The sequence below is a fragment of the Streptomyces collinus Tu 365 genome, assembly GCF_000444875.1.
GTDB classification, from domain to species: Bacteria; Actinomycetota; Actinomycetes; order Streptomycetales; family Streptomycetaceae; genus Streptomyces; species Streptomyces collinus_A.
Map to the genome: position 1 here is coordinate 2855433 of NC_021985.1, position 115343 is coordinate 2970775.

Sequence of the window (115343 nt, forward strand, 5' to 3'; positions counted from 1 at the left end):
AGGTCGCCGACCTCCTCGACGGGGACGCCGCGCTGTGCGGCGAGCAGGCGTACGTGGTCGAGGTCGGGTCCGGCGCCGGCCTTGGCGAGGATCTTCCAGGGGACGCGGCGCAGCAGGACGCGGGTGGTCTCGCCGACGCCGGGCTTGACGAGGTTGACGTCGTGGATGCCGTACTCCTCGCTGATGCGTTCGACGGCCTGCCAGCCGGCCCAGGTGGGGGTGCGGTCGGTGGCCATGAGCTCCTTCACGGCGTCGTCGACGGTGTCGGTGACGTCGGGGAAGTGGGCGCACACGGCGTCGAGGAAGGTCACGGAGACGTCGGCGCCGGTGAGTTCGCGGTAGTACTTCGCGCCGTGGAAGTCGTCGGGGCCGACGAGGTCGGCGCGCAGGACGGTGCGGGATATGAGCCCGGAGACGGTGGAGTTGAGGCAGGCGGAGGGGATGAGGAAGTCCTCGCGGGTGCCGTAGGTGCGGACGCAGGAGCCGGGGTCGGCGAGGACGGCGATCTCCGGGTCGAAGCCGGTGATGCCTTCCTTGCGCTCGAAGTCCTCGACCGCCTGGGCGAGTTCGCGGGTGATGGCGCCCTTGCCGGTCCAGCCGTCGATGAAGACGACGTCCCGGGGGTCGTGGTGGGCGGCGAGCCAGCGCAGTGCGTTGGCGTCGATGCCGCGGCCGCGGACGATGGAGACGGCGTAGTGGGGCAGGTCGAGGCCGTGCCGGTGGTGTGCCCAGCGGCGCATGAGGACGCCGACGGGGGTGCCGGCGCGGGCCAGGGACACCAGGACGGGGCGGGGGGAACGCTCGGCGAGGACGGTCTCGGTGACGACGCCGACGGCCTGGGCGATGCGGGCGGCGGACGTGTCCAGGGCGGTGTGGAAGAGCCGCTGGTACTGGTCGCTGGGCTGGTACTCGACGGGCAGTGACTCGGCGTAGTGGGCGCCGCCGCTCTGGATGGCCTCCTCGCGTTCCTCGGTCGGCGCTTCCAGGGTGACGTCCGAGAGGTCCTGCAGCAGCCAGCCGACGTCCTCGGGCGGGTAGGAGGAGAAGGTGGGGCCGCGGAGGGGCTCGGGCAGCATGGGCGCGCTTTCGGGGAGGGTGAGGGGCTGGGGGGTGTAGGCGGGTACGACGGCGAGCAGGACGTGCGGGGTGTGGGCGGCGAGGCGGGCCAGCAGGCCGTCGGGGGCGTGCAGGGCGGGGGTGTCGGCGGCGGAGTCGACGACGGCGACGACGGCGTCGAAGCCGGCGCCGGCGACGTTGTAGGCGTAGCGCTCGCCGGGGCCGTCGGCGGGGTCGTCGTGGGCGGGGAAGGCCAGGCGGGTGCGGATGGCGTAGCCGGGGTCGTCGACGGCGAGGACGGGTGAGCGGGTGGTGGTGGAGTAGCGGATCTCGGCGGGGTGGGTGCGTTCGAGTTCGCGGGCGATGCGCAGCGGGGCGTACATCAGTTCCTCGAAGCCGAGCACGAGGACGCGGCGGGCGGTGGCGGGCAGGGCCTCGGCGACGCGGGCGGCCATGGCGGGCAGCGCGGTCTCCAGGCGGGCGCGGTGGGCGGGGGTGAAGCCGTGCCGGCCGCCGTCGGGGAGGGCGGGGGGCCAGTGCAGGTCGATCCGGGTGGTCCGGGTGTCGTGCGGGGGCCGGTGCGCGGCCGCGGGGGCGGTGTCTTCGGGGCCGGCGGGGGTGTGGCGGGCGACGAGCTCCTGTCCCTTGCTCAGGACGTCCTGGGGCAGTCGTACGGTGCCGGAGGCGGCGGCGACGAGGTCGACGCGGGCGCCGATGTCGTCGGCGAAGCGGTCGAGCCGGGCGCTGTCCTCGGCGGAGCGCATGTCGACGAGGGCGACGACCACGTAGTGGCGGCGCGGGTGGCGTGCGTGCAGGTCGCGGATGGTGTTGAGGACGGTGTTGCCGGTGGAGAACTCGTCGTCGACGAGGACGAGCGGGCCGTCGCCGGTGAGCAGGGCGGTGTCCTCGGGGAGCAGCAGGTGGGAGGTGGCGTGGGAGTGGGACTCCTCGAAGCCGCCGGCGGGGGTGAGGCCGGGTACGGGGCGGCGGGTGGAGTGCAGGTAGGGGGCGAGGCCGAGGCCGTCGGCGACGCAGTGGCCGAGGCCGGTGGCGGTCTCCGCGTAGCCGAGGACGACCGCGGCGGCGGCCTCGGTGTCGCCGAGGAGGGCGCGGACGCGGCGGCCGAGGCGGAGTCCGTGGTCGTAGACGACGGAGGGCGACTGGGGTACGTGCTTGCCGAGCACGTGGGAGACGAGCAGGTGGGCCCGCTTGGGGTTGCGGCGCAGCGCGAGCCCCAGCAGGGCCCGCAGGCCGTCGTCGCCGTCGAGGCCGACGCCGAGTCGCTCGGCGACCCAGGTGCCGGACCAGACTCCGTCGTTCACTGCGTTGTTCATGCGTTCCTTGGGGTGCGGAGGGTCGGCCGGTGCGTCCGGCGGTGTCAGCCGGGTATTCCGGCGGTGAGCAGTTCGACGAAGCCGATGTCCTCGTTGGCCACGCCGAAGACCTCGGCGCGCAGCAGGGTCCGTTCGGCCCAGGCGCGGTGGGGTTTCACTTCGTTCATCTTGTTCGTGTAGGCCGACCGGAGTACACCCCCGCCGCCGCGTTCCGGCCGGAGGATGTCCTGGGCGTCGCTGAACTCCTCGTGGCTGACCACGGACAGCGCGTGCACGGGCAGGACGTGGGAGGGGTGGATGCAGGTCTTGCCGAGGAGGCCGTTGGCCTGGTCGAGGGAGATCTCCCGCAGCAGTCCGTCCATGGCGTGTTCGATGAGCTTCTCGCGCAGTTCGACGGCCTGCACCTCGAGGAAGGGGCTCTGCCGCAACTGTGGCTTGAACATGCGCTCGGGGACGCGGAAGTACTCCCAGACCGGTCCGGTCACGGTGAATCCGGTGCCGTCGGCCCGGCCGAGCATGTTGACGACGTCGGCGATCACGGAGGCGACGACCTGGACGTCGTAGGCGGTCATGTCGGGGGCCCGGCGCAGGCCGTAGGAGGAGCAGAAGTCGGTGACGCCCAGGCGCAGCGCGAGCACCCGGTCGCGGAACTTGTCGACGGCGCGGGCGATGCCCTCCAGGGTGTCGACGCGGGACTCGCGGTAGAGGAGCTCGGGGGACTCCAGGACGGGCATGGCGAAGAGGCGGCGGCCGCTGTGGGCCTCGGCGCGGCCGAGGGCCTCAAGGAAGGGCAGGCCGCGTTCCTCGGTGAACTTGGGCAGGACGAACCCGGAGAGCAGCCGTACGGAGGCGCCGAGGCGCTGGACGAGGTCGGGTATCTGTTCGGGGGTGCGGACCCGGATGAACAGCAGGGGCGGCTCGGTGCCGGGGCGGGCGTCGAGGTCGGCGAACTGGCGGACGAGGTTCTCCTCGCCGGCGACGACGTCGGCGTCGCCGATGGAGTCCTCCAGGCACAGCACCATCGAGACGACGCCGCTCGCGGCCTGCTTGGTGATGTCGTCGGCGAGCCGGGGCCGGGTCGCGGGGCTGTACAGCGTGGCGCCGAGGGCGGCGGAGAGCAGCCTGGCCGGGGAGTCGGCGGTGAACGCGCAGGGTTCCTGGTGGAACAGGCGCTGTCGCTCCGCGGGGGCGATGTGCCCGAAATGACGCATAGGACTCCTCAGGGCGCGAGCCGAGCCTGTGGATTCGGTAAAGGGTGGCCGGTAATAGTACGTAGGGATGGATGTCGGGGGTTCCCTTCGGGCATGAATTTCCGGTAACTCGCCCGTGTCGGCGTCACCACCCCCCGCATTGTCGTGGCCAGGACCGAGAGGGCAGGATGACGGCATGACGCACACGATGCTGAAGGGGTCGAACGTCCCGCTGGAGGCCACCACGGTGCGCGCCGTGCTGCGCTGGGCGCCCGGGCAGGGTGTTCCGGACGTGGACGCCTCGGCGCTGCTGCTGGGCTCCGACGGCCGTGTGCGCTCCGACGAGGACTTCGTCTTCTACAACCAGCCCCGGCATCCGTCCGGCGCGGTGTGGCGGCTGGGCAAGAAGCGGGTCACCGAGGGGCTCACCGACACGATCCAGTCGGAGCTGACGGGGGTGGAGCCGGGGGTCGGCCGGATCCTGCTGGTGGCGTCGGCGGACGGGATGACCTTCGACCGGGTGCCGGCCCTGTGCATCGTGCTCTACGACGCCTCCGTGGCCGACGGCGAGCCGCTGGCGCACTTCGAGATCAAGCCGGAGACCGGTGCGGAGACGGCGCTGATCTGCGGTGAGCTGTACCGGCGCGGGGAGGGCTGGAAGTTCCGTGCGCTGGGTGAGGGCTATTCGAACGGTCTGAAGGGTCTCGCGACGGACTTCGGTATCTCGGTGGACGAGTCGGAGGCGGAGGAGGACCGGGGGCAGGCCCCGCCGGAGACCACCTCGCAGCCGCTGCCGCCGGAGCAGCCGACGTCGGTGCCGCCGCAGCCCGCGTACGGCTATCCGCAGCCGACGTCGGCGCGGCCGGCCCCGCAGCCGTCGTACGGCTATCCGCAGCCGGAGAGCCGGCCCGCCTACGGCTATCCGCAGGCGCCGCAGCCGGCCCTGACGGCTCCGCTGGACCCGGACTTCCGGCTGCCCCCGCAGGGGCCGCAGTTCATCGGCCGCTAGGGCGGACTCGGCCCGGGGGTCACCGCTCCACCTTGGTCTTGTAGCCGCGTCCCCAGGTCAGGCCCCAGCCGTAGAGCCGGTCGAGTTCGCCCTGGAAGCCGTAGACGAACTTGACCTCGCGGCGGACGAGCAGTTCGTCCTTGACGTTCTCGATCATCACGACGGCGCACGAGCGGGCCTGGGGGTGCCGCTCGTCGAGGCCTATCTCGATGCGGGGGCCGTTGCTGGGGTAGAGCGTCACGATCGCGTGGGTGCGGTCGAAGGCGGGGGTCTGGTCGTAGATGTACACGAAGACCAGCAGCCGCTTGATCGCCTCGCGGTGGTCCAGGTTGATGTACATGGTCTCGCCGGACGCCGATCCGAACCGGTCGTCGCCGCTGAGCTTGATGTACGGCGGTGCGTTGACGTCGCCGAGGTAGCCGCCGAGGGGCTGGACGACGCCCTTGGTGCCGTCCATCAGCTCGTACAGGCAGCCGAGGTCGAGGTCGACGTTGACCATGCTCTGGCCGTGGCCGAGCACCTCGGGGGGCCGCAGGGCCTTGAAGGGGTGCCGGAAGAGGCTGGTGCGCTGGTTCTGGTCGAAGTCGGAGGTCCGCATCCGCCAGGCCAGGTTGATGCGCAGGTGGCCGGTGGCCGCGTCCTGTTTGGTGAGGGACACCTGCTGGTGCCGTCGGGTCAGCTCGATCGCGTTGGTCGCCGCGCTGCCCGAGTCGAAGTCGGCGGCCCGTCCGCCCCGCAGCCCGTCGAAGAATCCCATGCCCGCCCCCGGATGGTGGTCTGTGAACGCCGTCGGGGCGGCCGACCGTGTCGGCCGCCCCGAACAGAGCGTTCCTCACCGGACGGGGCGCCACACCCCGTCACGTCCCTGATCATGCCCGTAGGGGGCGTCCAGGGGTCGTGGTCCGTCCGGTCGGCCGCCGGAGGGGACCTGTCAGACGCCGGAGGAGACCTCGGCCTTCTCGCCCGCGCCGTCGCCGGACTCCGCGAGGGCGCGGTTGCGGCGGACGGAGGACCAGAACGACCAGGCGATCAGGACGACGCCGACGAGGCCGGTGATGACCTCGTTGATCTCGTACTGGATGGTGACCATGAGGATCACGGCCAGGGCGCCGATCGCGTAGTGGGCGCCGTGCTCCAGGTAGACGTAGTCGTCCAGGGTGCCCTGGCGGACCAGGTACACGGTGAGCGAGCGGACGTACATCGCGCCGATGCCGAGGCCGAGCGCCATCAGCACGATGTCGTTGGTGATGGCGAAGGCGCCGATCACGCCGTCGAAGGAGAACGACGCGTCCAGGACCTCCAGGTAGAGGAACATGAAGAAGGCGGCCTGGCCGGCCAGCACGACGGCGGGCTTCTTCTTGCCCGTGCGGGCGGCCTCTTCCTCCTCCTCGTGCTCGCGCTCCTCCTCTTCCTCCAGCTTGTCCTCGAAGTAGCCGGAGAGGCCGCCGACGACCATGTAGGTGATCAGGCCGGCGATGCCGGCGATCAGGACGGTCTGTGCCTTGTCGGCGTGGGCGCCGCCGTGCTGGTGGGCGTGGGTGGCGAAGGTGAAGGAGGTGATCAGCAGGACGACCAGGGCGATGCAGACCGACAGCATGTCGACCTTGCCGAGCTTGGCCAGGGGCCGCTCGATCCAGCGCAGCCACTGGATGTCCCGGTCCTCGAAGATGAAGTCGAGGAAGATCATCAGCAGGAACATCCCGCCGAACGCGGCGATCGAGGGGTGCGCGTCGGTGACGAGCTGCTGGTAGCGGTCCTTGTTGTTCAGGGCCAGGTCGACGGCCTCGACCGGGCCCATCTTGGCGCTGATGGCGACGATGACGACGGGGAAGACCAGCCGCATGCCGAAGACGGCGATGAGCACGCCGACCGTGAGGAAGATCTTCTGCCAGAAGGCGTTCATCTTCTTCAGGATCCCGGCGTTGACCACCGCGTTGTCGAACGACAGCGAGATCTCCAGGACGGCGAGGATCGCCACGATCCCGAAGGCGGTCCACCCCCCGTAGAACGCCGCCGCGACCAGGCCGAGCGCGGTAATCGCGAACGACCAGCCGAAGGTTTTCAGAAGCACAGTGGCTACCCCATCGTGTTGTGGGGGCACCTCCCGGACGAAGTCGGGGAGGGGGTTTCCCCCGCGCTGCACTCAGCTTTACGAAACGTTGACTCCGAAGTCTAGAGCGATGCCGCGCAGACCCGAGGCGTACCCCTGTCCCACGGCCCTGAACTTCCATTCGCCCTGGTAGCGGTAGAGCTCGCCGAAGATCATCGCGGTCTCGGTGCTGGCGTCCTCGCTGAGGTCGTAGCGGGCCAGTTCCTGCCCGTCGGCCTGGTTGACCACGCGGATGAACGCGTTGGACACCTGCCCGAAGGTCTGGCCGCGCTCGTCCGCCAGGTGGATCGAGACGGGGAAGATGACCTTCTCGCACTGGGGCGAGACCCTGGTCAGGTCGATCAGAATCGATTCGTCGTCGCCCTCGCCCTCACCGGTGAGGTTGTCACCGGTGTGCTCGACCGAGCCGTCGGGGCTGGTGAGCTGGTTGTAGAACACGAACCACTCGTCCCCCAGCACCCGGTTGCTCCCGTCGCACAGCAGGGCGCTGGCGTCGAGGTCGAAGGGGGCGCCGGTGGTGGAGCGCGCGTCCCAGCCGAGCCCGATCAGGACGTTGGTGAGGTTCGGTGCGGCTTTGGAGAGGGAGACGTTGCCTCCCTTGGCGAGCGTGACGCCCATGATGCTGGTCCTCCCCTGATGGTGCTTTCCCTGGTTGTCCTGCACGTCCGGCGCCGACCGTAAACGGTGCGGCGCCGGACGGACGCGGGGGCTCCGGGCGTCAGACGTTGACGCCGAAGTCCTGGGCGATGCCCCGCAGGCCCGAGGCATAGCCCTGGCCGATGGCGCGGAACTTCCACTCCGCGCCGTGCCGGTACAGCTCGCCGAAGACCATCGCGGTCTCGGTGGAGGCGTCCTCGCTCAGGTCGTAGCGGGCGATCTCCTGCTCGCCCGCCTGGTTCACCACGCGGATGAACGCGTTGCGGACCTGGCCGAAGGACTGCTGGCGGTTCTCGGCGTCGTAGATCGACACCGGGAAGACGATCTTCTCGACGTCGGCCGGGACGCCGGCCAGGTTGATCTTGATCTGCTCGTCGTCGCCCTCGCCCTCACCGGTGATGTTGTCACCGGTGTGCTCGACCGAGCCGTCGGGGCTCTTGAGGTTGTTGAAGAAGACGAAGTGCTGGTCGCTGGCGACCTTGCCGGAGCTGTTCAGCAGCAGCGCGCTGGCGTCGAGGTCGAAGTCGGTGCCGGTCGTGGTGCGCACGTCCCACCCGAGACCTACGATCACGGCGGTGAGGCCCGGGGCCTCCTTCGTCAGCGATACGTTGCCGCCCTTGCTGAGGCTGACTCCCACGGGTCCTCCATGTGGTGTCCAGGGGCGAGAGCCCCGTCGTGCTACGGATATGGGATCAACGTGCCGATCCTAGTGACGGGTTCCCGCCCCCCGCAGACCCTGGACCCGAAGAACCACAGGTGTCGGATCACCGGTCGGTCACCCGTCGGCTCAGAGGGCGTCGAGCGCCTTCACGTACTCGTTCAGGTCGCGCGCGTCCGGCAGGCCGTTGACCACGGTCCACCGCACGACACCCTCCTTGTCGATGACGAAGGTGCCCCGGACGGCGCAGCCCTTGTCCTCGTCGAAGACGCCGTAGGCGCGCGAGACGTTGCCGTGCGGCCAGAAGTCGGAGAGCAGCGGGTACTCCAGGCCCTCCTGCTCGGCGAAGACGCGCAGGGTGTGGATGGAGTCGTTGGAGACGGCGAGGAGCTGCGTGTCGCGGTCCGCGAACTGCGGCAGGTTGTCGCGCAGCTCGCACAGCTCGCCGGTGCACACGCCGGTGAAGGCGAAGGGGTAGAAGAGCAGGACCACGTTCTTCTCGCCGCGGTAGTCGGCGAGCCGCACCGGGCGGCCGTGGTTGTCCTTGAGCTCGAAATCGGGCGCCTTGTCGCCGACCTGGATCGCCATCGTGGTGCTTCCCTTCGGTGGGCTGAGCGGGTGAGAGCGCGGCAGACGCTCGGCACCACCCTACGCAGCGATCACCGCGGGCAGGAGCGGACCCTCGGACGGGCCGGCCGGTGCCGGCCCGTCCGAGGCGCCCGAAGGCGGGGCGGTCCTACCTCTTGCCGGACTTGGCGGCCTTCGGCGTCGCCAGGCGCGAGCCGCTCCAGTCCTTGCCGACGCTGACGCTCTTGGACGCGGTCAGTCCGGCGGTCGTCGCGGCTTCCGAGATGTCGCTCGGCTCCACGTACCCCGAACGGCCGGTCTTCGGCGTGAGGAGCAGGATGGCACCGCCCTCTTCGATGTACGTGGTGGCGTCCACCAGCGCATCCGTGAGGTCACCGTCGTCATCACGGAACCACAGCACGACGGCATCGGCCACGTCGTCGTAGTCCTCGTCCATGAGGTCGGCCTCGATGACTTCCTCAATGGCCTCGCGGAGCTCCTGATCGACGTCGTCGTCGTAGCCGATCTCCTGGACCACCTGCCCGGGCTGGAACCCCAGCCTGGCGGCAGGGTTCGTCCGCTCCTCCGCGTGGTCCGCGGTCGCGCTCACGGGTTGCCTCCTGATCATGTCTTGATGAATATCTCAGCCACGCGCGTGCGCGAAGCATTGGCCGTAGTCCACACGGGCGGGACGGATCGCGCAAGTACCCGGCCGTTCAGACCGCCGAAACGGTGACGATCCTGGCCGTGTCGCCGCAACTCCTGGCACCGTACCCCGATTCGTCGAGAGCCACATCACACCGATGTGCCCGCTTTGCACGGTTCGGAATCATCCGGCCCTCCGAGCTTCGAACAACTATGCCAAGTCCGTCACACCCCGGGCGTATCGTTGCGTTTTGACCGGCCCGGCACCCGGATCGCCCCGGATGGAGATGACGTACGCCTTCCCGAGGTACACGATGGGGACCGGTGCAGGAGCGAGAAGTACCGCGAAATGCCGAGGCAGAACCGGAACAACCGAACAAAAGCGGCCCTCTGACAGGTAAGGAACAGCGTGCCTTCCGGATCCGATCGTAATCCGATCATCATTGGCGGCCTTCCGAGTCAGGTTCCTGACTTCGATCCCGAAGAGACCCAGGAGTGGCTCGACTCGCTCGACGCCGCCGTGGACGAGCGCGGCCGGGAGCGGGCCCGCTATCTCATGCTGCGCCTGATCGAGCGGGCCCGCGAGAAGCGCGTGGCCGTGCCCGAGATGCGCAGCACGGACTACGTCAACACGATCCCCACCAAGAGCGAGCCGTTCTTCCCGGGCAACGAGGAGATCGAGCGCAAGATCCTGAACGCCACGCGCTGGAACGCGGCCGTGATGGTCTCCCGCGCGCAGCGCCCCGGCATCGGGGTCGGCGGCCACATCGCCACCTTCGCCTCCTCCGCCTCGCTGTACGACGTCGGCTTCAACCACTTCTTCCGCGGCAAGGACGACGGCAAAGGCGGCGACCAGGTCTTCTTCCAGGGGCACGCCTCCCCCGGCATCTACGCGCGCGCCTTTCTGCTCGACCGGCTCAGCGCCGAGCAGCTCGACGGCTTCCGCCAGGAGAAGTCGAAGTACCCGAACGGGCTCTCCAGCTACCCGCACCCGCGCTCCATGCCGGACTTCTGGGAGTTCCCGACGGTCTCGATGGGCCTCGGCCCGCTCGGTGCGATCTTCCAGGCGCGGATGAACCGCTACATGGAGGCGCGCGGCATCGCCGACACCTCCGACTCGCACGTGTGGGCGTTCCTCGGGGACGGCGAGATGGACGAGCCGGAGTCGCTCGGCCAGCTCAGCATCGCCGCGCGCGAGGGCCTGGACAACCTGACCTTCGTCGTCAACTGCAACCTCCAGCGCCTGGACGGCCCGGTGCGCGGCAACGGCAAGATCATCCAGGAGCTGGAGTCGGTCTTCCGGGGCGCCGGCTGGAACGTGATCAAGCTGATCTGGGACCGCACCTGGGACCCGCTGCTCGCCCAGGACCGCGACGGCGTCCTGGTGAACCGGATGAACACGACCCCGGACGGGCAGTTCCAGACGTACGCCACCGAGTCCGGCTCCTACATCCGTGAGCACTTCTTCGGCGACGACCTGCGGCTGCGCGCGATGGTCGAGAACATGACCGACGACCAGATCCTGCACCTGGGCCGCGGCGGTCACGACCACCGCAAGATCTACGCGGCGTTCAAGGCGGCCAAGGAGCACAAGGGCCAGCCCACGGTCATCCTGGCCAAGACGGTCAAGGGATGGACGCTGGGCCCGAACTTCGAGGGCCGCAACGCCACGCACCAGATGAAGAAGCTGACGGTCGACGACCTCAAGCGCTTCCGCGACCGGCTGCACCTGCCGATCTCCGACAAGGAGCTGGAGTCCGGCGCCCCGCCGTACTACCACCCGGGCCGGGAGACGGAGGAGATCCAGTACATGCACGACATGCGCAAGGCGTGCGGCGGGTACGTCCCGACGCGTGTCGTGCGCTCCCAGCCGCTCGCGCTGCCGGACGACAAGACGTACGCCACCGTGAAGAAGGGCACCGGTCAGCAGTCCATCGCCACCACGATGGCGTTCGTCCGGCTGCTCAAGGACCTCATGCGGGACAAGGAGATCGGCAGGCGGTTCGTGCTGATCGCGCCGGACGAGTACCGCACGTTCGGCATGGACTCGTTCTTCCCGAGCGCGAAGATCTACAACCCGCTCGGCCAGCAGTACGAGTCGGTGGACCGGGAGCTGCTGCTCGCCTACAAGGAGTCGCCGACCGGCCAGATGCTGCACGACGGCATCTCGGAGGCGGGCTGCACGGCCTCGCTGATCGCGGCGGGCTCCGCCTACGCCACGCACGGCGAGCCGCTGATCCCGGTCTACGTCTTCTACTCGATGTTCGGTTTCCAGCGCACCGGTGACCAGTTCTGGCAGATGGCCGACCAGCTCTCGCGCGGTTTCGTCCTGGGCGCGACCGCGGGCCGTACGACCCTGACCGGTGAGGGGCTGCAGCACGCCGACGGGCACTCGCAGCTGCTGGCCTCCACCAACCCGGCGTGCGTCGCGTACGACCCGGCCTACGCCTACGAGATCGCCCACATCGTCCAGGACGGCCTGCGCCGGATGTACGGCGGCGACAGCGAGCACCCGCACGGCGAGGACGTCTTCTACTACCTCACCGTCTACAACGAGCCCATCCAGCACCCGGCCGAGCCGGCCGACGTGGACGTCGAGGGCATCCTCAAGGGCCTCCACCGGATCTCGGCGGGCACGGCCGGTGCCGTCGCGGTGCAGATCATGGCGTCCGGTGTCGCGGTGCCGTGGGCCCTGGAGGCGCAGCGCATCCTCGCCGAGGACTGGAACGTCCGGGCCGACGTCTGGTCGGCGACGTCGTGGAACGAGCTGCGCCGCGAGGCCGTCGCCGTGGAGGAGCACAACCTGCTGCACCCGGAGGAGGAGCAGCGGGTGCCGTGGGTGACGCAGAAGCTGAGCGGGGCCGAGGGTCCGTTCGTGGCCGTGTCCGACTGGATGCGGTCGGTCCCGGACCAGATCGCCCGGTGGGTGCCCGGGACGTACCAGTCGCTGGGCGCGGACGGCTTCGGCTTCGCCGACACCCGGGGCGCGGCCCGCCGCTTCTTCCACATCGACGCCCCGTCGATCGTGGTGGCGGTGCTGACCGAGCTGGCCCGGGAGGGCAAGGTCGACCGGTCGGCGCTGAAGCAGGCGATCGACCGTTACCGGCTGCTGGACGTCTCGGCGGCGGACCCGGGGGCCGCGGGCGGCGACGCGTAGCCAGGGGCCGGGCGGCCAGGGACGGTCGCGCGAACGGCCGAGGGCGGCGGAGCAGGGGGCTCCGCCGCCCTCGCGGCTTCCCTACGATGCGGGCATGGAGCGACGAGCGGCGCAGCTGCGGTGGGAACGGCACACCCAACGGCCCCTGCTGGCACTGGCCGTGGCCTTCGCCCTCGCGTACGCCGTGCCCATCGTGGACGGTTCGGCGGGTCGCACCGTGACGTCGCTGTGCACGGTGGTGGAGTGGACGGTGTGGGGCGCCTTCGCCGTCGACTACCTGATGCGGCTGGCGCTCACCCCGCGGCGCCGGGACTTCGTCCGGACGCACTGGCCCGACCTGTGCGCGGTGGTGCTGCCGGTGCTGCAGCCGCTGAGGCTGCTGCGGCTGGTGTCCACACTGCTGCTGGTGGGGCGGCGGGCTCGGATGGCTCCGCAGATCCGGCTGACCACCTATGTGGTGGGCTCGGTGATCGGGCTGCTGATGTTCGGCTCGCTGGCCGTGCTCTCGGTGGAGCGGGACTCGCCGAACGGGAACATCCGGACGCTGGGTGACGCGGTGTGGTGGTCGTTCACGACCATGACGACGGTGGGGTACGGGGACCACGCCCCGACGACCGGGCTCGGGCGGATGATCGCGGTCGGGCTGATGCTCTCGGGGATCGCGCTGCTCGGTGTCGTCACCGCGAACATCGCCGCCTGGTTCATCTCCCGGTTCGAGAAGGACGACGTGGAGGAGCGGCGGCAGACCGAGGCGATCGCCGCGCTGGCCGAGGAGGTCCGGCTGCTGCGGGCCGAGGTCGCCCGGCTGGCGGCGGAGCGGCAGGAACAGCCGCGCTGAACGGCGGACACGCGGCGGCCCGCGGTGCGGCGGCCGTGCCGCCGTCGGCCCGCGGGCCGGTCGGTCCGTCCGGTCCGTCCGGTCGGGTTCCGTTCGGTCCGGTCAGAGCAGTCCGTGTCCCCAAGTGGCCGCGCCCGCCAGGGCGATGATGGCCAGGAGGGTGTCGATGGCGCCCAGCACCAGGGCCACCAGGGCCGGGATGCCGTGGTCGGAGGACCATTTGCGGCCCATCGACTGCCAGCCGCAGAACATCGCGACCGGGCCCAGGACGATGCCCAGTGCGAAGAAGCCGGCCACGGCGCAGATCGTGCCGATGATGCCGAGCGTCGCACGGTCCGGCCCGGTCCGTTGCCATGTCCGGCCTCGTGACCGGGGGTACCCGCGCGTTCCGTGCCCGAAGCCTGCCATCATCAACTCCCTGATCGTCGTGGACAGTTCGGCTTCACAGGGCGGGTACCCCGGATGGGCGCGGGCAGACCTGCGCGCGCTGCCCCCCTCCAGCAGCGCGCGCCGCGGCCCGTGTCCTCCCATGTCTTGCGGAGGACTTGACCCACTGTGACCTGCGGCGCGCGCCGGGAGCGAGGGATCTTCGGCGCCGTCACCCTGATAGGCGAATCCACCGACCGGGACCGGGCGGTCCCGGATCAGATGTGACCGACGCCCGCGCCCGCCTCCGCGTTCTCGCCGCGCTTGGTGAGCAGCGCGACGAGGACGGCCACCGCCGCCACGCCCGCCGCGACCAGGGAGGCGAGGCTCATGCCGGAGATGAAGGTGTCGTGGGCGACGGCGGTGATCTTCGCGACGATCGGCTCCGGGGTGCCCTTGGCGACCGGGGCCACGCCGACCTGGACGGCCTCGGAGGCCTGGTCCAGCTGCCGGGGGTCGAGCTTCGGCAGTCCGGCGCCGGTCCAATTGCCCTGCAGGTCGCTGTCGACCTTGGAGGCCATCACGGCACCCAGCACCGCGGTGCCGAGGCTGCCGCCGATCTGCATGGCCGCCTGCTGGAGGCCGCCCGCCACGCCGGACAGCTCCATGGGCGCGTTGCCGACGATGACCTCGGTGGCGCCGACCATGACCGGCGCGAGGCCGAGGCCGAGGAGGGCGAACCAGACGGACATCGCGCCGCTGCCGGTGTCGGCCTTGAGCGTCGACATGCCGTACATGGCGATCGCGGTCGCGGCCATGCCGCCGGCCAGCGGGATGCGCGGGCCGAGCTTGGTGATCGCGGCGCCGGCGAGCGGCGAGCCGACGATCATCATGCCGGTGAGGGGCAGCAGGTGCAGACCGGCGTCGATGGGGCTCATGCCGTGCACGTTCTGGAGGTAGAACGTCACGAAGAACAGGCCGCCCATGAAGGCGATCGCCATCAGGACCATGAGGACGACACCCGCGGACAGCGGGACCGAGCGGAACATGCCCAGCGGGATCAGCGGTTCGGCGACCTTCGTCTCCCAGACGGCGAAGAGCGCGAACAGCAGCGCCGAGGCACCGATGAACAGCCAGGTCTTGCCGTCCCCCCAGCCCCAGGCCGGGGCCTTGATGAGCGCCCACACCAGGCAGAACATCGCGCCGGAGAGCAGGACGATGCCGGGCAGGTCGAAGGAGCGCGGCGCGTTGTGGGCTCGGTGGTCCAGCAGGATCAGCAGGCCGAGGACGAGGGCGACGAGGCCCACCGGCACGTTGACGAAGAACACCGACTGCCAGTTGACGTGCTCGACCAGCACACCGCCGAGGATCGGGCCGCCCGCGGTGGAGGCGCCGATCACCATGCCCCAGATACCGATCGCCATGTTGAGCTTCTCGGCCGGGAAGGTCGCCCGCAGCAGACCGAGCGCGGCCGGCATCAGCAGCGCGCCGAAGAGGCCCTGGAAGACACGGAAGGTGACGACCGCGGCGATGCTGTGCGACAGGCCGATGGCGCCCGAGGCGGCGGCGAAGCCGGTGACGCCGATCAGGAAGGTCTGCCGGTGGCCGAAGCGGTCACCGAGCTTGCCCGCGGTGATCAGGGAGACCGCGAGGGCGAGGAAGTAGGCGTTGGTGATCCACTGCACGTCCGAGAAGCTCGCGTGCAGGTCCTTCGCGATGGCCGGGTTGGCGATCGCCACGATGGTGCCGTCGAGGGCCACCATCATGACCCCGACGGCGACGGTGATGAGGGTGAGCCACGGATGCCCGCGCAGCCCCGTGGCCGGGGTCGGCTCCGACGGGGCGGACGCCGCCTTGTCCCCCGGCCCCGTGGTGTCGACGGTGGTCTGACTAGTCATGTAATGAGGCTAGTGACAGTCGCTGACAATTGACAAACCATTTCACAAGTCGGTAACTGACACCTATGGAAACTCTGCGTGAGCGCAAGAAGCAGCGCACCCGTGACGCGCTGGTGCGCTCCGCGCTCGAACTGTTCACGACCCAGGGCTACGAGCGCACGACCGTCGACGAGATCGCCGGGGCCGTCGAGGTCTCACAGCGCACCTTCTTCCGCTACTTCGCCGGGAAGGAGGAGGTGGCCTTCGCCGTGCAGGAGATGACCGAGGCGCACTTCGTGGCGGCGGTACGGGCGCGACCCGCGCACGAGGCGCCCATGGAGGCGCTGCGGCAGGCGGTGCTCGACGGCTGGGACGCGATCCGGGAGACCGTCGAGTCGGCGGTGCCGGTCGAGCTGTACCTGCGCATGTACCGGACGATCGAGTCGACGCCCGCGCTGCTCGCCGCCCATCTGCGGCGCTCGGCCGCCACCGAGGAGACCATCGCCCGGCTGCTGGCCGAGCGCGAGGGTGTCGACGTAGACACCGACCCGCGGCCACGGCTCGCGGTGGCCGTCTTCGGCGGGGTGATACGGGTCACCGAGCGACAGTGGAGCACGGGCGACGACTTCAGTCTGCTGGCGATGCGTCAACTCACCGCGAGCCACCTGGATCAGGTGGGATCGGCACTCATCGGGAACTGGCGCGTCACATGAGGACGTTCCGAGATCGTTCGACGCTTGCCGAAACGTGATACCTGTCACTCGGTTACCGCGAGACCCTCTCGTTCTCCTAGTGTGTCCTCCCAGTGACTTCCTTCGACACCTCCCCGCAACTCAGCGTCTGGCGCGCACTGCTCGCCCTGGGCGTGGTGTTCGTGATGCTCGCCACGACCGGCTGGACCGCACTGCACAGCCACCGTGAGGCGAGCGCGCTGCAGGCCTCGCTCGACAAGTGGCGGCACGGCCACGTCCACGGCCGCCACCTGCCGGACCCCGCCTCCGCCCCGGCGCGGCTCACCCGCTTCTTCGCAGCGCTGAGCCCGCACGAGCGCGACCGTATCGCCCACCGCTACCCCCTGGCGGTCGGCAACATGAACGGCGCGCCGGTCTCGCTGCGCTACCGCGCCAACCACATCGCGCTGGGGCAGGCCCGCAAGGTCGAGAAGAAGCGGATGCACGACAGCCGGCTGAGCACGGCCGGCCAGCAGGAAGCCGGCCGGCGCATGCACCGCTACGAGGCGCTGATGAGCCGCGGCCGCCACATCCTCGCCTTCGACCCCGCCGGCTCGGGCCGGGTCGCCGAGGTGTTCGGCAGCCTCGACCGGGCCGACCGGATCTCGGTCGTCGTCCCCGGTGTCGCCACCGACCTGCTCACCTTCCAGAAGACGAACCGCCCCTACACCGCCGCCTTCGGCATGTCCAAGGCGCTGTACGCGGCCGAGCGGGCCCAGCGCCCCTCGACGCGCACGGCCGTGATCGCCTGGGCCGACTACACCGCGCCGGACGGCCTCGGGGTGGACGCGGCGACCGGTCTGCGCGCCGAGGAGGGCGCCGTACGGCTGAACGCGCTGCTGCGCGCGCTGCCGGGGCGGGCGCCGGTGTCGATGTTCTGCCACAGCTACGGCTCGGTGGTCTGCGGGGTCGCCGCGCACGGCATGCCCCGCCGGGTGACCGACCTGGCGGTGGCCGCGAGCCCCGGCATGCGCGTCACCCGGGCCTCCCACCTGGGCACCTCGGCCCGGGTGTGGTCGATGCGGGACGCCACCGACTGGGTGCAGGACGTGCCGTACCTGGAGCTCGGCGGTCTCGGGCACGGGGCCGACCCGGTGTCCTCGGCGTTCGGGGCGCGGGTGCTGTCGGCCCGGGAGGCACAGGGCCACGCCGGCTATTTCCAGCCGGGCACGGACAGTCTGCGCAACCTCGCCCTGGTGGGGGTGGGCGCTTTCGACGAGGTGACGTGCGCCCGTGGGAACGACGCCTGCCGGGCCGGTCTGCCCGGCACGAACACGGCCGGACGCGCGTAGAAACAGCAGGAAGTGCGGTCTGCGCGGGTGGCGACGGAGGAGCACGTGCCGCATACGATGAGCCGCATGGGTGACGTACTGGCGGGTTTTCATGCCGTCTGGGAGTTCGAGTCCGACTCCGTGCTCATCCGCTACGAACGGGGGATCCGGACACCGAAGCTGTTCCAGGCGCTCGGCGAGCGGCGGATCCCGCTCTCCGCGCTGGAAGAGGTGACGCTCACCTCGGGGCGGCGCGGCACGGTGGCGCTGCGGCTGCGGCCGCGCCCCGGTGCCGACCCGCTGATGGAGGCGGCCGCCGGACAGCTGCCCGAGGGGTCCGACCCGTACCGGCTGGTGCTGCCGGCGGAGCGGGAGACCCTCGCGGAGTACTACGCCGACGAGCTGAAGGCGCTGCTGACCGAGGCCGCGTCCGGGCCGGCCGACCGCTACCTGGTGGCCGCGCCCGAGGGGCCGATGCACTTCAAGGCGTACGACGGCAAGGCGTCCTTCGACGGGACGACCGTGCGGTTCCGGTGGTCCTGGACCGGGGCGTCCTCGGCGAAGTGGAAGGCCGGGGACCGGAGTTACCCGGTCGACGGGCTCAGCGGGGTGGAGTGGCGGTCGCCGGAGGTCTTCGAGGGGCATCTCAGGCTGCTGCCGCGCGAGGCCGGCGGCCCCGCCGGTCCCGTGCAGCCCGACCAGGACCCGGCCGCCGTGGTCTTCGGTCTCGGCTACGGGCCGGTGCACGAGTCGCTGCCGTTCGCGGCGGCCGTCCTGGCCGCGGTACGGAACCGGGGGCCGGCACCGGCGGCGGTGCCCACCCCCGCGCGACGGGATCCCGCGGACATCGCCGAGCGCATCCGGCACCTGGGAGAGCTGCACGAAGCGGGTCTGCTCACGGACGAGGAGTTCTCCGCCAAGAAGGCGGAGCTGCTGGCCGAGCTCTAGGTGCCGAAGGGGAGCGGGCGAGCCCGTCGGCCCCCCCTCACCTCTCCCGCGCGTAGAAGCTGATCTTGCGGTCCAGCACCGCGAGCGTGTCGTGCAGCTCCGCGATCCGCGCCACCACGTCGCGGCGGGTGGACTCCAGCAGGTCCTGCCGTTCCGGGTAGGTGCCGTCGCCCTCGCGCACCAGCTCCGCGTACCGCACCATGTCCGCCACCGGCATGCCGGTCAGACGCAGCTTGGTCACGAAGTCCAGCCAGTCCAGGTCGCGGTTGCTGTAGCGGCGCTGGCCGGTGTGCGAGCGGTCGACGTGCGGCATCAGGCCGATCCGCTCGTACCAGCGGAGCGTGTGGGCGGTCAGGCCGGTGAAGGCGACGACCTCGCTGATCGTGTAGCGGTCCTGGCCGTCGGCGCGCGGGTGGCGCCGGGGCGGGGCGGAGCAGATGTCGGCGGGGCTGGTGCGCGCGGTGTCCACGGGCGGGGTCTGCATCACCGTCATGCCCCCACGCTATGGCCTTCGAGTGCACTCCAAGCAAGCGGATACCGGTAAGAAATCCCGGGACGCGGCGCGTGGGCGTTGGTTAGCGTGCGGTCATGACTCTCGTACGCCGGGCGGGGCCCGAGGACGCCGCGGAAGTGCTGCGACTGCGCCAGGTCATGATCGACTCCCTGTTCGGCGGGGACGGGGACGGGGGCGGTCCGACCGGCTGGCAGGCCGAGTCCCTGCCGACGCTGCGCGCCAGACTCGGTGACGGGGACGGGGACTTCGCGGCGTTCGTGGTGGAGCACCCGGAACGGCCCGGGGCGCTGGCCGCGCTCGTGGCGGGGACGGTGGAGTACCGCATCGGCAAGGCGGGCAATCCGCACGGCCGGGTGGGGCACGTCTTCAGTGTGGCGACCGACCCCGACGCGCGGCGCCGTGGCTACGCGCGGGCGTGCATGGAGGGCCTGCTGGACTGGTTCCGGGCGCGCGGGGCCGGGCACGTGCTGCTGAACGCCTCCCCCGAGGCGGAGCCGCTGTACTCCTCCCTCGGGTTCACCCGTGACCCCGACCCCTCGATGCGGCTGCTCCTGTGAGCCGGCACTAGGCTCGCCGGCATGTCGTTGCAGAGTCTGGCGCTGATCGAGAACTGGCCCGTCCCCACCGCCGCCGCGGGTGTGGTCCGGGCGGACGGGACCGTGCTCGGGACGCACGGGCCGGCCGGGCACCGCTTCCCGCTGGCCTCGGTGACCAAGCCGCTCGCCGCGTACGCGGCGCTCGTCGCGTACGAGGAGGGTGCCGTCGAGCTGGACGAGCCGGCCGGGCCGCCCGGGTCGACCGTCCGGCACCTGCTCGCCCACACCTCCGGGCTGGCCTTCGACGAGCACCGGGTGATGGCCCCGCCCGGGGAGCGGCGACTGTACTCCAACGCCGGGTTCGAGCAGCTCGGGGACCACATCGCCAAGGCGACGGACATCCCGTTCGCCGAGTACCTGCGGCAGGCGGTGCTGGCGCCGCTGGGGATGACCGCGACCTCGCTGGAGGGCTCGCCCGCGAAGGACGGCGTCTCGACGGTGGAGGACCTGCTGCGGTTCGCGGCGGAGGTGCAGGCGCCGCGGCTGCTGGACCCGCGGACGGTGGCCGAGGCGATGAGCACGCAGTACCCGGGGACCAAGGGGGTGCTGCCGGGCTACGGGCACCAGAACCCCAACGACTGGGGGCTGGGCTTCGAGATCCGGGACGGCAAGTCGCCGCACTGGACGGGCGGTTCGTCCTCGCCCCGGACCTTCGGGCACTTCGGCCAGTCCGGTACGTTCCTGTGGATCGACCCGGACGCGGGGCTGGCCGCGGTCGCCCTGACGGACCGGGCGTTCGGGCCCTGGGCGACCGAGGCGTGGCCGGCGTTCACGGACGCCGTGCTGGCCTCGGCGCGGGGCTGACCCGGGCGGCGGTGCCGGCCGCCACGGCCCGGCCGGTCACCGGCGTCGGGCCGGCCGCCGGGGTCAGGCCGTCATCTCCCACAACAGCAGTTCCGCCGCCGTCACGCCCACCGCGGCCAGGCCCCGCTCCCCGGTGATCCGCGCCGAGTCCCCGGGGCCGAGCCGCTCCTCGCCGAGGACGGCCTCCCCGCGCACCACGTGCGCGTACAGCAGCGCCGCGTCCGGCACCGCGGTCCGCTCGCCCGGGGCCAGCCGCCGCACGTGCAGCATCGCCCCGGCGGCCGGGACGGCGTACGGGGTGGAGTCCGCGATGCCCCGGACCACGTCGTACGACGGCTCCCCGCCCGGTGCCAGCGGCGCGAGCCACATCTGGACGAAGGTCAGCGGGCGGTCGGAGTCGTTGCGCTCCACGTGCCGGACGCCCGCGGCGGCGCTGAGGTGCTGGACGTCGCCGGGCCCGACCCTGCTCGCGCGGCCGGTGGAGTCGCGGTGGGTCAGCTCGCCCTCGACCACCCAGGTCACGATCTCCGTGTGGCTGTGCGGGTGCTCGTCGAAGCCGGCGCCGGGCGCCAGCCGCTCCTCGTTGCAGGCGATCACCGCCCCGAAGCGCAGGTTGCCGGGGTCGTAGTGCGGGCCGAAGGAGAAGGCGTGGCGGGTCTCGATCCCGTCCTTCGGATCCCCTCCGCGATAGCGCTCCGCGGCGCGCCGTACGTCCATCACGGGCACCACCGTAGACGGCGCCGGGGACCGCCGCCGGTCCCCCCGTGCATCCCGCCCGCGACCCCGGCGGCGCACGCTCCCGTCCGGATAAGGCAGTCTTGTCCCCGTGCCCGAACCCGTAACCCGTCACAGCGACCCCGCAGCACGGCCCGCCCATCCGCACTCGGCGACCCTGAAGCGGCTGGAGAAGTCGTCCGGGAGCCTCGCCGCGCAGGCCATCGCGCGCATGGACGAGACGCTCTCGTGGTACCGGGCCATGCCCCCGGAGAACCGTTCCTGGATCGGGCTCGTGGCCCAGGCGGGCATCGCGGCCTTCACCGAGTGGTTCCGGCACCCCGACGCGCCCCAGGCGATCTCCACGGACGTCTTCGGGACGGCGCCCCGCGAGCTCACCCGGGCCATCACGCTGCGGCAGACCGTCGAGATGGTGCGGACCACCATCGAGGTGATGGAGTCCGCCATCGACGAGGTCGCGGCCCCGGGCGACGAGAGGGTGCTGCGCGAGGCGCTGCTCGTCTACGCGCGGGAGATCGCCTTCGCCACCGCCCAGGTGTACGCGCAGGCCGCCGAGGCACGCGGTGCCTGGGACGCGCGCCTGGAGTCGCTGGTCGTCAACGCCGTGCTCAGCGGGGAGGCCGACGAGGGCGCCGTGAGCCGGGCCGCCGCGCTCGGCTGGAACTCCCCGGAGCACGTGTGCGTGGTGCTCGGGACCGCGCCCGACGGGGACAGCGAGCTGACCGTCGAGGCCATCAGGCGGGCCGCCCGGCACGCCAAGCTCCAGGTGCTCACCGGGGTGCTCGGGGACCGGCTCGTCGTCATCGCGGGCGGCAACCCCAACCCGCTCGCCGTGGCCAGGTCGCTGATCGGGCCGTACGCCGCCGGGCCGGTGGTCGCCGGGCCCGTCGTGCCCGACCTGCTGGCCGCCACCCGCTCCGCGCAGGCCGCGGCGGCCGGGCTGAAGGCGTGCTCCGCCTGGCAGGACGCCCCGCGCCCGGTACTGGCGGACGATCTGCTGCCGGAGCGCGCCATCGCGGGCGATCCGAGCGCCCGCGAGCAGTTGGTGGAGGAGATCTACAGACCGCTGGAGGAGGCGGGCTCGGCGCTCCTGGAAACCCTGAGTGTCTACCTGGAGCAGGCGAGCAGCCTGGAGGGCGCGGCCAGGATGCTCTTCGTTCACCCGAACACCGTGCGCTACCGGCTCCGACGTGTGACAGACGTCACCGGCTGGTCGCCTTCGGATGTACGATCCGCGTTCACACTGCGGATCGCGCTGATCCTGGGGCGTCTGGCTGATGGAGACGCCCAACCCTAGGCTTTTGTCGGGGGCCCACAAAAGCCCCCCGTGTTCTTCGTCCCTGTCCCCACGGGCGGCCGTGGCCGTCCCCAAGAGAGAGTGTGAGAGTGCTCGTACTCGTCGCTCCCGGCCAGGGCGCCCAGACGCCCGGCTTCCTGACTCCCTGGCTCGACCTCCCCGGTGCCTCGGACCGCGTCGCCGCGTGGTCGGAGGCCATCGGTCTGGACCTGGTCCACTACGGCACCCGGGCCGACGCGGACGCCATCCGCGACACCGCGGTGGCCCAGCCGCTGCTGGTCGCCGCCGGCATCCTGTCCGCCGCGGCACTCGGTGACATCTCCGAGCTCGCCCCGGGCGCGGTCGCCGGTCACAGCGTCGGTGAGATCACCGCCGCCGCCTTCGCGGGCGTCCTCGACGACGCCGCCGCGCTGCGTCTGGTGCGCACCCGGGGTCTGGCCATGGCCGACGCCGCCGCCATCACCGAGACCGGCATGTCGGCGCTGCTCGGCGGCGACCCGGACGTCTCCGTCGCGCACCTGGAGAAACTGGGCCTGACCCCGGCGAACATCAACGGCGCGGGCCAGATCGTCGCCGCCGGCACGCTGGAGCAGCTCGCCGCGCTGAACGAGGACATGCCCGAGGGCGTCCGCAAGGTCGTCGCGCTCAAGGTCGCCGGCGCCTTCCACACCCGGCACATGGCTCCCGCCGTCGAGACGCTGGCCGGGGCGGCCGCGGCGCTGTCGCCCGCCGACCCGAAGGTCACCTACGTCTCCAACAAGGACGGCCGGACCGTCGAGACCGGCGCCGAGGTGCTGGAGCGCCTGGTCGGCCAGGTGGCCAACCCGGTGCGCTGGGACCTGTGCATGGAGACGTTCAAGGCGCTGGGCGTCACCGCGCTCATCGAGGTGTGCCCGGGCGGCACGCTGACCGGCCTGGCCAAGCGGGCCCTGCCCGGTGTCAGGACGCTCGCCCTGAAGACCCCCGACGATCTCGACGCGGCCCGTGCGCTCATCGCCGAGCACGCCGACGCTGACGCCTAAGGAGCCGTACCGACCATGGCGAAGATCAAGCCCAGCAAGGGCGCCCCGTACGCACGCATCCTCGGCGTCGGCGGCTACCGCCCGACCCGGGTGGTGCCCAACGAGGTGATCCTGGAGAAGATCGACTCGTCCGACGAGTGGATCCGCTCGCGCTCCGGCATCGAGACCCGGCACTGGGCGGGCCCCGAGGAGACGGTCGCCGCGATGTCCCTCGAGGCCGCCGGCAAGGCGATCGCGGACGCCGGCATCACCGCCGAGCAGATCGGGGCCGTGGTCGTCTCCACCGTCTCGCACTTCACGCAGACGCCGGCCGTCGCCACCGAGATCGCCGACAAGCTGGGCACCGACAGGGCCGCCGCCTTCGACATCTCGGCCGGCTGCGCGGGCTTCGGCTACGGCCTCACCCTCGCAAAGGGCATGGTGGTCGAGGGCTCCGCCGAGTACGTGCTGGTCATCGGCGTGGAGCGGCTCAGCGACCTGACCGACCTGGAAGACCGGGCCACGGCCTTCCTGTTCGGCGACGGCGCCGGCGCGGTCGTGGTCGGCCCCTCCAAGGAGCCCGCGATCGGCCCGACCGTCTGGGGCTCCGAGGGCGACAAGTCCGGGACCATCAAGCAGACCGTCACGTGGGACCGGTTCTTCCCCAACGCCCGGCTCAGCGCGGGCGCGCAGACCCCCGCGGACCTGCCCGTCGACACCGAGGGCAACATCAAGTTCCCTGCGATCACGCAGGAGGGCCAGGCGGTGTTCCGCTGGGCCGTGTTCGAGATGGCGAAGGTCGCCCAGCAGGCGCTGGACGCGGCCGGAATCACCGCGGACGAACTGGACGTCTTCATCCCGCACCAGGCCAACGTGCGGATCATCGACTCGATGGTGAAGACGCTGAAACTGCCGGAGCACGTCATGGTCGCCCGTGACATCCGCACCACCGGCAACACGTCGGCCGCCTCGATCCCGCTCGCGATGGAGCGGCTCCTGGCGACCGGCGAGGCGAAGAGCGGCGACACCGCGCTCGTCATCGGATTCGGGGCGGGTCTCGTCTACGCCGCCACGGTCGTTACCCTCCCCTAGGCACTCCGTGCCGGATCTCACGGTCCGGCAGGGGACAACTGCCACAAACCGTCTGGAACATCGAAGAAGGAGCGCCTGACATGGCCGCCACTCAGGAAGAGATCGTCGCCGGTCTCGCCGAGATCGTGAACGAGATCGCCGGGATCCCCACCGAGGACGTCCAGCTGGACAAGTCCTTCACCGACGACCTGGACGTCGACTCGCTGTCCATGGTCGAGGTCGTCGTCGCCGCCGAGGAGCGCTTCGACGTGAAGATCCCGGACGAGGACGTCAAGAACCTCAAGACCGTTGGTGACGCCACCAGCTACATCCTCAAGCACCAGGCCTGAGTCACCCCTCAGACCGCAGGCTGCTAGGCCCCGCCACCCGGCGGTGGCGCCGTAGATTCCCGCATCCGTTGGAGAAAGAATTCCCGTGAGCCCGACCAATCGCACCGTGGTCGTCACCGGTATCGGCGCAACCACACCGCTGGGTGGCGACGTAGCCTCGACCTGGGAGGCCCTCGTCGCCGGCCGGTCCGGCGTCAGCCTCCTGGAGCAGGAGTGGGCGGCACAGCTGCCGGTCCGCATCGCCGCGCAGATCGCCGTCGAGCCGGGGGAGGTCATCCCCCGCCCGCAGGCCCGCAAGCTGGACCGGTCCGCGCAGTTCGCGCTGATCGCCGCTCAGGAGGCATGGAAAGACGCCGGTTTCACCGCCAAGGCCGGTGAAGACGCGTCCGTGAACCCCGACCGTCTCGGTGCGGTCATCGCCTCCGGCATCGGCGGTGTGACGACGCTCCTGGACCAGTACGACGTTCTCAAGGAGAAGGGCGTACGCCGCGTCTCCCCGCACACCGTGCCGATGCTGATGCCCAACTCCCCGGCGGCCAACGTCGGGATCGAGCTGGGTGCCCGCGCCGGTGTGCACACCCCCGTCTCGGCCTGCGCCTCCGGCGCCGAGGCCATCGGGTACGCGATCGAGATGATCCGCACCGGGCGTGCGGACGTGGTCGTGGCCGGTGGCACCGAGGCCGCCATCCACCCGCTGCCGATCGCCGCGTTCGGCAACATGATGGCGATGTCCAAGAACAACGACGACCCGCAGGGCGCCTCCCGCCCCTACGACTCGGGCCGTGACGGCTTCGTGCTCGGCGAGGGCGCCGGTGTGATCGTCCTGGAGTCCGAGGAGCACGCGAAGGCCCGCGGCGCCCGGATCTACGCGGAGGCGGTCGGCCAGGGCATCTCCGCCGACAGCCACCACATCACGCAGCCCGAGCCCTCCGGCAACGGCATCGCGCACGCGCTGCAGAACCTGCTCGACAACACCGACCTGAAGCCGGCCGAGATCGTGCACGTGAACGCGCACGCCACCTCGACGCCGCAGGGCGACGTCGCGGAGATCAAGGCGCTGCGCAAGGTGTTCGGCGACGACGTCGACCACATGGCCATCTCGGCGACCAAGTCGATGACCGGTCACCTGCTCGGTGGTGCCGGCGGCATCGAGACCGTCGCGTCGATCCTGGCGCTGGTCAACCGCACGGCTCCGCCGACCATCAACGTGCGCGAGCTGGACGCCGAGGTCAACGCCGACGTGGTCGTCGGCGAGCCCCGGTCGCTGCCCGAGGGCCGGATCGCCGCGCTGAACGACTCGTTCGGCTTCGGCGGCCACAACGTGGTGCTGGCGTTCCGCACCATCTGAGCCCATGAGGAAGGGCCCCCACCGTCCGGTGGGGGCCCTTTCCCGTCTCTGTCCCGTCTCTGTCCCGGCCCGGTCCCGGACGTCTCAGACGACCTGGTGCAGCCAGCGCACCGGGGCGCCCTCCCCCGCGTAGCGGAACGGCTCCAGCTCGTCGTCCCAGGGCTTGCCCAGGAGTCTGGACAGCTCGGCCTCCAGGTCGGTCTCCTCGCGCCGGCTGCGCTGCAGGGCGGCGCGCAGGCGGTCCTCGGGGATCAGGATGTCACCGTGGATGCCGGTGACGGCGTGGAAGATGCCCAGGTCGGGGGTGCAGCTGTAGCGCTCCCCCTCGGCGGTGGCGCAGGGCTCGGCGGTCACCTCGAAGCGCAGCAGGTGCCAGCCGCGCAGCGCCGAGGCGAGCTTGGAGGCCGTGCCGGCCTGGCCCTGCCAGGAGAACTCCGAGCGCCAGGTGCCGGGAGCGGCGGGCTGCCGGATCCAGTCCAGGCTGACGCGTGTGCCGAGCACTCCGGCCACGGCCCACTCGACGTGCGGACACAGCGCGCGCGGCGCGGAGTGCACGTACAGAACTCCACGTGTCGTCACCGGAACCTCCGGGCAGAGCGGGACATCTTGCGGACTGGCGGGGCGGCAGTGGCACGACGGCCGCGTTGATGGCGAGGCTACCTTGCGGGGGCGCAAGGAGTGTGACGTACCGTCGGTCCCGGTGCCGGGAAACTCCCGCCATTCACCCAGGGGGACGCTTGTACGGGGGTGCGCCGTTCCAGGGGCCGCGGCCGGGAACCCCCGCACGTTGTTATGGGAGTGAGCAGTACACCGTCGACCGAGGGGATCAGCAGGCATGCGGAAGCGTGGGCTCCGTGCGCGGGCCGCACTCGCCGTCGTGGTGACGGCGGTGCTGGCGACGGCCGGGTGTGACGCCTTCGGTGGCGGCGGCGCGGACGGCACGAAGGACCCCGGGGCCGGCGCCTCCCGCTCGGCGTCGAGACCCGCGCCGGTGTGGAACCGCAGCCCCGACTCGGTCGCGGCGGTCGGCGACTCCATCACCCGCGGTTTCGACGCCTGCGCGGTGCTCACCGACTGCCCGGAGGTGTCGTGGGCGACGGGCAGTGACGCCGGGGTCGACAGCCTGGCGGTGCGGCTGCTGGGCGCGGCGGGCGCGGCCGGGCACAGCTGGAACTACGCGGAGACCGGTGCCCGGATGTCCGACCTGCCGGGCCAGATGGCCCGGGCGGCGGCCAGGGGCCCGCAGCTGGTGACGGTGATGGTCGGGGCGAACGACGCGTGCCGTGCGTCGGCCTCCGCCATGACGTCGGTGGCCGACTTCCGCGCGGGGTTCGAGGAGTCGCTGGCCACCCTGCGCGCGACGCTGCCGAAGGCGCAGGTGTACGTGGCGAGCGTGCCGAACCTGAAGCGGCTGTGGTCCCAGGGGCGGACGAACCCGCTGGGCAAACAGGTGTGGAAGCTGGGCATCTGCCCGTCGATGCTGGGCGACGCCGACGACCTCACCCGGGCGGCCGTGGTGCGGCGGGACGCGGTGCAGCAGCGGGTGGAGGAGTACAACGAGGTGCTGAAGGACGTCTGCGGCAAGGACCGCCGCTGCCGCTTCGACCGGGGCGCCGTGTTCGACTACCGCTTCGGCACCGATCAGCTCAGCCACTGGGACTGGTTCCACCCCAGCCGGGACGGGCAGGCCCGACTCGCCGAGATCGCCTACCGCACGGTGACCGCGGTGAAGCCGTGACCTAGGGTTCCCACATGAGTGAACTCTTCGGCACATTTTCCGACGGCACCCCGGTGCACCGCTGGACGCTGGAGCGGTCGGGGGTGCGGGTGCGCGTGCTGTCGTACGGCGGGATCGTCCAGTCGGTCGAGGTCCCGGACCGGGACGGGGGCACGGCGGACGTGGTGCTGGGGTTCGCCGGGCTCGACGGCTACCTGGAGCACCCGGAGCCGTTCCTCGGGGCGCTGGTCGGCCGGTACGCCAACCGCATCGGGGGCGCCGGGTTCACCCTGGGGGGCGGTGTCTTCACTCTGACGGCGAACGACGGGCCCCACACGCTGCACGGCGGTGAGCGCGGGTTCGACAAGCGGGTGTGGGACGTCGAGCCGGTCGAGCACGGGGTGCGGCTGACCCGGGTGAGCCCGGACGGCGAGGAGGGGTTCCCGGGCCGCCTCGAGGTGGCGGCGACGTACACGCTCCAGGAGTCGGGCGCGCTGCGGATCGCCTACGAGGCCGTCACGGACGCCCCGACCGTCGTGAACCTCACCAACCACACGTACTGGAACCTGGCCGGTTCCGGCGACGCGAGCGGTCACGAGCTGCGGCTGGCCGCGTCCCGGTACACCCCGGTGGGGCCGGACCTGATCCCGGCCGGTGTCTCGCAGGACGTGACCGGCTCACGCTTCGACTTCCGCACGGCCCGCAAGGTGGGTTCCGGCTACGACCACAACATGGTGCTGGACAAGGGCGTGACGGGGGCGGCCGAGGAGGTCGCCGAGCTGCACGACCCGAGGTCGGGGCGGGTGCTCACGGTGGCCACCACCGAGCCGGGCCTGCAGCTCTACACCGGCGACCACCTGGGCGAGCCGTTCGCCCCGCACGACGGCATCGCCCTGGAGACCCAGCACTACCCGGACTCCCCCAACCGCCCGGACTTCCCGACCACCGAGCTGCGCCCGGGAGAGGTCTTCCGGTCCGAGACGGTGTACGGCTTCTCGGCGCGGTAGGCCGGGGCCGAGCCCCGGTCCGGGTGTCAGGTCCCGGACCGGGGCTGCTCGTGGGGGACTTGTCCCGGATCAGACGTTAATCGGCGCGGTCAGCCTGCGGTCCGTGATCGAGCGGCCCGCGGCGATCTCGTACGAACCCTTCACAATTACCCAGTCCTTCGCCGTCTCATCCCAGCTCTCGAAGGCGCGGCGGGGCAGTTCGACGCTCACCTCGACGCTCTCGCCGGGTCCGGCCTCGGCGGCCGCGAACCCGGCGAGGCGGCGTGCCGGGCGGCCGGTGCCGGGTTCCTGGGGGGCCAGGTAGAGCTGCACGACCTCGCGGCCCGGCCGGGTGCCGGTGTTGCGGAGGCGGACCCGCGCGGTGGTGCCGTCGACCTCCAGGGACTCGTAGGCCCAGTCGGTGTAGCCGAGGCCGTGCCCGAACGGGTAGGCGGGGGTGCGGCCGGCCTTCTCCCAGGCGGCGTGGCCGATGAACAGGTCCTCGGTGTAGGGCAGCGCGCCGTCCACGGGGACGACCCGGGTGACGGGGGCGTCGGCCAGGGACCCCCAGGTGGTGGGGAGCCGGCCGCCGGGCTCGTGCGCGCCGGTCAGGACGTCGGCGAGGGCGGCTCCGCCCTCCTGGCCGGGGAACCAGGTCAGCAGCACGGCGGCGACCTCCTCCCGCCAGGGCAGTTCGACCGGGGAGCCGGAGTTGACGATCACCACGGTGTTCGGGTTGGCGGCGGCGACGGCGCGGACCAGGTCGTCCTGGCGGCCGGGCAGCGCCAGGTCGGTGCGGTCGAAGCCCTCGGACTCGACGCGGTCGGTGGTGGCGACCATGACGACGGCCGTGTCGGCGCGGCGGGCGGCCGCGACGGCCTCGGCGATCAGCTCGTCGGGGTCGCGCGGCGGTCCGCAGTGGGCGAGGGCGAAGGCGACGGCCCTCAGGGGGAGGCCCTCGGGGTGGTGGACGACGTGGGTGAGGGAGACCTCGACGGTGCGGCCCGCCGTGAGTTCGGCCCGGGCGCGCGGCACGGGTGCGGCGAACAACGCCTCGAAGGGGCTGTCCGCATGGGGGCGCTGGACGTCGTCGTAGTGGGTCGTGCCGTCGACGGTCAGGGTGAACGCGCCCATGCCCCGGACGCCGAAGGTGTGCGGTCCGGACTCGCGGGGGGTGAAGGTGCCGGTCAGCTCGACGGTGTGGAGGGTGGCGTGGGTGACGCCGTCGGGCAGGTCGGTGCCCATCCACTGGATCAGCCCGCCCGGCGCCGAGGCGGTGCCGAGGATGTTCCCGGCGGCGTCGCGGCAGATCGCGCGGAAGGTGAATCCCCGCTCGGCGACGGCGAGTTCGGTGGCCGGGTCGGCGCCGACGGCGTACTCGAGCGCGCCCTCGGGGAGGGCGGCGGTGAGGCCGTCGAGCGGGGAGACGATCCGGGCCGGGAAGACGGTGGCGGAGCCGCCGCCGAGGATGCGGGCGTCGCGGGCGGCGGCGCCGATCAGGGCCACGGTGCCGGGCTTCAGCGGCAGGGCGCCGCGCTCGTTGCGCACGAGGACGAAGGAGCGGCGGGCGATCTCCCGGGCCAGGGCCTCGCCGTCGACGGCTGCGGGCGGTTCGCCGACCACCGGTTCGGCGCCGTCCAGGACTCCGACACGGGCCGCGAGGCGCAGCACCCGGCGCACGGCGGCGTCGACGGCGGCCTCGGTGACCCGGCCGTCCCGGACGGCCCGCGCGAGGGCCTCGCCGTACACCGTGCCGGGGCCGGGCATGGCGACGTCGAGGCCGCCTTCGAGGGCGCCCACGGTGTCGCGGGCGGCGGTCCAGTCGGAGACGTTGAAGCCGTCGAAGCCCCACTCGCCGCGCAGGACCTCCTCGACCAGGTGGCGGTGCTCGGTCATCGTGGTGCCGTTGACGGAGTTGTAGGCGGTCATGACGCCCCAGGGGCGGGCGCGTTCGACGATGGCCTCGAAGGGGGCCAGGTACAACTCGCGCAGGGCGCGTTCGGAGACCAGGTTGTCGACGGTGAAGCGGTCGGTCTCGGCGTCGTTGGCGACGAAGTGCTTGACGGTGGTGCCGACGCCGCCGGACTGGACGCCGGTGACGTAGCCGGCGCCGATCTCACCGGTCAGGTACGGGTCTTCGCTGTAGGCCTCGAAGTGGCGGCCGCCGAGCGGGGAGCGGTGCAGGTTGACGGTGGGCGCGAGCAGCACGTGCACGCCCTTGCGGCGGGCCTCCTGGGCGAGCAGCACGCCCGCGCGGCGGGCGAGTTCCGGGTCCCAGGAGGCGGCGAGCGCGGTGGGCGAGGGCAGGGCGACGGAGGGGTCGTCGGCGGTCCAGCGCACCCCCCGGACGCCGATCGGGCCGTCGGACATGACCAGGGAGCGCAGTCCGATCTCCGGCAGGGCGGGCAGGCTCCACATGTCCTGGCCTGCCAGGAGTCGCGCCTTGGCGTCGAGCCCGAGCCGTCCCAGCGCGGCCTCCACGGCCGCCTCGCGGGCCTCGTCGCCGTTCTCCCGGCGTGCCCGGCGTGCCTCGTCCTTCTCCGCCACGGTGGTACCTCCTCGCTGAAGTCCCTCTGGGTCCCTCACATCCTGCATCCGTCACCTGTGGAGCGGTAGGTTTCGTAACCCCGTCGTTACATCGCGCCGAGGGGGATGCCGTACGGTGACGTCATGAAGGCCAGGGTCAGGAGCGAGGAGCGGCGGGCGGAGATCGTCGGGGCGGCGCTCGCGGTGATCGCCGAGCGCGGTTACCGGGGGGCGAGCCTGAGCGCGGTGGCCGAGCGGGTCGGCCTCACCCAGCAGGGGCTGCTGCACCACTTCCCGACGAAGGAGGCCCTGCTGGTGGCGGTGCTCCAGGACCGGGACCGCTGGGACGCGCTGCCGGACACGCGGTGGCGGGTCGACCTGCTGGTTGCGCTGGTCGAGTACAACGCGATGCGCCCGGCCGTCGTCCAGACCTTCTCGGCGCTGCTCGGCGAGAGCGTGACGGAGGGGCATCCGGCGCGGTCCTACTTCACCGGGCGCTACGCGCAGGTACGCGAGAGCATCGCGGCCGCCCTGCGCGCCGAGTACGGGGACCGGCTGCCGAGCGGCCTCACGCCGGAGCGCACCGCCCCGCTGCTGGTCGCGGTGATGGACGGCCTGCAGTACCAGTGGCTGCTGGACCCGGAGGCGGTCGACATGCCGGGCGCGTTCCGGGACTTCCTGCGGCTGCTGGGCGAGCCGGTGGACTGACACCCGGCGTCCACCGTCGTCACACGTGGCAGTATCAGCGCCAGAACGGCACTTCCACCCCTGTGACGGAAGGACCCGAACTCCCTTGACCGCCTTACGCCTTCGGCTCGGCATGCTCGGGCTGGCCCTGCTGGCCGGCCTGTCCGCCCCCGGTGCCGCGCCCGCCGCCACGGCCGCCGCCACGGCGGCCCCCTCCCCCACCGCCGAGGAGCGGCGGCTCGACCGGGCCGTGCCCCAGGAGATCCTGCGCCGCTCCGGATTCGACGAGCCGGCCGCCCGGTTCGGCCGTGACCTCGCCCGCGCCCGCAGCTACCCGCAGGCCCGCCGCCTGGTCGGCCGGCAGGGTGCCGCGCTGTGGCGGCGCGCGGTGGACCGGGCGCAGGGGCGGGGGCCGGCGGGCGGCGACCTGGCGCGGGACGACGACCGGCCGCTGTACTGGGCCCGGCTCGGCATGACCCGGCAGGTGCGCACGTGGCAGCCGGGGTTCGCGCTCGGCGACGGTCAACGCGCGTCCCTGCTGGACCGGCTGGAACGCACCTCGCGCGGAGAGACCGACGTCCGGCTCCCCGGCAAGCCGCACCTCGGGCGGATCCTGCTCACCGGTTTCGACCCGTTCACGCTCGACCGCGACATCCGGATCTCCAACCCCTCGGGGGCGAGCGCGCTGGCGCTGGACGGCACGGTGATCGAGACGGCCCGCGGGCCGGCCCGGGTGGAGACCGTGGTGTTCCCGGTGCGCTGGGCGGACTTCGCCGAGGGCACGGTGGAGCGCACCCTGCGGCCGTACCTGTCCCGGGCCGACCTGTTCATGACGGTGAGCCAGGGCCGGGTCGGGCGCTTCGACGTCGAGCGCACCAACGGGGCCTGGCGGGGCGGCTTCCCCGACAACGACGACGTCGCGAGCACCGGGACCGTCCCGGTCGCCGACCCGGCCACGCAGCCCCAGTGGACGTCCACGACCCTGCCGTACGCGGCCGTCACGGCGGCGGACACCGGCCGGTTCCCGGTGTACGACCACACGGAGGTGACCGAGATCCCGGCGGGCGGCACGGCCCCCGTCGTACGGCCGGACGGGCCGACCCCCGGCTCGGCGGCCCGTGCGGGCGGCGGCGGGGACTACCTCTCCAACGAGATCGCCTACCGCGCGACCCTGCTCCGGGACCGCCTCGGTCTGCACGACACCCTGCCCGGCGGCCATCTGCACACACCCGTGCTGCAGTTCGGCGCCGGCGACACCGACCCGGCGACGGGCGCGGTCACCGACCCGGAGTTCGTCCGCAACCGGCTGGACATCATCGCCCAGGTGCGGTCGATCCTGACGGTGGCCGCGTCGGCCGCGCTCAGGAACTGACCGGCTCGCCGTCCTCGGCCGTCTCGTCCCGCGCGTTCTCCTCGCCCAGCAGTTCACGGGCGAGGAGGGTGGCGCCCGCGACCGCGCCGGGCATCAGGAACACCGCGACGAACGGGACCAGGAAGGCCAGGCCGAGCGGGGTGCCGAAGCCCCACACCAGGGTCTTGCGGGAGCGCAGCAGGGCGAGCCGGTCGCGGAGTTCGACGCCGCGGCGCTGCAGCGCGACGGAGGTCAGCTCCTCGGTGAGGAAGAAGCCGGTGACGAAGAAGCCGAGCACCGGCACGACCGTCTGGCCGACCACGGGCAGGAAGCCGAGGGCGAAGAGCAGGACGCCCCACACCAGGGCCCGGACCAGGATCCGCAGGCTGTCGCGGGCCGAGATCCACAGCTCGCGCCAGAGCGGGAGGCCCGACCGGGGCACCGTGCCGTCGGGCGAGACGTCCTCGTCCACCTTCTCCGACAGGTTCTCGTAGAAGGGCTGGCCGACGAGCAGGGTCACGGCCGTGAAGGTGAGCACGGCGAGCAGCAGGCCGAGGGCGAACAGGACGGCGGTGAGGAAACCGCGGAACAGTCCCTGCCAGGGGCTCGACCAGTCGTCGGCGAACGGGGTCGCCCAGGCCACCCCGTCCTCGCCCCAGACGCCGAGCGCGACGAGCGCCGCCGCGTACAGCACCAGGGTGATCAGACCGGGCAGCAGCCCGAACCCGTACTGCCTGCCGTGCCGGCCGACCCACCGCTGGCCCGCCAGGAGATGACCGAACCCCGCCCCGAGATCACGCATGGCGAAAACTTTACCGGCGGTGCTCAGGCGTCGAGCATCCGCCGCAGCAGATCGCGCAGGACCAGCCGCTCCTCGTCGGACAGGCCGGCCAGCGGCTCGCGGGCGAAGCGCAGGCCGTCGCGCAGTTCACGGGCGACGCCCCGGCCCTCGTCCGTGGCGGCGGCCACCTTCACCCGGCGGTCGCCCGGGTCGGGGCGGCGCTCGACCAGGCCGCGGGACTCCAGGCGGTCCACGATGCCGGTCACGTTGGACGGCTCGCACCTGAGCTTCTGGGCCAGCTTGCGCATCGGCAGCGGCTCCAGCGTCAGCAGGCCGAGCAGCTTCGCCTGGGCGCCGGTCAGGGAGTGCCCGGCGGCGGCCTCCTCGTAGTCCGCGTGGTACCGGGCCACCACCTCGGCGATGAGCTGGACGACCTCGATGGTCAGTTCGTCCGGACGGGTCGTGTGCGGTGTGGCCATGCCGTCAGGATACCCGCTTACTTGACAACATGAAATATTCACGTGCACGGTTGTTTCAGGTACTGAAGTAAATCGGAAAGGTCCCGTCATGATCAACCGCGAGTGGCACCTGCAGAGCCGTCCCGTCGGCTGGCCGAAGCCCGAGGACTTCGCCCTGGTGGAGGCGCCCGTGCCGACCCCCGGCGAGGGCCAGATCCTGGTACGCAACGCGTACGTCTCGGTGGACCCGTACATGCGCGGCCGGATGTCCGCCGCGAAGTCGTACGCCGCCCCCTACGAGCTGGGCAAGGTCATGCAGGGCGGTGCGGTGGGCGAGGTCGTCGCCTCGAACGCCGAGGGCTTCTCCGTCGGCGACCACGTCCTGCACTTCTTCGGCTGGCGCGAGTACGCGGCCCTGGACGCGCAGCACGCCGTCAAGGTCGACGCCTCGGCCGCTCCCCTGTCGACCTACCTCGGCGTCCTCGGCATGACCGGCCTGACCGCCTACGCCGGGCTGCTGCGCACCGCCTCCTTCAAGGAGGGCGACGTCGTGTTCGTCTCCGGCGCCGCGGGTGCCGTGGGCAGCCAGGTCGGGCAGATCGCCAAGCTGAAGGGCGCCTCCCGGGTCATCGGCTCGGCCGGCTCCGACGAGAAGGTCAAGCTGCTGCTGGAGGAGTACGGCTTCGACGCCGCCTTCAACTACAAGAACGGCCCGGTGGCCGAGCAGCTGCGCGAGGCCGCGCCCGACGGCATCGACGTCTACTTCGACAACGTCGGCGGCGACCACCTGGAGGCGGCCATCGGCTCGCTGAACCAGGGCGGCCGGATCGCGGTCTGCGGCATGATCTCGGTCTACAACAACACCGAGCCGGCCCCCGGCCCGCGCAACCTCGCCCGGCTGATCCAGACCCGCGGCCGCATCGAGGGCTTCCTGGTCGGCGACCACTACGACCTCCAGCCGCAGTTCGTCCAGGAGGTCGGCCCCTGGGTCGCCTCGGGCGCGCTGAAGTACCGCGAGACGGTCGTCGAGGGCATCGAGAACAACCTGGAGGCGTTCCTCGGCGTCCTGCGCGGCGACAACACCGGGAAGATGATCGTCAAGCTCTGACCCCTGGCCCGGGCTTCCGTGATGCGGTAACTTTTTTCCGAATCCGCCGTCGATCGTGGGCGCGAGTCACGGCGGACCGAGGAGGAAGACACCGCATGCCCATTCAGCAGTCCGACGTCCTGTACACGGCGGTCGCCACCGCGGAGAACGGCCGCGACGGCCGGGTCGCCACCGACGACGGCAGGCTCGACGTCGTCGTCAACCCGCCCAAGGAGATGGGCGGCAACGGCGCCGGCACCAACCCCGAGCAGCTGTTCGCGGCCGGCTACAGCGCCTGCTTCCAGGGCGCGCTCGGCGTGGTCGCCCGGCAGGAGGGCGCCGACGTCTCCGGCTCGACCGTCACCGCGAAGGTCGGGATCGGCAAGAACGAGGACGGCTTCGGGATCATCGTGGAGATCTCCGCGCACATCCCGAACGTCGGGGAGGCCGCCGCGCGCGACCTGGTCGAGAAGGCCCACCAGGTGTGCCCCTACTCGAAGGCGACCCGCGGGAACATCACCGTGACCCTCGCCTGCGAGTGATCGTTGCGCACGGCGGCGGCCGCATCCCTGGACGTGGGGTGCGGCCGCCGTGCCGTTCTCAGCGGGCCAGTGCCGCCCGGTGCACCGCTCGCACCAGCCGCTCGTTCTCCGGTGCCGCGCCGCCCGGGAACGCGAAGCGGCGGCGCGTGTAGCCGTAGGCCAGACCGCTGCGCGGGTCCGCGAAGGCCTGGGAGCCGCCGGCGCCGCTGTGGCCGATGGAGCCCGCCCCGAGCCACGGGTACCAAATGTCGGACGTGGCCTGGAAGCCGAGGCCGAACGACTTGTGGGCGCGCGCCACGAGGTCGTACCCGACGGAGTGCGGCCGGCCGAACTCGGCGACGGTGTCCTCCTTCAGCAGCGGTGCCCTGCCGTCGACCTCGCCGACGACGGCCGCGTACATGCCCGCCAGACCGCGCGCCGAGGCGACACCGCCCACCGAGGCCGGGCCCTTGGCGCGCACGAGGCGCTCGTTCGGCAGGGCCGCCAGGTCGGTCGGCTCGGCGGCGTGCCGGTTGAAGGCGATACCGGCGAGCGTGTGCGGGCCGCTCGGCAGGGCGTCGAGCACCGCCTGCTGCGCGGGGGTCGGCAGCATCGGCCGGACGGTGCGGAACCGGGCCTCCCGGGAGGCCGGCAGCCCCAGGAAGAAGTCCAGAGCGTAGGGAGCGCGGACCCGCTCCTCGAAGAGGTCCTGGACGGTCCGGCCCGTCGCGCGCCGGACCACCTCGCCGGTGAGCGCGCCGATCACCAGGGCATGGTCGCCGAAGGCCGTGCCCGGCCGCCAGAACGGCCGCTGGTCGGCGAGGCGCTCGGCCAGCGCCCGGTCGTCGGCCAGCTCCGCCGCGCTGAAGCCGGTGTCGGTGCCGACCAGCCCGGCGCGGTGCGCGAGCAGGTCGCGCAGGGTCAGCGCGCCCTTGCCCTCGGCGCCGAACTCGGGCCAGTAGTAGGTGACCTTGCGGTCCAGCTCCAGCGTGCCGTCCTGCACGAGCAGGGCCGTGACGAGGTGGGCGGCGCCCTTGGTGGAGCAGAGGACCCCGTACAGCGAGTCCCCGTCGGCGCCCTCGCCCGCCCACAGGTCGACGACCCGCCGGCCGTGCACATGGGCGCACACCTGCCCCTCGTAGTCCTCCCGTTCCTCGCCGACGAAGGCGGCGAACTCCTCACGCACCACTTCGAAGCCCTCGGCGACCGTGCCGTGCACGGTGGTCCCCTGAGTCATCCGCTCTCCTCGACTGAGCCGCCGCTCGCTGCTCCTGCGTGCGCAACGCCCGGTGCGGCCTCGGGCGCTCCCGGGATCGTGTACGACGAGACGCACCCGTCCGTCTCAACCGCTCCGCGGGCCGGTCGGGTGCACCGGTGCCCGGGACGGCCGAGGGCGGGGTGGTCCGCCTACGTGCACCACCACAGGAACCGGTTGCACGTCCGGGTCGGCGACGGCTGCGGCGCCGGCGCGGAGTTCGACGGGGCCGAGGTCGGGGTGGACGCCGGCCGGGAGGGCGCCGGACCGGCCGGCGCCGAGGCGGTCGGGCCCGCGCCCGCCGTGGCCGGCTGGGCCGACTCGCCGTCGGCGGACGGCGACTTCGACGCCTTGTCCTTCGGGGACTTCGAGGCGGAGGCGGAGGGCGACGCGTCCGCGGAGGCGGAGGCGCCCCGCCGCCCCGGGGTGCCCGACGGGGCGTCCGGAGGGGCCGCCGCCCGGTCCGGGGACGCGGAGGCGCCGCCGTCCACCGCGGCGTCCCCGCTCACCGCCGGGCCGCCGCCCGAGAAGGGCGCGAAGGGGGCGTCCGTGCCGAGTTCGGCGAGGCTCAGACCCCCGGCCGCCAGCACGAACCCGGCGGCCACCAGCAGGAGGCGGCGGCGCCTGCGCCGGTGTGCGGCCGCCTTGCGGTCGCGCCGGGCGGAACGGCCCCGGGGCTCGCCCCCGTCCTCACCGCCGAAGGGGCCGGTGCCGTCATGGTCCTCATGGAGGTCCTGCCCGTCGTGGCCCTCGTGGAGGTCGCCGTCGTCCGGGCCGTCCCGGAAGCCGTCCTGCCCGTCCCGGAAGCCGTCCTGCCCGTCCCGGTCGTCGTACGGGCCGTCCCCGTGGCCATGCGGCCAGGCGGGTGCCTCCGTGAAGGTCTGCTGCCCGTACGGCGCCGCGGCCGTGCCCGCGTACGTGGGCGTGGCGGGAGCGGCCGCGTGCGCGGGAACGGACCGCGCCGGAGCGCCGCACCCCGGGCAGGCGAGGGCGCCGTTGAGGTGCCGTTGGCACGGGTGGCAGAAGTCCATGACGCCGGAAGACTAGATTCCCCGCCGGTCACGTTCCTAGGGACCTCTGTGAAGGTTTGGTGCGGGACCGAAAAGGCTCTCGACAGGCTTGTCGAAACTGTTACCTGTTCGCCCCATTGACACCCCCGCCGCGCCGTCCTTACTGTCACGCCAGCATTTCGAACGTGTGACGAAATCTCGAACAACGAGGGGCAACTGCCGTGCGCATCACCGGAATCAGCACGCACGTGGTCGGGACGCCGTGGCGCAACCTGACCTACGTCCAGGTGCACACCGACGAGGGGATCACCGGCGTCGGCGAGACCCGGATGCTCGGTCACACCGACGCGCTGCTCGGCTACCTGCGCGAGGCCGAGGCCAACCACGTCCTCGGCTCGGACCCGTTCGCCGTCGAGGACCTCGTGCGCCGGATGAAGTACGGCGACTACGGGCGGGCGGGCGAGATCGTCATGTCGGGCATCGCGGTCGTCGAGATGGCGTGCTGGGACATCAAGGGCAAGGCGCTCGGCGTCCCGGTGTGGCAGTTGCTGGGCGGCAAGGTCACCGACCGGGTGAAGGCGTACGCCAACGGGTGGTACACGACCGAGCGGACACCGGAGGCGTACCACAAGGCCGCGCAGGGCGTCATGGAGCGCGGCTACCGGGCCCTGAAGATCGACCCGTTCGGCACCGGGCACTTCGAACTGGACCACGAGCAGACCCTGTACGCCGTCTCCCTCATCGAGGCGGTGCGCGACGCCATCGGTCCGGACGCCGAGCTGATGCTGGAGATGCACGGCCGCTTCTCCCCCGCCACCGCCGTGCGGCTGGCCCGGGAGATGGCCCCCTTCGCGCCGGCCTGGCTGGAGGAGCCCTGCCCGCCGGAGAACCTCAAGGCGCTGGAGAAGGTCGCCGCCAAGGTGGACATCCCGGTCGCCACCGGTGAGCGGATCCACGACCGCATCGAGTTCCGCGAGCTGTTCGAGAGCCAGGCCGTGGACATCATCCAGCCGGACGTCGGCCACATCGGCGGCATCTGGGAGACGCGCAAGCTCGCGGCCACCGCCGAGACCCACTACATGCTGGTCGCCCCGCACAACGTGGGCGGTCCGGTGCTGACGGCGGCGAGCCTCCAGGTCGGCTTCACCTCCCCGAACTTCAAGATCCTGGAGCACTTCAACGACTTCGCGGACGCGGAGATCAAGAAGGTCGTCAAGGGCGCCCCCGAGGTCGTCGACGGCTACTTCCACCTCAGCGACCGGCCCGGCCTCGGCGTCGAGCTCGACACCGACGCGGCGGCCGAGTTCCCGCAGCAGCAGGCCCGGTTCGACCTGTGGGCCGAGGGCTGGGAGCAGCGCAAGCCGAAGGGCACGCAGTGACCGCCCGGCCCTCCCAGGTCCTGATCGAGGAGCCCGGCGCCCACCGGGTGGAGGACCACACGCCGCGGGAGCCCGCGCCGGGCGAGGCGCTGGTCGCCGTGCACGCGGTCGGCATCTGCGGCAGCGACCGCGAGGTGTACCAGGGCAACCGCCCCGAGGGGTACGTCCGTTACCCGCTCACACCCGGCCACGAGTGGTCCGGGACGGTGCGGGCCGTGGGCGCCGGGGTGCCCGCCTCGCTCGTCGGGCGCAAGGTGGTGGGCGAGGGGTTCCGCAACTGCCAGGTGTGCGACCGCTGTCACGCGGGCGAGACCACGCTGTGCTCGGCCGGGTACGAGGAGACCGGGTTCACCCAGCCGGGCGCCATGGCCGCCACGCTCACCCTGCCCGCCCGGCTGCTGCACCCGCTCCCGGACGACGCCGACCTCACGGCCGCCGCCCTGCTGGAGCCGGCCGCCTGCGTCGCGGCCGCCGCGCTCAAGGCGGCCGCCCGGCCCGGCGAGCGGGTCGCGGTGGTCGGCACGGGCACCCTCGGGATGTTCGCCGTGCAGTTCCTGCGGGCCGTCTCCCCGGCGGAGCTGCTCGTGGTGGGCACGCGCGACGACCGGGAGGCGCTGTCCCGGCGGTTCGGGGCCACCGGCTTCCGGCTCCGCGACCAGGACCTGCCCGACGACTTCGACGTGGTGATCGAGACCGCGGGCTCGGCGTCCGCGGCGCGCACCGCCGCCGCGCTGCTCCGGCGCGGCGGGCGGCTGGTGCTGACCGGCATCCCGGCGCCGGGCGCGGACGGGCTGGACCCGACCGACCTGGTGGTCAGGCAGCTGGAGGTACACACCGTCTTCGGGGCACCGCCGGACGCCTGGGCACACGCCGTACGGGTGTTCGGCGCCGGACTGCTCGACCCGTTGCCGCTGGTCACGCACGAACTGCCGCTGACCGAGTTCCCGCAGGCCATCGAGTTGGTGGGGGCCGGGGATCCGAAGGTGGGCAAGGTGCTGCTCCGCCCCTGACCGTACGCCGGCCGGGACGTGACCTGACGGCGCCCCGACCGGCGTACCACCGGGGCCGGCCTCACTTTTTCCACCGCACCGCCGAGGCCCCGCTCCGCCCTGAGCCGCGAACCTTGTCCGAAATACCGAACACGAAGGACAGCCAGTGACCGACGCTTCCGCCCCGGCGGCCCGCAGGCCCGGCGAGCAGGTGCTCGCCGCACTCGGCCTGGACGCGCCCGCCCTCGACCCCGCCGACGCCTCCGCCCACAGCTTCCCGGGCGGCGGCCGCTGGCGCACCGAGATCCCCTCCTGCGAGGGTCCCGAGGCGCTGGCGGTGGTGCTCAAGGAGTCCTCCCGCCTCGACGTGCCGATCCACCGGATCAGCCAGGGCAGCGGGGTGTGGATGCTCACGGACGCCGAGATCACCGAGATGGTCGAGGTGACCGCCGAGCGCGACATCGAGCTGTGCCTCTTCACCGGCCCGCGCGGCACGTGGGACATCGGCGGCTCGGTGCGCTCCGACTCGCGGGGGGCCGGACTGCGCGCCCGTGGCCACGACGCCGTCGCCGGCTGCGTCGAGGACGCCGTCCGGGCCACCGAACTGGGCGTCAGGTGCCTGCTGGTCGCCGACGAGGGCGTGCTGTGGACCCTGCACCGGGCGCGGGAGACGGGGATCATCCCGGCCGACACCACCCTCAAGGTCTCGGCGCTGATCGGCCCGGTCAACCCGGCCGCGTACGCCGTCTTCGAGCGGCTCGGCGCCGATTCCGTCAACGTGCCCAGCGACCTGACGCTGGACCACCTCACCGAGATCCGCCGGGCGTCCGCCGCCCCCATGGACATGTACATCGAGGCCCCCGACGACCTCGGCGGCTATGTGCGGATGTACGAGGTCGCCGAGCTGATCAGACGCGGCGCACCGCTCTACCTGAAGTTCGGTCTGTCCAAGGCTCCCGGCATCTACCCGTGGGGCACCCACCTGCGGGACGTGACCCTGGACACCGCCCGGGAGCGGGTGCGGCGCGGCCGGCTCGCCCTCGACCTGCTCGCCCGGCACGGCGCGGGCGGCGACATGGCGCCGCTCGGCAGCCGGCTGCCCGGTCCGCTCAGGCGCTTCCCCACGGCCTAGCCCCTCCCACCCCGCAACCGCCCCGACTCCCCACGACTCCCCACGACTCTCGACGACGAGACCACCAAGGACGGATCACCCATGCGCAATCGCAGAGCCGCACTCGCCGCCATAGCCGGAGCCGCCTCGCTCGCCCTCACCCTGACCGCCTGCGGTCAGGACAGCTCGGGCGGCAGCAAGGACAAGGGAGGGGACACCAAGGGCGCCACCATCGGCATCGCGATGCCGACCAAGTCCTCCGAGCGCTGGATCGCGGACGGCAAGAACGTCGTCAAGAACCTGGAGTCCAAGGGCTACAAGACCAAGCTGGTCTACGGCGAGGACGACCCGGACACCCAGGTCTCGCAGATCGAGAACCTCATCACGCAGGGCGTGAAGGGCCTGATCGTCGCGGCGATCGACAACAAGTCCCTGGGCAACGTGCTCCAGGAGGCCGCCGACGCGAACATCCCGGTCATCGCCTACGACCGGCTGATCCTCGGCACCAAGAACGTCGACTACTACGCCTCGTTCGACAACGAGAAGGTCGGCAAGCTCCAGGGCACCTACATCGTGCACCGGCTCGGCCTGGACAGCGGCAAGAAGGGCCCGTTCAACATCGAGCTGTTCGCCGGCTCGAACGACGACAACAACACCAAGTACTTCTTCGGCGGCGCGATGAGCGTGCTGCAGCCGTACATCGACAAGAAGCAGCTGGTGGTCAAGTCCGGCCAGACCGCGCTCAACAAGGTCACCACCCTGCGCTGGGACGGCACCACCGCCCAGCACCGCATGGAGGACATCCTCACCTCCGCCTACAAGAGCGGCCGGGTGGACGCGGTGCTCTCCCCCTACGACGGCATCTCGATCGGCATCCTGTCCGCGCTGAAGTCGGACGGCTACGGCTCCGGCAGCAAGGCGCTGCCGGTCGTCACCGGCCAGGACGCCGAGCTGGCCTCGGTGAAGTCGATCATCGCCGGTGATCAGACGCAGACCGTCTACAAGGACACCCGCCAGCTCGCCAAGGTCGCCGCCACCATGGTCGACGACGCGCTCAAGGGCAAGAAGCCGCAGGTCAACGACACCAAGACCTACGACAACGGCACCAAGGTCGTGCCCGCCTACCTGCTGCAGCCGGTGAGCGTCGACAAGAGCAACTACCAGCAGGTGCTGGTCGACGGCGGCTACTACACCGAGTCCGAACTGAAGTGACCCGCCCCGTCTCCTACTGATTGGAAGGCACGACCATGGCGGGACCCGTCCTGGACATGCGCTCGATCGTCAAGACCTTTCCCGGCGTCAAGGCGCTGTCGGACGTCACCCTGACCGTCCGGCAGGGCGAGGTCCACGCCATCTGCGGGGAGAACGGCGCCGGCAAGTCCACCCTGATGAAGGTGCTCTCCGGCGTCCACCCGTACGGCAGTTACGAGGGGGACATCCTCTTCGAGGGAGAGGTCTGCCAGTTCAAGGACATCCGGGCCAGCGAGCAGCGCGGCATCGTGATCATCCACCAGGAGCTGGCGCTGGTGCCGTACCTCTCCATCGCGGAGAACCTCTTCCTCGGCAACGAGCACGCCAGGCGGGGGCTCATCAACTGGAACGAGACCCTCCGGCACGGCACCGAACTGCTGCGCCGGGTCGGGCTCGACGAGCACCCGGAGACCCGCGTCGCCGACATCGGCGTGGGCAAGCAGCAGCTCGTGGAGATCGCCAAGGCGCTGTCGAAGTCGGTGAAGCTGCTGATCCTGGACGAGCCGACGGCCGCCCTCAACGACGAGGACAGCGGCAAGCTCCTCGACCTCATCCTGGAGCTGAAGAACCAGGGCATCACCTCGATCATCATCTCCCACAAGCTGGGCGAGATCCGCCGGGTCGCCGACTCGGTGACGATCATCCGGGACGGCCGGTCGATCGAGACCCTCGACGTGAAGGCCGCGGGGACGACGGAGGAGCGGATCATCGCCGGCATGGTCGGCCGTGACCTCGACCACCGCTTCCCCGAGCGCACCCGCACGAACCTCAGGAGGGCGCGGCGCCCGCCCTGGAGATCCGGGGCTGGACCGTCTTCCACCCGATCGACCAGCAGCGCAAGGTCGTGGACGACGTGTCCCTGAGCGTGCGCCGCGGGGAGATCGTCGGCATCGCGGGGCTGATGGGCGCGGGCCGCACCGAACTGGCGATGAGCGTCTTCGGGCGCACCTACGGCCGGTACGCGGCCGGGACGGTCCTGAAGGACGGCACGGAGATCCGGACGAAGACCGTCCCGGAGGCGGTGCGGCACGGCATCGCCTACGTGACCGAGGACCGCAAGCACTACGGCCTCAACCTCATCGACACCATCAACCGCAACATCTCGCTGACCGCGCTGGGCAAGGTCGCCCGCCGGGGCGTGGTCGACGAGCACGAGGAGCGGCAGGTCGCCGAGGGCTTCCGCACCTCCATGAACATCAAGGCGCCGACCGTCTTCGAACCGGTGGGCAAGCTGTCGGGCGGCAACCAGCAGAAGGTCGTCCTCAGCAAGTGGATCTTCGCGGGCCCGGACGTGCTGATCCTCGACGAGCCCACGCGGGGCATCGACGTGGGCGCCAAGTACGAGATCTACACGGTCATCGACCAGCTCGCCGCCCAGGGCAAGGCGGTCGTCTTCATCTCCTCCGAGCTGCCCGAACTGCTCGGCATGTGCGACCGCATCTACACGATGGCCGCCGGGCGGCTGACCGGTGAGGTGCCGCGGTCCGAGGCCACGCAGGAAGTGCTGATGCGCCATATGACGAAGGACAAAGAGGTATCCCGATGAGCACGGATGTCACCGCCAAGAGCCCGGCCCCCGCGCCGCCGGGCAGGAGCGGACCGGCCGCCGAGGGGGGCCTGCTCCGGCTGATGCTGGACGGCCTGCGCCGCAACATGCGCCAGTACGGCATGCTGATCGCGCTCGGCCTGATCGTGGTGCTGTTCGCGATCTGGACCGACGGGGACCTGCTGCTGCCGCGCAACGCCTCCAACCTGGTGCTGCAGAACAGCTACATCCTGATCCTCGCGATCGGCATGATGCTGGTGATCATCGCCGGGCACATCGACCTCTCGGTCGGCTCGCTGACCGCGTTCGTCGGCGCCTTCGCCGCCGTGCTGACCGTGCAGCACGGGCTGTCCTGGCCGGTCGCGCTGGTGCTGTGCCTGCTGGTGGGCGCGGTGGCCGGCTCGGTGCAGGGCTATCTGATCGCCTATCTCGGCATACCGTCGTTCATCGTCACCCTGGCCGGGATGCTGCTCTTCCGCGGTCTGACCGAGATCCTGCTCAAGGGGCAGACCCTCGGCCCCTTCCCCGACGGGCTGCAGAAGCTCGGCAACGGCTTCCTGCCCGAGGTCGGCCCGCACACCAACTACCACAACCTCACCCTGCTGCTCGGCCTGGTGCTGATCGCGGCCGTGGTGTGGCAGGAGGTCCGAGGCCGGCGCCGTCAGCAGGAGTTCGCGCTGGACGTCCTGCCCACCCGGCTGTTCCTGCTCAAGCTGACCGCCCTGGTCGCCGCGATCCTCGCGCTCACCCTGCTGCTCGCCAGCTACAAGGGCGCCCCGATCGTGCTGATCATCCTCGGCGCGCTGGTGGTCGGCTACGGCTACGTGATGCGCAACGCGGTGTTCGGCCGCCACATCTACGCCATCGGCGGCAACCTGCCGGCGGCCAAGCTGTCCGGCGTGAAGGACAAGAAGGTCACCTTCTACGTCTTCCTGAACATGGGCGTGCTCGCGGCCCTGGCGGGTCTGGTGGTCGCCGCCCGCCTGAACGCGGCCTCGCCGAAGGCCGGCGTCAACTTCGAACTCGAGGCCATCGCCTCGTCGTTCATCGGCGGCGCGTCCATGAGCGGCGGTGTCGGTACCGTCCTCGGCGCCATCATCGGCGGTCTGGTCCTCGGCGTGCTGAACAACGGCATGAACCTCCTCAGCGTCGGCACCGACTGGCAACAGGTCATCAAGGGCCTCGCCCTGCTGGTGGCGGTCGGGTTCGACGTGTGGAACAAGCGCAAGTCCGGTTCGTAAGTCAGATCGGGCCCCGCCGGACAGCCGGTGGGGCCCCTTCCTTTACGGGAGCCGCAAGTGGAACTGAACAGACGTACGGTCATCGCGGGAGCAGCGGCGGCGGGCCTGGCCGCCACCACCCTCGGCCCGGGCACCGCCCAGGCCGCCGTCCCGGGCGGGAAACCGGTGAAGCACCTCTTCGGCAGGCTCGCCGACGGCACCAAGGTGTACCGCTGGTCGCTGGCGAACGGCGGCACCCGGCTGAAGGTGCTGTCCTACGGCGGCATCGTGCAGAGCCTGGAGGTCCCCGACCGGCACGGCCGGCACGCGAACGTCGTCGCCGGGTTCGCCGGCCTCGACGACTACGTGGCGAGCAGCCCGTACTTCGGCGCCCTGATCGGGCGGTACGGCAACCGCATCGGCAAGGGCCGGTTCACCCTCGACGGCACCGCCTACCAGCTGTCCGTCAACGACGGCGAGAACAGCCTGCACGGCGGCGCCAAGGGCTTCGACAAGCACGTGTGGGACGTCGAGCCGTTCACCCGGGGCTCCGACGTCGGGCTGCGCCTGTACTACACCAGCGTCGACGGGGAGATGGGCTACCCGGGCACCCTGCGGTCGAAGGTGACGTACACCCTCGACCGGCACGGCGCCTGGCGCATCGACTACGAGGCCACCACCAACCGGGCGACCGTCGTCAACCTCACCAGCCACGTCTACTGGAACCTGGCGGGCGAGGGCAGCGGCACGATCGAGGACCACGAGCTCACGATCGCCGCCTCCCGCTACACGCCCACCGACGCGGGCCTGATCCCCACCGGTGAACTGGCCCGGGTCGGCGGCACCCCGTTCGACTTCCGCCGCGCCAAGCCCATCGGCCGGGACATCCGGGCCGGCCACGTCCAGCAGGTGCAGGCCAAGGGCTACGACCACAACTGGGCGCTGGACAAGGGCATCACGGCGGGGCCCAAGCACGTGGCCACCCTGCGCGACCCGCGCTCCGGGCGCACCCTGGCCATCGCCACCGACCAGCCGGGCCTGCAGTTCTACTCGGGCAACTTCCTCGACGGCACCCTGACCGGCACCGGCGGCCGCACCTACCGCCAGGGCGACGCCCTGTGCCTGGAGACGCAGCACTTCCCGGACTCGCCGAACCACGCGAACTTCCCGTCGACGGTGCTGCGGCCGGGGCAGACGTACCGGACGAGCACGGTGCACACGTTCGGCACGTGAAACGGCTCACACCGCTGGTGAGTTGAACGCCACCGCGGTCCCCTCCGTATCCATGGGCGGCCCGTGCTCCCCCGCACGGGCCACCCTTCACGGAGGTTCTCTTGCCTGACAACGTCACCTCGTTGTTCCGCAACACCGCCGCGCACAGTCCTTCGATGGCGGCGCTGGCGCGGGAGAGCGACGGGACGGGTCCGGTCGACTTCTGTATTCCGTGCAACCCCTACTTCCCGACCCCGGCCATGTTCGAGGAGATGGGGAACCGGCTGCGCGAGATCATCACGTACTACCCGAGCAGCGCCGACACCATCACGGCCGAGCTGTGCAGCCTGCTCCAGCTGCCGCCGCAGTGCGTGGCGATGGGCAACGGCTCGACGGAGCTGATCACCTGGATCGACCACCTCCTGGTCCGCGAGTCCCTGGCCGTCCCCGTCCCCACCTTCGGCCGCTGGACCGACCAGCCGATGGAGACCGGCAAGCGGGTCGACATGTTCCCGCTCCAGGAGGCGAACGGCTTCGCGCTCGACCTCGCCCAGTACGCCGAGTTCCTCCGGACCCGGGGCACCCGGGTGGCGGTGATCTGCAACCCGAACAACCCCGACGGCGGCTATCTGCGCAAGCAGTCGGTGGTGCAGTTCATGGACGCCATGGCCGATCTGGACCTGGTGGTCGTCGACGAGTCCTTCCTGGAGTTCGCCGACGCGGAGACGGAGCCGAGCGTCGTCCAGGAGGCGATGCTGCGGCCCAACGTCGTGGTGCTGCGCAGCCTGGGCAAGAACTTCGGCCTGCACGGCATACGCTTCGGGTACCTGGTCGCCAACCCGGCGCTCGCGGGGAAGATCCGCTCGATGCTGCCGAAGTGGAACCTCAACTCCTTCGCCGAGCACGTCGTCTTCATGCTGCGCGAGCACGGCGCGGAGTACGCGCAGAGCCTGCAGCAGGTGCGCCGCGACCGCCTGGACATGGCGAGCCAGCTCTCCGCGCTGCCCGGCCTCACCGTCTACCCCTCCCAGGGCAACTTCCTCTTCGTGCGCCTTCCCGTCGGCGCCGAGGGCACGGTGGTCCGGGACCGGATGCTCACCGAGCACCGGATCCTGGTCCGCGAGTGCGGTAACAAGATCGGTTCTTCCAGCCGCTTCCTGAGACTCGTGGTGCGCCCCCAGGTCGACGTGCGTCGCCTGGTGTCCGGCCTGGAGCAGGTGCTCTACGGGTCCAGGAGGGGAGCCGCCGTACCCGAGCTGGGCAACGGGACCAGCTACAGCTCGGGTACGGCGGCGGTGGACCGGCTGGTGAGCGAGACCAACGGGTCCGGCATGCGGCTGGCCGCTCAGGCCGCCGCGGCCGCCCCCACCCCGGGGCTCGCCACCGCCCCGGCCGCCGGCACCGGCATGCCGCTCCCCGCCGCCGCGGCACCGGCCGGCGGTGGGATGCCGCTGCCGGCGGCAGCCCAGGCGTTCCCGGCGCAGCAGCCGATGGCTCCCGCGCCGGCCCCCGCCCCGGCACCGGCGCCCTTCCCGCCGGCGGCAGCGGCCCCCGCGCCCGCCCCGGCGCCCCCCGCCCCCACGCCGGTCCCGATGCCCCCCGCCCCCGTCCCGATGGCCCCCGTCCCGATGGCCCCCGCCGCGATGGCCCCCGCTCCGCTTCCGGCCGCTCCGCCCGTCCCCGCCCCGGCACCCGTGCCCGCCCCGGTGCCCGCCCCGGTGCCCGGTCCGACCCCGCCGGGTGTCCCGGCCCGCGGCGGTCTCACCGCGGCCCAGGTCCGCGGGATGACCGCGCCGCCCACGCCGGCCCCCGCCACCGGCCTCTCCCCGGCCCCGGCCACCGGCTGGCCCAACGCGCAGAGCTGGCCGAACGCGGCGGGCATGGGCCAGACGGGCTGAGCCGGCCGCCCGGTACGTCACGGGTCCCGCCGCCCCGGACGGCTCCGGGACGGCGGGACCTGGGCCGTGTCCGCGACCTAGCTCTTCGGGCACTCCTTCCACGCCAGGTGGTAGACCGTGCTGATGTCCCCGTCGGTCGAGTCCATCGTCATGAAGCTGACCTTGCCGGGGTTCGCGCTGCCCGCGTTCACCCGCAGCTCCGTGTTGATGTTGAAGTTGCGCAGGACACCGCAGGGGGCCCAGACGAGCTGGGCCCAGTCGGTGCTGTCGGTCGCCTGCCAGTCGTCGTTGTAGGAGCCGGCGAAGGGGTGGGTCTTGGCCGCGGTGTTCGGGGAGCCCTGGAAGTAGTACGAGGCCTTCTGGGTGGCGGTCGCGCCCGGCTGGAGCGAGAGGAAGCCCCGGTAGTCCGCGCTGGCGACCGCGTAGGTGAAGCCCTGCGGCACGTGCACGACCAGGTTGAGCTGGCAGTTCTTGCGGAAGGCGGTCGGGTCGGAGTTGCCGCCGGCCTGGGCGAGGTAGGTGCTGTAGGTGACCGTGAAGGCGGTGTTGTCCGGGGACACGGCGACGGCCGCCGTGCCCGCGGGACAGCCCGAGCCGTTCACCGTGGCGACGTCGATGACGATCTTGTCCGGCGGCGGGTCGTCGAAGACGGGCGAAGAGGTCTGAGCGGGTAGCGCGGTGGTGAGCAGAGCGGCTACGGCGCCGCTCAGGAGGAGTCCACCAGCCATCGTTTCTCCCGGTTGTCGAGTGGGGGGTGAGACCTCCGACCCATCCGTTCAACCTTGAAGAAACTGTGCGGAACCTGTGAAGGAGGGGGAGGCGATGGGCATCGTAGAAACCTCCACGCTGGGCCGGCAGGGTGAACTCCGGCCATTCACACCGGGGTTTTCACGCACCCGCGACGGCACCCCCGCCGGCTCACGGGTTCTCCCACGCCCCCGGCTCCGCCGCCAGCGCCTGCACCGGGTCCGGGAGGGCGTCCGCCGCCAGGTCGGCCAGCGAGACCCCCTCCAGGACGTGGCGGACGTTGGCGCGCAGGGCGATCCACAGGGGCAGCAGGGGGCGGGCGGTGCCGGTGTAGGTGAGGCCCGTGGGCCGCTCGCCGCGTACCGAGACGATCGGGCCGTCCACCCCGCGGATCACGTCGGCCACGGTGATGGCGCCGGCGGGCCGGGCCAGGCGGTAGCCGCCGCCCCCGCCGCGCCGGCTGTCGACGATCCCGGCGCGCCGGAGGTCGCCGAGGATGCCTTCCAGGAACTTGTGCGGGATGTCCTGGACGGCAGCGATTTCCTCTGCCTTCACCGGGCCGTTACCCTCCCGTACAGCCAGCTCCAGCACCGCCCGCACCGCGTAGTCCGCCCGCGCCGAGATCCTCATGGGTCCATTGTGGGGCGTGTTCGCGTGGAGAATGGCCGGACCGCGCCCCCGTAAGATCGCCCGGGAGGATCCACCTTGGCGCTCAGCAGACGTACCTTCAGTGCCCTGGCCGGCTCTGCCGCGCTCGGTTTCGCCCTGGGCGGCAGCGGCGGCCCCGGGGCGCCCTCGGCGTACGCGGCGCGCGGCGTGCCCACGGGTCCGGCGCCCGCCCCGCCCGGCGCCGACGGGGAGCGGCACACGGTCGGCTACGACCACTACTCGCTGCTGGTGGACGGCCGGCGGCTGGTCGTGTGGTCCGGTGAGATGCACCCCTTCCGGCTGCCGAGCCCGGCCCTGTGGCGGGACGTGCTGCAGAAGATGCGGGCGCACGGCTACAACGCCGTGAGCATCTACGTGGCCTGGAACTACCACTCCCCCGCGCCCGGCCGCTACGACTTCACCGGCGTGCGCGACCTCGACCTGTTCCTGCGCATGGCCACCGAGACCGGCCTGTACGTCATCCTGCGGCCCGGCCCGTACATCAACGCCGAGGTGGACGGCGGCGGCTTCCCGGGCTGGCTGACGGCGGCGAAGGGGACGGCCCGCACCGCCGACCCGGACTACCTCGCGCACGTCGACGAGTGGCTGACCCAGGTGAACCGGATCGCCCGCCGCCACCTGTTCACGCAGGGCAGGGGCACGGTCCTGCTCTACCAGATCGAGAACGAGTACGACGCCCACGTCACGGAGGCGGCCGGCCGGGACTACATGTCCCATCTGTACGAGAAGGTCCGTGCGGACGGGATCGACGTCCCCCTCTTCCACAACGACAAGGGCCGCAACGGCCACTGGACGCCGGGGTCCTTCGACACCGGCGGGGAGAAGGGCGGCTGGCTGTACGGGTTCGACGGGTACCCGTCGCCGGCCCAGAACCCGCCGGACTGGGGGCACTACGGTTCCGGCGGGGCGACCGGGGGGGCCACCGCCTCGCCGCGCACGCCGGGCTTCGTGCCCGAGTTCGGGGGCGGCTGGTTCGACCCGTGGGGCGGGGCCTGGTTCGACGGCAAGGGGTACGCCGAGTCCCGGCGCACCCGGGACGCCGCCTACGAGCGCCGCTTCTACCTCACCAACCTGGCCAACGGCATCACCCTGCACAACGTGTACATGACGTTCGGCGGGACCTCGTGGGGATGGCTGCCCGCGCCGGTCGTCTACACCTCGTACGACTACGGGGCGGCGATCGACGAGGGGCGCAACGTCACCGACAAGATCGCCCCGATGCACACGCTCGGCCACCTGCTCCAGCGCGTGCCCGACTTCGCCCGGCTGGACCGGGCGGCGGACGTCGAGGCCGAGGGCCTGAAGGTCTACCACCTGACGAACCCGGACACCGGCAGCCATGTCTACGTGGCCCGCAACGACGGCACCCAGGCGGTGACCACCGACCTGCCCACCGCCGCGGGACGCCTCAGGATCACCGTGCCGCCGCGCGACGCCCGGATGCTGACCACCGGACTGCGCCTGCTCGGCAGGCGGACGCTGAAGTACTGCACCGCGCAGCCCGTGCTGTGCGTGACGGCGGGCCGGACGGACATCGCCCTGTTCACCGGGCGCCGGGACGACATGGCCGAGCTGGTCCTGGAGTGCCCCCAGGAGCCGCTCGTCACCCGGCTCGACCCCGAGGGCGCCTGGGCGTACGACAGCAACGAGCTGCACGTCAACGCGCCCCTCGGCCAGGGCGGCCTGACCCGCGTCATGGTCGACAAGGGCGAGAGCGACACCCCGCTGCTGCTGCTCTTCGCCGACGACGCCACCGCCGTGCGGATCTTCCCGTACGACACCCCGTCGGGCACCGTGCTGGTGTACGGCCCGGCGCTGCTGCGCCACGTCGAGCTGCGCGGCTCCGAGGTCCACCTGACGGGTGACGTCACCGGGCGGACCAGCGTGGAGGTGTGGGGTCCGCGCGGGATCGCGAGCCTGGTCTGGAACGGGCGGAAGGTGCCGACCCGGGTCACCCTGTCCGGGAGCCTGATGACCACCGGGCTGCTGCCCGCCGCGCCGGAGGTGTCGCTGCCCGCGCTGGGCGGCTGGCGGGCGCGCACGGAGAACCCGGAGGCCGGCCCGAACTTCGACGACTCCGCCTGGCGGCGGGCCGACCGGACGTCGTCGTACAGCGTCACCCCGGTCCCGAAGGACCAGCCGGTGCTGTTCGCCGACGACTACGGCTTCCACTACGGGGACGTCTGGTACCGCGGCACGTTCACCGGCTCCTCGGGCGTCGAGGAGGTCTCGCTCTCCTACACGGCCGGCACCCAGGGCCTGCTGATGGCCTGGCTGGACGGGGAGCCGCTGGGCACCCACCGGCTGCCCGTGCCCGACGCGACCACCACGATCCGCAAGGGGAGCTGGGACGCGACGGCCGTCTTCCCGGTGGCCGAGCGGCTGCGCTCGCCCGGCAGGCACGTGCTGTCGGTCCTCGTCCGGCGCATGCAGCACGACCAGGACGGCAAGTCGCAGGACACCCACAAGGTGGCGCGCGGCCTGACCGCCGCCCGCTTCAAGGGCGCCGCGCCGCAGGTGGCCTGGCGGATCCAGGGCGAGGCGGCGCCGGACCCGGTGCGCGGCCCGCTGAACAACGGCGGTCTGTTCGGCGAGCGGGAGGGCTGGCACCTGCCGGGCTTCCCGGACCGCGACTGGGAGGCGGTGACCTTCCCGCGGGCCGAGCGGCGCCAGGGCGTGACCTGGTACCGCACGACCTTCCGGCTGTCCGTGCCGGCCGACATCGACGCCTCGATCGGCCTGACCCTGAAGGACGACCCGTACCGGGCCTACCGGGCGCAGATCTTCCTCAACGGCTGGAACATGGGCCAGTACATCAACAACGTCGGCCCGCAGCACACCTTCGTCCTGCCGAACGGCATCCTGCGCACCCGGGGCGAGAACACGCTCGCCCTGGCGGTCCTGTCGGAGTTCACCTCGCAGTCGGGGCCGGGCGAGGTGGGGCTGACCCTGCTGGGCCGGGCGGCCGGCGGGCTCCCGGTGCCGGCGGTGCCCTCGCCCGGCCGCTGAGGCGCGTCACGGGTGGTCCGCCCGGTGGTCCGCCCTTGAACGACGGTCGCCGGATCGCATGACGCGGACACATCCAGGCGCGTACGCTCGGAGGGCCGCACACCGGTGGTTTGAAGGGGGAACGATGGGCGTCGCGGGTGCGCGAGAGCGGGCGGTACGGCTCACCGCACGGCTGCGCCGCTCCCGACCCGGCCCGGTGACACGCACCCTCGCGGCCGACCTCGCCGCCGCCGTCCGCGCCCGCCCGCGACCGCCGGGCGGCTTACGGGACCTGTGCCGGGCCCTGTGCGAGGAGATGAGCGCCCGGCGCGCCGGACGGCCGGTGGAACTGCGCTTCGAGCGCTTCCCGGACGAGATCGAAGTCACCGGGCTGTGGGTGGAGTTCCACGACTTCGACCTGGTCATCGTGGAGGAGCGGGCCGAATCGGTGCAGCAACTGGTCATCCTCGGCCACGAGTTGTGGCACCTGCACGCCGGGCACCGGCACCACCACCACCCGGCCGGCGCCGCTGCCGCCCGCGCGCTCGCCGGTGAGCCCCGCTGGTCCGGCCTGGCCCTGACGGTGGCCGCCCGCAACGGCTCACGGGAGGCCGACGAGGCCGAGGCCGACGACTTCGGCCACCGGCTCGCCACCGCGTTCCGGCCCTACCTCGACGGCACCGGGCCCGGCCCGCACCTCGACCCCGTCCAGCGCTCGCTCGGCTACCGCGGCCGCCGGGGAGCCGCGCGGTGACCCTGCTGGCGCTCGACCCGCCGGACCTGCTCGGCGAGTTCTACATCTCCTTCTGGATCCCCACCGCCGTGCTCACCGCGGCCCTGCTGATCAAGCTGCCCACCATCGTCCGGCTGTGGCGGGACCCGCTGCTGCGCGCGGTCGGCGGGCTGCTGCTGCTCGCCTGCGGGGTGTTCGTGTTCTGCACCCCGTCCACGATCGCCACCGTCAACCGGCTCACCGGCGTGCCCAACATCTCGGCGCCCTGGTGCTATTCACTGCTCACCGCGTTCTGCGGGTCCTGCCTGCTGCTGATCATCACCTGGCGCAACGGGCGGTCCGACCGCTCGGCCGCCACCCGCCGCGCCATGCGGTGGGTGATCTCCGTGTACGCCGCGGTGGTGGTCGCGCTGTGGGTGCTGTTCCTGCTCGCCGACGCGCCGGTCGAGCGGCTGCGGGACCTGGACACGTACTACGCCACCACCCCCTTCATGCGCGAGGAGATCCTGCTCTACCTCGTCGCGCACGCCGTCGCCTGCCTGATCACCTCGCGGCTGATCTGGAACTGGGTGCGCACCGAGGGCCTCGACGCCTGGCTGCGCTGGGGCCTGAAGCTGCTGGGCGCCGGCTACGCGCTCAACCTGATCTTCGACGCGTCCAAGCTGGTCGCGGTCGTCACGCGGTGGACCGGCCGGGACCTGGACTGGCTGAGCACCGACCTCGCCCCGCCCGTCGCCGCCCTGTCCGCCATCCTGATCGCGGTCGGCTTCATCCTTCCGCACGCCGGCCAGTACCTGCACGACCGCTGGCGGGTCCGGCTCGCCCACCGCGAACTGCGGCCGCTGTACCTGCTGATGCGCACGGCCGGCGGGGAGGGCGTGCCGTTCGTGCTGCGGGCCACGCCCGAGCTGCGGCTCACCCGGCGCGAGACCTTCATCCGGGACGTGCTGCTGCCGCTGGCCCGGCACATCGACACCGGTCTCGGCGGGCGCGCGTACGAGGCCGCGCTCGGCCTCGGGCACCCGCCGGAGCGGGCCCGGGCGCTGGCGGCCGCGGTGAGCGTCCTCGACGCCGTCGAGGCGAGGAGCCGCGGCCCGGAGCCGTCCGGGGCCGCCGCCGGGCCGGACACCACGAACCTGCTCCAGGAGATCGGGGCCGTGTCCCGGGCCCTGCGCAGTCCCGACGAGATCGAGGCGGTCCGCGCGCTCGCGGCCGCCCCAGCAGAGAGCGTTGCCGTCCATGAGTGAACGCAAGCCCGCCGCCGTCGTGCTCGGCGGCTCCCTCGCCGGTCTGCTCGCGGCCCGCGCCCTGGCCTCGACGGGCGCCCGGGTGACCCTGGTCGAGCGGGACGCGCTGCCCGCGGGCCCCGACCCGCGCAAGGGACTGCCCCAGGCCCGGCACGTGCACCAGCTCTGGTCGGGCGGCGCGCGGGCGCTGGAGCAGGTGCTGCCCGGCGCGACCGCGCGGCTGCGGGCGGCCGGGGCGAACCGGATGGCGATGACCACCGAGATGGTGGCGCTGTCCCCGCACGGCTGGTACCGGCGGTGGGCCGAGTCGGCGTTCATGCTGGCGGCCGGCCGGGACCTGCTGGACTCGGTGGTACGGCGGCTCGTGCTGGCCGACGGGGAGATCGAACTGGTCGAGCGGGCCGAGGCGGTGGGCCTGGCGGGCACGGCCGCGGCGGTGACCGGGGCCCGGGTGCGCACCCACGAGGGCGCGGTGCGGACGCTGGGCGCCGACCTGGTCGTGGACGCCACCGGCCGCGGCTCCCGGGCCCCGCACTGGCTGGCGGAGTTCGGCCTGCCCGCACCGGAGCGGCGGGAGGTCGACTCGGGCCTGGTGTACGCCAGCCGGCTGTTCCGGGCGCCGGAGCGGGCCCGGAGCGGGTTCCCGGTCGTCAACATCGCGCCCGATCCGCGGGGCACGGGGACCGGGAGCGGGGGCGTGCTGATTCCGGTGGAGGACGGCAAGTGGATGGTCACTCTGATCGGCGGCCGGAACGACGCGGTACCGCGCACGGAAGCGGACTTCGCCAGGTACGCGACCGAGAGGCTGCGGCACCCGCTCATCGGCCGGCTGCTGGCGGGCGCGGAGCCGCTCACGCAGGTGTCGGTCACCCGGACCACCGCGAACCGCCGCCTCTTCTACGAGAAGGCGCCGGCCTGGCCGGAGAACTTCGTGGTCCTCGGTGACGCGCTGTGCGCGCTGAACCCGCTGTACGGCCACGGGATGGCGGTCTCCGCCCAGTCGGCCCTGGCCCTGCGGGACGTGACCGGCCGGCACGGGCTGGGCTCCCCGGGCCTGTCCCGGCACGTGCAGCGCGCGGTCGGCCGTACGGTCCGGGCGGCCTGGGACCTCGCGATCGGGGCGGACGTGTTCTACCCGGGTGCCACGGAGAGCGGCCCCACCCTGCGGGACCGGGTCCTGTCCGCCTACGTCGGCCGGCTGCTGCGCACCGCCACGGGCAACGGCCGGATCGCGCGGCGGGTCACCGACGTGACCTCGCTGGAGCGGGGGGCGGAGGTGCTGCTGGCGCCGAGCGTGCTGCTGGCGGCGGCGGTGGGGCCGCTGCTGCCCCCGCTCGCGGCTCCGCCGTTGACCGCGCAGGAGATGAAGGCGGCGGGGATTCTCTAGCGGGGGCGGCTTGCCGGGCGGCTCCGGGCCGCGCGCCGGTCAGCCCTTGAAGGGGGGTTGGGGGAGGCCTCTGCCTGCGTGCGGTACCACCAGTACGGAGCCGGACAGGGGGTGGGGGGCGGGCAGGCCGACGTCGGCCGTCGTGATGTACAGGTCGGTCAGGCCGGGGCCGCCGAACACGCACGCCGTGGTGCGCGGGGTGGGCAGCGGGACCACGCGGTCCAGCTCGCCGCCGGGCGTGTAGCGGCGCACCGCACCGCCGTCCCACAGCGCCACCCACACACAGCCCTCCGCGTCGACGGTCAGGCCGTCCGGGAAGCCCGCGCCCTCCTCGATCTCCACCAGCGTGCGGCGGTCGCGGACGGTGTCGCCGTCGACGTCGAAGACGTCCACCCGCCGGGTCGGCGTGTCGGCGTAGTACATCAGGCTCCCGTCGGGGCTCCAGCCGGTGCCGTTGCTGACCGTGACGTCGGGCAGGACCGTGCGCACGTCTCCGTCGCCGGTCAGCCGGGACAGCGTGCCGCCGCCCGTCGCCTCGTCGTAGCGCATGGTGCCGGCCCACAGGGAGCCGTCGGGGGCGACGGCCGCGTCGTTGGCGCGGCGCCCGGCGACCGGCTCGTGGTGCAGCCAGCGGAAGGTGCCGTCGGGGTCGAGCAGACCGACGCCGTCGCGCAGGTTCAGCACCAGGCCGCCGCCCGCCCGGGGCTTGGCGGCGCCGATGTGCTGCTCGGTGGTGCGGACCGTACGGCGGCCCGTCGCGGGGTCGTAGGTGTGGATCCGCATGCCCAGGACGTCCACCCAGAGCAGGCGGCCCGTCGCCGGGTCCCAGGTCGGCCCCTCGCCGAGCGCGGCCTGCGCGCGCACGGCCACCTCGTAGGCCGTCATTCCGCGCACCGGTGGCCCAGCCGCTCCGACAGCTCCGCCGCGCCCTTGGCGGCCAGCTGCTCCAGCTCCGCCCGGCGCTCCTCGCTCCAGCGGATCATGGGGACCGAGATGGACAGGGCGGCGACGACCTTTGCGGCCCGGTCGCGCACCGGGGCCGCCACGCAGGACACGTCCGGGTTGGACTCACGGCTCTCCACCGCGATGCCCCGCCGCCTGATCTCCGCCAGGGCCTCGCGCAGCGCGGCCGGATCGGTGATGCTGTTCGGGGTCATCGCGGTCAGCTCGGCGCCGTCCGGTATCCGCGCGCCCAGCTCCTGCTCGGGCAGCGAGGCCAGCAGCATCTTGCCGACGGAGGTGCAGTGGGCGGGGAGGCGGCGGCCCGCGGCCGAGACCATGCGCACCGCGTGCGTGGAGTCGACCTTGGCGATGTAGATGACGTCGGTGCCTTCGAGGATGGCCACGTGGACCGTCTCGTCGCAGGTCTCCGCCACCGAGCGGGCCACCTGCTGCCCCTCGGCGGCGAGGTCGAGCTGCTCGGCGTAGCGGCTGCCGAGCTGGTACGGCCGCACGCCGAGCCGGTACCGTCCGGGCTGTCCCGGCACGGGCACGATGTACGAGCGTGCGGCGAGCGTGGTGACCAGTTCGTGCACGGTGGTGCGCGGCAGTTGCAGCCTGCGCACGATGTCGGGGGCGGAGAGCGTCCCGTCACCGTCGAGGAACAGCTCCAGTATGTCGAGAGCCCGGGTCACGGCAGGCACGAGACGTCCCACGTCCGGCCCCCTCCCTTGGGTCTGGGTGTCTGTGTTCGAAATTTCAACAGACGATCGGCATGGCGAACACAGGCTAGTCATCGCGGGTTGCGCGGGCAATGGTCCGGAGGCAGCCGGGCACCATGGGTGCCATGGGACTCGATTTCCAGCTGGTGCTGCTGCGCCGCATGGCCGACCACAATCCGGACCTGGTCGAGGACGCCCGGCGCCGGCTGGGCGCGTCGGTCGCAGACATGCGGGAGACGAACAAGCGCTGGCAGGCGATGGTCCGCTCGCCCGGGTCCCGGTCCGCGGGCGCCCGCTACCGCTCGGTGCTCGGCCCGCCCGAGGACGTCGTCGCGCGCCGCCTCGGGGAAGTGGACTGCGAGGCCCGCCGGTGGGCCCTGCCGCTCTGGCCCGAGCTGCGTTTCGAGGTGCTGGTCTCCCCCGACGGCGCGGTGTGGAACGAGTGGCTGGTGCGGGCGCCGGGTGCGCCGGCCCCGACGCTGCGCACCCTGGACGACCTGACCCCGTGGTCCTGCACGGTCGACGAGGCCGCCCGCGCCTTCGCCCCGGCCCGCCCGCTGGAGGGCACCGCCCCCACCCGCTGGGGGCTCGCCCTCACCGCTCCCGGCCGCGACGGCGTACGGCACGAGGTGGTCGCCGAGTTCACCTGGGGGCTGCTCCAGCGGACCGCGATCCGCGCGTAGCGGGGGTCCCCGGGGGGGCTACGCGTCGAAGGCCGTCGCCCTGGCCTGCTTCTCCCAGGCCGTGACGTCCTCGCGGACCTGGTCGAGATGGGTCAGGACGGCGCTCACCCCGTCGTCGCCGAGCGGCAGCCGCAGCGGGGTCCGCTCCGCCTCCAGCGCGGCCAGGATGAGGGCCGCCGCCTTGGCGGGGTCACCGGGCTGCGTACCGTCGCCGCCCGCGACGAACCCGCGGGTCTCGCTCACCCTCGCGTACACCCCGCTGTCCGCGCTGACCCCGGCCCGGGCGGAGTCCATCAGCGAGGTCCGGAACCCTCCCGGCTCCACGATCAGCACCTTGACGCCGAACTCCCGCACCTCGTCGGCGAGCGCCTCGGACATTCCCTCCAGCGCGAACTTCGTGCCGCTGTACGCCCCGAAGCCCGCGAAGGACATCTGCCCGCCCATACTGCTCATCTGCACGATCGCGCCGGAGCGCCGCTCCCGCATGTGCGGCAGCACCGCCCGCACCAGGGCCGCCGGACCGAAGAAGTGCAGCTCGAACAGGTCCCGCAGCTCCTGGTCCGTGGTCTCCTCGACAGCGCCGACGTGGGTGCGGCCCGCGTTGTTCACCAGCACGTCGATCCGCCCGTGCCGGGCCACCACGTCCCGTACGGCCCGCTCGATCGCGGCCATGTCCGTGACGTCCAGCCGCAGCGCCTCCACCTGGTCGGGATGCGCGGCCACCAGCTCGTCCAGCGCCTCGGGCCGCCGGGCCGCGCCGACGACCACATCGCCCGCGGCGACCGCCGCCCGCGTGATCGCCCGCCCGAAGCCGCTGCTCGCACCGGTCACCAGCCATACCTTGTCCACGTCAACTCCCCGCCGTTCCTGCTGCCTTGTGACATGAACGAGCTTACGAGGCGCTGGTGGCCGGCGTCGGCGTCCGCCTGCGCGACGCGCGGACGGCCCCTAGGCTTCCGCAGCCGTCAGGATCGCCTCCGTGACGCGCGGCAGCGAGGCCGGGTGCAGGAACAGGAACAGGTTCGGCTCGACCAGTTCCAGCTCCATCACGCGCGGCCGCCCGTCCTCCCCGTCCACGAGGTCCACGCGCGCGTACAGCAGCCCCGGTGCGCCGGGAACGGCCGCCAGCGCCTTCCCGGCGACGGCGAGTTCCTCGTCCGTGGGCTGCCAGGGCACCAGGTCGGGGTGGGCGACCTTGTCCGCGTCGTAAGGGGTGCCGGGTGCCAGGACGGCGCCCTTGCGGCTCGCGTGCAGCAGGCGGCCGCCGAAGAACTGCAGCGCCCGCTCGCCGCTGACGTCGATGCTCCGCAGGTACGGCTGCACCATCGCGGTGAAGCCCTCCGCGTGCATCCGGGCGAGCTGCCGTACGGCCGTGTCGTGCCCGTCGGGGGTGTAGCGGGCGGCGAACCGGGCGCCCGCGCCGGAGGTCGGCTTGATCACGTACTCGTGGTCGGCGGGCAGCTCGGCGGGCTCGCCGGGAGCGACGTAGCGCGTGGGGACGGTGGGCACACCGGCCGCCGCCAGCTCACCGAGGTAGCGCTTGTCGGAGTTCCAGCGCACGACGGCGGCCGGATTGGCCAGCCGGGTCATGGCGCCGACCCGCTCCACCCACGCCCCGAACTCCCGGGCCCGCCAGCTGTAGTCCCAGGTCGAGCGGATGAGGACGAGGTCGTAGCCGCCCCAGTCCGCCCGGGGGTCGTCCCAGTGCCGCGCCTCGGCGTCGGCCCCGGCCGCCCGCAGCGCCTCGACCAGCACCGGGAGGTCCCTGTCCTTGCCGGGCTCGGTGCCGGGGTCGTAGGTGGCGAGGGCTATGCGGGGCACGTCGGACTCCCTTGCGTACGGCGGTTCGATCACCGGGGAGGCTAACAACCGGCCGGGGAACCGGGACAGCGCGTTTGACCTTCACCTTCGGGGAAGCCCCAGCATCGGTGGTGGACGACGAGAGCGCGAGGTGCTCATGGAGTTGCTGACGATCGGCGCCTTCGCCAAGGCGAGCCGGCTGTCGCCGAAGGCGCTGCGGCTGTACGACGAGCTGGATCTGCTGCGGCCCGCACGGGTCGATCCCTCCAGCGGCTACCGGTACTACGCCGTGCGGCAGCTGGAGCGGGCCCGGCTCGTGGCCTGGCTGCGGCGGCTCGGCATGCCGCTGGCCGGGATCCGCGCGGTGTGCGCCCTGGACCGGGCGGACGCCGCCCGGGAGGTCCGGGCGTACTGGGCGCGGGTGGAGGCGGAGACGGCCGTGCGCCGGGATCTCGCCGCGTTCCTCGTCGACCAGCTGACGGCCGATTCGCGAAGGGATCACACCACCATGCTGGAACTGCGTTATGCCGCCCGCTCCGACCGTGGGCACGTCCGCACCGCCAACCAGGACACGGTGTACGCGGGCCGCAGGCTGCTCGCCGTGGCCGACGGCTTCGGCACGGCGGGGGCGCCCGCGAGCAGCGCGGCCGTGGAGGCGCTGAAGTTCCTGGACGAGGGGGAGGAACTCGCCGCGGGCGGTGTGCTGAACGTGCTGGAGGACGCCGTGCGGGGGGCGAGCGAGGCCGTCCTGGACCTCGCGGCGGACGGCGAGGAGGCCGGGACCACGCTGACCGCGCTGCTGTGGACCGGGTCGAAGCTGGCCCTCGTCCACATCGGGGACTCCCGGGTGTACCTGCTGCGGGACGGCGAGCTGTTCCGGATCACCCACGACCACAGCGTGGTCCAGTCCCTGATCGACGAGGGCAGGCTGACCCCCGAGGAGGCCGTCAGCCATCCGCAGCGGGCGCTGCTGCTGAAGGCGCTGGGCACGGACACCCCGCCGGTGCCGGACCTGCGGCTGCACGAGGCCCGGGCGGGCGACCGCTACCTGCTGTGCTCCGACGGCCTGTCCACGGTCGTCCCGGACGTGCGGATCCGGGCGCTGCTGGCCGCCTCCCCCGCCCCGGACACCACCGCGCACGCCCTGATCGAGGCGGCGAACGCGGCCGGTGGCCCGGACAACGTGAGCTGCGTCGTCGCCGATCTGGTGGAAGCGGCGGCCTGATCCGGTCGGGCCCGGGGCCACGGCACCGACCGGACCGGCCGCGTACACCGCCATGGACGGGTCGCCACCGGAGCAGGTCGAACGGGCCGCGCTTCTCGATCAGCCGCCGGTCGCCGCCCAGCACGGTGCGTGCTCGACGGCGGCGGGCAGGGCGGAATGCCCGGCCGTGCCCGTCGACGGCGGGCGGCCGTGCGCCGCGCGGGGGCGCGGTCGACCGGGCCCGGCTGCCCGGGCTCGGCCATCCGGCGCTCAGGTCGGCCGAATTGCGGCTCGCGGCCGACTTGAGCACGGTCGTCGGAACGCGGCGGCTGGTGTAGGAAGGTGTCGACGTCCCCGAGCCCGTCACCGAGTCCCAAGGAGTGCGCCGCGTGTCCTCCCTCTTCCCCGCCCTGGCGGACGGTCCGGGCGAGCGGGTCGCCCTGCGGTTCGGCGAACGGTCGCTGACGTACGGCGCGCTCGCGGGCGCGGCGGGTGCGCTCGCCGCCCGCCTCCGCGATGCCGGCCGGGTCGCCGTGTGGGCGACTCCGGAACTGGAGACCGCCGTCGCGGTGACGGGCGCCCTGCTCGCCGGGGTGCCCGCGGTGCCGCTGAACCCGAGGTCGGGCGGCCGGGAGCTGGCCCACATCGTCACCGACAGCGCCCCGGACCTGGTGCTGACCGCGCCCGGCGCCGAGGTGCCCGCCGAACTCGGCCGCCTCGCCCGGATCGAGGTGGACGCCTGCGCCGTGGGCACCGTGCCCGAGGAGCGGGCCGGGGACACCGACCCGGCGCTGGTCGTCTACACCTCCGGCACCACCGGCCCGCCCAAGGGCGCGGTCATCCCGCGCCGTGCCCTCGCCACGACGCTGGACGCGCTCGCCGACGCCTGGCAGTGGACCGGCGACGACGTGCTGGTGCACGGCCTGCCCCTGTTCCACGTGCACGGTCTGGTGCTGGGCGTGCTCGGCCCGCTGCGGCGCGGCGGCGCGGTGCGGCACCTGGGCCGGTTCGGCACCGAGGGCGTGGCCCGGGAGCTGAACGACGGCGCGACCATGCTGTTCGGGGTGCCGACGATGTACCACCGGATCGCCGAGGCCCTCCCGGACGAGCCCGAGCTGGTCAAGGCCCTGGCCGGGGCCCGGCTGCTGGTCTCCGGCTCGGCGGCGCTGCCCGTGCACGACCACGAGCGGATCCTGGCCGCGACCGGCCGCCGGGTGATCGAGCGCTACGGCATGACGGAGACGCTGATGAACACCAGCGTGCGCGCCGACGGCCCGGCCGGGACCGGCACGGTCGGGGTGCCGCTGCCGGGCGTGGAGCTGCGGCTGGTGGAGGAGGACGGCACGGAGGTGGCCGGGTACGACGGGGAGACCGTCGGGGAGATCCAGGTGCGCGGCCCGAACCTGTTCACCGAGTACCTGAACCGGCCCGACGCGACCGCCGCCGCGTTCACCGCCGACGGCTTCTTCCGCACCGGCGACATGGCCGTGCGCGAGAGCGACGGCGGGGTGCGCATCGTCGGGCGCAAGGCCACCGACCTGATCAAGAGCGGCGGTTACAAGATCGGGGCGGGCGAGATCGAGAACGCGCTGCTGGAGCACCCGGGGGTGCGCGAGGCCGCGGTGACCGGGGAGCCGGACGCGGACCTCGGCGAGCGCATCGTGGCGTGGATCGTCCCGGCGGACCCGGGCGCCCCGCCGTCCCTGGAGGAACTGGCCGGGCACGTGGCCCGGCGGCTGGCTCCGCACAAGCGGCCGCGCGTGCTCCACCTTCTTGACGCGCTGCCGCGCAACGACATGGGGAAGATCATGAAGCGTGCGCTGGTGGCCGATGCCTGAGCGGCTGTCGGCACGGGAGGTCCTGGCGCTGGTCGCCGACGAGGGGACGTTCGGCGAACTCGCCGTCGCCACGCGCCGGCCGGCGGTGGACGGCCCGCTCGGCTGGCAGGGGTACGACGCCTCCCGGGCCCGCGCCGCCGAGCGCACCGGCGAGGAGGAGTCCGTCGTCTGCGGCACCGCGAGCGTCGGCGGCACCCGGGCGGTGCTGCTCGCGTTCGAGTTCGGCTTCCTCGGCGGCTCGCTGGGCGAACGCACCGGCGACCGACTGGAGGCGGCGTACCGGCACGCGCGGGCCCACCGGCTGCCGGTCGTGCCGCTGGTCGCCACCGGCGGCAGCCGGATGCAGGAGGGCATGCTCGCCCTCACCCAGCTCCAGCGGGTGGCCCGGGAGTCGGCGCTCACCCGGGAGGCGGGCCTGCCGCAGATCGCGGTGGTGCGCGACCCGACGACCGGCGGCGGCTGGGCCACCCTCGGCGCCGGGGCCGACGTGGTCCTGGCCCTTCCCGGTGCCCAGGTCGGCTTCGCCGGTTCCCGGGTACGGCCCCGGGACGCGGACCCGGCCGCCTACACGGCCGAGGCACAGGTGGCCGCCGGGTCGGCGGACGCCGTGGTGCGGCCCGGGGAGCTGCGCGCGGTGCTCGGCACCTGGCTGCGGCTGCTCACCAGCCCGGCGACGGAGGCACCCGCACCGCGCGCCCTCGGTCCGGCCGCGCTGCCCGGCTCCGGCTGGGAGGCCGTCCGCCGGGCCCGCTCCCCCGAACGCCCTCGCGCGGAAGCCTACTTGGACGCCTACTTCAGCCACCGGGCCGCGCTCGGCGGCGACCGCTGCGGCGGTGTCGACCCCGGCGGCATGCTGTGCGGGTTCGGTGCGCGCGACGGCCGTACGGTGGCGTACGCGGCGCAGACCGGAGCGCCCACCCGGCCGGCCGGGTACCGGACCGCGGCCCGGCTGATCCGGCTCGCCGACCGGCTTGACATCCCGGTGCTGACCCTGGTGGACACCCCGGGTGCGGCCAACGACGCCGAGGCGGAACGGCAGGGGGCCGGGGCGGCGATCGCCGACGTGTTCTCGGCGGTGGCCTGCGCGCGGGTGCCGGTCACCACGCTGGTCGTCGGGGAGGGCGGCTCCGGCGGGGCGCTGGCGCTGGCCGCACCGGGCAACACCTGGGTCACGCCCGACAGTTACTTCTCGGTGATAGCGCCGGAACTCGCGGCGGCCATCCTCAAGCGGCCGCCGCACGAGGTGGAGGCGACGGCGGACCAGCTGCGCATCAGGCCGCAGGACCTGGTGGAGCTGGGGGTGGTCCGCGGCGTCGTCGAGGCCGCGGGCCACCCCCCGTCCCGGGCTACCTGACGCCCACCGCGCGGACGATCTCCTGGGTCACCGAGCCGCCCCTGTCGTCGCGGGCCGAGGCCCGCAGGGAGACGTGGGCGGCGTGCCGGGGCACGGTCAGCGTGCCGTGCCAGGCGGCGCCCCGGCCGGCGGTCAGCGGGACGGCCCGCCAGGTCGCGCCGTCGTCGTACGACACCGCGAGCCGGCCGCCGCCGAGGGTGCCGGTGCCGGCCGCGCCGGCCACGTACCGCGCGCCGAGGGCGACGGGCAGCCGCTGTCCGGCGCGCACCGTCCCGGCGAGGTCGGTGTCGAGGCGGAAGGCGAGGTTGATCAGCGGCAGGCTGGTCCAGTGGTCCTCCGGGGTGGCCGCCGACCGGAAGGTCCACTCGCTGTGGCCCTTCGTGGCGGGCTGCCACCTGCCCGCGTCCAGGGCGGTGTCGGTGACCACCTCGTAGGTGTGCTCGTCGGCGGGCGCGTCCCGGACGTAGGCGCCGGAGCCGGTGCGGCGGTCGACCTGTGTGCCGTCCAGGTAGACGGCGGTGGTCTGGGTCATCCCGCTGCCCTCGCTCCAGACGTCGCCGAAGCCGGTGTGGTCGGGTCCGGAGTCGCCCCATCCCGGGGTGTTCAACTGGATCTGGTCGCCCGCGCGTTGCTGGCCCCAGCCGAGGCCGGTGCCGAGCCAGGGGTGCCACACGGGGCGGAACCAGTTCAGCACGGGCCGGGTCCCGCCGTCGTAGCGCACGAGTCCGCTGCGTTCCTCCAGGGCGCCGTCGCGGACGGTGACGGACTCGTGCCAGCGCTGGCCGGGGCCGGTGGAGACGTAGTCGGTGCGTTCGGCGGGCAGGTCGATCCGTTCCTGGAAGCCGAGCCCGACCGGGAAGGTGTCGGTGATCGAGTACCGGAACTCGCCGCCGCTCACCGGCGCGGAGGCGTGGAAGCTCACGTGCACGGCGGCCAGTTGGCGCTTGGTGGGCGCGTAGGTGAGGGACCGGTCCGGGATCGCCCCGGGGTGGCCCTCGGACAGGTCGTACACGTAGGGCGAGTTGCGGGTGCCGGTCATGTCGGCCCGGCCGGCCGCCCGCAGCCGTGCCGCGTCCGCCCGGCCGACCGTGGCGATCTGCAGCGGCCGGTCGGCGTTGTCGTCCGTGCCCCACCAGGCCATCAGCCGGCCGGGCGCGTCGTCCGTGACGAACAGCGCCTTGGCGCCCGCCTCCTGGGCCGCTTCGGCGAGCGCGGCCGGGTCGGCGCCGTCGGCGAGGCGGGCGAGCACCGCCTTGCCGGCGACCTTCGTGAACGGCCCGTCCCCGACGTCGACCAGCGGCAGCCTGGTCCGTCCTGCCAGGAGCGTCCCGCCCGCCTGCACGGTGGCCTCGCCGATCCCCCGGACCGTCAGCAGCGGCTCGGCCAGCCGCCACACGGTGCGGTACTCGAAGCTGCCCCGGGTGACCTTCGCGGTGGGCGCGGCGAACACGCTGTCGTAGGTGAGGGGCACCTGGACCGCGCCGAACAGGTCGGCGCCGTTCGCCTTGCGGTCGTACTCCATGAGGAGCTGCCGCGTCTCGGTGCGCCGGCCGGCGTCGGCCCTGATCTCCCGCAGCCGGCGCCCGTCCAGGGTGACCTCCCGGTCCCGGTCGAGGACGGTCTCGGGGGCGGCGAGGAAGCCGAGGCCGAGCGAGTCGGCGCCGTGGCTGCCGCGCACGTCCAGGAAGGAGGCCAGGCTGTAGGTGCCGGGCCGCAGCCGCAGCTTCAGGGTGCCGGAGTCGCCGACGTGCGCGGGCCGGGCGTCCTCGCCCTCGGCGAGCCGCTGCACGGCGAGGTCGGCGGCGGTGGGTGCGCCGTCGCGGTCCCGGACGTGGACGGTGAGCGTGTACCGCTCCTCCTCCTTGACCAGCCCGAAGGCGGTGTGGGCGAGCGGGGTGCCGTCCGGGCCCGAGGCCACGATCTGCCCGCTGCTCTGTCCGACCGGCGCCTTCGACCCGTCGCCGGTGACGGTGGTGGACGCGGTGCCGTGCGCGGGCACGGTGAGCGCGGGGTCGGCGAGGGTGGCCAGCCCGTCCGGGCCGCCCTCGACGGCGAGGTCGAGGCGTACGTCGGCGTCGGACGAGTTGCGGTAGGTGAGGGTCCGGGTGACCGGCCGGTCGGCGTCGTAGGGCCAGCTGTGGAAGCCGAGGTCTGCGCTGCCGGTGGCGGTGATCCGCGCCCGGACCACGTCGGGCACGCTCACCCGTCCCGCGCCGAGCTGGTAGGCGGACGCGTCGAGCCGCTTCGAGGTGGACATCAGCGCGTCCTTCAACTGCGCGCCCGTCCAGTCGGGATGGGCCTGGGCGAGCAGGGCCGCCACCCCGGCCACGTGCGGGGTCGCCATGGACGTGCCGCTCATGGAGGTGTAGTAGCCGCTGCCCTCGACGAGCTGGGAGCGGGCGGCGAGGATGTCGACGCCGGGTGCGGACACGTCCGGCTTCAGGGCGTTGTCGCCGTAGCGGGGGCCCGCGCTGGTGAAGTAGGCCGCCTGGTCGGCGGAGTCGACGGCGCCGACGGTGAGGGCGGCGTCGGCGGCGCCGGGCGAGCCGATGGAGGACGGGGCGCCGGTGTTGCCCGCGGCGACCACGAAGAGGGCGCCGGTCTCCTTGGAGAGGTCGTTCACGGCCTGGGCCATCGGGTCGGTGCCGTCGCTCGGCTCGGTCGAGCCCAGGCTCATGGAGATCACCCGCGCGTGCACGTCCCGGGCCGCCCACTCCATGCCCGCGATGATCTGCGACTCGCTGCCCGAGCCCTGGTCGCCGAGCACCTTGCCGACCGCGAGGGTGGCGCCGGGCGCGACCCCCTGCTCGGTGCCGCCGGACGCGGCGCCGCTGCCGCCGACGGTGGAGGTGACGTGCGTGCCGTGCCCGTTGCGGTCGGCGACCTCCTCGCCGTCGACGAAGCTCCTGGTGGTGCCGACCCGGTCCGCGAGGTCGGGGTGGCTCAGGTCGACGCCGGTGTCGAGGACGGCGACGGTGACGCCCTTGCCGGTCAGCCCGGCGTCCCAAGCGGCCCGCGTGCCGATCTGGGCGTTGCTCTGCGCCATGTCGGCCTCGACCCGCCCGTCGAGCCAGACCTTGCCGACGCTCCGGCCGTGCGTGAAGGACCGCCAGAAGGCGCGCTCCCGGTGCGCCGTCACGGCGGCGCCGCGCAGACTCGGCAGCGACCGGGTGCGCTCCGTCCCGGCCGGGGTGGTCACGCGCGCGCCCTTGCCGTAGGTCACGATCAGCGGCAGCGCGCCGGACCGGGCGTCCGTCAGCCCCTGCCGGATCAGCCCGCTCACGTCGAACAGCCGCCGGTCCAGGGTGCCGGCCCGCAGGTACGGCAGCGCCTCGTCCGGTACGACGGTGATGTCGCCGTCGCTCGTCTGCGTGCGCACCGCCCCGGTGGCCCCGGCGGGCCGCCGCACGGTGACGGTCCGTCTGCCGTGCCCGAGGTCGGTCACGCTGACCTTGTCGCCGGTGACGAGGGTGACGGTGGTGGGGGTCGCGGTGCCGGGGTCGTGCCGTTGCGCGGTGACGGTCGTCCGCGCGGCCGCGGGTGCCGCCGGTGTCAGGGCCGCGACGACCAGCCCTGCCGACAGCAGGACCGCACCGCGTCCGACTGGTCCTCTCCTCATGCACGCCTCATCTCGTCCGGGGGTGTCCGTCCTGGTGCGCGGAGTGCTGGGACGAGTCTCATGTGCCTTGTGTCGCAGGGCTGTTGACCGTACATGGCGGGAAGGCGCCCTGGCGGATTCCCGCCGGCACCGCGCCCCCGCCCGGCCGGAACCGCGGACAGCCGCACCGGCCGTCCGCCACAATGGAGCCGGTAGTGGATCAAGGACACGGGGGGGCGTACGACGCCATGAACAGGCTGATGGAGTTCACCACCGACGACGGCGCCGTCGTGATGGTGGAGGAGACGGACCCCACCGGCGGGACGCGGCTCGTCTCCCGCGGCGAGGGCGGCCCGGCGGCGCAGACCGCCCGCACCTTCGAGGGTGCCCTGGACGGGGTGCGCGCGGCCGCCCACTCGGCGCTGCGCGTCTTCCGGGACGGCACCCTGCGCCCCGACGCGGTGGAACTGGAGTTCGGCGTGAAGCTGAGCGCGGAGGCGGGCGCGGTCATCGCCAAGGGGGCGGCGGAGGGACAGCTCGTCGTCCGGCTGAGCTGGAAGTCCGCGACCGAACCGGCCCCGGCGACGGGCGACTGACGGACGGACCACCGACGGGCGGACCACCGCGGCCCGGCCCGCGGCCGGCGCGGCCCTCCGTGCCCGGCCGACAGCCCGGCGGGCCCTCCGGCGGCGCGACACACCGTACGCGCCGCCCGAACCCCCCGTTCGGCGGCACCCCGCCCGGCCCCCTCCAGAAGGCGCACGCCCTTCACCCGGCAGCAGGATCGAGAGGAGGAAGAGGCCCGCCAACCGGTCGGCCGCCCAAGGCCTGCGCACTCGGGAGGATCCGCCGTGACCGTCAGTCTGGAGCAGCTGCGCCGCTGCCACTTCGCCGTCGACCTGGGCGCGGCCCGCACCCGGGTGTACGTGAAGGGCTCCGGTCTCGTCGTGGACCAGCCCTCGGTCGCGGCCATGAACACCCGTAACGGCGCGCTCATCGCGGTCGGCGAGTTCGCGGAGCAGATGACGGGGCGCACGCCCGACTACATCAGGGTGGTGCGGCCGGTCGCGGGCGGCACGGTGGTCGACATCGAGATGGCGCAGCGCATGCTGCGGCACCTGATCGGCGACAAGATGCGCCGCACACTGCGCCGCAGGCCCCGGCTGCGTGCGGCGGCCTGCACCCCGCACGACGCCGACCCGCTGGCCCAGCGGGCGACGATCGAGACGCTGGTCGGGCTCGGCGCGCGGCGGGTGGAGCTGGTGGACACGCTGATCGCCGCCGCCGTGGGCTGCGGACTGCCGGTGGAGCGGCCCGAGGCCTCCATGATCATGGTGTGCGGCGCCGCCGCCACCCAGGTCGCCGTGCTGTCCCTGGGGTCCATCGTGACCGCCCAGCGGATCCCGGTGGGCGGTGAGGCCGTCGACCACGCGATCGTGCAGCACCTGCGGCACGCCCACGCGCTGGTGCTGCCCAGCCAGTCCGTACGGCCGCTGCAGATCGCCCTGTCCGGCAACGGGCTCACCGCGCAGGGCCCGGCCTCGACCGAGATCCACGGCCGGGACGTGGCCACCGGGCTCCCGCGCAGCGTGCGGGTCGACACCGCCGCCGTGCGCAACGCCATCCACACCCCGCTGACGGCCGTCCTCGACGGGATCGGGAGGGTGCTGCGCGAGTGCCCGCCCGATCTGGTGGCCGACCTCGCGGACCGCGGGATCATGATGGTCGGCGGGTCGGCCCGGCTGCCCGGCCTGGACGAGATGCTCCGCGAGGCGACCGGCGTCCCGGTGCACATCGCCGAACAGCCGGACGTGTGCGCGGTCCAGGGGCTCGGCGCCATGCTGGAGGGCCAGGTCGAGCCGCTGGTCCTGGACCCGCTGGCCGCCTGAGCACGCCGGGCGGACGGTCGTACCGGCTCAGGGGCCCACGTGTGCGCGGATGGTCGTGCCGTCCGGGCCGGTGTGCGTGAGCACCAGGTCGGCCACGAGGTTGACCAGCAGCAGGCCGCGGCCGCCGCGCTGGTCGCGGCCGGCGGGGCGGCGCCCGGCCAGCGGGTCGGTCAGCCGGCCGCGGTCGCGCACCTCGCACCGGACGTGCCCGTCCTCCGCCCACACCGTGAGCACCCCGCTGCCGCCGCCGTGCACCACGCTGTTGGTGGTCAGCTCGGCGGTGATCAGGGTCAGGTCCTCGAGCCGCAGGCCGGTGAGGCCGAGCCGGGCGCCGTGCTCGGTGGCCAGGTGCCGGACGGCGGGCAGGGAGCCGGCCTCGAAGGCGGTGGCGAGCACACCGGGGCCGGCGCCGGGCGCGGGCGGCAGCGGCCGGTTGTAGCGGGCGACGACTCCCTCGGGGTCGTAGGCGGTGCTGGGGAGGTGCTCGGTGGTGCCGGCCGGGATCACGAGCGGGTGGGTGGCGTACGCGTCGGCCAGCGCCCGCTCGTCGAGGCGGGCGGTGTCGTAGGGGCACAGGATCGTCACTTCGCGCCCCCGGAACGCGCTGTTGATCAGCGCCTCGTGCTGCGCGCAGGCGGGGTGCTCGGCCGGGTCGCGGTCCGCCCAGACCGGCTCGCCGACGATGTGCACGCGCCGGCCGGCGGACTGGCCGTCGGCGAAGGCCCGCAGCACGCCGGGGATGATCCGGCCGGGGTTGCGGCCGGCCTCGCGCATGTCCAGGAACCGTACGGCCTCGGCGTCCGCGCCCAGCGCGTCCCGGACCAGGCGCAGGTTCTCGCCGGGCACGGCGACCGCGACCGGCCCGCCGGCCTCCAGCGCGGCGCGGACGAAGGGCACGGTGCCGGCGAGGTACTGCCCGGCGTCCGCGTAGAAGAGGGCGGGGTGCACGAAGGGTTCGGCGGTCACCGTCATGCCGCCGCCACCTCGATCGCCGGCAGCCCGGGCCACAGCAGTTCCAGGACGCGGGGCAGGGCGGGCGGCGGCCGGTCCAGCACCAGCCGCCGCGTGCCGAACCGCAGGGCGGCGTCCGCGAGGGCGCCGGCGCCCGCCACGTCCACGAAGGCCAGCGCGGACAGCTCCAGGTAGTACACGCTCCCGCCGTCGCGGACGGCCCGCTCCAGGACGCCCTCCCAGACGCCGTGCGTCGGCAGGCTCACCTCACCGGCCGCCCGGACCCCGGCCCGCCCGGTCAGCGGGACCACGTCGAGCCGCGGCACCACGGGCCCCGGCACCAGCCGCGGCGCCCCGGGTTCCGGCACGTCCACCCCGTCTCCCCCTCGCGCTTCGGCACGCACCTCGTCACGCGCATCAACAGTCTGCACGGGACCCGACTGCCCCGGATTCGCCTCTTCTTACCTCCTTCGTGTGGGTCCTTCGTGTGTAGCCATGGGCACAAGGGGCAGGCGAGGGGGCGAGCCACGGGAGCCGACGGAGGGGGAGGCATGACCTCAGCGGCACGAGCACCGCACGGCGGACGGCTGAACGCACTGGTCGTCGGCGGCCGGACGGAGGAGGGCCGGGCCCTCCTGGACGCACGCGGGGAACTGGTCCGGGGCTGTACGGACACCCTGTCGGCGGCCCTGGACGCCCTCCCCGCGGGCATCACCGGGATCGAGCTGGACATGTCCGGGGTGTCCTTCATGGACACGGCGGGTCTGGAGTTCCTCGACGCGCTGGCCGAGTACGGCCGCCTGCACGGCCTGCCGGTCACGGTCTCGGGCTGGTGGGGCCAGCCGCGCCGGGTCCTGGAACTGGTCGGCCTGGACGTCACCGACCCGCTGGGCACCGCGCTCGCGGCCGGGGTCCGCGACCGCACCGGCTCCGCGGTGGCCCTCGAACGGGCGGAACAGCTGCGGGAGCTGCGCGAGGAGATCGAGCAGCTGCGGCACGCGATCGACTCCCGCCCCGTGATCGACCAGGCGCGCGGCATCCTGATGGCCGCCCACGGCTGCGGCCCGGAGCGGGCCTGGGACATCCTGCGGGAGGCGTCGCAGCGGTCCAACACCAAGCTGCGCGAGGTGGCCGCGGCGGTCACCGCGAGCACCGTCCCCGACGGACCCGTGCCGCCGGAGGAGCTGCGGACGGCACTGCGCGAGGCGGTGGCCCGCCACGCGCCGCCGTCCGGCGGCGAGCGGTGACGGGTCAGTACGGCAGGATGCGCCCGGAAGGCGTCCTGCGGTCGATCTCCTGCCCGCGCGGGGCGGCCGGCCGACGACTCACACGTACCCGGATCCGACGGTCCATGACGCCCTCCTCTGTCCGGTACCGCCCCACGGCGGTGGTCCGTAGGAGGTCCGTGCCCAGGACAAGGCATGTCCAAGCCAATGCGGCGGCACGTCTTGACCTGTGAACGGCTGTTGGCGAAACCGCTTGACGGGCCGGGCCGGACGGTGCGTCACCGGTGCGGGAGGTACCGTCCGAGCACGGGGTCGAGCCGTGCGATCCACTCGGTGAGCCGGGCCGAACGGCGGGCGTTCAGCTCGCAGTCGTAGACATCGCCGTCCCACAACTGGACGGTGACCGTGAGCCGGTTGCCGCGCGTGCCGGGCGTCCGCCGCACGACGGCGATCTCCGCCCACTCGAAGTCCGCCGCGACCCCGCCGAGTTCGAGGACCACCCCGGCCGCGTTCACGACGACACGGGCGTCGCCGTCCCCGAGCACGACCTCCGGCGCGCCGTACGGCAGCGGCGGCCCGAACCCGTACCCGGCCTGCGGCGGGACCGGCGGCGCGGGCGGCAGGTACGGGGGCGTGCCGGGCACCGGGGAGGTCACCGCGAGGTGCGGGGGCGTCGCGTACGCGGCCAGGTGCGGAGGTGTCGCCGGGGCCCCCGGCGAAGCGGGGAGGTGCGGGGGCGTGCCCGGGGCGTCGGGCGAGGCGGCGGGGTGCGGGGGTGCCGACGCGGCCGCGGAAAGCGCGCCTTGGGGTGACGGCGTCGCCGGGGCCGCGGACGAAGCGGGCAGGTGCGAGGGAGTCGCCGGGGCCCCGGGCGAAGCGGCCAGGTGCGGCGGCGTCGCCTGCGCGGCCAGGTGCGAAGGAGTCGCCGGGGGCACGGACGAAGCGGGCAGGTGCGAGGGAGTCGCCGGGGCCGCGGACGAAACGGCCAGGTGCGAGGGAGTCGCCGGGGCCGCGGACGAAGCGGCCAGGTGCGAGGGAGTCGCCGGGGGCGCGGACGAAGCGGCCGGGTGCGGGGGTGTGGCGGGGGCCGCCGGAAGATGCGGTGGCGGTGTCGGGGCCGGTGGGGCGGTCGCGAGGGTCGGGGGGTGCGACGGCGCGTCCGGCCGGGCCGGGGCGGCCGGCTCGCCGGTGAGGAGGTCGAGCAGTTCGGCGGGGGCCGGACGGGCCGCGGGGTCCTTCGCCAGGCAGGCCGTCACCACGTCCACCAGCCCGGCCGGTACCGCGGACGTGTCCGGCGGCTCGTGCACGGAGCGGTACATCAGCCCCATCGGCGTGCCCTCGCCCCAGGCGCTGCCGCCTGCCGCGGCCACCAGGACGGCGCCGAGGGCGAACACGTCGGCGGCGCCGCCGACATCGTGGCCGAGCGCCTGCTCGGGGGCGAGGAAGCCGGGCGTGCCGAAGGCGGTCCCGGTGGCGGTGAGCCGGGTGGACTCGACGGCCCGGGCGATGCCGAAGTCCAGGACGCGCGGCCCGTCGTCGGCCATGACGATGTTGCCGGGCTTGAGGTCGCGGTGCACCAGACCGCAGGAGTGGATGGACTCCAGCGCCTCGGCGAGCGCGGCGGCGAGCGCCCGCAACTGCGCCTCGTCCATGGCCCCCTGGGCGGCGAGCCGGGCCGCGAGGGTCGGGCCCGGGATGTAGGCGGTGGCCAGCCACAGCGGGTCGCCGTCGACGTCCGCGTCCACCACGGACGCGGTGTGGAAGCCGCCGACCGCGCGGGCCGCCTCCACCTCGCTGCGGAACCGCTCGCGGAAGACCGGGTCCGCCGTCAGTTCCGCCTTGGCGACCTTCAGCGCCACCGCACGCCCACCGCGCGTCCGCGCGAGAAACACGGTTCCCATCCCACCCTCACCGAGCTTCCGCTCGACGAGGTAGCCCCCTATGCGTTCCATGCGCACAGTATGGCGCCGGGCGCGGCGCCGTGATCGGGGTGAGTGTCCTTCGGAGACCGCCGGATGTCCGTCGGATGCTGCTCGGAGCGGGTGAACGGTTGCCACTCCTGCGGTGTGGCAACCACCCTGCGTACGGGCTCACAGGTCAGATCGATTCTGCGCCTGTACTTGCTGGGTGGGGCGGGTGGGACTCGAACCCACGGCCGACGGATTATGAGTCCGCTGCTCTAACCGGCTGAGCTACCGCCCCATAGCGGCGTGTCGCGTACATGTGTGCGCGCCGTCTGCCGCAGCATAGCCGCTCATACGATCTCCTGCTTCGGATGGTCGGCTTCCGCGCTGCTTCCTGACCTTGAGACTTCGCCCAGCCCAGGGCGGTTCCCGCGGGCATGAAAAAGGACCCCGAAGGGTCCTCGTTCAGCGTGCTCCCCCGACTGGACTCGAACCAGTAACCTGCCGGTTAACAGCCGGCTGCTCTGCCAATTGAGCTACGGAGGACCGAAGCTCCCCCGACTGGACTCGAACCAGTAACCTGCCGGTTAACAGCCGGCTGCTCTGCCAATTGAGCTACGGAGGATTGCCTCGTTGCATCGAACGTACCTACCTGGGTATTCGCCAGGGGGCGGGCGCTCGCTGCGACACATACATTAGCGCAAGCAGGGGGGTGCTCCGCCAATCGGTATCCCTCGGCCCCGACGCCGCACCACAGACCCACGCAAGGAGAAGGGTGACAGCCATGCGCTACCGGCTCACGTTCGTCGCCGGACTGGCCCTCGGTTACGTGCTCGGCACGAGGGCCGGGCGCGAGCGTTACGAGCAGCTGAAGAAGTCAGCTCGGCGGATCTCGCAGAACCCGGCCGTCCGCAACACCGCCGAGACGGCCGCCCAGCAGGGCCGCGTCTACGCCGGCAAGGCCCTGCACACGGTGAGCGACAAGGTCGGTGACCGGGTCCCGGAGTCGGTGGCCCAGCGGGTGCGCTCCCTGCGCGACCGCAACGTCAACGGCACGCCCGAGGACGACTGGGGCACCAGCAACACCTAGGACGCGGGCTTCACGGGGCCGGTGGGCGCGGGGATACGCGCCCACCGGCCGAAGCAAGCGCCGCGGTACGGCAGAATTTTGGCCATGGGGATAGTCGCCGGGTTGGACAGCTCGCCCGATTTCACTCGCATCGTCGTCTGCGACGCGGACACCGGAGCCGTGCTCAGGCAGGGCTACGCCCAGCATCCGGTGGACACACCGGAAGGGGGGCGGCCCAGCGACGTGGACCCGCAGGCCTGGCTGCTGTCCCTGGGCGAGGCCGCGGGCGGCGGACTGCTGGAGGGCGTGCAGGCCATCGGCGTGTCCGCGCAGCAGAACGCGCTGATCCCGCTGGACGCGCAGGGCAACACGGTCCGCCCGGCGATCACCGGCGGGGACAAGCGGGCGCAGGTCGCCGCCGCCGACCTCGTCGACGCGTTGGGCGGCCGGGAGGCCTGGGCGCAGGCCGTGGGATGCGTGCCGCAGGCCGCGCGGCCGGTGACCAAGCTGCGCTGGCTCGCGAAGAACGAGCCCGAGAACGCCCGCCGCACGGCCGCCCTGCTCCAGGCCCACGACTGGCTGGTGTGGCAGCTCCTCGGACGGCCGGTGCGCCGGACCACCGACCGCGGCGGGGCCTCCGGCACCGGCTACTGGTCCGCCGCCACCGGCGCCTACCGGCCCGACCTGGTCGAGCTGGCGCTGGGCCACCAGGCGATGCTCCCCGAGGTGATCGGCCCGTCGGACGCGGCCGGCACCACCCCGGAGGGCCTGCTGATCTCGGCGGGCACCGGGGAGACCATGGCCGCCGCGTTCGGGCTGGGGATCGGGCTCGGTGACGCGGTCGTCTCGCTCGGCGCGTCCGGGTCCGTGATGGCCGTGCATCCCGAGGCGCTCGCCGACCAGACCGGGATGATCACCTCCCTCGCCGACGCCACCGGCATGCACCTGCCCGTCGTCACCACACTGAACGCGGTGCGGGCCCTGCGCGGCACCGCCGAACTCCTCGGGCTGCCGGATCTGGAGAGCCTGTCCGACCTGGCAATGAAGTCCACGCCGGGGTCGCACGGGCTGGTCCTGCTCCCCTACCTGGAGGGCGAGCGGACCCCGCACCTGCCGCACACCGCGGGCACGCTCGCGGGGCTGCGGCGCGAGTCGATGAAGGCCGAGCACCTGGCGCGGGCCGCGTTCGAGGGCATGCTGTGCGGGCTCGCCGACGCGCTGGACGTGCTGCGCGGGCGGGGCGTGGAGGTGCGGCGGATCTTCCTGCTCGGCCAGGCCGCCGAGCTGCCCGCGGTACAGGCCGCGGCGCCCTCGCTGTTCGGCGCGCAGGTGGTCGTACCGCAGCCGGCCGACTACGCGGCGATCGGCGCGGCCCGGCAGGCCGCCTGGGCGCTCGGCGTGTCGCAGGGCGTGCTCGATCCCCGCAACCCGCCCGCCTGGCAGGGAGCGGCCGCGCAGGTCCTGGAGCCGGGCGACGACCTGGCGGTGGGCCAGGCGGTGCGGCAGCAGTTCGTGTCGGTACGGGAGCAGACCCACCCCGGGGCGTTCCGCTCGTAGCGGCCCAAACCCCCGGCGCCGCAGAAGTACGCCGATGGGTTAATCGGTTGAGGTAACGCGGGTGGAGTGCCCGACGATAGGGGCGAAGGGCACACCGGCCCGCCCCCATCGCCGACTCCGAGAGACGTAGCGTGCTCATACGACTTCTGCGGACCTATCTCAGGCCCTACAGGAAACCCATTGCCTTCCTGGTGCTGCTGCAGTTCCTGCAGACCTGCGCCACCCTCTACCTGCCCACGCTCAACGCCGACATCATCGACAACGGTGTCGTGAAGGGGGACACGGACTACATCCTGTCCTTCGGCGCCCTCATGATCGGCATCTCGCTGGCCCAGGTCGTCTGCAACATGGGCGCCGTCTACTTCGGCGCCCGGACCGCCGCCGCGCTCGGCCGGGACGTGCGCGGAGCCGTCTTCGACCGGGTGCAGTCCTTCTCCGCGCGTGAGGTGGGTCACTTCGGGGCGCCTTCGCTCATCACCCGGACCACCAACGACGTGCAGCAGGTCCAGATGCTGGCCCTGATGACGTTCACCCTGATGGTCTCGGCGCCCATCATGTGCGTCGGCGGGATCGTGCTGGCGCTCGGCCTGGACGTGCCGCTGTCCGCGGTGCTCGTGGCCGTGGTACCGGTGCTCGGCATCTCCGTGACCCTGATCGTGCGCAGGCTGCGGCCGCTGTTCCGGTCCATGCAGGTCCGCCTGGACACGGTGAACCGGGTGCTGCGCGAGCAGATCACCGGCAACCGGGTGATCCGTGCCTTCATCCGGGACGAGTACGAGAAGGGCCGGTTCGGGAAGGCGAACGGCGAGCTGACCGACATGCAGCTGGCCACCGGCCGGATGCTCGCGCTGATGTTCCCGATCGTCATGACGGTGGTGAACGTGTCGTCGATCGCGGTGGTGTGGTTCGGCGCCCACCGGATCGACAGCGGCGGGATGGCGATCGGCGACCTGACCGCGTTCCTCGCCTATCTGATGCAGATTGTCATGTCTGTGATGATGGCCACATTCATGTTCATGATGGTGCCGCGCGCGGAGGTCTGCGCCGAGCGCATCGAGGAGGTCCTGGGCACCGACTCCAGCGTGGTGCCGCCGCTCGCGCCGGTCACCGAGCTGCGCCGGCACGGGCACCTGGAGATCCGGGGCGCGGGCTTCCGCTATCCGGGTGCCGAGGAGCCGGTGCTGAAGTCGATCGCCCTGGTGGCCCGGCCGGGCGAGACGACCGCCGTCATCGGCTCGACCGGCAGTGGCAAGTCCACGCTGCTGGGGCTGGTCCCCCGGCTGTTCGACGCCACCGAGGGCGAGGTACTGGTGGACGGCGTGGACGTCCAGCAGGTCGACCCCGGGCTCCTGGCGAAGACGGTCGGCCTGGTGCCGCAGAAGCCGTACCTGTTCGCGGGCACGGTCGCCACCAACCTGCGCTACGGCAATCCGGACGCCACCGACGAGGACCTGTGGCACGCGCTGGAGGTCGCGCAGGCCAAGGACTTCGTGACGAAGCTGGAGGGCGGTCTGGACGCGCCGATCGCCCAGGGCGGCACGAACGTCTCGGGCGGTCAGCGCCAGCGGCTCGCCATCGCCCGCACGCTGGTGCAGCGCCCGGAGATCTACCTGTTCGACGACTCCTTCTCCGCGCTCGACTACGCCACCGACGCGGCCCTGCGCGCCGCGCTGGCCCGGGAGACCGCCGAGGCGACCGTCGTCATCGTCGCCCAGCGGGTGGCGACCATCCGGGACGCGGACCGGATCGTCGTGCTCGACGAGGGCCGGGTGGTCGGCTCCGGCCGGCACCACGAGCTGATGGCGGGCAACGAGACCTATCGGGAGATCGTGCTCTCCCAGCTCACGGAAGCGGAGGCCGCCTGATGGCCGGGCCCATGGGACGCATGATGGCCGGGGGCGGCCCCGACCAGCGCTCGATGGACTTCAAGGGGTCGGGCAGACGGCTCGTCGCCCAGTTCAGGCCCGAACGGGTCACCATCTACGCCCTGCTGGCGTGCGTGGTGGTCAGCGTGGGGCTCAGCGTGATCGGCCCCAAGATCCTGGGGCGGGCCACCGACCTGGTGTTCGCCGGCATCATCGGCCGCCGGATGCCCGCCGGGGCCACCAAGGAGCAGGTGCTCCGGTCGATGCGCGACCACGGCCAGGGCCGGATCGCGGACATGCTCAAGAGCACCGACTTCACCCCCGGCCAGGGCATCGACTTCACGGCCGTCGGCCATGTGCTGCTGCTCGCGCTCGGCACGTTCCTGGTCGCCGGTCTGCTGATGGCGGTCGCCACCCGGCTGGTGAACCGTGCGGTCAACCGCACGATGTACCGTCTGCGCGAGTCCGTGCAGACGAAGCTGTCGCGGCTGCCGCTGTCGTACTTCGACAAGCGCCAGCGCGGTGAGGTGCTGTCCCGTGCGACCAACGACATCGACAACATCGGGCAGACGCTCCAGCAGTCGATGGGGCAGCTCATCAACTCGCTGCTGACCATCATCGGCGTGCTCGTGATGATGTTCTGGGTCTCCTGGATCCTGGCGCTGGTCGCACTGGTGACCGTGCCGCTGTCGTTCGTGGTCGCCACCCGGGTCGGCAAGCGGTCGCAGCCGCACTTCGTGCAGCAGTGGCGCTCCACGGGCAAGCTGAACGCGCACGTCGAGGAGATGTACACCGGGCACACCCTGGTGAAGGTGTTCGGGCGGCAGGAGGAGTCGGCGAAGCAGTTCGCCGAGCAGAACGAGGCGCTGTACGAGGCCTCCTTCAGGGCGCAGTTCAACAGCGGGGTCATGCAGCCGCTGATGATGTTCGTGTCGAACCTGAACTACGTGCTGGTGGCGGTCGTCGGTGGCCTCAGGGTCGCGTCGGGCGCGCTGTCCATCGGTGACGTGCAGGCCTTCATCCAGTACTCGCGGCAGTTCTCGATGCCGCTGACCCAGGTCGCGTCGATGGCGAACCTGGTGCAGTCGGGTGTCGCCTCGGCCGAGCGGATCTTCGAACTCCTGGACGCGGAGGAGCAGGAGGCGGACCCGGTGCCGGGCAAGCGGCCGGCCGAGCTGCGCGGCCGGGTGGTCCTGGAGCACGTGTCGTTCCGCTACGAGCCCGAGAAGCCGCTGATCGAGGACCTGTCGCTGACCGTGGAGCCGGGCCAGACGGTGGCGATCGTCGGGCCGACCGGTGCGGGCAAGACCACGCTGGTCAACCTGCTGATGCGGTTCTACGACGTCTCCGGCGGGAGCATCCTGCTGGACGGCGTGGACATCCGCCGGATGTCCCGGGACGACCTGCGCTCCGGGATCGGCATGGTGCTCCAGGACACCTGGCTGTTCGGCGGCACCATCGCGGAGAACATCGCCTACGGCGCCTCGCGCGAGGTCACCCCGGGCGAGATCGAGGAGGCGGCGCGGGCGGCCCACGCGGACCGGTTCATCCGCACCCTCCCCGACGGCTACGACACCGTGATCGACGACGAGGGCACGGGGGTCAGCGCCGGTGAGAAGCAGCTCATCACCATCGCGCGGGCGTTCCTGTCCGATCCGACGATCCTGGTGCTGGACGAGGCGACCAGCTCCGTCGACACCCGCACCGAGGTGCTGATCCAGAAGGCGATGGCCAAACTCGCCGACGGGCGGACCTCGTTCGTCATCGCGCACCGTCTCTCCACGATCCGGGACGCCGACACCATCCTGGTGATGGAGAACGGTTCCATCGTCGAACAGGGCGCGCACACGGACCTGCTGGAGGCCGACGGGGCGTACGCGCGGCTGTACAAGGCCCAGTTCGCGCAGGCGGTCGCCGAGGTCGACTGATCGGACCGGCCGGGCCGGCGGGACGGACCCGGGGGCCGCTCACCGAGGTGGGCGGCCCCCCGTGCGTCCGGACTCAGTCGAGGTAGCCCCGCAGCTGGTCGGCGAAGGCGTGGTCCCTGAGCTTGTTCAGGGTCTTGGACTCGATCTGCCGAATCCGCTCCCGGGTCACGCCGAACAGCCGGCCGATCTCCTCCAGGGTGCGCGGGCGGCCGTCGGCCAGGCCGTAGCGGAGCTGGACGACCTTGCGCTCGCGTTCGCCGAGGGTGGAGAGGACCGCCTCCAGATGCTCCCTGAGCAGCAGGAACGCGGCCGACTCGACGGGTGACGCGGCGTCGCCGTCCTCGATGAGGTCGCCGAGGGCCACGTCGTCCTCCTCGCCGACCGGGGCGTGCAGGGACACCGGTTCCTGGGCGAGCCGCAGCACCTCGCCGACCCGCTCGGGCGGCAGTTCGAGGTGGGCGGCGACCTCCTCGGGCGTCGGCTCGTAGCCGCGTTCCTGGAGCATGCGGCGCTGGACGCGCACGACCCGGTTGATCAGCTCCACGACGTGCACGGGGACGCGGATGGTGCGGGCCTGGTCGGCCAGCGCGCGGGACATGGCCTGCCGGATCCACCAGGTGGCGTAGGTGGAGAACTTGTAGCCGCGGGCGTAGTCGAACTTCTCCACGGCCCGGATGAGCCCGAGGTTGCCCTCCTGGACCAGGTCGAGCATGGTCAGCCCGCGACCGACGTAGCGCTTGGCGACGGAGACCACGAGCCGCAGGTTGGCCTCGATGAGGCGGCGCTTGGCCATCCTGCCCATGACGACGAGCCGGTCCAGGTCGTGCGCGAGTCTGCTGTCCAGGTCGGGGGTGCTGCCGAGCTTCTCCTCGGCGAACAGCCCGGCCTCGACCCGGCGGGCGAGTTCGACCTCCTCGGCCGCGGTGAGCAGCGGGATGCGGCCGATCTCGCGCAGGTACTGGCGGAACAGGTCGGCGGAGGGGCCGCCGGTCTCGGCGCGGGCGGCGAGCCGTGCCGCGGCGCGCCCGGCGGTGTCGTCGAGTTCCCCGGGGCCCTCGGGTTCCTCGCTCTCCGCGGCTTCGGCGGCTTCTTCCGTGAGCGCTTCGGCGGGCGGCTCCGCCGGCTCGGCGGACGCCCCCTCCGGGTGCTGGGGGGCTCGGCCCTGGGGCGGCACGGCCACGAGGACGTCCGGCTCCGCGTCCGACTCGTCCGCGGACGTGCTGGTGGCGCTGGTACTGCCGTCGGTCTCGGTGAGGGTCTGGGTCTGCACGGGGGCGACCTCCAGGATGATCGCTGCTCAGCGGTCCGGCAGCGGCACTTCGGGAGCGGAGGACTCGGGCACCGCACCCAGTGTGGAGTACGACACATCCCCGCCACGAGGGGCGTGCGGTGACTTTTTGCGTCCGGTCCGTGACCCACTGGTGATCGTGGCGGGCAGACCGGGCGCCCGGAGCGCTAGAGCGCCTCCGCTCCCCGCTCCCGAAGGGCCTGGTCGTACTGCTGGAGGACCCACATCTCGTTCTGCACGGCGGCCAGCTCGGCGGGGTCGCCACCGGTGGACAGCCGGGTCAGCTGGGACTGGATGTCGCGGACGCGGCGCTCCACGGCGCGGCGGCGGATCTGCACCAGGACCGTGCCCGCGTACGTCTCGTCGACGGTGCGGCGCAGGATCGGCTCGACGGCCAGTTCGGTGACCATCGCGCGGACGGCGTCGTCGGGCGCGGCCTCGCGGACCCGGATCAGGTACTCCTGCGCGTCCTGGACGCCGTACTCGGCGCCGCCCGCCTCGGCGATCGCCCGGTGCACGGCCGTGTAGGGCGGGGCGGTGAACTCGTCGGCGCCGTACGCGTCGAACGCCGGGGAGACGAGTTCGGGCCGCTGGAGGGCGAGCTTGAGGAGTTCGCGTTCGGCGGCGTGCACGGGATTGCGCAGGGTGAGGGCCGGTCCGGACGGGGCCGCGGCGCGGGGGCCGGTCTCCCACGGCTGCTGGGGGCCGCGGGACTGCTGCTGCGGGCCGCCCCGGCCGCCGCCGCGCTCGCGGGCCCAGCGGGCCAGCTGGGCGACCCGCTTGACCACGAACTGGGTGTCGAGGATGCCGAGCATGCCGGCGAGTTCGACGGCGACCTCGTGCTGGGCGCCGCTGTTCTTGATGCGGGCGACGATCGGGGCGGCCTCGTCCAGGGCGGCGGCGCGGCCGGCGGGGGTGTTGAGGTCGTAGCGGGCCACGATCTGGCGGAGCGCGAACTCGAAGAGCGGGGTGCGCGGTTCGGCCAGGTCGGCGACCGCGTCGTCGCCCTTGGCCAGGCGCAGCTCGCAGGGGTCCATGCCGTCGGGCGCGATGGCGATGTAGGTCTCGGCGGCGAACTTCTGGTCGTCCTCGAAGGCGCGCAGCGCGGCCTTCTGGCCGGCCGCGTCGCCGTCGAAGGTGAAGATCACGCGCGCCGAGCCGTTGTCCATGAGCAGACGGCGCAGGATCTTGATGTGGTCGCCGCCGAAGGCCGTGCCGCAGGTGGCGATGGCGGTGGTGACACCGGCCAGGTGGCAGGCCATGACGTCGGTGTAGCCCTCGACGACGACGGCCCGGCTGGTCTTGGCGATGTGCTGCTTGGCGAGGTCGATGCCGTACAGCACCTGGGACTTCTTGTAGATCGCCGTGTCGGGCGTGTTCAGGTACTTGGGGCCGTTGTCCGCCTCGTAGAGCTTGCGGGCGCCGAAGCCGACGACCTCGCCGCCGATGTCGCGGATCGGCCACATCAGCCGGCCCCGGAAGCGGTCGATGGGACCGCGCCGGCCCTCCTGGGACAGCCCGGAGAGGATCAGTTCCTTGTCCGTGAAGCCCTTGCCGCGCAGGTAGCGGGTGAGGTGGTCCCAGCCCTGGGGGCTGTAGCCGACGCCGAAGTGGACGGCGGCGGCCTGGTCGAAGCCGCGCTCGGCGAGGAAGACCCGGCCGGTCTCGGCCTCGGGGCCGGTGGCGAGCTGCTCGGCGTACCACTGGGCGGCGATCTTGTGCGCCTCGACCAGGCGGATGCGCTCGCCGCGCTGGTGGGCGGGGTTGTAGCCGCCCTCCTCGTAGCGCAGCGTGATGCCGGCCTGGGCGGCGAGGCGCTCGACCGCCTCCGAGAAGGAGAGGTGGTCCACCTTCATCACGAAGGTGAGGGTGTCGCCGCCCTCCTGGCAGCCGAAGCAGTGGAAGAGTCCCTTGCTCGGGCTGACCTGGAAGGACGGCGACTTCTCGTCGTGGAACGGGCACAGGCCCTTGAGGTTGCCGCCGCCCGCGTTGCGCAGCTGGAGGTACTCGGAGACCACGGCGTCGATCGGGACCGCGTCCCGTACCGCCTTCACGTCCTCGTCGTTGATCCGTCCTGCCACGGGTGAATTCTACGGGGGCGGTCGGACAGTGCCGGTCCCCGTGGGGTTCAGGAGGCGAGGCCGTCGAGCGGTACGTGCGGGTCGGCGAGGGCTTCGGTGTCCACCGCGGCCCGGGAACGGATGAGCCGCTGGATGGGGTCTGTGACATCCCACACGTTCACGTTCATCCCGGCCAGGACCCTGCCCTCGCGGACCCAGAACGCGATGAACTCCCGCTTGCCCGCGTCGCCGCGGATCACCACCTGGTCGTAGGACCCCGGCGGCGCCCAGCCGCTGTACTCCATGCCCAGGTCGTACTGGTCGGTGAAGAAGTACGGCACGCGGTCGTAGGTGACGTCCTGGCCGAGCATCGCGCGGGCCGCGACCGGGCCGCCGTTCAGGGCGTTGGCCCAGTGCTCGACCCGGATGCGGGTGTCGGAGAGGGGGTGCGGGAACGCGGCGACGTCACCGGCCGCGTGGATGTCGGGGTCGGAGGTGCGCAGCCGCTCGTCCACCAGGACCCCGCCGCCGTGCGCCCGGTCGGCCAGTTCCAGGCCGGCCGCCTCGGCGAGCGCGGTGCGCGGTGCCGCGCCGATCGCGGCGAGGACGGCGTGCGCCGGGTGCTCCTCGCCGTCGTCGGTGCGGGCGGCGAGGACCACGCCGTCCTGGCCGACGATCTCGGTGAGTCGCGCCCCGAAGTGGAAACGGACGCCGTGGGCGCGGTGCACTTCCGCGAACACGTTGCCCAGCTCGGGGCCGAGGACGCCGTGCAGCGGGGTCTGCGCCGGTTCGATCACGGTGACCTCGGCGCCGTACTCGCGGGCCGCCGCCGCGACCTCCAGGCCGATCCAGCCGGCGCCCGCGATCACGAGGTGCCCGTTGTCCCGGCCGAGCGAGGTGAGGACGCCCTTGAGCCGCTCGGCGTGGGCGAGGCGGCGCAGATGGTGGACGCCCGCCAGGTCCGTGCCCGGGATGTCGAGGCGGCGGGGCTCGGCGCCGGTGGCGAGCAGCAGCTTGTCGTAGTGGACGAGGGTGCCGGCGTCGCCGAGGCGCACGGTCCGCGCGGTGCGGTCGATCCGGTCGACGGTCTGGCCGAGGTGCAGCTCGACGTCGTTCCGCGCGTACCAGGCGGGCTCGTGCACGAAGACGCTGTCCCGCTCCTCCTTGCCGAGCAGATAGCCCTTGGACAGCGGCGGCCGCTCGTAGGGGTGGTCGCGCTCGTCGCAGATCAGTATCACCCGGCCGGTGAAGCCCTCCGCCCGGAGCGTCTCGGCCGCCTTGGCGCCGGCGAGACCGCCTCCGACGATGACGAATGTCTGATCCGCGTCGACCACTTGATGCCTCCTCGTAAGGGTGCCGCCACATGCGAGCGTCCCGCACCCGGCGTGCTGCGGGAAGGGGGTGTGACCCGATCAGGCCACCCTTGGTCACTTTCCCTTCGGATATGCCCCGCCTCGGACATGTCCCGCTTCGGACATGCCCCGTCTCAGCCGCGCCCCGTCAGTCTCGCGTGCAGCGAGCGGGCGGAGGCGTCGGTGAGGGAGGCGATCTGGTCGACGATCACCCGCTTGCGCGTGTGGTCGTCCGACGCCTGGTCGAACAGGGCCCGGAACTGCGGGTCGAGGCCGTCCGGGGCGCGGGCGGTGAGCGCCTCGGCCAGTTCGGCGACGACGATCCGCTGGTCGGCGCGCAGCCGCTCCTGCTCGGCGCGCTGCATGACGTACCGGTCGGCGACCGCCTTGAGCACGGCGCACTCCATGCGGGCCTCGCGGGGTACGACGAGTTCGGCGTCGTACCGGGTGAGCCGGCCGCCGCCGTACGCGGCGCGGGTCGCCACCTCGGCGGCCAGGCAGAACCGGCCGATGAGCTGGCTGGTGGCGTCCTTGAGGCGGGCCTGGGCGGCCGCGGTGCCGTCGTAGCCGTGCGGCCACCACTCCTGGTCCTGGAGGCGGTCGAGGGCCGCGGCGAGCTCGGCCGGGTCGGTGCCGGCGGGCACGTACCGGCCGACGGCCACGGCGAACACCGCCTGCCGTTCGGGCTCGGCGTGCAGGCAGTCGGGGTCGATGTGACCGGCGTGCAGGCCGTCCTCCACGTCGTGGACCGAGTAGGCCACGTCGTCGGACCAGTCCATGACCTGGGCCTCGAAGCAGGTGCGGGTGCCGGGGGCGGTGCTGCGGACCCAGTCGAAGACCGGGCGGTCGTCCTCGTAGACGCCGAACTTGGGGGAGGCCGGGTCGGTGGGGTGGGCGCCGCGCGGCCAGGGGTACTTGGTGGCGGCGTCCAGGGCGGCGCGGGTGAGGTTGAGACCGACGGAGCCGTCGGGGGTGAACCGCTTGGGCTCGATGCGGGTGAGCAGCCGGAGCGACTGGGCGTTGCCCTCGAAGCCGCCGCAGTCGTCGGCGAACTCGTTCAGCGCCTGTTCGCCGTTGTGGCCGAAGGGCGGGTGACCGAGGTCGTGGGAGAGGCAGGCGGCCTCCACCAGGTCGGGGTCGCAGCCGAGGGCCGCCCCCAGTTCGCGGCCGACCTGGGCGCACTCCAGGGAGTGGGTGAGGCGGGTGCGGGGGCTGGCATCCCACACCTGGCTCGAGGCGCCCGGGGTGACCACCTGGGTCTTGCCCGCCAGCCGGCGCAGCGCGGCGGAGTGCAGGACGCGGGCGCGGTCGCGCTGGAAGGCGGTACGGCCTGGGCGCTTGTCGGGCTCCGGGGCCCATCGTTCGAGGGACGTGGGGTCGTAGGTGTCGAGGAGTGCGATGCCTTCCATGATTCGACAGTAAGCGTCGGCGGTGACAATCGGGGACTGCCGGGCGCCCGGTGGTGGGCCGGGTCGTGCCGGGGCCGGTCGGCCGGTCAGGCGGACGCCGGCCGGGCCCCGGCCGTCGCCCGGGCCTGGTCGTAGCGGTGCAGGACCAGGCGGGCCATCGCCTCGTGGGCGCCCAGGGGCGCGGAGGCGATGCCGGGTGCCTGTGCCGCGCACTGCGTCGCGAAGCGGCCCGGCGCGGTGAAGCAGGAGGCCACGGCCACGTCGGGGCGGCCCCGCGCGGCCAGCGCGCGCAGCGCGGTCGCCACCGTCGGGGTGGCCGCGGAGGCGTACGCGGGGACCACCGGGACGCCCAGCCGGCCGGCGAGCAGGCGGGCGGTGCGGCGGGTGTCGGCGGCCGAGTCGGGGTCGCGGGAGCCGGCCGCGGCGAGGACGACGGCGCTCGTGCCGCGGGCGGCGGTGTCCGGGCGCCAGCCGGCCTCCGTCAGCCGGGCGTGCAGGGTCTCCACGAGGAGCGGGTGGGGGCCGAGCGGGGCGGCCACCCGCGCCCGCGCCGACGCGGCCGCCGCCATCTCGGGGATGTCCCGCTTGACGTGGTAGCCGCGCCCGAGCAGCAGCGGGACGAGGACGGCCGGGGCGGCGCCGAGGGCCGCGAGGGTGTCCGGGAGCAGCGGCTCGTTCAGCTCGATGTGGCCCAGGCGGACGCGGAGCGAGGGGCGCAGCGCGCGCACCAGGCCCGCCAGGGCCCGTACGGTGTCGAACGCGCGCGGGTCGCGGCTGCCGTGGGCGACGAGCACGAGGACGGGCGGGGCGGCGTCCCGGGCGGCCGCCGGGGCCGTACGGCGGCGTCCGCCGGGGTGGACCGGCCGAAGCCGGTCGGCGAGCGGACTGCTGATGCCGTTCATGAGGTGCGCCGTGGTGTCGAGGTGGCGGGCGGGCTCGTCGCGGAGGGGGTTCGACGCCGTCATGGAAGGATCCTGGCGGTGGGAGGTTGCGCGGCCGTTGCCGGGCCGTCATCACTGTTTTCCGTGGCCTCACGTCGTACGGATGCACGAGGTGAGGCCCCTGTGCGCTGAACCGGACCGGCCGCGTTCGCGTCCTCCATGGTCGGGACCGATGGCCGGGCCCGAGGGGGCGGAACCGCTGGCCGGGACCGCCGGCCGCACCGATCCGTGGGGGACCGCATGAAGATCCGTCGACCGCGGCTGCCGCGCACCCGCAGGGGCCGGCGGCTGCTGGTGCAGTCCGTGATGGCCGCGTGCGTGCTGGCGCTGCTGCCGGCCACCTGGCTGTACGTGACCACGGCGGACCGGCTGCGGACGACGGCGGACGTGCCGCGCACGGAGGTGGCCGTGGTGTTCGGGGCCGGGCTGTGGGACGGGGAGCCGTCCCCCTACCTCGCGCACCGGCTGGACGCGGCGGCCCGGCTGTACCGGGCGGGCCGGATCGAGGTCGTGCTGGTCACCGGGGACAACAGCCGCGAGGACTACGACGAGCCGGACGCCATGCGCGCGTACCTCACCCGGCACGGGGTGCCGGCCCGGCGGATCGTCGGCGACTACGCCGGTTTCGACACCTGGGACTCCTGTGTCCGGGCCAAGAAGATCTTCGGGGTGGACCGGGCGGTGCTCATCAGCCAGGACTTCCACATCCGGCGGGCGGTGGCGCTGTGCGAGGCGGCCGGGGTGGACTCGTACGGGATCGGCGTGGCCGCCAAGCACGACACGACCTGGTACTACGGCGGGACGCGCGAGGTGTTCGCGGCGGGCAAGGCGGCGCTGGACGCGGCCTTCCGCCCCGACCCGCAGTTCCTCGGCCGCAAGGAGCAGGGCGTCGCACGGGCACTCGCGGCGGGACGCTGAGCCGGGCCTGTTCGGCGGGGCCCGTCCCGGGACCGCTCGGCGGCCGGTTCGACGGGCGGCGGTGGCCGCCCACGGCTGGGGGTGGGGCGGGCGATGGCGGTCGCCTGCGGCGGGCCTTCGGCAGGCCGAGGCGGTCGTCCCGTGGCAGGGCTCGGCGGCGGGCGGCGGGTGGCTGTCGGCGGCTGCGGCGGGCGGGCAGCGGCGTTGACCCACGGCGGGCGCGGCGGCCGCCGCCTCACGGCGGGCGCGGCGGCCGTCGCCTCACGGCGGGCGCGGTGGCGCGGGGAGGTCGTCGTCCCGGTCGTGTAACCGGGAGCGGGGCGGGGCGTAACACGCCCGAAGCACGCTGTCCGCATGGACACCACCGCGACGCCCACCCACTGTCCGTACTGCGCCCTGCAGTGCGGGATGAACGTCACCCCGCTGCCGCAGGGGGGCGTCGCGGTGACCGAGCGGCCGGACTTCCCGGTGAACCGGGGCGCCCTGTGCGGCAAGGGCCGCACGGCCGCCGAGGTGCTGTCCCCGGCGGTACGGCTGACCTCGCCGCTGGTGCGCTCCGGCGGCCGGCTGGTGCCTGCCTCCTGGGAGGAGGCGCTGGACCGGATCGCCGGGGCGCTGGGGTCGGTCCGGGAGCGGTACGGCGCCGACGCGCTCGGCGTGTTCGGCGGGGGCGGCCTGACGAACGAGAAGGCGTACGCGCTGGGCAAGTTCGCGCGGGTGGTGCTGGGCACCTCGCAGATCGACTACAACGGCCGCTTCTGCATGTCGTCGGCGGCGGCCGCGGGCACCAGGGCGTTCGGGCTCGACCGTGGGCTGCCGTTCCCGCTGGAGGACGTCCCGCGGACCGGATGCGTGATCCTGGTGGGCTCCAACCTCGCCGAGACCATGCCGCCCTCCCTGCGCTTCTTCAGCGAACTGCGGGCGAACGGCGGCACGCTGATCGTGGTGGACCCGCGCCGCACACGGACCGCCGAGCAGGCCGACCTGCACCTGGCGCCCCGCCCGGGCACCGACCTCGCGCTCGCGCTGGGCCTGCTGCACCTGGTGGTCGCCGAGGGCCGCACGGACGAGGAGTTCATCCGCGAGCGCACGACGGGCTGGGCGGAGGCCCGGGCGGCCGTGATGGGGCACTGGCCCGAGTACGTGGAGCGGATCACGGGGGTGTCCGTTCCACAACTACGCGAGGCCGTGCGGCTGTTCTGCGCGCCGGAGTCGGCGATGGTGCTGACGGCGCGGGGACCGGAGCAGCAGTCGAAGGGAACGGACACGGTGAGCGCGTGGATCAACCTGTGCCTGGCGACCGGCCGCGCGGGCCGCCCGCTGTCCGGGTACGGCTGTCTGACCGGGCAGGGCAACGGGCAGGGCGGGCGCGAACACGGCCAGAAGGCCGACCAGTTGCCCGGCTACCGCAAGCTGGACGACCCGGCGGCGCGGCGGCACGTGGCCGGGGTGTGGGGCGTGGACCCCGACACGCTGCCGGGCCCGGGGCGCAGCGCGTACGAGCTGCTGGACGCGCTGGGCGGGGACGTCCGCGCGCTGCTGCTGATGGGGTCCAACCCGGTGGTGTCGGCCCCGCGCGCGGCCCACGTCGAGGAGCGGCTCGCCTCGCTGGACTTCCTGGCCGTGTGCGACGTGGTGCGCTCCGAGACGGCGGAGCTGGCGGACGTGGTGCTGCCGGTCACCCAGTGGGCCGAGGAGACGGGCACGACGACCAGCCTGGAGGGCAGGGTCCTGCTGCGCCGCCGGGCGGTCGCCGCGCCCCCGGGCGTCCGCAGCGACCTGGAGGTGCTGCGCGCCCTGGCCGCCCGTCTCGGCGTGGAGAAGGGCTTCCCGGCCGACCCCGAGGAGGTCTTCGAGGAACTGCGCCGGGCCAGCGCGGGCGGCCCGGCGGACTACTCGGGCATCACCTACCGCCGACTGGCCGAGGAGGACGGCCTGTTCTGGCCGTGCCCGGCGCGGCCGGCGACGGACGACGACGGCCCCGCGGGAAGCGGCGGCCGCGCAGGTGACGGCGGCTCCACGGGGAACGACGGCTGCACGGGGAACGACGGCTCCACGGCGAACGGCGGGCCCGCAGGGAACGGCGGGCCCGCGCCCGCCGCGTCACCCGCGCACGCCGAACACCCCACGCAAGCCGAACACGCCACGCGAGCCGGACCCCTCGCGCACCCCGGAACCCCCCGCCTCTTCCTCGACCGGTTCGCCACCGGGGACGGGCGGGCCCGGTTCGTGGCGGTGGCGCACCGGGCGGGTGCCGAGGAGCCGGACGCCGAGTACCCGCTGCTGCTGACGACCGGCCGGGTGGTCGCGCAGTACCAGTCGGGGGCGCAGACCCGGCGGGTGCCGGAGCTGAACGCGGCGGCGCCCGGACCGTTCGTCGAACTGCATCCGCGGCTCGCGGCCCGGCTCGGGGCGGCCGAGGGCGACCCGGTGGCCGTGGTGTCGCGGCGCGGCCGCGCCGTGGCCCCCGCCCGGATCACCGCCGGCATCCGGCCGGACACGGTGTTCATGCCCTTCCACTGGCCGGGCGAGGGCCGCGCCAACACCCTGACCAACCCGGCGCTCGACCCCGTGTCCCGCATGCCGGAGTTCAAGGCGTGCGCGGTGCGGGTGGAGGCGCTGGGCCCCGGTGAGCGGGGCGGCCGCGCGGCCGGGCCGGTCAGCGGCGGGTGAGCCAGTCGCCGTCCGTGAGGGCGGTGCCGCGGTCGAGCAGTCCGGCGGCGACCCGGGGTGCCGCCAGGTACACCCAGGCCCGCACGGTGCCGCCGTCCGGGCGCCGTACGTCCCGGGCGACGCGTTCGTAGAGGTTGCCCGGGTCGCCCGGAACGTACTCCTCCAGCCGGTCGAGTTCGGCCAGCAGGCGGTCGTACGACTCCGGCAGCGCGGTGACCAGTTCGCCGTGCACCGGTCCCGCTCCGGGCCGCTCCACGGCGTAGGGGTAGCCGGGGCCGTCGTAGAGCGCCGCATCGGGCAGGCGGGCCGGTTCCTGCGACGCCGTCCGCCCGCGCAGGAACAGGTCGTGGTTGGCCTCGCCGGCGCGCAGGGTGCCGTAGACGAAGAACGGCAACGGGTGCCACGGGTCCGAAGTGATCACGGAAACGATTCTGCATCCCCCCGCCCTCCCCACACATCTCCATGAAGGCGCTATGGACATGACATGTCATGGCCCCTTAAATCTCTGTCACGACCGCCGCGCCATCCCCCACGCCTCACAGGCGCCTCCCCGAGGAGACAGATGAGTCGGATACGCCAGCACGTCCGAGGTCCCCGTCGTCTCGCCACCGCCGGCATCGCCGTCACCGCCGCGACCCTCCTGGCCACCGCCCTCTCCCCCGCCGCACAGGCCGACGCCCGGCCGTCCCGGGCCACCGCCGTGCACCACGCCGCCGCGGCCCTCGTGGCGCACGCGGCGAGCCTCGGCCTGACCTCCGCCCAGAACACCAGCGTCCGCGACGTCGTCGTGGACCGGAACGGCACCCAGCACGTCCGGTACGACCGCACCTACCGCGGACTCCCGGTGCTCGGCGGCGACTTCGTGGTCCACCTCGCCCCGGACGGCGCCTACCGCAACGCCGACCGGGCCACCCGGAGCCGGCTGTCGCTGTCCTCGGTCACGCCCGTGGTCTCCGGTCCCAGAGCCGCCGGCCTCGCGGTGAACGCCCTGCGCGCCGCCAACCTCGGCGAGGCGCTGAAGCGGGTGAAGGCCAAGCCCGAGCTGGTCGTCGACGCCCTGCACGGGGCGCCGAAGCTCGCCTGGCGGACCAACGCCGTCGGCCAGGACTCGCTCGGCAACCCGGTCGCCCGGACCGTGCTGACCGACGCCCGCACCGGTGCCCAGATCGACGCCTGGGACAGCATCGAGACCGCGGCCGGCGACGGCGCCTCCCTCTACAGCGGGACCGTCGCGCTGGAGACCACCCAGTCCGGGTCGTCGTACCAGCTCAAGGACCCGACCCGCGGCAACACCTACACCGGTGACGCGCAGGGCAAGACCGACCTGTGCTTCTTCGGCATCTGCTTCAGCCGCGCCCCCGCGACGCTGTTCACGGACGCCGACAACCACTGGGGCACCGGCGCCACTTCGGACCGCGCCTCGGCCGCCGTCGACGCCCAGTACGGCACGAACGAGACCTGGGACTACTACAAGAACGTCCACGGCCGCAACGGCATCGCGGGCGACGGAAAGGGCTCGTACAACCGCGTCCACTACGGCAGCAACTACAACAACGCGTTCTGGGACGACAGTTGCTTCTGCATGACGTACGGCGACGGTGACGGCACCACCTTCGGGCCGCTGGTCGCGCTGGACGTCGCCGGGCACGAGATGTCCCACGGGGTGACGTCGAAGACGGCCGCCCTGACCTACTCGGGCGAGTCCGGCGGCCTCAACGAGGCCACCTCGGACATCCTCGGCACCATGGTCGAGTGGTACGCCAACAACTCCTCCGACCCCGGTGACTACCTCATCGGCGAGAAGATCGTGAAGCCGGGCTTCGGCAAGGCCGCCCTGCGCTTCATGGACAAGCCCTCCAAGGACGGCAACTCGGCCGACTACTGGAGCAGTTCGGTCGGCAACCTCGACGTCCACTACTCCTCGGGCGTCGCCAACCACTTCGCGTACCTGCTCGCCGAGGGCAGCGGCGCGAAGACCATCAACGGCGTCAGCTACGACTCGCCGACGTACAACGGCTCGTCGGTGACCGGCATCGGCCGGGACAAGGTCGGCAAGATCTGGTACCGGGCGCTGACGGTCTACATGACGTCCTCCACGAACTACGCGGGCGCCCGCACGGCCACCCTCAACGCGGCCAAGGACCTCTACGGCGCGGGCAGCGCGGAGTACAACGCGGTGGCGGCCGCGTGGAGCGCGGTCAACGTCAACTGACCCCTTCCCGCATCGCAGGGGGCCGGTGCCCGTCCGGGCACCGGCCCTCCGCCGTGCCCGCTCCCCCGCGCCCCCGCTCAACCGCGCCCGCTCAACCGCGCCCGCCGGGGATCGGCTGACGTGGCGTCACCCGTTCACCGGCGCCCGTCGCTCCATTCGTGTGTTCTTCGCACTTGTTATTCCGCATGCCTCTACACACGCCGCTGACCTGCACGAACGCGCCCCCGCCGGGCCCCGCGAGGGCCCCGGTGGCCACCCGTTCGGCACAGTCCCGACGAGATCTCGGCAAGCGGTCCGGGCCGAGTGCCACTTACCTCGGAAGGGCAGGGGCGCACCCCTGAACGAGTCGGACAAGCTCTGGGGAGCACCATGCGACGCACCGCCCGTCTGCTGACCGGTACCGCGCTCGCCGTGGCGACGGCGGGACTCGCCACGGCACCGGCCCACGCCGCCACGGCCGTCCGCACCGCGGTCCGCCCGCCGGGCGCCGCGGCCGGCGCCGGGACCGTGGCCCTGCTCGGCCCCACGGGCGTCGGCGGGCTCACCCTCCCGCTCCCCGCCCGCCCCCTCGGCGCCCTGACCGACAGCCTCCAGGTGTTCCCGTCGATGACGGCGCCGGGCAGCCAGGTCACCGTGAACACCGCGGCGTGCGGCGAGAAGAGCACGGCGCTCGGTGACGCGGGCGCGGTCGGCGCCGGGACGTTCACGCTGGCGCCCAGCACCCACGAGGGCGAGGCCATCGGGCAGTTCCGGGTGCCGTCGAGCGCGCAGCCCGGGACGTACGAGATCGTCGCGAAGTGCGCGGACGGCACCCGGCAGGTCACCGGTGACCTGGTCGTGGCGCTGGCCGCGGCGCACGAGCAGGTGCAGCCGCGGGGAAGTGTGAAGACGGGGGTCGGTGGCGCACTCGGCAACGACCCCGTGCAGACCACGGCGGGTGTGGCGGCTCTGGCCGTCGCCGCCGCGGGCGGTACCTGGCTCCTGCATCGCCGGGCGAGAGGCGACGGGATCTGACGGACACCCTCCGCTGTCCGTCCGCCGGTACCGCAAGCCCCCGCCCCCTCCGGGTCCGATGCCCCTCGCGGCCCGGAGGGGGCCGGGGCCCACCTCGGGGACCCGTCCGGGTCCCGCCGCGCCGGAGGTACGCCTCCGGGAGAGGGGTTCACATGCGCAGGATCGGGGACACCGCGATAGCCGCGGTCACCGTCGTCGCCCTGGGCACGGCGGTGTGGCTGCTCGGCGCCGGGAGCGGGACGCACGCGCCGCCGCAGCCGGCGGCCGCCGAGGGCCGGCCCGACCCCGCCGAGGAACGGCTCACGGCCGCCGCGCTCGAACCGTCCCCGCCCACCCGCATCCGCATCCCCGCGATCCGCGTGAACGCCCCCCTGATGGGCCTGGCGCTCACCCCCTCGGGCAGCCTGGACGTGCCGCCCGCCGAGAAGAAGAACCTCGCCGGCTGGTACGAGGCCGGCACCACCCCCGGGGAGACCGGCACCGCCGTCGTCGCCGGCCACGTCGACAACACCGAGGGCCCCGCCGTCTTCTACGACCTCGGCGCCCTCAGGCGCGGCGCCGTCATCGAGGTGGACCGCCAGGACGGCACCGTGGCCGTGTTCACCGTGGACGCGGTGGAGGTCTACTCCGCCCGCGCCTTCCCCGACGACAAGGTGTACGGCGCGGCCGCCCGCCCCGAGCTGCGCGTCATCACCTGCGGCGGCGGCTACTCCAAGACCACCGGTTACCAGGGCAACGTGGTGGTGTTCGCCCACCTGACCGGCAGCCACGCCGTCACCTCCCGACCGGCAGCCACCTGACCGGCGGCCGGCGGACGGCCTCCTGAGCGCAGTGGCACGACCGCCTCCCCGACCCGCGTCCGGCGCGTGCGCGGCCCCTCACACCCCCGGCGCGCCCCCGCTGAGGGCAGCGTTCCCGCCGGGAAACAGGAGCGATGCGGCCGGGTAACGTCGGGCCCGCACGCTGCCTGCATGACCTCGGAGACGCGTGTGGTGGTGATCGGCGCCGGCCTCGCGGGCGCCCGCCTCGCCCGCCGCCTGGGCGAGCTGGGCACGCCCGCGCTGCTCGTCGGCGACGAGGCGCACCCGCCCTACAACCGGGTGCTGCTCGCCGAGGTGCTGGCCGGCCGGTACGCGCCGGAGGTGATCACCCTCCCCGCACCCGCCGCCCACGTCCGCGCCCGCGTCACCGGCATCGACCGCGCGGCCCGGCTGCTGCACCGTGCCGACGGCCCGCCGATCGGCTACGGCACCCTGGTGCTGGCCACCGGGTCCAACCCCGTGCTGCCACCGCTGCGCGGCCTGTTCACCCCCGGCCACCGGCTCCCCCAGGGCGTCCACGCGTTCCGCACCATGGACGACTGCCTGGGACTGTCCGCCGCGGTCGGGCCGGGGGTGCGGGCGGTCGTCGTCGGCGGCGGTCTGCTCGGGGTCTCCGCGGCCCGCGCGCTGGCCGCGCGCGGCGCCCAGGTCGTCCTCGCGCAGCAGGCCGAGCGGCTCATGGAGCGCCAGCTCGACCCGCGCGCCTCCCACCTGGTGCTGCGGCATCTGAGGGAGCTCGGCGTCGAGGTGCACACCGAGTGCCGGGTGCGGGACGTGCGCACGGCCGGCGGCGCGGTCCGCTCGGTCGAGCTGGCCGACGGGTACGCGCTCGACGCCGACCTGGTGGTCCTGGCCTGCGGGGTGCGGCCGCGTACGGGCCTAGCCGAGCAGGCGGGCCTCGCCGTCCGCGAGGGCGTCCTCGTCGACGACGAACTGCGCACCTCCGACCCGCGCGTGCACGCCGTCGGCGACTGCGCCCGGCACGACGGGACGCTCTACGGCCTGGCCGCCCCGGCCCTCGAACAGGCCGACGCGCTGGCCCGGTTGCTCGCCGGCGACGCGGACGCCCGCTACACCGGCACCCGTTCCCTGACCCGGCTGACCCTCACCGGTCCCGGCTCCCCCTTCGACCTCGCCGCGTTCGGCGAGCCCGAGGGCCGCCCCGGCGACGACGTGGTGCAGCTTGCCGACGCCACCCGGGGCACCTACCGCAAGGTCGTCGTCCGCGACGACCGCCTGGTCGGCGGGGTCCTCGTCGGCGAACTCGGCACCGTCGGCGCGCTCGCCCGCGCCTGGGAGGGAGCGGAGCCGCTTCCCGTGGACGGCCCCCTGCTCCACCTGCTCACCCATGATGGAGGCTCCTGAATGACCGCCGCCCCGGGGGCCACCCCCACGATCGTGCTCGTCGGCCACGGCATGGTCGGCCAGCGTTTCCTCGAAGCGCTCGCCGAGCGCGGCCTGACCGCCACCCACCGGGTGGTCGTGCTGTGCGAGGAGCCGCGCCCGGCCTACGACCGCGTCCAGCTGACCTCGTACTTCTCGGGCCGGACGCCCGAGGACCTGTCCCTGGCCGACGCCGGGTTCCTCGCGGACCACGGCATCGAACTGCACCTCGGCGACCCGGCGGAGCACGTCGACCGCGCGGCACGCACGGTGACCGCCCGCTCGGGCCTGGTGATCGACTACGACGTGCTCGTCCTGGCCACCGGCTCCTACCCGTTCGTGCCGCCCGTGCCGAACAGGGACGCCACCGGCTGCTTCGTCTACCGCACCATCGAGGACCTGCTCGCCATCGAGGAGTACGCCGGGGCCGGCGCCACCACCGGCGCCGTGGTCGGCGGCGGCCTGCTCGGCTTGGAGGCGGCCGGCGCGCTCAAGGGGCTCGGGCTCGCCACCCACATCGTGGAGTTCGCTCCGCGCCTGATGCCGGTGCAGGTGGACGACGGCGGTGGCGCGGCGCTGCTGCGCACCGTCCGGGACATGGGCCTGACGGTCCACACCGGCGTCGGCACCCAGGAGATCGTGACGGACACCACCGGTGCCGTCACCGGCATGAAACTGTCCGACGGCTCCGAACTCGGCACCGACATGGTGGTGTTCAGCGCCGGGGTCCGCCCCCGCGACCAGCTCGCCCGCGGCTGCGGCCTCACCGTCGGCGAGCGCGGCGGCATCACCGTCGACGAGCAGTGCCGTACGGTCACGGACCCGCACGTGTTCGCGATCGGCGAGTGCGCGCTGGCGGCGGACGGCCGGGTGTACGGCCTGGTGGCCCCCGGCTACGAGCAGGCCGAGACGGCCGCCGCGACCATCGCAGCCGACGAGGCGTCCTTCACCGGCGCCGACCTCTCCACCAAGCTGAAGCTGCTCGGCGTGGACGTGGCGTCCTTCGGCGACGCGCACGGCACCGCCGACGGCTGCCTGGACGTGGTCTACTCCGACTCGCGCGCGGGCCTGTACAAGAAGCTGGTCATCGGCGGCGACGGTACGCTGCTCGGCGGCATCCTGGTCGGCGACGCGGAGGCGTACGGCACCCTGCGCGCGCTGACGGGCTCGGTGCCCCCCGTCTCCCCCGAGTCCCTCGTCCTGCCCGCCGGAGCGGAGTCGGGGGCCTCGCTCGGCCCGGCCGCGCTGCCGGACGAGGCGGTCATCTGCTCCTGCCACAACGTCAGCAAGGGCACCGTCCGCGGCGCGGTCACCGAGCACGCGTGCACCACCGTGCCCGAGGTGAAGAAGTGCACCAGGGCGGGCACCGGGTGCGGAAGCTGCGTCAAGGTGCTCGGTCAGCTCGTCGACGCGGAGCTGGAGGCGAGCGGCGTCGAGGTCGACAAGGGCCTGTGCGGCTGCTTCGGCCGGACCCGCGAGGAGCTGTACGAGATCGTCCGCGCCCTGCGCCTGACGTCGTACCCCGAACTGCTGGACCGGTTCGGCCGCGAGGACGCCCGGGGCGGCGAGGGCTGCGAGGTCTGCAAGCCGGCCGTCGGCTCCATCATCGCCTCCCTCGCCCCGGTGATCGGCGCGAGCGGCTACGTCCTGGACGGCGAGCAGGCCGCCCTCCAGGACACCAACGACCACTTCCTGGCCAACCTGCAGCGCAACGGTTCGTACTCGGTCGTGCCGCGCATCCCCGGCGGGGAGATCGCGCCGGAGAAGCTGATCGTGATCGGGGAGGTCGCCCGCGACTTCGGCCTCTACACGAAGATCACCGGCGGTCAGCGGATCGACATGTTCGGCGCCCGGGTCGAGCAACTGCCCCTGATCTGGGCGCGACTGGTGGACGCGGGCTTCGAGTCCGGGCACGCCTACGGCAAGTCGCTGCGCACGGTGAAGTCCTGTGTGGGCTCCACCTGGTGCCGGTACGGCGTGCAGGACTCGGTCCGCATGGCGATCGACCTGGAGCTGCGCTACCGGGGACTGCGCTCCCCGCACAAGCTGAAGTCGGCGGTCTCCGGCTGCCAGCGCGAGTGCGCCGAGGCCCGGTCCAAGGACTTCGGGGTGATCGCCACCGCCCACGGGTGGAACCTGTACGTCGGCGGCAACGGCGGCGCGACCCCGCGCCACGCGGACCTGCTGGCGCAGGACCTGTCCGATGCCGAACTCGTCCGGCTGATCGACCGGTTCCTCATGTTCTACATCCGCACGGCCGACCGCCTGGAGCGCACCGCGGCCTGGCTGGAGCGGATCCCGGGCGGCCTGGACCACGTGCGGGACGTGGTGGTGCACGACTCGCTCGGCATCTGCGACGAGCTGGAGGAGCTGATGCGGGCCCATGTCGCCCACTACCGCGACGAGTGGGCCGAGACGATCGACGACCCCGAGAAGCTGGCCCGGTTCGTGTCCTTCGTGAACGCCCCGGACAGCCCGGACCCGGTCGTCGCCTTCGTCCCCGAACGCGACCAGATGAAGCCCGACCTGCCGCTGCTGTCGATCGGCATGCGGCCCGCCGACGACGTCCTGGAAGGAAGTGCCCAGCGATGACCCTGGCACCGGAGACGACCGGCCTGAAGGTGCAGCTCCGCTGGACGGAGGGCTGGTTCACCGTGTGCGACCTGCACCGGGTGGCTCCCGGCCGCGGAGTGGCCGCCCTGCTGCCGGACGGCGGCCAGGTGGCCGTGTTCCGCGACCGCTCGGACCGCCTCTACGCGATCGGCAACCGCGACCCGTTCACCGGGGCGGCGGTACTCTCCCGCGGCCTGACCGGCACCCACCGGGGCCGCCCCTTCGTGGCGTCCCCCCTGCTGAAGCAGCGCTTCGACCTGCAGACCGGCGCGTGCCTGGACGACGAGTCGGTCCGGGTACGGACGTACGAGGTGCGGTGCGCTCCCGCGGGGACGGGTACGTGAGGCCGTTCAAGCCCCCGGAGGGCTGAAGTCGACCCCGGTCAGCCGCGCCGAGACGTCCCAGAGGCGGGCGGCCATGCGGTCGTCCTTGGCCCAGGGGGCTCGCCAGGAGGGCGCGGGCGCACCCCGCCACATGGCGAAGGACGGCCCGTGGAACGAGTCGGGCCGCACGCCGGGCGCGGTCGCCGCGTACAGCGTGGGCAGGGCGCCGGCCTCCGCCGGCTGGGCGAAGACCTGGTTGCCGAGCCGCATGACCCGCTCGGCGACCCGGCGCCCCTCGGCGCGTGGCCCGGCGGTCTGGAGACCGGTGGCGGCGTAGCCGGGGTGGGCGGCGGCCGCGACGACGTCCGCTTCGCACACGGCGAACCTGCGGGCCAGCTCGTGCGTGAACAGGAGATTGGCGGTCTTGGAACGGGCGTAGGCGACCCAGCGCCGGTAGGGGCGGCCGCCGCCGAGGTCCCGCAGGTCGATTCCGGCCAGGGCGTGCATGAGGCTGGAGACGGTGACGACCCGGGCGCCCGGGGTGGCCAGCAGGGCGGGCGCGAGGAGAGCGGTGAGGGCGAAGTGGCCCAGGTGGTTGACGCCGAACTGGGTCTCGAAGCCGTCCGCCGTGGTCCCGCGAGGGAGCGCCATCACGCCGGCGTTGTTGATCAGCAGGTCGATCCGCTCGTACGGCAGCCGGGCGGCGAAATAGCGCACGGACCTCAGGTCGCCGAGGTCGAGCCGCCGGACCTCGGCCTCGGCCCGGGGCACCTCCTCCAGCAGCCGCTCCGCCGCCTCACGCCCCCGCGTCTCGCTGCGGCAGGCGAGCACGACTCGTGCCCCCTTGCGGGCGAGCTCGCGCGCGGTGACGTAGCCGAGCCCGCCGTTGGCCCCGGTGACGACGGCCGTGCGGCCGCTCTGGTCGGGGATGTCGGCGGTGGTCCAACGGGGCCCGTGCACGGCGTGTCAGCCACCTTTCCCGCATCGGCCGGCGGACCGCACAACTTTTCCCGCCGGAGGTGCATCCAACATAGCGACCTTCATCCATCCATTCGCCCTCTGGAGGCGGATGCACCATGTTTCTGACTTTTCAGTACCCTTCCCTCGACCGGGCCCGACGCCTCCCCCGGAGGGGCCTGCCCGCCGCCCTGACGGCGGTGGCGGCGGCCCTCGCGACAGCGGGGATCGCCTGGGGAGCCACCGCGGCCACCGCGACCGCGGCTCCGGCGGGCCCGCGCACCTGCGCCCTGGACGACCTATACGTCTCGATGGGCCACAAGGAGGGTGCGGCGGGCTCCCTCTACTGGTCCGTCGTCTTCACCAACACGAGCAGCACGAAGTGCGCCCTGCGCGGCTACCCGGGCGTCAGCGCCGTGGACACCGCCCACCACCAGATCGGCCCGGCGGCGACCCACTCCGGCTCGCCGTACTCCACCGTCACCCTCACGCCCGCCCACACGGCGACGGCCGTGCTCCGCACCACCAACGGCCCGATAGGCGGCCCCTGCCAACGCACCGCCTCCTACCTGCGCGTCTACCCCCCAGCCTCCCACACGGCCGTCCTGGTCCCCGCCCCCTGGAAAACCTGCTCGAACACTTTCCGGACCGGCCCGGTGAACACGGAGGGCACCATCTGAAGACTGGCCCGGACTTCTTCTGAGGGCGGCACCCCACCCACGGTCTCGAGTGCCGCCCTCTCGGTCCTTCCGAAAACCCATCGTCCAATTCACATTCCATCGAAGAACCGATCACGCCCAGCGATGGCTAAAGATCACGCTCGAGATAGTCCCTGATCAACTCAACGTCCACCCGATCCTTCTGCCTACCAGAGCGCATCTTCCAGTCAAGGACCTCGCGCAGGGGACAGAATGGAATCCCCTCGATCATCTCGGCATTCTCGATCAGTTCATCAGGCTCTTTCGTGCCCGGAAGCCAGCGGTCGAAGACTTCGATATCCCCACCGAACAACAGCACCATCTGACCGTGTCCGGACGGAGCCGGTACCGGATCGGCCATGTCGAGCACGAGCTTCCAGGCAGCCCCCCGGGCCACAACGTCCAGATCCCCGACTTCCATCCGAAGGCCGTGTGCCAGCAGCGGCCCACTACCCGCGACAACGAAGTCAGCGGTAGGCAGGTGGAGGGAGCACAGCTTCTCGACAAGGGGATGCTTACTCAGCCCCACCGCGCCTCCTACAGGATGGACAGCCCGACCGTCGCACGAGCGGCAACACTCATGGCCAACGCTGCTATGACACTCGCCAGGGTACCGAGCAGGAAGTACTCGGACGCGTACTTGCCATGGTCCGAGGCAGGACCACGTGCCAGAGACTTCGCCGTCAGGGCAAGCGCCGCAGCGTCGGGTTGGCCAGCGGCCAGGAACGCGAACATGAGACCTCGCTCAAGCAGGCCGATGTTCCGACTGCCCATCATGAAGTCCTCAGCGAGTATGCGTTGAGGATCGCCTTGTGGAAGATTCTTCACTGTCCGGCGGATCGGCGCGGTGACCGCCTTGGCGATGAGGCCACCGCCATACACGGCGACAAGCCCAGCCGACATGAAGATCGCTGTCCTCTCGCTCCGCGCGAATACCGCAATTGCTTCTCGTACCTTCGCACCAGCAGTCCACCAAGCGACGGCGATCGCCACGACCAAAAGACCCGCACCAACCCGTCTCGCTACCGGCACCGAGCCGGACGTGAGCGGCAGCGTGATGGAGAATCCCAGTGAAGGCATGCCTGACGGGCTGTGCATGAGAACAGCGGACATAGCGACTAAGGCGATGATGGTCAAAACCAGCCAAGGTTTTTCCTGGCCCCTGTAGGGCTCGATCACATACACGCCGTACAACACGGAGAAGGTGATCATCGCCCAGGGTTGTGATCGCTGCCAACCGCGTTCCCACGGAACCAGAACCGACGCAGCCAACCCGAAGAGCACTCGCCCCGTTTCCATGCCCTGCCTCAACTCCGTTGCTACACAACGCACTTGGTCCCAGAAGGAGCTCAGCATCATAGCTGGAGCCCTGCTTCAGGCCACGACACCCGAGAGTCATCGACGAATGAACCGTTCCCGCAGCGGGCGTCGAACGCAAGCGCCAAGGTCAGCAGCTGACGCTTCCACCTGCGGACCTGTCAGCCCTCACAGCCGACGCACGAAGCGGCGGCACCCCCGCACAGGGTGCCGCCGCTTCTCTTTTCTTTTCGTGCGCCGGAGCCGTCGTCGATCGGTTTGAGGGTCGGGGACCGACGACGGCTCCGGGGTCTAGCGGTGGTCGCTGCCAGCGGAGTTGGTGGCCGCGCGGCCCGCTTCCAGGCGGGCGACCGGGATGCGGAACGGGGAGCAGGAGACGTAGTCCAGGCCGGCCTCGTGGAAGAAGTGGACCGACTCCGGGTCGCCGCCGTGCTCGCCGCAGACGCCGAGCTTGAGGTCGGGGCGGGTGGCGCGGCCGGCCTGGGCGGCCGCCTTCACCAGGGAGCCGACGCCGTCCTTGTCGATCGTCTCGAACGGGCTGACGCCGAAGATGCCCTTCTCCAGGTAGGCCGTGAAGAACGAGGCCTCCACGTCGTCCCGGGAGAAGCCCCACACCGTCTGGGTCAGGTCGTTCGTGCCGAAGGAGAAGAACTCCGCGGCCTCGGCGATCTGGCCGGCGGTGAGCGCGGCGCGCGGCAGCTCGATCATCGTGCCGATCGCGAGCTTGAGTTCCGTGCCCGTCGCCGCCTGGACCTCGGCGATGACCTGGTCGGCCTCCTCGCGGACGATCTCCAGCTCCTGGACCGTGCCGACGAGCGGGATCATGATCTCGGCGCGCGGGTCGCCCTTGGCGCTCTTGCGCTCCGCCGCGGCCTCCGCGATCGCACGGACCTGCATGGTGAACAGACCGGGGATGACCAGGCCGAGGCGCACACCGCGCAGGCCCAGCATCGGGTTCTGCTCGTGCAGGCGGTGCACCGCCTGGAGCAGGCGCAGCTCGTTCTCGTGCGGCTCCTGGCGGGACTCGGCCAGGGCCACGCGGACCGACAGCTCGGTGATGTCCGGCAGGAACTCGTGCAGCGGCGGGTCGAGCAGGCGGATCGTCACCGGAAGGCCGTCCATCGCCTCGAACAGCTCGACGAAGTCCTTCTTCTGCAGGGGCAGCAGCTCCCGCAGGGCGGCCTCGCGCTCCTCCTGGGTGTCGGCGAGGATCAGCTTCTCGACCATCTCGCGGCGCTCGCCGAGGAACATGTGCTCGGTGCGGCACAGGCCGATGCCCTGGGCGCCGAAGCGGCGGGCGCGCAGCGCGTCCTCGGCGTTGTCCGCGTTGGCGCGCACGCGCAGGCGGCGCTTGCGGTCGGCGAAGGCCATCATCCGGTGCACGGCCTCGACCAGCTCGTCGGCGTCGTCCGCGCCCGGGTGCATCCGGCCCTCGAAGTACTCGACGACCGGGGACGGCACGACCGGGACCTCGCCCAGGTAGACCTTGCCGGAGGAGCCGTCGATGGAGATGACGTCGCCCTCCTCCACGACGTGGCCGCCGGGCACCGTCATCCGGCGGCGCTTGGTGTCGACCTCGAGCTCCTCGGCGCCGCAGACACAGGTCTTGCCCATGCCGCGGGCGACCACGGCCGCGTGGGAGGTCTTGCCGCCGCGCGAGGTCAGGATGCCCTCGGCCGCGATCATGCCGTCGAGGTCGTCGGGGTTGGTCTCGCGGCGGACGAGGATGACCTTCTCGCCCGAGCGGGACCACTTCACGGCGGTGTAGGAGTCGAAGACCGCCTTGCCGACCGCGGCGCCCGGCGAGGCGGCGATGCCCCGGCCGACCTTCTCGATCTTCGCGGACTCGTCGAAGCGCGGGAACATCAGCTGCGCGAGCTGGGCGCCGCTGACGCGCTGGAGCGCCTCGGTCTCGTCGATGAGGCCCTGGTCCACGAGCTGGGTCGCGATACGGAAGGCGGCACCGGCGGTGCGCTTGCCGACGCGGGTCTGGAGCATCCAGAGCTGGCCGCGCTCGATGGTGAACTCGATGTCGCAGAGATCCTTGTAGTGGTTCTCCAGGGTCTCCATGATCTGCATGAGCTGGTCGTACGACTTCTTGTCGATGTTCTCCAGCTCGGCGAGCGCGACCGTGTTGCGGATGCCCGCGACCACGTCCTCGCCCTGCGCGTTCTGCAGGTAGTCGCCGTAGACGCCCTGGTGGCCGGAGGCGGGGTCGCGGGTGAAGGCGACGCCGGTGCCGGAGTCGGGGCCGAGGTTGCCGAAGACCATCGAGCAGACGTTGACGGCCGTGCCTAGGTCGTGCGGGATGCGCTCCTGGCGGCGGTAGAGCTTGGCGCGCTCGCCGTTCCAGGAGTCGAAGACCGCCTTGATGGCGAGGTCCATCTGCTCGCGCGGGTCCTGCGGGAAGTCCCGGCCGGCCTCGGTCTTGACGATCTTCTTGAACTTGGTGACCAGCTTCTTCAGGTCGGCGGCCTCGAGGTCGGTGTCGACCGTGACCTTCTTGGCGGCCTTGGCCGCCTCGAGGGCCTCCTCGAAGAGCTCACCGTCGACGCCGAGGACGGTCTTGCCGAACATCTGGATCAGGCGGCGGTAGGAGTCCCACGCGAAGCGGTCGTCGCCGGCCTGCTTGGCCAGGCCCTGCACCGACTTGTCGGAGAGGCCGATGTTCAGGACGGTGTCCATCATGCCGGGCATGGAGAACTTCGCGCCCGAGCGGACGGAGACGAGCAGGGGGTCGTCGGCCTGGCCGAGCTTCTTGCCCATCTTCTGCTCGAGGGCGTCGAGGTGCGCACTCACCTCGTCACGCAGTGCCGCGGGCTCCTCGCCGCTCTCCAGGTAGACCTTGCAGGCCTCCGTGGTGATGGTGAAGCCGGGAGGGACCGGGAGGCCCAGGTTCGTCATCTCGGCGAGGTTGGCACCCTTGCCGCCGAGGAGATCCTTGAGCTCCTTGTTGCCCTCGGTGAAGTCGTAAACGAACTTCGCTACGTGGGGTTCTTTGTTTTCCGACACGGGTCTCGACTCCTTGAGGCCGCGGTGGCTGCCCTGACGGCCAGGAACATACCCAGATCGAAGGCACCTGGGTACGTCCACTTGCCCGTCATGCGCCTGTAACCACTCGTCCGCCAGCGGATCGAAAGTCAAAGCTTGGCAAGCAACTGCCGCAGCATGTGTTCATCTCTTGAACGCACTCACCCTCCAAGGTGGGGTTTGACGCTCAGGTGAGCGGCCTGTGGCACGTCTGAGTTCGATCGATGAACGATCAAGGGGTGGCACCGAGTGCCACCCCTTGGAGAAGTGCAGTCGCCCAAGATCCGCTCATCTGAGCGCAACCCTTATCAAGGGTGGCGAGAATCACGCTGCCACAACGCGCCCGATTTCACCATGCGGACGTGCGTCCAGACCGGAGACGAGCAGGTGGAGCGGGTCGTCCCCCCGTCACACGCCCAGCGCGAGCAGCCGCTCCTCCACCCGCTCGGGCGCGTACAGGTGCTCCACGACCAGCGCGCCCGCCCCCACCAGCGCCGCACGCTCCCCCAGCCGGGAGGTCACCACGTCCAGGCGGGCGGTGGAGCGGGGCAGCGCCCGCTGGTAGAGCAGTTCCCGCACACCGGTGAGGAAGGCGGTCCCGGCCAGGTCCCCGGCGATCATCAGCACGCCCGGGTTGAGCAGGGTCACCACCGTGGCCAGCACGTCCCCGACCCGGCGGCCGGCCTCCCGGGCCAGCGCGGCCGCCTGAGGGTGCCCGGCGGCCAGCAGGTCCCGTACGTCCGAGCCGGACGCGGCCGGCACCCCGGACTCCGCCAGCCGCCGGGCCACGGCACCGCCACTGGCGACGGCGGCGAGACAGCCGTACGAGCCGCACCGGCACAGCGCCTCGGAGCCCACCCGGATGTGCCCGATGTCCCCCGCGCCGCCGTCGACGCCCCGGTAGACCGAGCCGCCGACCACCACCCCGGCGCCGATGCCCGTGGACACCTTCACCAGCACGAACGCCGAGCAGTCGGGGTACGCCGTGCGCTGTTCGCCGTAGGCCATCAGGTTGGCGTCGTTGTCGACCAGGACGGGGACGGGAGCGGCGCCGGTGTGCTCGGTGAAGGCGCGGGAGAGGCGGCCCCTTATGTCGTAGCCGTCCCAGCCCGGCATCATCGGCGGCTGCACGACCCGGCCGGTCCCGCTGTCCACCGGGCCCGGCACCGCGAGCCCGATCCCGCACACCTCGTGCGGCGGCTGACCGGCCTCGGCCAGCAGCGCGGCGAACCAGCGGCCGAGTTCGCCGAGCACCGCCTCGGGTCCGTCCTCCACCACCAGGATGCCCGCGCGCTCGGCGACGATCTCGCCGGTCAGGGTGAGGACGGCCGCGCGCGCGTGCCGGGTGTCGAGGTCGGCGGCGAGGACGACCGCGTGGGAGTCGTCGAACTCCAGGGTGATGGCGGGGCGCCCGCCGAGCGGCGACTCGACCGGGCCCCCGGCGCCCTCGCGCAGCCAGCCCGCCCGGAACAGCCGGTCCAGGCGCTGCCCGACGGTGGCCCGGGACAGCCCGGTGGCCTGCTGGAGCGCGCCCCGGGTCACCGCCCGTCCGCTGCGCACCAGTTCGAGCAGGTCGCCGGCGCCGGGCTGACTTCCGCCCTTGCCGCTCCTGCCGGGCCGTCCGGTCATGCACACCCCCTTGTGTTCCTCAAACCCGCATTACATAGTGAGTTTTGCGTGTTAAATAGACGTAACCCCACGGTAGCCACCGCCGGCCGCCGTCAAACCCGATCGGCCGGACGTCTTCGGGGAGCCCCGAGTGGACCGCACTTCCCAGCTCACAGCCTGCGCCCCTGAGCGCGGGACCGCATACGATCCCCCGGCCCCGTCCGGGCGGCCCGGACTGCCGGGCCTCCCCGGCCTGTCCGGCCCGGCCGAGGCGTCGCTGCGCGCGCGGGCGGCCCGCGTACTGGCGGCGAACTGGACGGGCAGCTCGACCGTCCCCTCGCGCAGTCTGTATCCGCACCAGTGGTCCTGGGACTCGGCCTTCGTCGCCGTCGGCCTGCGGCACCTGTCGCCGCTGCGGGCGCAGACGGAGCTGGAGACCCTGCTGGCGGCCCAGTGGGGCGACGGGCGCGTCCCGCACATCGTCTTCAACCCCTCCGTACCGCTCGACGCGTACTTCCCGAGCCCCGACTTCTGGCGCTCCTCGACCGCGGGGCGCGCGGCCGGCGCCCCGCGCACCGTACAGACGTCCGGCATCGTGCAGCCACCCGTGCACGCCCTGGCGGTCTGGCTGGTGCACCGCGCCGACCCCGTCCTGTCGCGGGCGCGCGGCTTCCTGGCCCGGGCGTATCCCCGGCTGGCCGCCTGGCACCGCTATCTGCTGCACCGGCGGGACCTGGGCGGGGGCGGTCTTGCGTCCGTCGTGCACCCCTGGGAACAGGGTATGGACAACAGCCCCTGCTGGGACCTCCCGCTCTCCCGGATCCCCCCGGCCCCGGACGGCTCCTTCCGCCGCGCCGACCTCGGGCACGGCGCCGCCGAGGACCGGCCGACCGACCTCGACTACGGGCGGTACGTGCGGCTGGCCGCGGACTACCGGGACGCCGGGTACGCCGACGGGGGCGGGGACTTCGCCGTCGAGGACCCGGCGTTCAACGCCCTGCTGATCGCGTCCGAGCGGGCGCTGGCCCGGATCGCCGAGGAGCTGGGGGCGCCGGGGACGGCCCGCCGCGCCCGCGCGGCACGGCTGACGGCGGCCCTGGTGGAACGGCTGTGGGAGCCGGCGAGCGGGATGTTCCTGTGCCGGGACCTGCGCGGCGGCGGCCTGCTGCCCGAGCGCGGTGTGTCCGGGCTGGTCCCGCTGCTGCTGCCGGAACTGCCCGGGGACGTCGTCGGCGCGCTGGTGCGCACGCTGCGCGGCCCGCACTTCGGGCTCGGCCGGTCCACGGCGCTGGTCCCGAGCTACGACCTGCTCGGCGAGGCCTTCGACCCGCACCGGTACTGGCGCGGACCCGCCTGGTTCAACACGAGCTGGCTGCTGGAGCGGGGGCTGCGGACGCACGGCGAGCGGGAGCCTGCCGACGCCCTGCGCGCGGCGGTGCCCGCCCTCGCCGGGGCCAGCGGCTTCGCCGAGTACGTCGACCCGTACACCGGCGAGGCGTGCGGCGCGACCGGCTTCAGCTGGACCGCCGCGCTCGCACTGGACCTGCTGCACGCGCGCCGGGGCCCCACCGTGTCCCGGACGGCCACCGGCGCGTTCGACACCAGTGACAAGGGAGGGGACCGGCGATGACGGACCGGCATCATCTGCTCGTGCACGGGGCGACCTTCGCCGCCGTGGGCGACCGCGGCGACATCAGCGGGGTACGGGGCGGCAGCTCGCCCGACGGGCTGTTCGTGCGCGACGCCCGGCACCTCAGCCGCTGGCAGCTCACCCTCGACGGCGCGGTGCCCGAGGTGCTCACCCCGGTCGCCGACGGCGACACGGCCCGCTGTGCGCTGGTGCCGCGCGGGGGCCGGCAGGAGCCGCCCGGGCACACCCTCTTCCGGGAACAGGCCGTCGGCGACAGCTCGTTCGTCGAGTCCCTGCGGGTGACCAGCAACCGCCCGGCGCCCACCACCGTCCGGCTCGCCCTCACCGCCGACGTCGACTTCACCGACCAGTTCGAGCTCCGCTCCGACCACCGCACCTACGTCAAGGCCGGCGCCGTGCGCTCGCGCCAGATCCTGGACGACGGCATCCAGTTCACCTACCGGCGGGCCGAGTGGCGGTCCTGCACGACCATCACGGCCGAGCCCGCCCCGGACGCCGTCGAGGAGACCGGCACCGGTGCCCGCCGTCTGGTGTGGACCCTGGAGCTGGAACCCCACGGCACCACCGAGCTGATGCTGCGTGTGATGGCCCGCCCGCACGGCGACCGGCGCGCCCTGCGGGTCCCGCGTTCCCCCGCCTCGGTGCGCGAGCAGGTCCTCGGCCTGGAGGAGCGGTTCGTGGAGGGCGTCGCCTTCCCGGCCGGCCGGCCGGAGCTGGCCAGGGCCTGCGCCCGCGGCCTGGCCGACCTGGCCGCGCTCCAGGTGCCCGCGACCGGACCGGACGGCGAGGAGCTGCGCGTCCCGGCCGCCGGTGCCCCCCTGGTTCCTCACCCTGCTCGGCCGGGACGCGCTGCTCACCGCCCTGTTCACGCTGCCGTACCGGCCCCGGTCGGCCGCCGCCACGCTGCTCGCGCTGGCCGCGACGCAGGCGACCGGGACCGGCGGGGCGTCCGCCGCCCAGCCCGGCAAGATCGTGCACGAGGTGCGGCACGGCGAGCTGGCGCACTTCGGGCAGGTGCCGTTCGGGCGGTACTACGGCTCGGTCGACGCGACCCCGCTGTTCCTGATCCTGCTCGGGGCGTACGCCGAGCGGACCGGCGACACGGGCCTGGCCCGGCGTCTGGAGCCGCACGCCCGGGCCGCCGTCGGCTGGATGCTGGACCACGGCGGGCTGACCTCGCGCGGCTACCTCGTCTACCGCGCCGACGAGGGCGGCCTGGCCAACCAGAACTGGAAGGACTCCCCCGGCGCCATCTGCTGGGCCGACGGCACCCGGCCCACCGGGGCGGTGATGGCCGCGGGCGCCCAGGGCTACGCGTACGACGCGCTGCGCCGCACCGCCTGGGTGGCGCGCACGGCGTGGGCCGACGAGACGTACGCGGCGCTGCTGGAGCAGGCGGCGGCCGACCTGCGGGACCGCTTCCAGCGGGACTTCTGGATGCGGGAGCACTCCTTCCCGGCGCTCGCGCTGGACGGTGACGGGCGGCAGGTGGACGCGCTGGCCTCCGACGCCGGGCACCTGCTGTGGTCGGGGCTGCTGGACAAGGAGTACGGCGAGGCGGTCGGCCGGCGCCTGCTGGAGCCGGACTTCTTCTCGGGCTGGGGAGTGCGCACGCTCGCCTCCGGCCAGCCGGCGTACCACCCGCTGTCGTACCACCGCGGTTCGGTCTGGCCGCACGACAACGCGCTGATCACGCTGGGCCTGGCCCGCTACGGGCTGCACGACGAGGCCCGTACGGTGGCGCGCGCCCTGGTGGAGGCGGCGTCGGCGGCCGGCCACCGGCTGCCGGAGGTCCTGGCGGGCTACGGCCGTGGCACCCACCCGGAGCCGGTGCCGTACCCGCACGCGTGCGTCCGCGAGGCCCGTTCGGCGGCCGCCCCGCTGGCCCTGCTCACCGCGGTCGGAGGGGTCTGACGGGCCTTGACCGGGCGTTTGCCCGGTGTTTGCCGAGGTCCGTGAACAGCGGACTCGGGTGGCCCGTACGGGATGGCGGCGGGCCAAGGCGGGCCGTGTTTCCCCGGCCCCGCCCAGCCTCCCGGCGTGGCCCGCCACTCCGTCACGGGTCTCGCACGGAAGGACCTCCGGGTTGCCTCAGCACACGAGCACGCGCCAGTCGCCGGACACACCGGAGGCGACGACCGGGGACACCCCGGCCGAAGCGGAGCCGACTACCGCGGAGGCTCCCCGGTCGGCTGCGCCCAAGCCCCCGAATCCCCGCGCCGCGGAATCGGCCGCCGCCGGGGAAGCGGAGGGGCCGGGTACCGGTGAGGCGGCTGCCACCGGGCAGGCGAAGAAGCCCGGCAGCGGTGGGGCCACCCCCACCGGAGAGGCTGAGAAGCCCGGCAGCGGTGGGACCGCCGCCGAGGAGGCGAGGAAGCCCGGCACGGACAGCGCCGAGGACGCTGACGCCACCGGAGAGGCGCAGGAACCCGGCACCGGCGAGACCGCCACCACCGGAGAGACGGAGGAACCCGGCACTGGTGGGACCGCCGCCGTCGAGGAGGCCGAGGAGCCCGGCACCGACAGCGCCGAGGAGGCTGACGCCGGCCGCCCGGCGGCGAAGACGGTCGCCTCAGAGGCCGGCCCCGCCGAGGAGGCAGCGAAGCCGGACGCCGCCGCGACCGGCGGCGCCGGCAAGGACCCGGCGCCCGGTCCCGACAAGGCCGGCCCCGCCGGCGAGGCCGCACAGCCCGGAGCTGACGAGGCCGCCGCCACCGCAGAGTTCGCTCCACCCCGCGCAGACGAGGCCGCCGCCACCGGAGAGACGGAGGAACCCGGCGCTGGTGGGGCCGCCGCCACCGCAGAGGCCGCACCACCCCGCGCAGACAATGCCGCCACCACCGGAGAGACGGAGGAACCCGGCGCTGGTGGGGCCGCCGCCACCGCAGAGGCCGCATCACCCCGCGCAGACGAGGCACCGGCGCCCGGCACGGGCGGGTCCGCCGGCCGCGAGGCCGCACAGTCCGGGATCGACCAGGCCGTCCCGGCCGGCGACGCCCCGGCGCCCGGCGCCGGCGGAGCCGGCCCCACCCCGGCGACCACCGGCGAAGCCCACCCCACCCCCGCGGCGGTGGCCGGTGCGGGCGGGGTGCGGGCCCGGTGGCTCGGGCGGACAGCGCGCTGGCGGGACGCGCATCCGGCGGCGGCGCGGGGGCTGTCCGTGGCGGTGACCGTGCTGGCCGCCGCGCTGGTCGTCGCCGCGCTGGTGCTGCCGAACACCGTGGTCGGGCTGCGGCCCGCGAAGTTCGTCCGGCTCCCGGCGGAGGCGGTCATCGGGGCAGCGGTGATGCTGGCCCTGCCGCGCCGGCCCCGGGTGGTGCTGGCCGCGGTGTCCGGGGTGGCGCTGGCCGCGATGACCGTGCTGAACCTGCTCGACATGGGGTTCAACCAGTACCTCGGCCGCAGCTTCAACCTCGTCCTCGACTGGAGCCTGCTCGGCGACGCGCAGTCGTACCTGGAGGACTCGCTCGGCCGCACGGCCACCCTCGCCGCCACCGCCGGTCTGATCGTCGTGGTCCTGCTGCTCTTCGTGCTGCTGGCGCTGTCCATGGTCCGGCTGAGCGACCTGCTCGCGCGGCACACCGGCACCGCCACCCGCGGCACGCTGGTCGCGGGCGTCGTGTGGATCACCTGCTCCTCGCTCGGCCTGCAGATCTCCGGCGTGCCGATCGCCTCGGACCGCACCGCGGCCGCCCTGAAGATCCAGGCCCACCGGGTGAGCGACACCCTCCGGGACGAGGCGGAGTTCCGGAAGGTGGCCAGGGTGGACGCCTTCGGCGACACCCCCGGCGCCCAGCTCGTGCCCGACCTGCGCGGCAAGGACATGATCTTCACGTTCATCGAGAGCTACGGCCGCAGCGCGATCGAGGACCCGATCATCGCGCCCGGCGTCGACAAGACGCTGGACGAGCGCACCGCCGCGCTGGCCAAGGCCGGCTTCCACGCCAGGAGCGGCTGGCTGACCTCGGCGACCTACGGCGGCAGCAGCTGGCTCGGCCACTCCACCACCATGTCGGGGCTGTGGGTCAGCAACCAGCAGCGCTACCGCACCGTCATGGCGAGCGACCACCTCAGCCTCACCAAGGCCTTCGAGAAGACCGGCGCCTTCGACACGGTCGGGGTCATGCCGGGGGTGCAGAAGGCCTGGCCCGAGCAGAGCTTCTACGGCCTGAACAAGGTCTACAACGCCTTCGAACTCGGCTACAAGGGACCGAAGTTCAGCTGGTCGACCATGCCGGACCAGTACGCGCTCCAGCAGTACCAGGACCGGGTGCACAGCAAGAAGCCCGCCGACGGCAAGTCGCGGATGTCGCTGCTCATCCTCACCTCCAGCCACCAGCCCTGGGCGCCGATCCCGAAGATGGTCGGCTGGGACCAGCTCGGCGACGGCTCGGTCTTCAAGGGCATCCAGGCGGCGGGCAACAAGCCGGCCGACATCATCGCCGACACCACCAGGTCCCGGCAGGAGTACGGCAAGTCGGTCCAGTACTCGGTGACCGCGCTCACCCAGTGGCTGGAGCGCTACGGCGACAAGGACACCGTCCTGGTGTTCCTCGGCGACCACCAGCCCATCGCCCGCGTCAGCGGCAACCACGCCAGCCGTGACGTGCCGGTCGCCATCGTCGCCAAGGACCCGAAGGTCCTCGACAAGATCGACGGCTGGGGGTGGACGGACGGCCTCCGGCCCGCGCACGACGCCCCGGTGTGGAAGATGAGCGCCTTCCGCGACCGCTTCCTGACGGCCTACGGGTCGACCCCCCACCCCAAGCGGGGCTGACCGCCGGACGGCGGGCAGCGGTCAGGGACGGTGAACCGCAGGACGGCAGCCTCAGCCGCCCGACGTGTCCAGCTCCGCGTCCTCGCCGACGCCCGCGCAGTCGTACGGGTCCTTCAGCCAGCCGTCCGGCAGCACCACCCGGTTGTTGCCGGACGTACGGCCGCGGGGCCCGTCGGCGCCGGCCGGCCAGGGCTGGTCCAGGTCCAGCTCGTCCAGACCGGCCCGCAGTTCCGCGAGCGACGAGGTGATCGCGAGCCGCTTGCGCATCTCGGAGCCGACCGCGAAGCCCTTGAGGTACCAGGCGACGTGCTTGCGGAAGTCGACGACGCCCTTCGACTCGTCCCCGATCCACTCGCCGAGCAGGGTGGCGTGGCGGACCATGACACCGGCCACCTCGCGCAGCGTCGGCCGGGCCAGGTCCTCGGTGCGCCCCTCGAAGGCGGCGACCAGGTCCGCGAACAGCCACGGCCGCCCGAGGCAGCCGCGCCCGACGACCACACCGTCGCAGCCGGTCTCCCGCACCATGCGCAGCGCGTCCTCGGCCGACCAGATGTCGCCGTTGCCGAGCACCGGGATCTCGGGCACGTGCTCCTTCAGCCGGGCGATGGCCTCCCAGTCGGCCGTACCGCCGTAGTGCTGGGCGGCCGTGCGGCCGTGCAGCGCGATCGCCGTGACGCCCTCCTCGACGGCGATGCGGCCGGCGTCCAGGTAGGTGATGTGGTCGTCGTCGATGCCCTTGCGCATCTTCATCGTGACGGGCAGGTCACCCGCCCCGCTGACCGCCTCGCGCAGGATGGCCCGCAGCAGGTTGCGCTTGTACGGCAGCGCGGAGCCGCCGCCCTTGCGGGTCACCTTGGGGACCGGGCAGCCGAAGTTCAGGTCGAT

Annotated in this window: 92 protein-coding genes, 3 tRNA genes and 2 pseudogenes (2 of these 97 cut by a window edge); 54 read left to right on the plus strand and 43 right to left on the minus strand. The window is 72.9% G+C overall.

Going from position 1 to position 115343, the window contains the following annotated elements; genetic code table 11:
- Window positions 1-2390, minus strand: the 5' portion of a protein-coding gene (locus B446_RS12310; protein WP_020939767.1) for a phosphoribosyltransferase. 82 nt of this gene lie to the left of the window's left edge; the window shows 2390 of its 2472 coding nt (coding positions 1-2390); it begins with the start codon at window positions 2388-2390; its stop codon lies off the left edge, out of view.
- 44 nt (window positions 2391-2434) lie between these two features.
- Window positions 2435-3601 carry an HpcH/HpaI aldolase/citrate lyase family protein gene (locus tag B446_RS12315; protein WP_020939768.1) on the minus strand — a complete coding sequence of 389 codons (1167 nt, stop codon included), beginning with the start codon at window positions 3599-3601 and terminating at the stop codon, window positions 2435-2437.
- Window positions 3602-3776: 175 nt separating this feature from the next.
- Between B446_RS12315 and B446_RS12320 the strand changes: the two genes are divergently transcribed.
- Entirely contained in the window at window positions 3777-4589 is an 813-nt protein-coding gene (locus B446_RS12320) for a TerD family protein (protein ID WP_020939769.1), read from the plus strand.
- Between the two features lie 19 nt (window positions 4590-4608).
- On the opposite strand, the gene B446_RS12325 is transcribed toward B446_RS12320, so the two are convergent.
- The 6 genes from B446_RS12325 to B446_RS12350 form a co-directional block, all read right to left on the minus strand.
- Window positions 4609-5346, minus strand: a complete 738-nt coding sequence (locus B446_RS12325; RefSeq protein ID WP_020939770.1) for a TerD family protein — start codon at window positions 5344-5346, stop codon at window positions 4609-4611.
- 174 nt (window positions 5347-5520) lie between these two features.
- Window positions 5521-6660, minus strand: coding sequence for a DUF475 domain-containing protein (locus tag B446_RS12330; protein WP_020939771.1), 1140 nt, complete (start codon window positions 6658-6660; stop codon window positions 5521-5523).
- Between the two features lie 78 nt (window positions 6661-6738).
- Window positions 6739-7317, minus strand: a complete 579-nt coding sequence (locus tag B446_RS12335; protein ID WP_020939772.1) for a TerD family protein — start codon at window positions 7315-7317, stop codon at window positions 6739-6741.
- Between the two features lie 100 nt (window positions 7318-7417).
- A complete protein-coding gene (locus B446_RS12340) occupies window positions 7418-7993 on the minus strand; it encodes a calcium homeostasis/redox stress adaptation protein (protein WP_020939773.1) in 576 nt (191 codons plus the stop codon).
- A 150-nt stretch (window positions 7994-8143) separates the two neighbouring features.
- Window positions 8144-8602, minus strand: a complete 459-nt coding sequence (locus B446_RS12345; RefSeq protein ID WP_020939774.1) for a peroxiredoxin — start codon at window positions 8600-8602, stop codon at window positions 8144-8146.
- A gap of 148 nt (window positions 8603-8750) precedes the next feature.
- Window positions 8751-9191, minus strand: a complete 441-nt coding sequence (locus B446_RS12350) for a DUF3052 domain-containing protein (protein ID WP_020939775.1) — start codon at window positions 9189-9191, stop codon at window positions 8751-8753.
- Between the two features lie 444 nt (window positions 9192-9635).
- On the opposite strand from B446_RS12350, the gene aceE reads away from it, so the two are divergent.
- The gene (gene aceE, locus B446_RS12355; RefSeq protein WP_043475427.1) at window positions 9636-12383 is read left to right on the plus strand and encodes a pyruvate dehydrogenase (acetyl-transferring), homodimeric type; all 2748 of its coding nucleotides are present in this window, start codon (window positions 9636-9638) and stop codon (window positions 12381-12383) included.
- Between the two features lie 94 nt (window positions 12384-12477).
- Window positions 12478-13221: a potassium channel family protein gene (locus B446_RS12360; protein WP_020939777.1), complete on the plus strand. Its 744-nt coding sequence runs from the start codon at window positions 12478-12480 to the stop codon at window positions 13219-13221.
- A 102-nt stretch (window positions 13222-13323) separates the two neighbouring features.
- Here B446_RS12360 and B446_RS12365 read toward each other — a convergent pair whose 3' ends face one another.
- A complete protein-coding gene (locus B446_RS12365) occupies window positions 13324-13629 on the minus strand; it encodes a hypothetical protein (RefSeq protein WP_043475431.1) in 306 nt (101 codons plus the stop codon).
- A 236-nt stretch (window positions 13630-13865) separates the two neighbouring features.
- Window positions 13866-15485: an MFS transporter gene (locus B446_RS12370; protein WP_020939779.1), complete on the minus strand. Its 1620-nt coding sequence runs from the start codon at window positions 15483-15485 to the stop codon at window positions 13866-13868.
- A gap of 65 nt (window positions 15486-15550) precedes the next feature.
- Here B446_RS12370 and B446_RS12375 point away from each other — a divergent pair, with 65 nt between their 5' ends.
- From B446_RS12375 to B446_RS12385, 3 genes are all read left to right on the plus strand, one after another.
- Window positions 15551-16177 (plus strand): TetR family transcriptional regulator, encoded by a 627-nt coding sequence (locus B446_RS12375; RefSeq protein WP_020939780.1) that lies wholly within the window; start codon window positions 15551-15553, stop codon window positions 16175-16177.
- Window positions 16178-16269: 92 nt separating this feature from the next.
- Complete coding sequence (locus tag B446_RS12380; RefSeq protein WP_020939781.1) at window positions 16270-17487, plus strand: alpha/beta hydrolase; 1218 nt, start codon at window positions 16270-16272, stop codon at window positions 17485-17487.
- A gap of 66 nt (window positions 17488-17553) precedes the next feature.
- A complete protein-coding gene (locus tag B446_RS12385; protein WP_020939782.1) occupies window positions 17554-18414 on the plus strand; it encodes a DUF4429 domain-containing protein in 861 nt (286 codons plus the stop codon).
- A gap of 37 nt (window positions 18415-18451) precedes the next feature.
- Here B446_RS12385 and B446_RS12390 read toward each other — a convergent pair whose 3' ends face one another.
- Window positions 18452-18907, minus strand: a complete 456-nt coding sequence (locus B446_RS12390) for a MerR family transcriptional regulator (protein ID WP_020939783.1) — start codon at window positions 18905-18907, stop codon at window positions 18452-18454.
- A gap of 95 nt (window positions 18908-19002) precedes the next feature.
- Here B446_RS12390 and B446_RS12395 point away from each other — a divergent pair, with 95 nt between their 5' ends.
- Together B446_RS12395 and B446_RS12400 are read left to right on the plus strand one after the other, a co-directional pair.
- Complete coding sequence (locus B446_RS12395; protein WP_043475436.1) at window positions 19003-19485, plus strand: GNAT family N-acetyltransferase; 483 nt, start codon at window positions 19003-19005, stop codon at window positions 19483-19485.
- Window positions 19486-19506: 21 nt separating this feature from the next.
- Window positions 19507-20328: a serine hydrolase domain-containing protein gene (locus tag B446_RS12400; protein WP_020939785.1), complete on the plus strand. Its 822-nt coding sequence runs from the start codon at window positions 19507-19509 to the stop codon at window positions 20326-20328.
- 63 nt (window positions 20329-20391) lie between these two features.
- Here B446_RS12400 and B446_RS12405 read toward each other — a convergent pair whose 3' ends face one another.
- Window positions 20392-21045 (minus strand): pirin family protein, encoded by a 654-nt coding sequence (locus B446_RS12405; RefSeq protein ID WP_020939786.1) that lies wholly within the window; start codon window positions 21043-21045, stop codon window positions 20392-20394.
- Window positions 21046-21154: 109 nt separating this feature from the next.
- Between B446_RS12405 and fasR the strand changes: the two genes are divergently transcribed.
- The 5 genes from fasR (at window position 21155) to fabF (ending at window position 26130) form a co-directional block, all read left to right on the plus strand.
- The gene (gene fasR / locus B446_RS12410; RefSeq protein WP_043475439.1) at window positions 21155-22360 is read left to right on the plus strand and encodes a fatty acid biosynthesis transcriptional regulator FasR; all 1206 of its coding nucleotides are present in this window, start codon (window positions 21155-21157) and stop codon (window positions 22358-22360) included.
- A gap of 89 nt (window positions 22361-22449) precedes the next feature.
- A complete protein-coding gene (locus B446_RS12415; RefSeq protein ID WP_020939788.1) occupies window positions 22450-23382 on the plus strand; it encodes an ACP S-malonyltransferase in 933 nt (310 codons plus the stop codon).
- A gap of 15 nt (window positions 23383-23397) precedes the next feature.
- Window positions 23398-24453, plus strand: coding sequence for a ketoacyl-ACP synthase III (locus tag B446_RS12420; RefSeq protein WP_020939789.1), 1056 nt, complete (start codon window positions 23398-23400; stop codon window positions 24451-24453).
- A gap of 80 nt (window positions 24454-24533) precedes the next feature.
- Window positions 24534-24782, plus strand: a complete 249-nt coding sequence (locus B446_RS12425; RefSeq protein WP_020939790.1) for an acyl carrier protein — start codon at window positions 24534-24536, stop codon at window positions 24780-24782.
- Between the two features lie 85 nt (window positions 24783-24867).
- Complete coding sequence (gene fabF / locus B446_RS12430; protein ID WP_020939791.1) at window positions 24868-26130, plus strand: beta-ketoacyl-ACP synthase II; 1263 nt, start codon at window positions 24868-24870, stop codon at window positions 26128-26130.
- A gap of 84 nt (window positions 26131-26214) precedes the next feature.
- Here fabF and B446_RS12435 read toward each other — a convergent pair whose 3' ends face one another.
- Window positions 26215-26709 carry a DUF3145 domain-containing protein gene (locus B446_RS12435; protein WP_020939792.1) on the minus strand — a complete coding sequence of 165 codons (495 nt, stop codon included), beginning with the start codon at window positions 26707-26709 and terminating at the stop codon, window positions 26215-26217.
- A gap of 256 nt (window positions 26710-26965) precedes the next feature.
- Here B446_RS12435 and B446_RS12440 point away from each other — a divergent pair, with 256 nt between their 5' ends.
- Window positions 26966-27868, plus strand: a complete 903-nt coding sequence (locus B446_RS12440) for an SGNH/GDSL hydrolase family protein (RefSeq protein WP_020939793.1) — start codon at window positions 26966-26968, stop codon at window positions 27866-27868.
- 14 nt (window positions 27869-27882) lie between these two features.
- On the plus strand, window positions 27883-28854 hold the full coding sequence (locus tag B446_RS12445) for an aldose epimerase family protein (protein WP_020939794.1): 972 nt from the start codon (window positions 27883-27885) through the stop codon (window positions 28852-28854).
- Window positions 28855-28923: 69 nt separating this feature from the next.
- Here B446_RS12445 and B446_RS12450 read toward each other — a convergent pair whose 3' ends face one another.
- On the minus strand, window positions 28924-31428 hold the full coding sequence (locus B446_RS12450; protein ID WP_078614690.1) for a glycoside hydrolase family 3 C-terminal domain-containing protein: 2505 nt from the start codon (window positions 31426-31428) through the stop codon (window positions 28924-28926).
- Window positions 31429-31485: 57 nt separating this feature from the next.
- Between B446_RS12450 and B446_RS12455 the strand changes: the two genes are divergently transcribed.
- Window positions 31486-32067 carry a TetR/AcrR family transcriptional regulator gene (locus tag B446_RS12455; protein WP_020939796.1) on the plus strand — a complete coding sequence of 194 codons (582 nt, stop codon included), beginning with the start codon at window positions 31486-31488 and terminating at the stop codon, window positions 32065-32067.
- Between the two features lie 85 nt (window positions 32068-32152).
- On the plus strand, window positions 32153-33418 hold the full coding sequence (locus B446_RS12460; RefSeq protein WP_020939797.1) for a hypothetical protein: 1266 nt from the start codon (window positions 32153-32155) through the stop codon (window positions 33416-33418).
- On the opposite strand, the gene B446_RS12465 is transcribed toward B446_RS12460, so the two are convergent.
- A complete protein-coding gene (locus B446_RS12465; RefSeq protein WP_020939798.1) occupies window positions 33408-34199 on the minus strand; it encodes an EI24 domain-containing protein in 792 nt (263 codons plus the stop codon). The genes B446_RS12460 and B446_RS12465 overlap by 11 nt on opposite strands.
- Before the next feature lie 23 nt (window positions 34200-34222).
- Window positions 34223-34657: a MarR family winged helix-turn-helix transcriptional regulator gene (locus B446_RS12470; protein ID WP_020939799.1), complete on the minus strand. Its 435-nt coding sequence runs from the start codon at window positions 34655-34657 to the stop codon at window positions 34223-34225.
- 88 nt (window positions 34658-34745) lie between these two features.
- On the opposite strand from B446_RS12470, the gene B446_RS12475 reads away from it, so the two are divergent.
- Both B446_RS12475 and B446_RS12480 read left to right on the plus strand, forming a co-directional pair.
- Complete coding sequence (locus B446_RS12475) at window positions 34746-35744, plus strand: NADP-dependent oxidoreductase (protein ID WP_020939800.1); 999 nt, start codon at window positions 34746-34748, stop codon at window positions 35742-35744.
- 95 nt (window positions 35745-35839) lie between these two features.
- Window positions 35840-36265, plus strand: coding sequence for an organic hydroperoxide resistance protein (locus B446_RS12480; RefSeq protein ID WP_020939801.1), 426 nt, complete (start codon window positions 35840-35842; stop codon window positions 36263-36265).
- Window positions 36266-36323: 58 nt separating this feature from the next.
- Here the strand turns inward: B446_RS12480 and B446_RS12485 are convergent, their stop codons facing one another.
- A complete protein-coding gene (locus B446_RS12485; protein WP_020939802.1) occupies window positions 36324-37481 on the minus strand; it encodes a serine hydrolase domain-containing protein in 1158 nt (385 codons plus the stop codon).
- Window positions 37482-37651: 170 nt separating this feature from the next.
- On the minus strand, window positions 37652-38530 hold the full coding sequence (locus tag B446_RS12490) for an SCO2400 family protein (RefSeq protein ID WP_020939803.1): 879 nt from the start codon (window positions 38528-38530) through the stop codon (window positions 37652-37654).
- Window positions 38531-38730: 200 nt separating this feature from the next.
- Here B446_RS12490 and B446_RS12495 point away from each other — a divergent pair, with 200 nt between their 5' ends.
- From B446_RS12495 to B446_RS12530, 8 genes and pseudogenes are all read left to right on the plus strand, one after another.
- Window positions 38731-39888, plus strand: coding sequence for a mandelate racemase/muconate lactonizing enzyme family protein (locus B446_RS12495; RefSeq protein WP_020939804.1), 1158 nt, complete (start codon window positions 38731-38733; stop codon window positions 39886-39888).
- Window positions 39885-40898: a zinc-dependent alcohol dehydrogenase gene (locus B446_RS12500; protein ID WP_020939805.1), complete on the plus strand. Its 1014-nt coding sequence runs from the start codon at window positions 39885-39887 to the stop codon at window positions 40896-40898. The genes B446_RS12495 and B446_RS12500 overlap by 4 nt, the downstream gene beginning before the upstream one ends.
- Before the next feature lie 145 nt (window positions 40899-41043).
- On the plus strand, window positions 41044-42009 hold the full coding sequence (locus B446_RS12505) for a hypothetical protein (protein ID WP_020939806.1): 966 nt from the start codon (window positions 41044-41046) through the stop codon (window positions 42007-42009).
- Window positions 42010-42090: 81 nt separating this feature from the next.
- On the plus strand, window positions 42091-43200 hold the full coding sequence (gene chvE, locus B446_RS12510) for a multiple monosaccharide ABC transporter substrate-binding protein (protein ID WP_020939807.1): 1110 nt from the start codon (window positions 42091-42093) through the stop codon (window positions 43198-43200).
- A 35-nt stretch (window positions 43201-43235) separates the two neighbouring features.
- Window positions 43236-44785: pseudogene (gene mmsA / locus B446_RS12515) on the plus strand (multiple monosaccharide ABC transporter ATP-binding protein).
- A complete protein-coding gene (gene mmsB, locus B446_RS12520) occupies window positions 44782-46026 on the plus strand; it encodes a multiple monosaccharide ABC transporter permease (protein WP_020939808.1) in 1245 nt (414 codons plus the stop codon). The pseudogene mmsA and the gene mmsB overlap by 4 nt, the downstream one beginning before the upstream one ends.
- Before the next feature lie 57 nt (window positions 46027-46083).
- Entirely contained in the window at window positions 46084-47238 is a 1155-nt protein-coding gene (locus tag B446_RS12525; RefSeq protein ID WP_020939809.1) for an aldose epimerase family protein, read from the plus strand.
- A 101-nt stretch (window positions 47239-47339) separates the two neighbouring features.
- A complete protein-coding gene (locus B446_RS12530; protein ID WP_020939810.1) occupies window positions 47340-49115 on the plus strand; it encodes a pyridoxal phosphate-dependent aminotransferase in 1776 nt (591 codons plus the stop codon).
- 77 nt (window positions 49116-49192) lie between these two features.
- On the opposite strand, the gene B446_RS12535 is transcribed toward B446_RS12530, so the two are convergent.
- Complete coding sequence (locus B446_RS12535; protein ID WP_020939811.1) at window positions 49193-49843, minus strand: DUF4360 domain-containing protein; 651 nt, start codon at window positions 49841-49843, stop codon at window positions 49193-49195.
- 190 nt (window positions 49844-50033) lie between these two features.
- Window positions 50034-50492 (minus strand): RrF2 family transcriptional regulator, encoded by a 459-nt coding sequence (locus B446_RS12540; protein ID WP_020939812.1) that lies wholly within the window; start codon window positions 50490-50492, stop codon window positions 50034-50036.
- Between the two features lie 75 nt (window positions 50493-50567).
- Between B446_RS12540 and B446_RS12545 the strand changes: the two genes are divergently transcribed.
- The 4 genes from B446_RS12545 to B446_RS12560 all read left to right on the plus strand — a co-directional run bounded on the left by B446_RS12545 (window position 50568) and on the right by B446_RS12560 (window position 56886).
- Window positions 50568-53540: a glycoside hydrolase family 35 protein gene (locus B446_RS12545; RefSeq protein WP_020939813.1), complete on the plus strand. Its 2973-nt coding sequence runs from the start codon at window positions 50568-50570 to the stop codon at window positions 53538-53540.
- 124 nt (window positions 53541-53664) lie between these two features.
- Window positions 53665-54273: a hypothetical protein gene (locus B446_RS12550; RefSeq protein WP_020939814.1), complete on the plus strand. Its 609-nt coding sequence runs from the start codon at window positions 53665-53667 to the stop codon at window positions 54271-54273.
- Window positions 54270-55499, plus strand: coding sequence for an MAB_1171c family putative transporter (locus tag B446_RS12555; protein ID WP_020939815.1), 1230 nt, complete (start codon window positions 54270-54272; stop codon window positions 55497-55499). The genes B446_RS12550 and B446_RS12555 overlap by 4 nt, the downstream gene beginning before the upstream one ends.
- Window positions 55492-56886 (plus strand): FAD-dependent oxidoreductase, encoded by a 1395-nt coding sequence (locus tag B446_RS12560; protein WP_020939816.1) that lies wholly within the window; start codon window positions 55492-55494, stop codon window positions 56884-56886. The genes B446_RS12555 and B446_RS12560 overlap by 8 nt, the downstream gene beginning before the upstream one ends.
- A 39-nt stretch (window positions 56887-56925) precedes the next feature.
- On the opposite strand, the gene B446_RS12565 is transcribed toward B446_RS12560, so the two are convergent.
- Together B446_RS12565 and B446_RS12570 are read right to left on the minus strand one after the other, a co-directional pair.
- The gene (locus tag B446_RS12565) at window positions 56926-57771 is read right to left on the minus strand and encodes an SMP-30/gluconolactonase/LRE family protein (RefSeq protein ID WP_020939817.1); all 846 of its coding nucleotides are present in this window, start codon (window positions 57769-57771) and stop codon (window positions 56926-56928) included.
- The gene (locus B446_RS12570) at window positions 57768-58541 is read right to left on the minus strand and encodes an IclR family transcriptional regulator (RefSeq protein WP_043475449.1); all 774 of its coding nucleotides are present in this window, start codon (window positions 58539-58541) and stop codon (window positions 57768-57770) included. Before B446_RS12570 ends, B446_RS12565 begins: the two co-directional genes overlap by 4 nt.
- A gap of 131 nt (window positions 58542-58672) precedes the next feature.
- Here B446_RS12570 and B446_RS12575 point away from each other — a divergent pair, with 131 nt between their 5' ends.
- The gene (locus tag B446_RS12575) at window positions 58673-59230 is read left to right on the plus strand and encodes a hypothetical protein (RefSeq protein ID WP_020939819.1); all 558 of its coding nucleotides are present in this window, start codon (window positions 58673-58675) and stop codon (window positions 59228-59230) included.
- 18 nt (window positions 59231-59248) lie between these two features.
- Here the strand turns inward: B446_RS12575 and B446_RS12580 are convergent, their stop codons facing one another.
- Both B446_RS12580 and B446_RS12585 read right to left on the minus strand, forming a co-directional pair.
- Entirely contained in the window at window positions 59249-60079 is an 831-nt protein-coding gene (locus tag B446_RS12580; RefSeq protein ID WP_020939820.1) for an oxidoreductase, read from the minus strand.
- Window positions 60080-60178: 99 nt separating this feature from the next.
- Complete coding sequence (locus B446_RS12585) at window positions 60179-61051, minus strand: ATP-grasp domain-containing protein (RefSeq protein ID WP_020939821.1); 873 nt, start codon at window positions 61049-61051, stop codon at window positions 60179-60181.
- 136 nt (window positions 61052-61187) lie between these two features.
- On the opposite strand from B446_RS12585, the gene B446_RS12590 reads away from it, so the two are divergent.
- From B446_RS12590 to B446_RS12600, 3 genes are all read left to right on the plus strand, one after another.
- Window positions 61188-62255 (plus strand): MerR family transcriptional regulator, encoded by a 1068-nt coding sequence (locus B446_RS12590; RefSeq protein WP_043478116.1) that lies wholly within the window; start codon window positions 61188-61190, stop codon window positions 62253-62255.
- Window positions 62256-62623: 368 nt separating this feature from the next.
- Entirely contained in the window at window positions 62624-64072 is a 1449-nt protein-coding gene (locus B446_RS12595; RefSeq protein ID WP_020939823.1) for an acyl-CoA synthetase, read from the plus strand.
- Window positions 64065-65426: a carboxyl transferase domain-containing protein gene (locus B446_RS12600; RefSeq protein WP_193384454.1), complete on the plus strand. Its 1362-nt coding sequence runs from the start codon at window positions 64065-64067 to the stop codon at window positions 65424-65426. The genes B446_RS12595 and B446_RS12600 overlap by 8 nt, the downstream gene beginning before the upstream one ends.
- Here the strand turns inward: B446_RS12600 and B446_RS12605 are convergent.
- Window positions 65419-69045 (minus strand): S8 family serine peptidase, encoded by a 3627-nt coding sequence (locus B446_RS12605; protein ID WP_020939825.1) that lies wholly within the window; start codon window positions 69043-69045, stop codon window positions 65419-65421. The genes B446_RS12600 and B446_RS12605 overlap by 8 nt on opposite strands.
- Window positions 69046-69272: 227 nt before the next feature.
- On the opposite strand from B446_RS12605, the gene B446_RS12610 reads away from it, so the two are divergent.
- Together B446_RS12610 and B446_RS12615 are read left to right on the plus strand one after the other, a co-directional pair.
- Complete coding sequence (locus B446_RS12610) at window positions 69273-69620, plus strand: CU044_2847 family protein (protein ID WP_020939826.1); 348 nt, start codon at window positions 69273-69275, stop codon at window positions 69618-69620.
- Window positions 69621-69875: 255 nt separating this feature from the next.
- Window positions 69876-70913 carry a rod shape-determining protein gene (locus tag B446_RS12615; RefSeq protein WP_020939827.1) on the plus strand — a complete coding sequence of 346 codons (1038 nt, stop codon included), beginning with the start codon at window positions 69876-69878 and terminating at the stop codon, window positions 70911-70913.
- A gap of 27 nt (window positions 70914-70940) precedes the next feature.
- Here B446_RS12615 and B446_RS12620 read toward each other — a convergent pair whose 3' ends face one another.
- Window positions 70941-71885: an anti-sigma factor RsbA family regulatory protein gene (locus B446_RS12620; RefSeq protein ID WP_020939828.1), complete on the minus strand. Its 945-nt coding sequence runs from the start codon at window positions 71883-71885 to the stop codon at window positions 70941-70943.
- The gene (locus tag B446_RS12625) at window positions 71882-72238 is read right to left on the minus strand and encodes an STAS domain-containing protein (protein WP_020939829.1); all 357 of its coding nucleotides are present in this window, start codon (window positions 72236-72238) and stop codon (window positions 71882-71884) included. Before B446_RS12625 ends, B446_RS12620 begins: the two co-directional genes overlap by 4 nt.
- Before the next feature lie 177 nt (window positions 72239-72415).
- On the opposite strand from B446_RS12625, the gene B446_RS12630 reads away from it, so the two are divergent.
- Window positions 72416-73111, plus strand: coding sequence for an ANTAR domain-containing protein (locus B446_RS12630; RefSeq protein ID WP_020939830.1), 696 nt, complete (start codon window positions 72416-72418; stop codon window positions 73109-73111).
- 257 nt (window positions 73112-73368) lie between these two features.
- On the opposite strand, the gene B446_RS41125 is transcribed toward B446_RS12630, so the two are convergent.
- The 4 genes from B446_RS41125 to B446_RS12650 form a co-directional block, all read right to left on the minus strand.
- Window positions 73369-75042 (minus strand): serine/threonine-protein kinase, encoded by a 1674-nt coding sequence (locus B446_RS41125; protein WP_419184152.1) that lies wholly within the window; start codon window positions 75040-75042, stop codon window positions 73369-73371.
- 176 nt (window positions 75043-75218) lie between these two features.
- Window positions 75219-75292 (minus strand) — tRNA-Ile (locus tag B446_RS12640).
- Between the two features lie 175 nt (window positions 75293-75467).
- Window positions 75468-75540: transfer RNA gene (locus tag B446_RS12645), tRNA-Asn, on the minus strand.
- 6 nt (window positions 75541-75546) lie between these two features.
- Window positions 75547-75619, minus strand: a tRNA-Asn gene (locus B446_RS12650).
- 150 nt (window positions 75620-75769) lie between these two features.
- Here B446_RS12650 and B446_RS12655 point away from each other — a divergent pair.
- From B446_RS12655 to B446_RS12670, 4 genes are all read left to right on the plus strand, one after another.
- A complete protein-coding gene (locus B446_RS12655; RefSeq protein WP_133921334.1) occupies window positions 75770-76084 on the plus strand; it encodes a YtxH domain-containing protein in 315 nt (104 codons plus the stop codon).
- A gap of 84 nt (window positions 76085-76168) precedes the next feature.
- Window positions 76169-77620, plus strand: coding sequence for a xylulokinase (locus B446_RS12660; protein ID WP_043475456.1), 1452 nt, complete (start codon window positions 76169-76171; stop codon window positions 77618-77620).
- Window positions 77621-77751: 131 nt separating this feature from the next.
- Window positions 77752-79485: an ABC transporter ATP-binding protein gene (locus B446_RS12665; RefSeq protein WP_020939834.1), complete on the plus strand. Its 1734-nt coding sequence runs from the start codon at window positions 77752-77754 to the stop codon at window positions 79483-79485.
- Window positions 79485-81413: an ABC transporter ATP-binding protein gene (locus B446_RS12670; protein WP_020939835.1), complete on the plus strand. Its 1929-nt coding sequence runs from the start codon at window positions 79485-79487 to the stop codon at window positions 81411-81413. The genes B446_RS12665 and B446_RS12670 overlap by 1 nt, the downstream gene beginning before the upstream one ends.
- A gap of 73 nt (window positions 81414-81486) precedes the next feature.
- Here the strand turns inward: B446_RS12670 and B446_RS12675 are convergent, their stop codons facing one another.
- From B446_RS12675 to B446_RS12695, 5 genes are all read right to left on the minus strand, one after another.
- Complete coding sequence (locus B446_RS12675; RefSeq protein ID WP_234967624.1) at window positions 81487-82704, minus strand: RNA polymerase sigma factor; 1218 nt, start codon at window positions 82702-82704, stop codon at window positions 81487-81489.
- A gap of 164 nt (window positions 82705-82868) precedes the next feature.
- Window positions 82869-84782 carry a DNA primase gene (dnaG, locus tag B446_RS12680; RefSeq protein ID WP_020939837.1) on the minus strand — a complete coding sequence of 638 codons (1914 nt, stop codon included), beginning with the start codon at window positions 84780-84782 and terminating at the stop codon, window positions 82869-82871.
- Window positions 84783-84829: 47 nt separating this feature from the next.
- Complete coding sequence (locus B446_RS12685) at window positions 84830-86095, minus strand: NAD(P)/FAD-dependent oxidoreductase (RefSeq protein ID WP_020939838.1); 1266 nt, start codon at window positions 86093-86095, stop codon at window positions 84830-84832.
- A gap of 152 nt (window positions 86096-86247) precedes the next feature.
- Window positions 86248-87522, minus strand: a complete 1275-nt coding sequence (locus B446_RS12690) for a deoxyguanosinetriphosphate triphosphohydrolase (protein ID WP_020939839.1) — start codon at window positions 87520-87522, stop codon at window positions 86248-86250.
- Window positions 87523-87608: 86 nt separating this feature from the next.
- A complete protein-coding gene (locus B446_RS12695) occupies window positions 87609-88487 on the minus strand; it encodes a sirohydrochlorin chelatase (protein ID WP_020939840.1) in 879 nt (292 codons plus the stop codon).
- A 216-nt stretch (window positions 88488-88703) separates the two neighbouring features.
- Here B446_RS12695 and B446_RS12700 point away from each other — a divergent pair, with 216 nt between their 5' ends.
- Together B446_RS12700 and B446_RS12705 are read left to right on the plus strand one after the other, a co-directional pair.
- Entirely contained in the window at window positions 88704-89381 is a 678-nt protein-coding gene (locus tag B446_RS12700) for a SanA/YdcF family protein (RefSeq protein WP_020939841.1), read from the plus strand.
- Between the two features lie 354 nt (window positions 89382-89735).
- Window positions 89736-92054, plus strand: a complete 2319-nt coding sequence (locus tag B446_RS12705) for a molybdopterin oxidoreductase family protein (protein ID WP_020939842.1) — start codon at window positions 89736-89738, stop codon at window positions 92052-92054.
- On the opposite strand, the gene B446_RS12710 is transcribed toward B446_RS12705, so the two are convergent.
- Entirely contained in the window at window positions 92041-92475 is a 435-nt protein-coding gene (locus tag B446_RS12710; RefSeq protein WP_020939843.1) for a gamma-glutamylcyclotransferase family protein, read from the minus strand. The two genes, B446_RS12705 and B446_RS12710, sit on opposite strands and share 14 nt — an antisense overlap.
- A 141-nt stretch (window positions 92476-92616) precedes the next feature.
- Between B446_RS12710 and B446_RS12715 the strand changes: the two genes are divergently transcribed.
- From B446_RS12715 to nirD, 6 genes are all read left to right on the plus strand, one after another.
- Entirely contained in the window at window positions 92617-94266 is a 1650-nt protein-coding gene (locus B446_RS12715) for a M4 family metallopeptidase (protein WP_020939844.1), read from the plus strand.
- Window positions 94267-94635: 369 nt separating this feature from the next.
- Entirely contained in the window at window positions 94636-95280 is a 645-nt protein-coding gene (locus B446_RS12720) for a hypothetical protein (protein WP_020939845.1), read from the plus strand.
- A gap of 152 nt (window positions 95281-95432) precedes the next feature.
- Complete coding sequence (locus B446_RS12725) at window positions 95433-96080, plus strand: class F sortase (RefSeq protein WP_020939846.1); 648 nt, start codon at window positions 95433-95435, stop codon at window positions 96078-96080.
- Window positions 96081-96251: 171 nt separating this feature from the next.
- Complete coding sequence (locus tag B446_RS12730) at window positions 96252-97466, plus strand: NAD(P)/FAD-dependent oxidoreductase (RefSeq protein ID WP_043475459.1); 1215 nt, start codon at window positions 96252-96254, stop codon at window positions 97464-97466.
- Complete coding sequence (gene nirB / locus B446_RS12735) at window positions 97467-100076, plus strand: nitrite reductase large subunit NirB (RefSeq protein ID WP_020939848.1); 2610 nt, start codon at window positions 97467-97469, stop codon at window positions 100074-100076.
- Window positions 100073-100441, plus strand: coding sequence for a nitrite reductase small subunit NirD (gene nirD / locus B446_RS12740; RefSeq protein WP_020939849.1), 369 nt, complete (start codon window positions 100073-100075; stop codon window positions 100439-100441). Before nirB ends, nirD begins: the two co-directional genes overlap by 4 nt.
- A 6-nt stretch (window positions 100442-100447) precedes the next feature.
- Here the strand turns inward: nirD and B446_RS12745 are convergent, their stop codons facing one another.
- Window positions 100448-101380, minus strand: coding sequence for an oxidoreductase (locus tag B446_RS12745; RefSeq protein ID WP_020939850.1), 933 nt, complete (start codon window positions 101378-101380; stop codon window positions 100448-100450).
- 116 nt (window positions 101381-101496) lie between these two features.
- Here B446_RS12745 and B446_RS12750 point away from each other — a divergent pair, with 116 nt between their 5' ends.
- On the plus strand, window positions 101497-102057 hold the full coding sequence (locus B446_RS12750) for a DUF4232 domain-containing protein (RefSeq protein WP_078614693.1): 561 nt from the start codon (window positions 101497-101499) through the stop codon (window positions 102055-102057).
- A gap of 127 nt (window positions 102058-102184) precedes the next feature.
- On the opposite strand, the gene B446_RS12755 is transcribed toward B446_RS12750, so the two are convergent.
- The 4 genes from B446_RS12755 to B446_RS12770 form a co-directional block, all read right to left on the minus strand.
- Window positions 102185-102604 (minus strand): hypothetical protein, encoded by a 420-nt coding sequence (locus tag B446_RS12755; protein WP_020939852.1) that lies wholly within the window; start codon window positions 102602-102604, stop codon window positions 102185-102187.
- Window positions 102605-102612: 8 nt separating this feature from the next.
- Window positions 102613-103287, minus strand: a complete 675-nt coding sequence (locus B446_RS12760) for a hypothetical protein (RefSeq protein ID WP_148305733.1) — start codon at window positions 103285-103287, stop codon at window positions 102613-102615.
- Window positions 103288-103683: 396 nt separating this feature from the next.
- Window positions 103684-106404: a pyruvate, phosphate dikinase gene (ppdK, locus tag B446_RS12765; RefSeq protein WP_020939854.1), complete on the minus strand. Its 2721-nt coding sequence runs from the start codon at window positions 106402-106404 to the stop codon at window positions 103684-103686.
- 426 nt (window positions 106405-106830) lie between these two features.
- On the minus strand, window positions 106831-108051 hold the full coding sequence (locus tag B446_RS12770) for an ROK family transcriptional regulator (protein ID WP_020939855.1): 1221 nt from the start codon (window positions 108049-108051) through the stop codon (window positions 106831-106833).
- A 130-nt stretch (window positions 108052-108181) separates the two neighbouring features.
- On the opposite strand from B446_RS12770, the gene B446_RS12775 reads away from it, so the two are divergent.
- The 3 genes and pseudogenes from B446_RS12775 (at window position 108182) to B446_RS40945 (ending at window position 114458) form a co-directional block, all read left to right on the plus strand.
- On the plus strand, window positions 108182-109660 hold the full coding sequence (locus tag B446_RS12775) for an MGH1-like glycoside hydrolase domain-containing protein (protein ID WP_020939856.1): 1479 nt from the start codon (window positions 108182-108184) through the stop codon (window positions 109658-109660).
- Window positions 109657-111595, plus strand: a pseudogene (locus B446_RS12780) (glycogen debranching N-terminal domain-containing protein). Before B446_RS12775 ends, B446_RS12780 begins: the two are co-directional and overlap by 4 nt.
- Window positions 111596-111767: 172 nt before the next feature.
- Window positions 111768-114458, plus strand: a complete 2691-nt coding sequence (locus tag B446_RS40945) for a sulfatase-like hydrolase/transferase (protein ID WP_020939857.1) — start codon at window positions 111768-111770, stop codon at window positions 114456-114458.
- A gap of 51 nt (window positions 114459-114509) precedes the next feature.
- On the opposite strand, the gene dusB is transcribed toward B446_RS40945, so the two are convergent.
- On the minus strand, window positions 114510-115343 hold the 3' portion of the coding sequence (gene dusB, locus B446_RS12790; RefSeq protein ID WP_020939858.1) for a tRNA dihydrouridine synthase DusB. It continues 300 nt past the right edge of the window; the window shows 834 of its 1134 coding nt (coding positions 301-1134); the start codon falls outside the window, past its right edge; the stop codon is at window positions 114510-114512.

Coding starts and splice junctions, on each gene's coding strand:
- B446_RS12550 (WP_020939814.1), top strand. CDS start 53,665: ATGGGCGTCGCGGGTGCGCGAGAGCGGGCGGTACGGCTCACCGCACGG.
- B446_RS12370 (WP_020939779.1), bottom strand. CDS start 15,485: ATGACTAGTCAGACCACCGTCGACACCACGGGGCCGGGGGACAAGGCG.
- B446_RS12700 (WP_020939841.1), top strand. CDS start 88,704: ATGAAGATCCGTCGACCGCGGCTGCCGCGCACCCGCAGGGGCCGGCGG.
- B446_RS12760 (WP_148305733.1), bottom strand. CDS start 103,287: ATGATCACCTTCTCCGTGTTGTACGGCGTGTATGTGATCGAGCCCTAC.
- B446_RS12445 (WP_020939794.1), top strand. CDS start 27,883: ATGAGTGAACTCTTCGGCACATTTTCCGACGGCACCCCGGTGCACCGC.
- B446_RS12715 (WP_020939844.1), top strand. CDS start 92,617: ATGAGTCGGATACGCCAGCACGTCCGAGGTCCCCGTCGTCTCGCCACC.
- B446_RS12535 (WP_020939811.1), bottom strand. CDS start 49,843: ATGGCTGGTGGACTCCTCCTGAGCGGCGCCGTAGCCGCTCTGCTCACC.
- B446_RS12600 (WP_193384454.1), top strand. CDS start 64,065: ATGCCTGAGCGGCTGTCGGCACGGGAGGTCCTGGCGCTGGTCGCCGAC.
- B446_RS12465 (WP_020939798.1), bottom strand. CDS start 34,199: ATGCGTGATCTCGGGGCGGGGTTCGGTCATCTCCTGGCGGGCCAGCGG.
- nirD (WP_020939849.1), top strand. CDS start 100,073: ATGACCCTGGCACCGGAGACGACCGGCCTGAAGGTGCAGCTCCGCTGG.
- B446_RS12360 (WP_020939777.1), top strand. CDS start 12,478: ATGGAGCGACGAGCGGCGCAGCTGCGGTGGGAACGGCACACCCAACGG.
- B446_RS12455 (WP_020939796.1), top strand. CDS start 31,486: ATGCCGTACGGTGACGTCATGAAGGCCAGGGTCAGGAGCGAGGAGCGG.
- mmsB (WP_020939808.1), top strand. CDS start 44,782: ATGAGCACGGATGTCACCGCCAAGAGCCCGGCCCCCGCGCCGCCGGGC.
- B446_RS12690 (WP_020939839.1), bottom strand. CDS start 87,522: ATGGAAGGCATCGCACTCCTCGACACCTACGACCCCACGTCCCTCGAA.
- B446_RS12660 (WP_043475456.1), top strand. CDS start 76,169: ATGGGGATAGTCGCCGGGTTGGACAGCTCGCCCGATTTCACTCGCATC.
- chvE (WP_020939807.1), top strand. CDS start 42,091: ATGCGCAATCGCAGAGCCGCACTCGCCGCCATAGCCGGAGCCGCCTCG.
- B446_RS12325 (WP_020939770.1), bottom strand. CDS start 5,346: ATGGGATTCTTCGACGGGCTGCGGGGCGGACGGGCCGCCGACTTCGAC.
- B446_RS12475 (WP_020939800.1), top strand. CDS start 34,746: ATGATCAACCGCGAGTGGCACCTGCAGAGCCGTCCCGTCGGCTGGCCG.
- B446_RS12470 (WP_020939799.1), bottom strand. CDS start 34,657: ATGGCCACACCGCACACGACCCGTCCGGACGAACTGACCATCGAGGTC.
- B446_RS12395 (WP_043475436.1), top strand. CDS start 19,003: ATGACTCTCGTACGCCGGGCGGGGCCCGAGGACGCCGCGGAAGTGCTG.
- B446_RS12485 (WP_020939802.1), bottom strand. CDS start 37,481: ATGACTCAGGGGACCACCGTGCACGGCACGGTCGCCGAGGGCTTCGAA.
- B446_RS12725 (WP_020939846.1), top strand. CDS start 95,433: ATGCGCAGGATCGGGGACACCGCGATAGCCGCGGTCACCGTCGTCGCC.
- B446_RS12440 (WP_020939793.1), top strand. CDS start 26,966: ATGCGGAAGCGTGGGCTCCGTGCGCGGGCCGCACTCGCCGTCGTGGTG.
- B446_RS12320 (WP_020939769.1), top strand. CDS start 3,777: ATGACGCACACGATGCTGAAGGGGTCGAACGTCCCGCTGGAGGCCACC.
- B446_RS12390 (WP_020939783.1), bottom strand. CDS start 18,907: ATGACGGTGATGCAGACCCCGCCCGTGGACACCGCGCGCACCAGCCCC.
- B446_RS12335 (WP_020939772.1), bottom strand. CDS start 7,317: ATGGGCGTCACGCTCGCCAAGGGAGGCAACGTCTCCCTCTCCAAAGCC.
- B446_RS12490 (WP_020939803.1), bottom strand. CDS start 38,530: ATGGACTTCTGCCACCCGTGCCAACGGCACCTCAACGGCGCCCTCGCC.
- B446_RS12575 (WP_020939819.1), top strand. CDS start 58,673: ATGGGACTCGATTTCCAGCTGGTGCTGCTGCGCCGCATGGCCGACCAC.
- B446_RS12590 (WP_043478116.1), top strand. CDS start 61,188: ATGGAGTTGCTGACGATCGGCGCCTTCGCCAAGGCGAGCCGGCTGTCG.
- B446_RS12480 (WP_020939801.1), top strand. CDS start 35,840: ATGCCCATTCAGCAGTCCGACGTCCTGTACACGGCGGTCGCCACCGCG.
- B446_RS12720 (WP_020939845.1), top strand. CDS start 94,636: ATGCGACGCACCGCCCGTCTGCTGACCGGTACCGCGCTCGCCGTGGCG.
- B446_RS12425 (WP_020939790.1), top strand. CDS start 24,534: ATGGCCGCCACTCAGGAAGAGATCGTCGCCGGTCTCGCCGAGATCGTG.
- B446_RS12375 (WP_020939780.1), top strand. CDS start 15,551: ATGGAAACTCTGCGTGAGCGCAAGAAGCAGCGCACCCGTGACGCGCTG.
- B446_RS41125 (WP_419184152.1), bottom strand. CDS start 75,042: ATGGAACGCATAGGGGGCTACCTCGTCGAGCGGAAGCTCGGTGAGGGT.
- B446_RS12565 (WP_020939817.1), bottom strand. CDS start 57,771: ATGACGGCCTACGAGGTGGCCGTGCGCGCGCAGGCCGCGCTCGGCGAG.
- B446_RS12385 (WP_020939782.1), top strand. CDS start 17,554: ATGGGTGACGTACTGGCGGGTTTTCATGCCGTCTGGGAGTTCGAGTCC.
- B446_RS12670 (WP_020939835.1), top strand. CDS start 79,485: ATGGCCGGGCCCATGGGACGCATGATGGCCGGGGGCGGCCCCGACCAG.
- B446_RS12610 (WP_020939826.1), top strand. CDS start 69,273: ATGAACAGGCTGATGGAGTTCACCACCGACGACGGCGCCGTCGTGATG.
- B446_RS12750 (WP_078614693.1), top strand. CDS start 101,497: ATGTTTCTGACTTTTCAGTACCCTTCCCTCGACCGGGCCCGACGCCTC.
- B446_RS12620 (WP_020939828.1), bottom strand. CDS start 71,885: ATGACGGTGACCGCCGAACCCTTCGTGCACCCCGCCCTCTTCTACGCG.
- B446_RS12405 (WP_020939786.1), bottom strand. CDS start 21,045: ATGGACGTACGGCGCGCCGCGGAGCGCTATCGCGGAGGGGATCCGAAG.
- B446_RS12605 (WP_020939825.1), bottom strand. CDS start 69,045: ATGAGGAGAGGACCAGTCGGACGCGGTGCGGTCCTGCTGTCGGCAGGG.
- B446_RS12345 (WP_020939774.1), bottom strand. CDS start 8,602: ATGGCGATCCAGGTCGGCGACAAGGCGCCCGATTTCGAGCTCAAGGAC.
- nirB (WP_020939848.1), top strand. CDS start 97,467: ATGACCGCCGCCCCGGGGGCCACCCCCACGATCGTGCTCGTCGGCCAC.
- B446_RS12420 (WP_020939789.1), top strand. CDS start 23,398: ATGGCGAAGATCAAGCCCAGCAAGGGCGCCCCGTACGCACGCATCCTC.
- B446_RS12540 (WP_020939812.1), bottom strand. CDS start 50,492: ATGAGGATCTCGGCGCGGGCGGACTACGCGGTGCGGGCGGTGCTGGAG.
- B446_RS12365 (WP_043475431.1), bottom strand. CDS start 13,629: ATGGCAGGCTTCGGGCACGGAACGCGCGGGTACCCCCGGTCACGAGGC.
- B446_RS12400 (WP_020939785.1), top strand. CDS start 19,507: ATGTCGTTGCAGAGTCTGGCGCTGATCGAGAACTGGCCCGTCCCCACC.
- B446_RS12695 (WP_020939840.1), bottom strand. CDS start 88,487: ATGACGGCGTCGAACCCCCTCCGCGACGAGCCCGCCCGCCACCTCGAC.
- B446_RS12560 (WP_020939816.1), top strand. CDS start 55,492: ATGAGTGAACGCAAGCCCGCCGCCGTCGTGCTCGGCGGCTCCCTCGCC.
- B446_RS12315 (WP_020939768.1), bottom strand. CDS start 3,601: ATGCGTCATTTCGGGCACATCGCCCCCGCGGAGCGACAGCGCCTGTTC.
- B446_RS12630 (WP_020939830.1), top strand. CDS start 72,416: ATGACCTCAGCGGCACGAGCACCGCACGGCGGACGGCTGAACGCACTG.
- B446_RS12730 (WP_043475459.1), top strand. CDS start 96,252: ATGACCTCGGAGACGCGTGTGGTGGTGATCGGCGCCGGCCTCGCGGGC.
- B446_RS12770 (WP_020939855.1), bottom strand. CDS start 108,051: ATGACCGGACGGCCCGGCAGGAGCGGCAAGGGCGGAAGTCAGCCCGGC.
- B446_RS12705 (WP_020939842.1), top strand. CDS start 89,736: ATGGACACCACCGCGACGCCCACCCACTGTCCGTACTGCGCCCTGCAG.
- B446_RS12450 (WP_078614690.1), bottom strand. CDS start 31,428: ATGCAGGATGTGAGGGACCCAGAGGGACTTCAGCGAGGAGGTACCACC.